This window comes from Streptomyces sp. BBFR2 (assembly GCF_044497305.1).
Taxonomy (GTDB): domain Bacteria; phylum Actinomycetota; class Actinomycetes; order Streptomycetales; family Streptomycetaceae; genus Streptomyces.
The window spans coordinates 1,896,679-2,012,021 of record NZ_CP172415.1; the positions used below are offsets into that span (position 1 = coordinate 1,896,679).

The 115,343-nt window shown below is 72.9% G+C and carries 96 protein-coding genes, 1 tRNA gene and 1 pseudogene (1 of these 98 running past the window's edge); 40 read left to right on the forward strand and 58 right to left on the reverse strand.

The window, feature by feature from the left end:
* Positions 1-487 precede the first annotated feature (487 nt).
* The 4 genes from ACGH2B_RS06835 to glgB all read left to right on the forward strand — a co-directional run bounded on the left by ACGH2B_RS06835 (position 488) and on the right by glgB (position 8,599).
* Positions 488-2,488, forward strand: coding sequence for an alpha-1,4-glucan--maltose-1-phosphate maltosyltransferase (locus tag ACGH2B_RS06835; RefSeq protein WP_399085624.1), 2,001 nt, complete (start codon positions 488-490; stop codon positions 2,486-2,488).
* Positions 2,485-4,203, forward strand: coding sequence for a maltose alpha-D-glucosyltransferase (gene treS / locus ACGH2B_RS06840; RefSeq protein ID WP_399085627.1), 1,719 nt, complete (start codon positions 2,485-2,487; stop codon positions 4,201-4,203). Before ACGH2B_RS06835 ends, treS begins: the two co-directional genes overlap by 4 nt.
* Before the next feature lie 216 nt (positions 4,204-4,419).
* Positions 4,420-5,862 (forward strand): maltokinase, encoded by a 1,443-nt coding sequence (locus ACGH2B_RS06845; protein WP_399085630.1) that lies wholly within the window; start codon positions 4,420-4,422, stop codon positions 5,860-5,862.
* Between the two features lie 316 nt (positions 5,863-6,178).
* Positions 6,179-8,599: a 1,4-alpha-glucan branching enzyme gene (gene glgB, locus ACGH2B_RS06850; RefSeq protein WP_399085633.1), complete on the forward strand. Its 2,421-nt coding sequence runs from the start codon at positions 6,179-6,181 to the stop codon at positions 8,597-8,599.
* Positions 8,600-8,766: 167 nt separating this feature from the next.
* Here glgB and ACGH2B_RS06855 read toward each other — a convergent pair whose 3' ends face one another.
* Together ACGH2B_RS06855 and ACGH2B_RS06860 are read right to left on the reverse strand one after the other, a co-directional pair.
* Positions 8,767-9,327 (reverse strand): DUF4259 domain-containing protein, encoded by a 561-nt coding sequence (locus ACGH2B_RS06855; protein ID WP_399085636.1) that lies wholly within the window; start codon positions 9,325-9,327, stop codon positions 8,767-8,769.
* Positions 9,328-9,818: 491 nt separating this feature from the next.
* Positions 9,819-11,219 carry a cation:dicarboxylate symporter family transporter gene (locus ACGH2B_RS06860; RefSeq protein WP_399085639.1) on the reverse strand — a complete coding sequence of 467 codons (1,401 nt, stop codon included), beginning with the start codon at positions 11,217-11,219 and terminating at the stop codon, positions 9,819-9,821.
* 212 nt (positions 11,220-11,431) lie between these two features.
* Here ACGH2B_RS06860 and ACGH2B_RS06865 point away from each other — a divergent pair, with 212 nt between their 5' ends.
* The 4 genes from ACGH2B_RS06865 (at position 11,432) to ACGH2B_RS06880 (ending at position 17,578) form a co-directional block, all read left to right on the forward strand.
* The gene (locus tag ACGH2B_RS06865) at positions 11,432-13,066 is read left to right on the forward strand and encodes an ATP-binding protein (RefSeq protein ID WP_399096767.1); all 1,635 of its coding nucleotides are present in this window, start codon (positions 11,432-11,434) and stop codon (positions 13,064-13,066) included.
* Positions 13,063-13,743, forward strand: coding sequence for a response regulator (locus ACGH2B_RS06870; RefSeq protein ID WP_399085642.1), 681 nt, complete (start codon positions 13,063-13,065; stop codon positions 13,741-13,743). Before ACGH2B_RS06865 ends, ACGH2B_RS06870 begins: the two co-directional genes overlap by 4 nt.
* Before the next feature lie 437 nt (positions 13,744-14,180).
* Positions 14,181-14,963 (forward strand): ABC transporter ATP-binding protein, encoded by a 783-nt coding sequence (locus ACGH2B_RS06875; RefSeq protein ID WP_399085645.1) that lies wholly within the window; start codon positions 14,181-14,183, stop codon positions 14,961-14,963.
* A gap of 65 nt (positions 14,964-15,028) precedes the next feature.
* The gene (locus ACGH2B_RS06880; RefSeq protein ID WP_399085648.1) at positions 15,029-17,578 is read left to right on the forward strand and encodes an ABC transporter permease; all 2,550 of its coding nucleotides are present in this window, start codon (positions 15,029-15,031) and stop codon (positions 17,576-17,578) included.
* 118 nt (positions 17,579-17,696) lie between these two features.
* Here the strand turns inward: ACGH2B_RS06880 and ACGH2B_RS06885 are convergent, their stop codons facing one another.
* On the reverse strand, positions 17,697-18,722 hold the full coding sequence (locus ACGH2B_RS06885; protein WP_399085650.1) for an ATP-dependent 6-phosphofructokinase: 1,026 nt from the start codon (positions 18,720-18,722) through the stop codon (positions 17,697-17,699).
* A 256-nt stretch (positions 18,723-18,978) separates the two neighbouring features.
* On the opposite strand from ACGH2B_RS06885, the gene pta reads away from it, so the two are divergent.
* The 3 genes from pta to pyk are packed head-to-tail and all read left to right on the forward strand — an operon-like array spanning position 18,979 to position 23,864.
* A complete protein-coding gene (pta, locus tag ACGH2B_RS06890; protein WP_399085653.1) occupies positions 18,979-21,123 on the forward strand; it encodes a phosphate acetyltransferase in 2,145 nt (714 codons plus the stop codon).
* A 44-nt stretch (positions 21,124-21,167) separates the two neighbouring features.
* Positions 21,168-22,379, forward strand: coding sequence for an acetate kinase (locus ACGH2B_RS06895; protein WP_399085656.1), 1,212 nt, complete (start codon positions 21,168-21,170; stop codon positions 22,377-22,379).
* A gap of 60 nt (positions 22,380-22,439) precedes the next feature.
* Positions 22,440-23,864, forward strand: a complete 1,425-nt coding sequence (pyk, locus tag ACGH2B_RS06900; RefSeq protein ID WP_399085659.1) for a pyruvate kinase — start codon at positions 22,440-22,442, stop codon at positions 23,862-23,864.
* A gap of 73 nt (positions 23,865-23,937) precedes the next feature.
* Here the strand turns inward: pyk and ACGH2B_RS06905 are convergent, their stop codons facing one another.
* From ACGH2B_RS06905 to ACGH2B_RS06920, 4 genes are all read right to left on the reverse strand, one after another.
* Positions 23,938-25,245 carry a hypothetical protein gene (locus ACGH2B_RS06905; protein WP_399085662.1) on the reverse strand — a complete coding sequence of 436 codons (1,308 nt, stop codon included), beginning with the start codon at positions 25,243-25,245 and terminating at the stop codon, positions 23,938-23,940.
* Complete coding sequence (locus ACGH2B_RS06910; RefSeq protein WP_399085665.1) at positions 25,235-25,777, reverse strand: DUF6114 domain-containing protein; 543 nt, start codon at positions 25,775-25,777, stop codon at positions 25,235-25,237. Before ACGH2B_RS06910 ends, ACGH2B_RS06905 begins: the two co-directional genes overlap by 11 nt.
* Before the next feature lie 288 nt (positions 25,778-26,065).
* Positions 26,066-26,683, reverse strand: a complete 618-nt coding sequence (locus ACGH2B_RS06915; protein WP_399085668.1) for a DUF6230 family protein — start codon at positions 26,681-26,683, stop codon at positions 26,066-26,068.
* Between the two features lie 600 nt (positions 26,684-27,283).
* Positions 27,284-28,249, reverse strand: coding sequence for a tetratricopeptide repeat protein (locus ACGH2B_RS06920; RefSeq protein ID WP_399085671.1), 966 nt, complete (start codon positions 28,247-28,249; stop codon positions 27,284-27,286).
* A gap of 339 nt (positions 28,250-28,588) precedes the next feature.
* Here ACGH2B_RS06920 and ACGH2B_RS06925 point away from each other — a divergent pair, with 339 nt between their 5' ends.
* Positions 28,589-29,260 (forward strand): TetR/AcrR family transcriptional regulator, encoded by a 672-nt coding sequence (locus ACGH2B_RS06925; protein WP_399085674.1) that lies wholly within the window; start codon positions 28,589-28,591, stop codon positions 29,258-29,260.
* A 259-nt stretch (positions 29,261-29,519) separates the two neighbouring features.
* On the opposite strand, the gene ACGH2B_RS06930 is transcribed toward ACGH2B_RS06925, so the two are convergent.
* From ACGH2B_RS06930 to ACGH2B_RS06960, 7 genes are all read right to left on the reverse strand, one after another.
* On the reverse strand, positions 29,520-29,732 hold the full coding sequence (locus ACGH2B_RS06930; protein ID WP_399085677.1) for a DUF397 domain-containing protein: 213 nt from the start codon (positions 29,730-29,732) through the stop codon (positions 29,520-29,522).
* The gene (locus ACGH2B_RS06935; protein ID WP_399085680.1) at positions 29,729-30,568 is read right to left on the reverse strand and encodes a helix-turn-helix domain-containing protein; all 840 of its coding nucleotides are present in this window, start codon (positions 30,566-30,568) and stop codon (positions 29,729-29,731) included. Before ACGH2B_RS06935 ends, ACGH2B_RS06930 begins: the two co-directional genes overlap by 4 nt.
* 139 nt (positions 30,569-30,707) lie before the next feature.
* The gene (locus ACGH2B_RS06940; protein ID WP_399085683.1) at positions 30,708-32,408 is read right to left on the reverse strand and encodes a methylmalonyl-CoA mutase; all 1,701 of its coding nucleotides are present in this window, start codon (positions 32,406-32,408) and stop codon (positions 30,708-30,710) included.
* Positions 32,409-32,563: 155 nt separating this feature from the next.
* Positions 32,564-32,896, reverse strand: coding sequence for a DUF3817 domain-containing protein (locus ACGH2B_RS06945; protein WP_399085686.1), 333 nt, complete (start codon positions 32,894-32,896; stop codon positions 32,564-32,566).
* Between the two features lie 144 nt (positions 32,897-33,040).
* Complete coding sequence (locus ACGH2B_RS06950; RefSeq protein ID WP_399085689.1) at positions 33,041-33,550, reverse strand: MarR family winged helix-turn-helix transcriptional regulator; 510 nt, start codon at positions 33,548-33,550, stop codon at positions 33,041-33,043.
* Between the two features lie 188 nt (positions 33,551-33,738).
* The gene (locus ACGH2B_RS06955) at positions 33,739-34,062 is read right to left on the reverse strand and encodes an MTH1187 family thiamine-binding protein (RefSeq protein ID WP_399085692.1); all 324 of its coding nucleotides are present in this window, start codon (positions 34,060-34,062) and stop codon (positions 33,739-33,741) included.
* Complete coding sequence (locus ACGH2B_RS06960; RefSeq protein WP_399085695.1) at positions 34,059-34,403, reverse strand: DUF3817 domain-containing protein; 345 nt, start codon at positions 34,401-34,403, stop codon at positions 34,059-34,061. The genes ACGH2B_RS06955 and ACGH2B_RS06960 overlap by 4 nt, the downstream gene beginning before the upstream one ends.
* A 240-nt stretch (positions 34,404-34,643) precedes the next feature.
* Between ACGH2B_RS06960 and ACGH2B_RS06965 the strand changes: the two genes are divergently transcribed.
* From ACGH2B_RS06965 to ACGH2B_RS06980, 4 genes are all read left to right on the forward strand, one after another.
* Entirely contained in the window at positions 34,644-35,282 is a 639-nt protein-coding gene (locus ACGH2B_RS06965; protein WP_399085698.1) for an AIM24 family protein, read from the forward strand.
* Positions 35,282-35,932 carry an AIM24 family protein gene (locus ACGH2B_RS06970; RefSeq protein ID WP_399085701.1) on the forward strand — a complete coding sequence of 217 codons (651 nt, stop codon included), beginning with the start codon at positions 35,282-35,284 and terminating at the stop codon, positions 35,930-35,932. Before ACGH2B_RS06965 ends, ACGH2B_RS06970 begins: the two co-directional genes overlap by 1 nt.
* A complete protein-coding gene (locus ACGH2B_RS06975; protein ID WP_399085703.1) occupies positions 35,929-36,693 on the forward strand; it encodes an AIM24 family protein in 765 nt (254 codons plus the stop codon). The genes ACGH2B_RS06970 and ACGH2B_RS06975 overlap by 4 nt, the downstream gene beginning before the upstream one ends.
* Before the next feature lie 146 nt (positions 36,694-36,839).
* The gene (locus tag ACGH2B_RS06980; RefSeq protein WP_399085706.1) at positions 36,840-37,316 is read left to right on the forward strand and encodes a MarR family winged helix-turn-helix transcriptional regulator; all 477 of its coding nucleotides are present in this window, start codon (positions 36,840-36,842) and stop codon (positions 37,314-37,316) included.
* Positions 37,317-37,514: 198 nt separating this feature from the next.
* Here ACGH2B_RS06980 and ACGH2B_RS06985 read toward each other — a convergent pair whose 3' ends face one another.
* On the reverse strand, positions 37,515-38,900 hold the full coding sequence (locus tag ACGH2B_RS06985; RefSeq protein WP_399085709.1) for an ATP-binding protein: 1,386 nt from the start codon (positions 38,898-38,900) through the stop codon (positions 37,515-37,517).
* Entirely contained in the window at positions 38,893-39,582 is a 690-nt protein-coding gene (locus ACGH2B_RS06990) for a response regulator transcription factor (protein WP_399085712.1), read from the reverse strand. The genes ACGH2B_RS06985 and ACGH2B_RS06990 overlap by 8 nt, the downstream gene beginning before the upstream one ends.
* A 122-nt stretch (positions 39,583-39,704) precedes the next feature.
* On the opposite strand from ACGH2B_RS06990, the gene ACGH2B_RS06995 reads away from it, so the two are divergent.
* A complete protein-coding gene (locus ACGH2B_RS06995) occupies positions 39,705-40,379 on the forward strand; it encodes a PepSY domain-containing protein (protein WP_399085715.1) in 675 nt (224 codons plus the stop codon).
* Positions 40,380-40,602: 223 nt separating this feature from the next.
* On the opposite strand, the gene meaB is transcribed toward ACGH2B_RS06995, so the two are convergent.
* Positions 40,603-41,559 (reverse strand): methylmalonyl Co-A mutase-associated GTPase MeaB, encoded by a 957-nt coding sequence (meaB, locus tag ACGH2B_RS07000; RefSeq protein WP_399085718.1) that lies wholly within the window; start codon positions 41,557-41,559, stop codon positions 40,603-40,605.
* A 71-nt stretch (positions 41,560-41,630) separates the two neighbouring features.
* Positions 41,631-42,806 (reverse strand): acetyl-CoA C-acetyltransferase, encoded by a 1,176-nt coding sequence (locus ACGH2B_RS07005; RefSeq protein ID WP_399096770.1) that lies wholly within the window; start codon positions 42,804-42,806, stop codon positions 41,631-41,633.
* 173 nt (positions 42,807-42,979) lie between these two features.
* Between ACGH2B_RS07005 and mce the strand changes: the two genes are divergently transcribed.
* The 7 genes from mce (at position 42,980) to ACGH2B_RS07040 (ending at position 53,684) form a co-directional block, all read left to right on the forward strand.
* The gene (mce, locus tag ACGH2B_RS07010) at positions 42,980-43,420 is read left to right on the forward strand and encodes a methylmalonyl-CoA epimerase (protein ID WP_345086139.1); all 441 of its coding nucleotides are present in this window, start codon (positions 42,980-42,982) and stop codon (positions 43,418-43,420) included.
* A 237-nt stretch (positions 43,421-43,657) separates the two neighbouring features.
* The gene (gene scy / locus ACGH2B_RS07015; protein ID WP_399085722.1) at positions 43,658-47,917 is read left to right on the forward strand and encodes a polarized growth protein Scy; all 4,260 of its coding nucleotides are present in this window, start codon (positions 43,658-43,660) and stop codon (positions 47,915-47,917) included.
* A gap of 114 nt (positions 47,918-48,031) precedes the next feature.
* Positions 48,032-48,967 carry a cellulose-binding protein gene (locus ACGH2B_RS07020; protein WP_399085725.1) on the forward strand — a complete coding sequence of 312 codons (936 nt, stop codon included), beginning with the start codon at positions 48,032-48,034 and terminating at the stop codon, positions 48,965-48,967.
* Between the two features lie 121 nt (positions 48,968-49,088).
* Positions 49,089-50,090, forward strand: a complete 1,002-nt coding sequence (locus ACGH2B_RS07025; RefSeq protein ID WP_399085728.1) for an ABC transporter ATP-binding protein — start codon at positions 49,089-49,091, stop codon at positions 50,088-50,090.
* Positions 50,091-50,092: 2 nt separating this feature from the next.
* Positions 50,093-50,863, forward strand: coding sequence for an ABC transporter permease (locus ACGH2B_RS07030; RefSeq protein WP_399096773.1), 771 nt, complete (start codon positions 50,093-50,095; stop codon positions 50,861-50,863).
* A 143-nt stretch (positions 50,864-51,006) separates the two neighbouring features.
* Positions 51,007-52,242: an ATP-binding cassette domain-containing protein gene (locus ACGH2B_RS07035; protein ID WP_399085731.1), complete on the forward strand. Its 1,236-nt coding sequence runs from the start codon at positions 51,007-51,009 to the stop codon at positions 52,240-52,242.
* Between the two features lie 458 nt (positions 52,243-52,700).
* Positions 52,701-53,684 carry an ABC transporter permease subunit gene (locus ACGH2B_RS07040; RefSeq protein WP_399096776.1) on the forward strand — a complete coding sequence of 328 codons (984 nt, stop codon included), beginning with the start codon at positions 52,701-52,703 and terminating at the stop codon, positions 53,682-53,684.
* A 668-nt stretch (positions 53,685-54,352) separates the two neighbouring features.
* Here the strand turns inward: ACGH2B_RS07040 and ACGH2B_RS07045 are convergent.
* A complete protein-coding gene (locus ACGH2B_RS07045; RefSeq protein ID WP_030280684.1) occupies positions 54,353-54,670 on the reverse strand; it encodes a hypothetical protein in 318 nt (105 codons plus the stop codon).
* A 190-nt stretch (positions 54,671-54,860) separates the two neighbouring features.
* Between ACGH2B_RS07045 and ACGH2B_RS07050 the strand changes: the two genes are divergently transcribed.
* Positions 54,861-55,910, forward strand: a complete 1,050-nt coding sequence (locus ACGH2B_RS07050; protein ID WP_399085735.1) for an LLM class flavin-dependent oxidoreductase — start codon at positions 54,861-54,863, stop codon at positions 55,908-55,910.
* 179 nt (positions 55,911-56,089) lie between these two features.
* Here the strand turns inward: ACGH2B_RS07050 and ACGH2B_RS07055 are convergent, their stop codons facing one another.
* Positions 56,090-56,482, reverse strand: coding sequence for an SCO5389 family protein (locus tag ACGH2B_RS07055; RefSeq protein ID WP_399085738.1), 393 nt, complete (start codon positions 56,480-56,482; stop codon positions 56,090-56,092).
* A gap of 248 nt (positions 56,483-56,730) precedes the next feature.
* Between ACGH2B_RS07055 and nucS the strand changes: the two genes are divergently transcribed.
* Entirely contained in the window at positions 56,731-57,393 is a 663-nt protein-coding gene (nucS, locus tag ACGH2B_RS07060; RefSeq protein WP_399085741.1) for an endonuclease NucS, read from the forward strand.
* Positions 57,394-57,529: 136 nt separating this feature from the next.
* On the opposite strand, the gene ACGH2B_RS07065 is transcribed toward nucS, so the two are convergent.
* The 3 genes from ACGH2B_RS07065 to ACGH2B_RS07075 form a co-directional block, all read right to left on the reverse strand.
* Complete coding sequence (locus tag ACGH2B_RS07065; RefSeq protein ID WP_399085744.1) at positions 57,530-59,974, reverse strand: ATP-binding protein; 2,445 nt, start codon at positions 59,972-59,974, stop codon at positions 57,530-57,532.
* A gap of 286 nt (positions 59,975-60,260) precedes the next feature.
* Positions 60,261-60,584 (reverse strand): STAS domain-containing protein, encoded by a 324-nt coding sequence (locus tag ACGH2B_RS07070; protein WP_399085747.1) that lies wholly within the window; start codon positions 60,582-60,584, stop codon positions 60,261-60,263.
* Between the two features lie 240 nt (positions 60,585-60,824).
* The gene (locus ACGH2B_RS07075) at positions 60,825-61,673 is read right to left on the reverse strand and encodes a 3-hydroxyacyl-CoA dehydrogenase family protein (RefSeq protein ID WP_399085750.1); all 849 of its coding nucleotides are present in this window, start codon (positions 61,671-61,673) and stop codon (positions 60,825-60,827) included.
* A 235-nt stretch (positions 61,674-61,908) separates the two neighbouring features.
* Here ACGH2B_RS07075 and ACGH2B_RS07080 point away from each other — a divergent pair, with 235 nt between their 5' ends.
* Positions 61,909-62,481, forward strand: a complete 573-nt coding sequence (locus tag ACGH2B_RS07080; protein ID WP_399085753.1) for a cob(I)yrinic acid a,c-diamide adenosyltransferase — start codon at positions 61,909-61,911, stop codon at positions 62,479-62,481.
* A 75-nt stretch (positions 62,482-62,556) separates the two neighbouring features.
* On the opposite strand, the gene ACGH2B_RS07085 is transcribed toward ACGH2B_RS07080, so the two are convergent.
* On the reverse strand, positions 62,557-63,141 hold the full coding sequence (locus tag ACGH2B_RS07085) for a hypothetical protein (RefSeq protein ID WP_399085755.1): 585 nt from the start codon (positions 63,139-63,141) through the stop codon (positions 62,557-62,559).
* A 160-nt stretch (positions 63,142-63,301) separates the two neighbouring features.
* On the opposite strand from ACGH2B_RS07085, the gene ACGH2B_RS07090 reads away from it, so the two are divergent.
* Positions 63,302-64,600 carry a sensor histidine kinase gene (locus ACGH2B_RS07090; RefSeq protein WP_399085758.1) on the forward strand — a complete coding sequence of 433 codons (1,299 nt, stop codon included), beginning with the start codon at positions 63,302-63,304 and terminating at the stop codon, positions 64,598-64,600.
* Complete coding sequence (locus ACGH2B_RS07095; RefSeq protein ID WP_399085761.1) at positions 64,597-65,289, forward strand: response regulator; 693 nt, start codon at positions 64,597-64,599, stop codon at positions 65,287-65,289. The genes ACGH2B_RS07090 and ACGH2B_RS07095 overlap by 4 nt, the downstream gene beginning before the upstream one ends.
* Before the next feature lie 135 nt (positions 65,290-65,424).
* Here ACGH2B_RS07095 and ACGH2B_RS07100 read toward each other — a convergent pair whose 3' ends face one another.
* From ACGH2B_RS07100 to ACGH2B_RS07220, 25 genes are all read right to left on the reverse strand, one after another.
* Positions 65,425-65,874 carry a DUF2550 domain-containing protein gene (locus ACGH2B_RS07100; RefSeq protein WP_399085763.1) on the reverse strand — a complete coding sequence of 150 codons (450 nt, stop codon included), beginning with the start codon at positions 65,872-65,874 and terminating at the stop codon, positions 65,425-65,427.
* 148 nt (positions 65,875-66,022) lie between these two features.
* On the reverse strand, positions 66,023-66,406 hold the full coding sequence (locus ACGH2B_RS07105) for a F0F1 ATP synthase subunit epsilon (RefSeq protein ID WP_399085766.1): 384 nt from the start codon (positions 66,404-66,406) through the stop codon (positions 66,023-66,025).
* Between the two features lie 108 nt (positions 66,407-66,514).
* A complete protein-coding gene (atpD, locus tag ACGH2B_RS07110; protein WP_399085768.1) occupies positions 66,515-67,969 on the reverse strand; it encodes a F0F1 ATP synthase subunit beta in 1,455 nt (484 codons plus the stop codon).
* A gap of 5 nt (positions 67,970-67,974) precedes the next feature.
* Positions 67,975-68,898, reverse strand: a complete 924-nt coding sequence (locus ACGH2B_RS07115; protein ID WP_399085771.1) for a F0F1 ATP synthase subunit gamma — start codon at positions 68,896-68,898, stop codon at positions 67,975-67,977.
* 20 nt (positions 68,899-68,918) lie between these two features.
* Complete coding sequence (atpA, locus tag ACGH2B_RS07120; RefSeq protein WP_399085774.1) at positions 68,919-70,511, reverse strand: F0F1 ATP synthase subunit alpha; 1,593 nt, start codon at positions 70,509-70,511, stop codon at positions 68,919-68,921.
* A gap of 216 nt (positions 70,512-70,727) precedes the next feature.
* Entirely contained in the window at positions 70,728-71,543 is an 816-nt protein-coding gene (locus ACGH2B_RS07125) for a F0F1 ATP synthase subunit delta (protein ID WP_399085777.1), read from the reverse strand.
* Positions 71,540-72,103: a F0F1 ATP synthase subunit B gene (locus ACGH2B_RS07130; protein WP_399096779.1), complete on the reverse strand. Its 564-nt coding sequence runs from the start codon at positions 72,101-72,103 to the stop codon at positions 71,540-71,542. Before ACGH2B_RS07130 ends, ACGH2B_RS07125 begins: the two co-directional genes overlap by 4 nt.
* A 47-nt stretch (positions 72,104-72,150) precedes the next feature.
* Positions 72,151-72,393 carry an ATP synthase F0 subunit C gene (gene atpE / locus ACGH2B_RS07135; protein ID WP_143940224.1) on the reverse strand — a complete coding sequence of 81 codons (243 nt, stop codon included), beginning with the start codon at positions 72,391-72,393 and terminating at the stop codon, positions 72,151-72,153.
* A gap of 76 nt (positions 72,394-72,469) precedes the next feature.
* Entirely contained in the window at positions 72,470-73,267 is a 798-nt protein-coding gene (atpB, locus tag ACGH2B_RS07140; RefSeq protein WP_384595529.1) for a F0F1 ATP synthase subunit A, read from the reverse strand.
* Positions 73,268-73,546: 279 nt separating this feature from the next.
* Positions 73,547-73,984, reverse strand: coding sequence for a hypothetical protein (locus ACGH2B_RS07145; protein WP_399085780.1), 438 nt, complete (start codon positions 73,982-73,984; stop codon positions 73,547-73,549).
* A gap of 301 nt (positions 73,985-74,285) precedes the next feature.
* Positions 74,286-75,629: an MraY family glycosyltransferase gene (locus ACGH2B_RS07150; protein ID WP_399085783.1), complete on the reverse strand. Its 1,344-nt coding sequence runs from the start codon at positions 75,627-75,629 to the stop codon at positions 74,286-74,288.
* A gap of 141 nt (positions 75,630-75,770) precedes the next feature.
* Entirely contained in the window at positions 75,771-77,102 is a 1,332-nt protein-coding gene (gene glyA, locus ACGH2B_RS07155; RefSeq protein ID WP_399085786.1) for a serine hydroxymethyltransferase, read from the reverse strand.
* A gap of 136 nt (positions 77,103-77,238) precedes the next feature.
* Positions 77,239-77,967, reverse strand: coding sequence for a protein-tyrosine-phosphatase (locus tag ACGH2B_RS07160; RefSeq protein WP_399085789.1), 729 nt, complete (start codon positions 77,965-77,967; stop codon positions 77,239-77,241).
* Positions 77,964-78,611: an L-threonylcarbamoyladenylate synthase gene (locus ACGH2B_RS07165; RefSeq protein WP_399085792.1), complete on the reverse strand. Its 648-nt coding sequence runs from the start codon at positions 78,609-78,611 to the stop codon at positions 77,964-77,966. The genes ACGH2B_RS07160 and ACGH2B_RS07165 overlap by 4 nt, the downstream gene beginning before the upstream one ends.
* A gap of 50 nt (positions 78,612-78,661) precedes the next feature.
* Positions 78,662-79,507, reverse strand: coding sequence for a peptide chain release factor N(5)-glutamine methyltransferase (prmC, locus tag ACGH2B_RS07170; protein WP_399085795.1), 846 nt, complete (start codon positions 79,505-79,507; stop codon positions 78,662-78,664).
* Positions 79,508-79,551: 44 nt separating this feature from the next.
* Positions 79,552-80,631: a peptide chain release factor 1 gene (gene prfA / locus ACGH2B_RS07175; RefSeq protein WP_399085798.1), complete on the reverse strand. Its 1,080-nt coding sequence runs from the start codon at positions 80,629-80,631 to the stop codon at positions 79,552-79,554.
* A gap of 163 nt (positions 80,632-80,794) precedes the next feature.
* Positions 80,795-81,019 (reverse strand): 50S ribosomal protein L31, encoded by a 225-nt coding sequence (gene rpmE, locus ACGH2B_RS07180; protein WP_399085801.1) that lies wholly within the window; start codon positions 81,017-81,019, stop codon positions 80,795-80,797.
* 210 nt (positions 81,020-81,229) lie between these two features.
* Positions 81,230-82,354: an LCP family protein gene (locus ACGH2B_RS07185; RefSeq protein WP_399085804.1), complete on the reverse strand. Its 1,125-nt coding sequence runs from the start codon at positions 82,352-82,354 to the stop codon at positions 81,230-81,232.
* Between the two features lie 461 nt (positions 82,355-82,815).
* Positions 82,816-84,831: a transcription termination factor Rho gene (rho, locus tag ACGH2B_RS07190; RefSeq protein WP_399085807.1), complete on the reverse strand. Its 2,016-nt coding sequence runs from the start codon at positions 84,829-84,831 to the stop codon at positions 82,816-82,818.
* 377 nt (positions 84,832-85,208) lie between these two features.
* Positions 85,209-86,126 carry a homoserine kinase gene (gene thrB, locus ACGH2B_RS07195; RefSeq protein WP_399085810.1) on the reverse strand — a complete coding sequence of 306 codons (918 nt, stop codon included), beginning with the start codon at positions 86,124-86,126 and terminating at the stop codon, positions 85,209-85,211.
* 318 nt (positions 86,127-86,444) lie between these two features.
* Complete coding sequence (gene thrC, locus ACGH2B_RS07200; protein ID WP_399085813.1) at positions 86,445-87,530, reverse strand: threonine synthase; 1,086 nt, start codon at positions 87,528-87,530, stop codon at positions 86,445-86,447.
* Between the two features lie 8 nt (positions 87,531-87,538).
* Positions 87,539-88,840 (reverse strand): homoserine dehydrogenase, encoded by a 1,302-nt coding sequence (locus ACGH2B_RS07205; protein WP_399085816.1) that lies wholly within the window; start codon positions 88,838-88,840, stop codon positions 87,539-87,541.
* Positions 88,841-88,978: 138 nt separating this feature from the next.
* Positions 88,979-90,370: a diaminopimelate decarboxylase gene (lysA, locus tag ACGH2B_RS07210; RefSeq protein WP_399085819.1), complete on the reverse strand. Its 1,392-nt coding sequence runs from the start codon at positions 90,368-90,370 to the stop codon at positions 88,979-88,981.
* A gap of 28 nt (positions 90,371-90,398) precedes the next feature.
* Entirely contained in the window at positions 90,399-91,715 is a 1,317-nt protein-coding gene (nrtL, locus tag ACGH2B_RS07215) for an ArgS-related anticodon-binding protein NrtL (RefSeq protein WP_399085822.1), read from the reverse strand.
* Between the two features lie 232 nt (positions 91,716-91,947).
* On the reverse strand, positions 91,948-92,538 hold the full coding sequence (locus ACGH2B_RS07220) for a PleD family two-component system response regulator (RefSeq protein WP_399085825.1): 591 nt from the start codon (positions 92,536-92,538) through the stop codon (positions 91,948-91,950).
* A gap of 336 nt (positions 92,539-92,874) precedes the next feature.
* On the opposite strand from ACGH2B_RS07220, the gene ACGH2B_RS07225 reads away from it, so the two are divergent.
* Positions 92,875-92,946 (forward strand) — tRNA-Arg (locus tag ACGH2B_RS07225).
* Between the two features lie 187 nt (positions 92,947-93,133).
* Here the strand turns inward: ACGH2B_RS07225 and ACGH2B_RS07230 are convergent.
* The 5 genes from ACGH2B_RS07230 to ACGH2B_RS07250 form a co-directional block, all read right to left on the reverse strand.
* Positions 93,134-94,156 carry a cytochrome c oxidase assembly protein gene (locus tag ACGH2B_RS07230; RefSeq protein WP_399085828.1) on the reverse strand — a complete coding sequence of 341 codons (1,023 nt, stop codon included), beginning with the start codon at positions 94,154-94,156 and terminating at the stop codon, positions 93,134-93,136.
* A 275-nt stretch (positions 94,157-94,431) separates the two neighbouring features.
* Positions 94,432-95,052, reverse strand: a complete 621-nt coding sequence (locus ACGH2B_RS07235; protein ID WP_399085830.1) for a hypothetical protein — start codon at positions 95,050-95,052, stop codon at positions 94,432-94,434.
* Positions 95,049-95,771, reverse strand: a complete 723-nt coding sequence (locus tag ACGH2B_RS07240) for a hypothetical protein (RefSeq protein WP_399085833.1) — start codon at positions 95,769-95,771, stop codon at positions 95,049-95,051. The genes ACGH2B_RS07235 and ACGH2B_RS07240 overlap by 4 nt, the downstream gene beginning before the upstream one ends.
* The gene (locus ACGH2B_RS07245) at positions 95,768-97,054 is read right to left on the reverse strand and encodes a putative T7SS-secreted protein (protein ID WP_399085835.1); all 1,287 of its coding nucleotides are present in this window, start codon (positions 97,052-97,054) and stop codon (positions 95,768-95,770) included. Before ACGH2B_RS07245 ends, ACGH2B_RS07240 begins: the two co-directional genes overlap by 4 nt.
* 2 nt (positions 97,055-97,056) lie before the next feature.
* Positions 97,057-97,380 carry a hypothetical protein gene (locus ACGH2B_RS07250; protein ID WP_399085838.1) on the reverse strand — a complete coding sequence of 108 codons (324 nt, stop codon included), beginning with the start codon at positions 97,378-97,380 and terminating at the stop codon, positions 97,057-97,059.
* A gap of 184 nt (positions 97,381-97,564) precedes the next feature.
* Here ACGH2B_RS07250 and ACGH2B_RS07255 point away from each other — a divergent pair, with 184 nt between their 5' ends.
* Entirely contained in the window at positions 97,565-98,140 is a 576-nt protein-coding gene (locus ACGH2B_RS07255; protein WP_399085841.1) for a hypothetical protein, read from the forward strand.
* A 90-nt stretch (positions 98,141-98,230) separates the two neighbouring features.
* On the opposite strand, the gene ACGH2B_RS07260 is transcribed toward ACGH2B_RS07255, so the two are convergent.
* The 3 genes from ACGH2B_RS07260 to ACGH2B_RS07270 form a co-directional block, all read right to left on the reverse strand.
* Positions 98,231-101,119: an FUSC family protein gene (locus ACGH2B_RS07260; protein WP_399085844.1), complete on the reverse strand. Its 2,889-nt coding sequence runs from the start codon at positions 101,117-101,119 to the stop codon at positions 98,231-98,233.
* 356 nt (positions 101,120-101,475) lie between these two features.
* Positions 101,476-102,858 carry a M64 family metallopeptidase gene (locus tag ACGH2B_RS07265; RefSeq protein ID WP_399085847.1) on the reverse strand — a complete coding sequence of 461 codons (1,383 nt, stop codon included), beginning with the start codon at positions 102,856-102,858 and terminating at the stop codon, positions 101,476-101,478.
* A 218-nt stretch (positions 102,859-103,076) separates the two neighbouring features.
* Positions 103,077-104,363 carry a cytochrome P450 gene (locus tag ACGH2B_RS07270; RefSeq protein WP_399085850.1) on the reverse strand — a complete coding sequence of 429 codons (1,287 nt, stop codon included), beginning with the start codon at positions 104,361-104,363 and terminating at the stop codon, positions 103,077-103,079.
* A 598-nt stretch (positions 104,364-104,961) separates the two neighbouring features.
* On the opposite strand from ACGH2B_RS07270, the gene ACGH2B_RS07275 reads away from it, so the two are divergent.
* The 5 genes from ACGH2B_RS07275 to ACGH2B_RS07295 all read left to right on the forward strand — a co-directional run bounded on the left by ACGH2B_RS07275 (position 104,962) and on the right by ACGH2B_RS07295 (position 110,543).
* Positions 104,962-106,410 (forward strand): FtsW/RodA/SpoVE family cell cycle protein, encoded by a 1,449-nt coding sequence (locus ACGH2B_RS07275; protein WP_399085853.1) that lies wholly within the window; start codon positions 104,962-104,964, stop codon positions 106,408-106,410.
* Entirely contained in the window at positions 106,407-107,873 is a 1,467-nt protein-coding gene (locus ACGH2B_RS07280) for a penicillin-binding transpeptidase domain-containing protein (RefSeq protein WP_399085856.1), read from the forward strand. The genes ACGH2B_RS07275 and ACGH2B_RS07280 overlap by 4 nt, the downstream gene beginning before the upstream one ends.
* A 348-nt stretch (positions 107,874-108,221) precedes the next feature.
* Positions 108,222-108,707, forward strand: a complete 486-nt coding sequence (locus ACGH2B_RS07285) for an HD domain-containing protein (RefSeq protein ID WP_399085859.1) — start codon at positions 108,222-108,224, stop codon at positions 108,705-108,707.
* 346 nt (positions 108,708-109,053) lie between these two features.
* The gene (locus ACGH2B_RS07290; RefSeq protein WP_399085862.1) at positions 109,054-109,965 is read left to right on the forward strand and encodes an ABC transporter ATP-binding protein; all 912 of its coding nucleotides are present in this window, start codon (positions 109,054-109,056) and stop codon (positions 109,963-109,965) included.
* 104 nt (positions 109,966-110,069) lie between these two features.
* A complete protein-coding gene (locus ACGH2B_RS07295; RefSeq protein ID WP_399085865.1) occupies positions 110,070-110,543 on the forward strand; it encodes a VOC family protein in 474 nt (157 codons plus the stop codon).
* A gap of 136 nt (positions 110,544-110,679) precedes the next feature.
* Here ACGH2B_RS07295 and ACGH2B_RS07300 read toward each other — a convergent pair whose 3' ends face one another.
* On the reverse strand, positions 110,680-111,810 hold the full coding sequence (locus ACGH2B_RS07300) for a ferritin-like domain-containing protein (RefSeq protein WP_399085868.1): 1,131 nt from the start codon (positions 111,808-111,810) through the stop codon (positions 110,680-110,682).
* Between the two features lie 217 nt (positions 111,811-112,027).
* Between ACGH2B_RS07300 and ACGH2B_RS07305 the strand changes: the two genes are divergently transcribed.
* The 4 genes and pseudogenes from ACGH2B_RS07305 to ACGH2B_RS07320 form a co-directional block, all read left to right on the forward strand.
* Complete coding sequence (locus ACGH2B_RS07305; RefSeq protein ID WP_399085871.1) at positions 112,028-112,975, forward strand: diiron oxygenase; 948 nt, start codon at positions 112,028-112,030, stop codon at positions 112,973-112,975.
* A gap of 72 nt (positions 112,976-113,047) precedes the next feature.
* A complete protein-coding gene (locus ACGH2B_RS07310; RefSeq protein WP_399085874.1) occupies positions 113,048-113,788 on the forward strand; it encodes a TetR/AcrR family transcriptional regulator in 741 nt (246 codons plus the stop codon).
* A 234-nt stretch (positions 113,789-114,022) separates the two neighbouring features.
* Positions 114,023-114,289 carry a hypothetical protein gene (locus ACGH2B_RS07315; protein WP_399085877.1) on the forward strand — a complete coding sequence of 89 codons (267 nt, stop codon included), beginning with the start codon at positions 114,023-114,025 and terminating at the stop codon, positions 114,287-114,289.
* Positions 114,290-114,848: 559 nt separating this feature from the next.
* Positions 114,849-115,343 (forward strand): annotated as a pseudogene (locus ACGH2B_RS07320) (chitinase); its annotated part runs 513 nt beyond the window's last position; the annotation flags it as partial.

Sequence of the window (115,343 nt, forward strand, 5' to 3'; positions counted from 1 at the left end):
GGATCCTCTTCCCCGGCCGTTCCGCCGTTCCCGCGTTCCCGGCGTTCCCCGCGTTCCTGATGCTCCGGCCGTTCCACCGTTCCTGACGTGCCGCGTTCCAGCCGTTCCTGACGTGCCCGCGTTCCAGCCGTTCCGTCGTTCCTGACGTCCCCGCGTCTCTGACGTGCCCGCGTTCCGGTCGTTCCACCGCTCCCGTATTCCAGCCGGTCCGGCGTTCCCGCCGTTCCGGCATCTCCGCCGTTCCACCGTTCCGCGTTCCGGCGCTCCCGCCGTTCCGGCATCTCCGCCGTTCCACCCCTCGCCGCGCCGCTCCGGGCCACCTCGGGCCGCCCCGCCGCGCGGTGCGCGGTCGCGGGCCGATCGGCTCCGCTCCGGCCGCCAACCGGGTGAAGGCGGCAGGCCCCCCGCCCCTCGCACACCGGCTCCCCCAGGGGAACGGATAGAAAGGAGAAATTCCGGCAAAACCTGACGATTCTCTGGTGAGCCCATGATCGGTCGTATCCCTGTCCTGGACATCCGCCCCCGGCTCGACGACGGCCGCCCCGCGAAGGCGGTGACGGGCGAGAGCTTCGACGTCTCGGCCACCGTCTTCCGCGAGGGCCACGGCGCCGTCGCCGCTCATGTCGTACTGACCGATCCGGCGGGTCGCAGCGGCCCGCCGGCCCCGATGGCCGAACTCCACCCGGGCACCGACCGCTTCACCGCCGAGGTCACCCCCGACGCCGAGGGCCGCTGGACGTACACCGTCGAGGCGTGGGCCGACCCCGTCACCACCTGGCGCCGCGCCGCCGCCGCGAAGCTCCCCGCCGCACCGGACCTCGAACTCACCCTTCACGAAGGCGCCGACCTGCTGGAACGCGCCGCCGACGGCGTCCCCAAGAAGGCCGGGCGGGAGGCGGTGCTCGCCGCCGCCGACGCACTGCGCGACGCCACCGCGCCGCCCGCCGACCGCCTCGCCGCCGCCACCGCCCCCGCCGTCACCGACGCGCTCGCCCGCCACCCGCTGCGCGATCTGCTCACCGTCGCGGACCCGCTGCCGCTCCTCGTCGAACGCCGCCGCGCGCTGTACGGATCGTGGTACGAGCTGTTCCCGCGCTCCGAGGGCGCCACCGCGCGGCCGGACGGGACGCTGGTCAGCGGCACCCTGCGCACCGCCGCCGAGCGGCTGCCGGCCGTCGCCGCGATGGGGTTCGACGTGGTCTACCTCCCGCCCGTCCACCCCATCGGCATCACCCACCGCAAGGGGCCCAACAACTCCCTGACCGCCGGGCCGCACGACGTGGGCTCCCCCTGGGCCATCGGTTCGGCCGCCGGCGGCCATGACGCGCTCCACCCGGACCTCGGCACCTTCGAGGACTTCGACCACTTCGTGCGCACCGCCCGTGACCTGCGGATGGAGGTCGCCCTCGACTTCGCGCTCCAGTGCTCGCCCGACCACCCCTGGCTCACCCGGCACCCGGAGTGGTTCCGCCACCGGGCCGACGGGTCGATCGCCTGCGCCGAGAACCCGCCCAAGACGTATCAGGACATCCATCCGCTCGACTTCGACACCGACTTCCCGGGGCTGGTCCGCGAGACCGAGCGGCTGCTGCGCTTCTGGATGGACAAGGGGGTGCGGATCTTCCGGGTCGACAATCCGCACACCAAACCGGTGCACTTCTGGGAGGCGGTGATCGGCGCCGTGGGCCGCACCGACCCCGACGTCGTCTTCCTCGCCGAGGCGTTCACCCGCCCCGCGATGGTCCACGCGCTGGCCCGCGCCGGGTTCCAGCAGTCGTACACGTACTTCACCTGGCGGAACACCAAGCGGGAGCTGACCGAGTACCTCACCGAACTCTCCGGCGAGAGCGCCGCGTATCTGCGGCCCAACCTCTTCGTCAACACCCCGGACATCCTGCACGGCTACCTCCAGAGCGGCGGGCGCCCCGCCTTCGCCGTCCGCGCGGTGCTGGCCGCCACCCTCTCCCCCACCTGGGGCGTCTACGCGGGCTACGAGCTGTACGAGGACCGGCCCGCGGAGCCGGGCAGCGAGGAGTACCTCGACTCGGAGAAGTACCAACTGCGGCCGCGCGACTGGGCGGCCGCCGCCCGGGACGGCGACAGCCTCGCGCCGCTGCTCACCACGCTCAACCGGATCCGCCGCCGGCACCCGGCCCTTCAGCAACTGCGGCGGCTGCATTTCCATCACACCGACAACGACGCGGTCCTCGCCTATTCCAAACGCGCGGGCCGCGATCACGGCGCCGATACCGTCCTGACCGTGGTGAACCTTGATCCACACCACACCCAGGAGGCCACGGTCTCGTTGGACATGCCGGAACTCGGCCTCGGCCGGGACGATTCCTTCCCGGTGCGCGACGAGCTCACCGGCGACACCTACCACTGGGGCAGGGACAACTATGTACGGCTCGATCCGGGCCAGTCGCCCGCGCCCGCGCACGTACTGTCCCTGCGACCGTCCTCACCGATCGGAGGGTCACCCAATTGATCGTCAACGAGCCCGTGCACGACACGTTCGAGGACACACCGGAAAAGGACCGTGATCCGGACTGGTTCAAACGCGCCGTCTTCTACGAGGTCCTGGTCCGTTCCTTCCAGGACAGCAACGGAGACGGTGTCGGCGACCTCAAGGGCCTCACCTCGCGGCTCGATTATCTGCAATGGCTGGGCGTGGACTGCCTCTGGCTCCCGCCGTTCTTCAAGTCACCGCTACGGGACGGCGGTTACGACGTCGCCGACTACACCGCGGTGCTCGAAGAATTCGGCGACCTCGCCGATTTCGTGGAATTCGTCGACGCCGCCCACCAGCGCGGTATGCGGGTCATCATCGACATGGTGATGAACCACACCAGCGACCAGCACCCGTGGTTCCAGTCCTCCCGCGCCGATCCCGAAGGTCCGTACGGCGATTACTACGTCTGGGCGGACGACGACAAGCAGTACGCCGACGCGCGCATCATCTTCGTCGACACCGAGGCGTCCAACTGGACCTTCGACCCGGTGCGCAAGCAGTACTACTGGCACCGCTTCTTCTCCCACCAGCCGGACCTCAACTACGAGAACCCGGCGGTGCAGGAGGAGATGATCTCCGCGCTGCGGTTCTGGCTGGACCTGGGAATCGACGGCTTCCGGCTGGACGCGGTGCCGTACCTCTACGCCGAGGAGGGCACCACCTGCGAGAACCTGCCGCGCTCGCACGCCTTCCTCAAGCGGGTCCGCGCCGAGATCGACGCGCATTACCCGGACACCGTGCTGCTGGCGGAGGCGAATCAGTGGCCCGAGGACGTCGTCGACTACTTCGGCGATTACGGCAGCGGCGGCGATGAATGCCATATGGCGTTCCATTTCCCCGTCATGCCGCGCATCTTCATGGCGGTACGCCGCGAATCGCGCTATCCGGTCTCGGAAATCCTCGCCAAGACCCCGGCGATCCCGTCCGGCTGCCAGTGGGGCATCTTCCTGCGGAACCACGACGAGCTGACCCTCGAAATGGTCACCGACGAAGAGCGCGACTACATGTACGCGGAGTACGCCAAGGACCCGCGTATGCGGGCCAATATCGGTATCCGCCGCCGCCTCGCCCCGCTCCTCGACAACGACCGCAACCAGATCGAACTCTTCACCGCCCTGCTGCTCTCCCTGCCGGGCTCGCCGATTCTCTACTACGGCGACGAGATCGGCATGGGGGACAACATCTGGCTCGGCGACCGCGACGCGGTCCGCACCCCGATGCAGTGGACCCCGGACCGCAATGCGGGATTCTCCTCCTGCGACCCCGGGCGGCTCACCCTGCCGACCATCATGGACCCGGTCCACGGCTATCAGGTCACCAATGTCGAAGCCGCGATGAGTTCCCCTTCGTCGCTGCTGCACTGGACCCGCCGGATGATCGAGATCCGGAAACAGAATCCGGCGTTCGGACTCGGCAGCTACACCGAACTCCCCTCCAGCAATCCGGCGGTTCTCGCCTTTCTGCGGGCCGCACCCGGCGAGAACGGCGCGGACGACGATCTCGTCCTGTGCGTCCACAATTTCTCGCGCTTCGCCCAGCCGACGGAGTTGGATCTGACGGAATTCGCCGGACGCCATCCGGTGGAACTCATCGGCGGCGTGCATTTCCCGCCGATCGGCGCGCAGCCGTATCCGCTGACGCTGGCGGGCCACGGCTTCTACTGGTTCCGGCTGCGCCGCAACGCGGTCTGAGGCAGGACGGGGCCGGGCGGCAGCCCGGCGCACGGGCGCGGCGGCGCCCCGGCGGCGCAGCGGCGTGACCCGCCCGGCGCGTTCCGTACGGGCCCGCCGCCGGGGCTCCCTCCGGGGTCCGTCCGGGCGTACGCCGCCCGCGTCGCCACCCGGAGAACGCGACATTCCTGGACACTTTGCACGACCTGTCGAGTGCCCCGGGAAAGGACGCGCCCCATGCCGGACCCCGCCTCGACCGGTGCTCCGCCCGGATCCGGCGGGCCGCCGCCCGCCGCCGCGCCCGGTCTGCTGTCCTCGCTCGCGCCGCTGCTCGCCGACTGGCTGCCCACACGGCGGTGGTTCGCCGGGCACGGGCGGCTGATCACCGGCTTCACCCTGCTCTCCGCGACCGAGCTGCTGCCCCGCGCCGCCGACGGACCGCCCGGCCTGCTCCATCTGCTGATCCGCGTGGCGCAGGCCACGACGCCGGCGGCCGGTGCGCCGCCCGGAGGTGACTGCTACCAACTGCTGCTGGGGGTGGGCCGGGAGCTGCCGCCGCGGCTGGCGCCCGCACTGATCGGCCGCCCGGCCGGCGGCCCGCTGCGCGGCCACGCCGTCCACGACGCGCTGCTCGACGGGCGCCTGTGCGGGCTGCTGCTGGAGCGGCTGCGGCTGCCGGGCCGTATCGGGGCGCTGGACTTCCACCGGGAGGCGGGCACCGCGATCCCGCCCCGGCTGTCCGGCCGGCCGCTCGCCGCGGAGCAGTCCCACACCTCCCTGGTCTACGGCGAGACGCTGATCCTGAAGGTCTTCCGGCAGGTCACGCCGGGGCTCAACCCGGATCTGGAGCTGTCGCGCGCGCTGGCCGGGGCGGGGTGCCCGCGGGTGCCCGCGCCCGTCGCGTGGTTCGAGGCCCGCCCGCCGGGCGGCGGCGAGCCGACGACGCTGGGTGTGCTCCAGCCGTTCCTGCCGGGCTGCGCCGACGGCTGGCACCTGGCGCGGGCGGCGCTGACCGGGCGCGCCGACTTCACCGTCCCGGCGCGGTCCCTGGGCCGGGCCACCGCGGAGGTGCACACCGCGCTCGCGCGGGCGCTGCCCACGGCGGCGCTGCGCCGTCCGCAACTGGAGTCCATCGCGGCGGGGATGCGCGCCCGGCTGGAGACCACCGCCCGTGCGGTGCCCGTCCTGCGGCCGTACCGCACCGGACTGCGCGCCGCGTTCGACGCGCTCGCCGCCGCCGGGCGGGGCGGCGGAAGCTGGCCCGCGCAGCGCATCCACGGCGATCTGCACCTGGGGCAGACGCTCCGTCCGGCCCGGGGCCCCGGCCGCTGGTCGCTGATCGACTTCGAGGGGGAACCGGCCCGTCCGCTGGCCGAGCGGCGCCGCCCGCAGCCCGCGGTCCGCGATGTCGCGGCGATGCTCCGCTCCTTCGACTACGCGGCCCGCAGCGGCCCCTCGGGCGGCGACACCTGGTCCCTGGAGTGGGCGCGCCGCACCCGGGAGGCGTACTGCCGCGGCTACGCGGAGGGCGGTGGCCCCGACCCGTGCACGGCCCCGGAACTGCTGCGCGCCTACGAGACCGACAAGGCCGTCTACGAGGTCCTGTACGAGGCCCGGCACCGCCCCGACTGGCTGCCGGTACCGATGGCCGCGGTACGGCGGCTGGCCGGCGGCGGGTGAGGCCCCGGCCGGGGCGGGCGCCGGGGCTCGTGCCCCTGGGCGCCCCGCCCCGGCGAGGTGGCACGCCGGAGCCCCACGCCCGTGGGCACCGCCGAACGTCCCCGGGGCGCCCGGCCGGGACGCCTCTCCGGCGCGCCGGGACCTCGCGTCCGTGGGCACCGCCGGGGACCCGTGCCCGCAGGAGCCGCCGGGGCCTCGTGCCGCCCGCGACGCCGTGTCCGCGCAGGTCACCGGCGTGCCGTTGCCGGGTCCCGCGGCCCCCGTCCCGCCCCCCGTCCCCCGTCATCCGTCCGACGCCGTACCCAGGAGGCCGCCCATGACCGTCCGTCCGCCGACCCGCCACGCCGACCCCGCGCCGCCGGTCACCGTCCAGGAGGCGACCGGTGACGCCGCCGCGCCGGACGCGGAACCCGTGTCGCGGGCCCGGCCCCCGGCGCCACCCGGCGCGCCCGGTCCCGCAGACGCCGCACCGGAGCCGGTCACCGGTGCGGCGGCAGACCGCGCCGACGTGGCCGAGCCGCCCGCCGGTGCGCCCGGCCCTGCGGTACGGGCCGCGGACCCCCTCCCCGACGGGGAACGCGCCCGGCTGCTGACCGGTGCCCACCACGATCCGCACGCCGTGCTCGGGGCGCGGCCGGTGCCCGGCGGGGTGCTCTTCCGGGTGCTGCGGCCGTACGCCCGGGAGGTCGCCGTCGTCACCGGGGAGCGGCGGGCCGTGCTGCGGCCCGAGGGGGACGGACTGTTCGCCGGGGTGCTGCCGCTGGACGCCGTCCCCGCGTACGCACTGCGGGTGGGATATCCGGACGCGGATCTGACGGTCCGCGATCCGTACGGTTTCCTCCCGGCGCTGGGCGAGCCGGATCTGCGGCTGCTGGGCGAGGGGCGGCACGAGGAGCTGTGGCGGGCGCTCGGCGCCCGCGTCCTGACGCATCAGGGCGCCACCGGCACCCGCTTCACCGTCTGGGCGCCGAACGCGCGCGGGGTGCGCGTCCTCGGGGACTTCAACCACTGGGACGGCACCGCCTTCCCGATGCGCTCGCTGGGCGCCTCGGGGGTGTGGGAGCTGTTCCTGCCCGGTGTCGGCGCGGGTGAGCTGTACAAGTTCGAGATCACCCGGCCGGACGGTTCGCACACGCTGCGCGCCGACCCGATGGCCCGGCGCACGGAGTGCCCGCCGGCCACCGCCTCGGTCATCGACGTCACGCACCACGAGTGGCGGGACGGTGCCTGGATGGCCGCGCGCGGCGCCCGCCCGCCGCACACCGTGCCGTTCTCCGTCTACGAGGTGCACCTGCCGTCCTGGCGCCCCGGGCTGACGTACCGTCAGCTCGCCGGGCAGTTGCCCGCGTACGTCCAGGACCTCGGCTTCACACATGTGGAGTTCATGCCGCCGGCCGAGCACCCCTTCGGCGGCTCCTGGGGCTACCAGGTCACCGGCTACTACGCGCCGACCGCCCGGATGGGCACGCCGGACGACTTCCGGTATCTCGTCGACGCGCTGCACCGCGCCGGGATCGGGGTGCTGATCGACTGGGTGCCCGCGCACTTCCCCCGCGACGACTGGGCGCTGGCGGAGTTCGACGGGCGGCCGCTGTACGAGCACCCGGACCCGGAGCGGGCCGCGCACCCGGACTGGGGGACGCTGGAGTTCGACTACGGGCGGGCCGAGGTCCGCGCCTTCCTCGTCGCCAACGCGGTCTACTGGTGCGAGGAGTTCCACATCGACGGGCTGCGGGTGGACGCCGTCGCGTCGATGCTCTATCTCGACTACTCGCGGGCGCCGGGCAGTTGGACGCCGAACGTCCACGGCGGGCGGGAGAACCTCGACGCCGTCGCCTTCCTCCAGCAACTGAACGCCACCTTGCACCGCCGCTGCCCCGGCGTGGTCACCGTCGCCGAGGAGTCCACCGCCTGGGAGGGCGTCACCCGCGCCGCCGACGAGCCGGGGCAGAGCGGTCCGGGCGGGCTGGGTTTCGACCTGAAGTGGAACATGGGCTGGATGCACGACTCCCTCGGGTACGCCGTCAAGGAGCCGGTGCACCGCCGCCACCACCACGGCGAGATGACCTTCCCGATGGTCTACGCGTACGCCGAGAACTATCTGCTGCCGATCTCGCACGACGAGGTGGTGCACGGCAAACGGTCGCTGGTCTCCAAGATGCCGGGCGACTGGTGGCAGCGGCGCGCCACCCACCGCGCCTACCTCGGCCACATGTGGGCCCATCCCGGCAAGCAGCTCCTCTTCATGGGCCAGGAATTCGCCCAGGGCGCGGAGTGGGCCGAACGGCACGGCCCGGACTGGTGGCTGCTGGATCCGTCGTACGCGGCGGAGGCGGACCACCGCGGGGTGCGGGATCTGGTGCGCGAGCTGAACCGGGGCTACGCGGCGGCGCCCGCACTGTGGGAGCGGGACGCCGATCCGGCGGGCTTCGCGTGGATCGACGCGGACGCCGCCGAGGACAACGTCTTCGCCTTCCTGCGCTTCGCCGCCGACGGCTCCCCGCTGCTGGCCGTCGCCCACTACTCCCCCGTGGTCCGCGAGGGCTACCGGCTCGGCGTCCCGGACACCGCCGCCACCTGGCGCGAGGTCCTGAACACCGACGCCGCCCGCTACGGCGGCGGCGGGGTCGGCAACCCCGGCCCGCTGACCCCGGAGCCGGTGCCCGCGCACGGGAGGGAGACCTCGCTCAGCGTCACCCTGCCGCCGCTGGCGACGCTCTGGCTGCGCCCGGGGTGAGGGATACGGCGGGCGGACGGAGCACGGCGGACCGGTGCGGGGCGGGACGGAGCGCGGCGGGACGGTGCGAGGCGGACCCGCGGCGGACGCCCCCGGGCACCGCCGGCGCCGGGCCGCCCCGCACACCGTGGCCCCGGCGCCCCGGCCGGGCCCCGCCCCCGCTCCGCTCAGACCCGCTCGGCGGCCGGTCCGAGTGCGGCCCGCAGTCCGGCGACCGAGGCGCGCCACTGCGGTCCGGCGTCCGACTCGTCCCACAGCTCGGCCAGCTCGGAATCGGGGGCGAGCACCCGGTCCAGGGCGCGGACGGCGAGGCCGGTCAACTCGGGCGACGGCTGCGGTATGACACAGCGCGGGACGGACACCGCCGCACCCCCGCACCCGACGGCATCGGGCGCACCGGCGCCGCCCGAACCCGCCGCCCCGGCCGCACCCGCCCCGGCCCCGGCCCCGGCGTCCCCGGCCGGACCCGCACCCGCCGTACCGGCGCAGAACTCGCCCGCACCGCCCGGCGTCGTACCGCCCGCGTCCGGCCGGGCGGCGGCCAGCAGGGCGGCGGCGGCCACCGCCGTCTCACCCTCCGGCGCGTCCAGGTACCAGCGCTCCTCGACGGCGTCGGCCAGCGCCGTGCGTACCGCGAAGAGGCGGCGGTTCTCCGGCAGCGCGCCCAGCCGCACCACGAGGTCCGCCGCGGCGTCGCCACCGAACGGACCCGTCCCCCATGTGCCCATGCCCCGCTCCTCGTCCACCGGCGGCCGGTGCACCACCGGCCGCGCTCAACCCGTCCCCCGCATGGTGCCGCACCCCACTGACAACGGCCGTCCGGCGAACGCGCGACAAGGCCGGAAGACGGCACACCGCCCCGCATATCCGCAGGTGGGAAGGGAGCGAGAGAGAAAAGGAGCGGAGCGGAAAACCCCGTACGGGGCGAGTGCCCGAAGGCACCCGCCCCGTACGGCGGTGGAACACGGCGCGGACGGCCCCGCGCCACGCGGACGGCGCCAGGGAAAGGGGGGAACCGCACCCTCACGTGGCACGCCCGGCCCGGGAACCGCGCCGCCGCACGGCACGCCCGGCACCGTCACCCGGCGACGGGGCCCGCGCCACCGACCGGCCCCGACCGGCCCCGCTCGACCCCGGCGGACCCGCTCGACCCCGGCGGACCCGCTCGGCCCCGGCGGGTCCCACTCGCCCCCGGCGGACGCCCTCGGACCGGACGCCCTCAGACCCCGGCGGGCTCCTTCGTCCCGTCGTCCGCGCGCGGGGCGTCGTCGGCGGGGGCGGGGGCGCCGTGGTCGTCGGTGAGGGTCGCCTCGTCGAAGGGGAGGCGGCCGGCGAGGACCTCGCCCACCCGGCCCTTGTCGATCTCCTTGGTCCAGGTGCCGATGAGGACCGTGGCGACGGCGTTGCCGGCGAAGTTGGTGAGCGCCCGCGCCTCGCTCATGAAGCGGTCGATGCCGACGATCAGGCCGACGCCGTCGACCAGTTCGGGGCGGTGCGACTGGAGGCCGCCGGCGAGGGTGGCCAGGCCCGCGCCGGTGACGCCGGCGGCTCCCTTCGACGCGATGATCATGAAGACGAGGAGGGAGATCTGCTGCCCCAGGGCGAGCGGCTGCCCCATCGCCTCGGCGACGAACAGCGCGGACATCGTCAGGTAGATGGCGGTGCCGTCGAGGTTGAAGCTGTAGCCGGTCGGGACGGTGATGCCGACCACCGGCTTGCTGACGCCCAGGTGCTCCATCTTGGCGATCAGCCGCGGCAGCGCCGACTCCGAGGAGGAGGTGGACAGGATCAGCAGGAACTCCCGCGCGAGGTACTTCAGCAGCAGGAAGATGTTCACCTTGGCGAAGAGGCGCAGCAGCGTGCCCAGGACGACGATCACGAAGAGCAGGCAGGTGACGTAGAAGCCGACCATGATCACGGCGAGCGACTTCAGCGCGTCCACACCGGTCTCGCCGACCACCGCGGCGATGGCGCCGAAGGCACCGACCGGCGCCACCCACATGATCATCGACAGCACGCGGAAGATCAGCTTCTGCAGGTGCCCGACGCCGCGCAGCACCGGCTCGCCCGCCTTGCCCAGCGACTGCAGACCGAAGCCGACGAGCAGCGCGACCAGCAGCGTCTGGAGAACCTCGCCCTGGGTGAAGGCGGAGACCAGCGTCTTCGGGATCATGCCGAGGAGGAAGTCGGCGGTGGACTCGCCGCCGCCCTCGGTCTGCGCCTGGCCCGCGTGGCGGACCGTCTCGGTCAGGTGCAGCCCCGAACCGGGCTCCAGGATGTTGCCGACGACCAGACCGATGGCGAGGGCGACGGTGGACATCACCATGAAGTAGCCGAGGGCGAGACCGCCGACCGCGCCGACCTTGGCCGCCTTGCGGACCGAACCGACGCCCAGCACGATCGTGCAGAAGATGACCGGCGAGATCATCATCTTGATGAGGTTCACGAACCCGGTGCCGAGCGGCTTCAGCTCGACGGCGACCCCGGGGGCGATGAAGCCCACGGCGATACCGAGCAGCACCGCGGCGATCACGGCGATGTACAGGAAATGCGTCCGGTCCCGCTTCTTCGGCGCGCTCTCCCCGGTGGTACCGCCGGACGGCGGCGTCTTTGCAGCCACGGCTGCCTCCTCGCTCTACGGTTGCGCGCGGATCTGCGGCTCGGGCGCAACGAATCCCGGCGACTATGCACCCCACGTGTGGCGTGCGTCACCCTTACGTGCATTTCGTTCACGTAAAAGTGACCGGGCAGACTGTTTGCATGCACCCCGCCCTCCCGCGGTCGCCCTGGCGTCCGCGCCGCCCCCGCAGCCTCGCCGGGCAGCTCTTCGCGATGCAGGTCCTGCTGGTCACCGTGGTCGTCGCGGGCTGCGTGGTCTTCGCGTACGTCAGCGCCGGGCAGCAGGCGAAGGAGACCGCGCGGCGGCAGACGACGGCGGTGACGACGGCGGTCGCCGACTCGCCCGCGGTGATCGCCGCCGCCCGCACCGCCGACCCCACGGCGGTGCTCCAGCCGTACACCGAGCGGCTGCGGCGCGACGCGGGCGTGGACTTCGTCGTCATCATGGCGCCGGACGGCACCCGCTGGACGCACCCCGAACCGGACGCGATCGGCCGGAAGTACCTCGGCCACACCGCGCGGGCGCTGCGCGGCGAGACGTTCGCGGAGACGCATCCGGGCGTACTGGGGCCGTCGGTGCGGGTCATCGCGCCGGTCCGCGACCACGCGCACGGCGACCGCGTCACCGCGCTGGTCAGTTCCGGCATCACCATCGCCACCATCAGCGAGCAACTGCGCGATCAGGTGCTGGCGCTGGTCGCGGTCGCCACGGCGGCGCTGGCGCTGGGCGGGCTCGGGACGTACGTCATCAACGCCCGGCTGCGGCGGCACACCCACGGGATGAACGCCGCCGAGCTGAGCCGGATGCACGACTACCACCAGGCGGCGCTGCACGCGGTGCGCGAGGGGCTGCTGATGCTCGACGGGCAGCGGCGCATCTCACTGCTCAACGACGGCGCCCGGGAACTTCTCGGGGTGCGCGGTGGGGTGGTGGGCCGCCCGGTGGCGGAGCTGGGGCTGCCCGCGCCGCTGGCGGCGGCGCTGACCGCGCCGGGTCCGCTCCGTGACGAGCTGCATCTGACGGACGAGCGGGTCCTGGTCGTCAACTCCGCGCCGGTCTCCGGCGGGGAGCGCCGCGGCAGCGTCATCACGCTGCGCGACCACACCGAACTCCAGGCGCTGTCCGGCGAGCTGGACTCGGTACGCGGGTTCGCCGAGGCTCTGCGGTCGCAGGCGCACGAGGCCGCCAACCGGCTGCACACGGTGGTGTCGCTGATCGAACTGGGCCGCGCCGACGAGGCGGTGGAGTTCGCCACCGCGGAGCTGGAGCTGGCGCAGGCGCTGACCGACCAGGTCGTCGGCGCGGTCGCCGAACCGGTCCTCGCCGCCCTGCTGCTGGGCAAGGCGGCGCAGGCCAACGAGCACGGCGCGGAGCTGGTGCTGTCCGCCGACAGCCGGATCGACGACGGGCTGCTGCCGCCGCACCTGCCCGCCCGGGACCTGGTGACGGTGGTGGGCAACCTCATCGACAACGCGCTGGACGCGGCGGCGCCGGACGCCACCTCGGGCGCCGCGCCCCCGCGGACCGATGACCCCGGCGGACCAGCCGCTCCGCCGCGGGTCACCGTCACCGCCCGCTCGGAAGGCGGCGAACTGCTGCTGTGCGTGGCGGACAACGGGCCCGGCGTCCCCGAGGAGAGCGCGGCGGAGATCTTCCGGCGCGGCTGGAGCAGCAAGCGGCCCGTGGCGGGCGCCCCGGGGCGCGGCCGGGGGCTGGGTCTGGCCCTCGTGCGGCAGGCGGTGCGGCGCAACGGCGGCACCCTCACCCTCGACCGGGCGCCGGAGGGCGGCGCGCGGTTCACCGTCCGGCTGCCGCTGCGGGACACGACGGACGGAGGCACCGTATGACCAGCCCCGACATCAAGGTTCTCGTCGTCGAGGACGACCCGGTGGCCGCCGCCGCGCACACCCTGTACGTGGGACGGGTGCCCGGTTTCGCCGTCTCGGGCACGGTGCACTCCGGCGCGGACGCCCGCCGCCACCTCGACCACCACACCGTCGATCTGCTCCTGCTCGACCTGTATCTGCCGGACGGTCACGGGCTCCAGCTCATGCGGACGCTGCGCGGCGCCGGGCACGGCGCGGACGTCATCGCGGTCACCTCGGCGCGCGATCTGACGATGGTGCGCGAGGGGGTGTCGCTGGGCGTGGTGCAGTACCTGCTCAAGCCGTTCACCTTCGCGACGCTGCGCGACCGGCTCCAGCGCTACGCCGCGTTCCGCTCCACCGCGGGCGAGGCCAGCGGGCAGGACGAGGTGGACCGCGCCATCGCCGAGCTGCGCGCCCCGCGCCCGGCGGCGCTGCCCAAGGGGCTGACCTCCGCGACGCTGCGGGCGGTCACCGACGCGCTGCGCGCCGCCGCCGACGGCCTGTCGGCCACCGAGACCGGCGCCGGCGTCGGCATCTCGCGGATCACCGCCCGCCGCTACCTGGAACACCTGGTGGAGACGGGCCGGGCGGCCCGCGCCCCGCAGTACGGCCAGGTGGGCCGCCCGGAGCTGCGTTACCGCTGGTCGGAGCGGTAGCGGGGCGGCATCCGGGGCGGTGCGACCGGCTGCCTCCCCGGATGGGGCACCCGGCGGCCGGCCGTACGCGCCCCCCCCGGCGGCGGCGGACGGACCCCGGCCGACCGGCCCTCCGGCCCCGTGCCCGTCACGCCCCGGCCGGGAACTCCACGCCGCCCCGGGCCCGTTGTGCGGGTACGTCCCGCACACCGCGGCGCACCCGGCGAGCGCGCCCCGCCAACCGCCGTGCGGCGGAAACGCGGTGACCCCGCCACAGAGCGGGACTGGGCCCGTGGTCCTCACTCCCTGGGCGGACGGCCGTCCCCCCTGAGAGGGACCGGCGGGCCCGGCGTGGGACTTCCGGCCGGTACCGCTTTCACTCCCAGCGGGCGACGCCCCGGGGCGGTACCGCGGCCGAGGATGGGAACACATCGACCGTCCCGTTCCCAGGAGTTCCCGTGTCCTACGCGGCCGCCGCCCCCACCCCCACTCTCGCGACACCCGGTGTCGCCGCCCGCGCGGCATCCCTCAGCAAGGTCTACGGCGCGGGCGAGACGCAGGTGGTGGCGCTGGACGCGGTCTCCGTCGACTTCGCCGCCGGCCAGTTCACCGCGATCATGGGCCCGTCCGGCTCCGGCAAGTCGACGCTGATGCACTGCATGGCCGGGCTCGACACGCTCTCGTCCGGCTCGGTGCGTATCGGGGACGTGGAGCTGGGATCGCTCAACGAGAAGAAGCTCACCCGGCTGCGCCGCGACAAGATCGGCTTCATCTTCCAGGCGTTCAACCTGCTGCCGACGCTGACCGCCGCCGAGAACATCACGCTCCCGATGGACATCGCGGGCCGCAAGCCCGACCCGCAGTGGATGAACGCGGTCATCGAGACGGTCGGCCTGTCCGGACGCCTCTCCCACCGCCCCAGCCAGCTCTCCGGCGGCCAGCAGCAGCGCGTCGCGGTCGCCCGCGCCCTGGTCGCCCGGCCGGAGATCATCTTCGCGGACGAGCCGACCGGCAACCTCGACTCCCGCTCCGGCGCCGAGGTCCTGGGCTTCCTCCGGGAGTCGGTACGCGCCATGGGCCAGACCGTCGTGATGGTCACCCACGACCCGGTCGCCGCGGGCTACGCCGACCGCGTCGTCTTCCTCGCCGACGGCCGCATCGTCGAGGAGCTGTACGAGCCCACCTCGGACGCCGTCCTGGACCGTATGCGGCGCTTCGACGGCCGCGGCCGTACGCAGTGACACCGGTCCCGCGCCGCACCGCACCGCCACCCCATCCGAGCACCCGGCCCCAGGACTGACACACCATGTTCCGAACAGCCGTGCGCAACCTCTTCGCGCACAAGACCCGTCTGATGATGACCGTGCTCGCGGTCCTCCTCGGCGTCGCCTTCGTCTCCGGCACCCTCGTCTTCAGCGACACCGTCGGCAACGCCCTCAAGAACGCCTCCGCCAAGAACCTCGACGGCGTGGCGGTCTCCGTCCAGGGCATGCCGGTGGAGGTCACCGACACCCCGGACGGCCGCCACACCACCCGCCTCACCGACAAGTCCGCGGAGCAGGTCCGCGCCCTGCCCGGGGTGAGCGCCGTACGGACCGACATCGCCGGCACGGCGGTCATCGCCGGCAAGGACGGCGAGCCGGTCGGCGACGCGTGGCAGAACCGCGCCGTCAACTACCAGCCGGGCGAGGACGGCAAGGACAGCCGCTACCCGCTGGCCGCCGGCCGCGGCCCGTCCGGCGCGGGCGAGCTGGCGCTGGCCGAGGACACCGCGCGGCGCGCCGGCTACCGGATCGGCGACTCCGTGCGGTTCGCCACCAACGGCCCGGTGCTGACGAAGAAGCTGGTCGGCCTCATCTCCACCGACGACCCGCAGGTGACCGCCGGCGGTTCGCTGACCCTCCTGGACACCGCGACCGCACAGCGGCTCTACCTCCACCCCGGCCAGTACGACGAGCTGGTGGTGGCGGCGGCTCCCGGCACCGACCAGCAGGCGCTGACCGACCGGATCAAGAAGCTGATGCCGTCCGAGGAGGACTTCACCGTCACCAGCGGCGAGCAGCTCGCCGCGGAGCAGAGCGACCGGCTCGCCGAGCAGAACAGGGCGCTGACCACGACGCTGCTGACCTTCGCCGGGATCGCGCTGTTCGTCGGCGTCTTCATCATCGCCAACACCTTCACCATGCTGATCTCCCAGCGCACCCGCGAGATCGCGCTGCTGCGCGCGGTCGGCGCCTCGCGCCGCCAGGTGGTGCGCTCGGTCCTCATCGAGGCGACGGTCCTGGGCCTGATCGCGTCCGTCATCGGGCTGGCGCTCGGCGTCGGCATCGCCCTGGGCATCCGCGCGGTACTCAACGCCAACGACGCCGGGCTCCCGGACGGTCCGCTCGTCATCGGTCCCGTCGCGGTCCTCGCCTCACTGGCCACCGGCGTCGTGGTGACGGTCCTGGCCGCGTGGCTGCCGTCCCGCAAGGCGGCGAAGATCGCGCCGGTGGAGGCGCTGAGCACCGTCGACACCCAGCCGGCCCCGCGCAGCCTGGTGCTGCGCAACATCGTGGGCGCCGTCATCACCGGCATCGGTGTGGCCCTCATGATCTGGGTCTCGACGCTGACGTCCAGCGACGACCTGCCGATCGCGATGGGGGGCTCCGCGCTGACCATGGTCGGCGTGATCATCCTGGCGCCGCTGCTGTCGCGGCCGCTGGTCGCCCTGTGCGGGCTGGCCACCACCCGGCTGTTCGGCACGGTCGGCAAGCTCGCCAAGGAGAACGCGCTCCGCAACCCGCGCCGCACCGCCGCGACCGGCTCGGCGCTGATGATCGGCCTCACCCTGATCACCGGCATGACCGTCACCGGGTACTCCGCGCAGGCCGCCATCGACCAGCTCACCGAGACGCAGATGACCGCCGACTACCAGGTCTCCACGTCCACGTCGTCCGGTATGGACCCGAAGCTGTCGGCGAAGGCGGCCCAGGTGCCCGGCGTCGAGGCGATCGCCCCGCAGCGCGGTACCGGCGTCGTCGCCGGCAGCCGGGCCTTCTACCTCAACGGCACCGACCTGGCCGCGATCGGCAAGGTCACCCGGCTCACCTTCGTCCAGGGCTCGCTGGACGCGGTACGCCCCGGCGACATCGCGGTGTCCGAGTCCGTCGCGAAGGAAGGCGGCTGGCACACCGGCTCCGTGGTGAGCGGCCGGTTCTTCGACGAGAAGTCGGAACGGCTGAAGATCGCCGCGGTCTACCGGAACAACGACGTCGCCGGTGACGCGATCTCCGACATGGCCGCGGTCGCCGCGCACATGCCGCGGGCGCAGGACGACAAGGTGCTGGTCAAGACCGCCGGCGGCCCGTCCGATGAGATGGCGGCACAACTGCGGCACGCCTTCGGCGACAGCCCTCTGATGAAGGTGCAAAGCCGCGAGGAGCTGCGCAAGGAGGCGTCCGGCCCGATCGGCATGCTGGTGAACATCGTCTACGGCCTGCTGGGCATGGCCATCGTCATCGCGGTGGTCGGCGTGATCAACACCCTGGCGATGTCGGTGTTCGAGCGGACCCGGGAGATCGGGATGCTGCGCGCCATCGGCCTGGCGCGGACCGGGATCAAGCAGATGGTCCGGCTGGAGTCGGTCGTCATCTCGCTCTTCGGCGCGGTGCTCGGCATCGGCGTGGGCCTCTTCCTCTCCTGGGCCGGCGGCTCCCTGCTCAGCTCGGAGTGGGAGCCCTACACCACGCTGCTGCCGTGGGGCCGTCTGGCGCTGTTCGCGGGGATCGCGCTGGCGGTGGGCCTCCTGGCCGCGCTCTGGCCGGCCCGCCGCGCGGCGAAGCTGAACATGCTTCAGGCCATCGGCTCCCAGTGACGCCCGCACGACGACGGCGGCGGCGCGCCTTCCCCGGCCGGGGAGGCGCGCCGCCGCCGTTTCCTCCCACGGGCGCGGGCCCGCGGACCCGCCCGCCGTATCCGCACGGAGCCGCCGGTCAGAAGACCGACTCGGCCTCCCGCATCCGGTCGGCGGGGACCCGCTTCAGCTCGGTGACGGCGTCGGCGAGCGGCACCATCGTCACGTCCGTGCCGCGCAGCGCCGTCATCTTCCCGTACTCCCCGCGGTGCGCCGCCTCGACGGCGTGCCAGCCGAAGCGGGTGGCGAGGACCCGGTCGTACGCGGTGGGGGTGCCGCCGCGCTGGACGTGGCCGAGAATGACCGGCCGCGCCTCCTTGCCGAGGCGCTTCTCCAGCTCGACGGCGAGGGCGTTGCCGATGCCGGAGAACCGCTCGTGGCCGTACTGGTCGATGGCGCCCTTCTTGTAGTCCATCGTGCCGGGCGCGGGGTGGGCGCCCTCGGCGACGCAGATCACGGCGAACTTCTTACCGCGCGAGAACCGCTCCTCGACCATCCGGACCAGGTCGTTCACATCGAACTCGCGCTCCGGCAGGCAGATGCCGTGGGCGCCGCCGGCCATCCCGGACTCCAGGGCGATCCACCCGGCGTGCCGTCCCATGACCTCGACGACCATCACCCGCTGGTGCGATTCGGCGGTGGTCTTGAGCCGGTCGATGGCCTCGGTGGCGACGCCCACGGCGGTGTCGAAGCCGAAGGTGCGGTCGGTGGAGGAGATGTCGTTGTCGATCGTCTTGGGGACGCCGACGACCGGCAGCCCGGCGTCCGACAGCATCCGGGCGGCGGTCAGGGTGCCCTCGCCGCCGATCGGGATGAGGACGTCGATGCCGTGCTCGCGGGAGAAGTCCTTGGCGTTCTCGCACGCCTCGCGCAGCCGGGCGCGCTCCAGGCGGGCGGAGCCGAGGATGGTGCCGCCGCGGGCCAGGATGCCGCTGACGGCGTCCAGGTCGAGCTTGCGGTAGCGCCCGTCGAGCAGTCCCTTGAAGCCGTCCTCGAAGCCGATGACCTCATCGCCGTGGCCGGTCAGGGCGCGGTGCACGACGGACCTGATCACAGCGTTCAGGCCGGGGCAGTCGCCGCCTGCGGTGAGGACTCCGATACGCATCGTGCTCTGTCTCCTGTGCTCGCTGTCGGTCACGCGGCCGATTCCGATTCTTTCACGGGGCCTCGGGGCCCGCCCTCACCCGCCCGGCGCCCCGCCCTTCTCCGGGCCCGTCCCCTCGGGGAAACTGGGACGCGCGGCTTATCCAGAGCCGCGGGTATTGTCAAGAGGGCGAGCCCGCCATAACGGCTGTTTCCGACCCTACTCCGGCAGTCCCGCTGATCTGCCCCTGACGACATCGGATGGACGGAGAGCACGCGTGACACGCAGCGTGTATGTGACCGGTACCGACCGCGGCGACGGCCGTCAGGTCGTCGAGCTGGGCGTGATGGAGCTGCTGACCCGTCACGTCGACCGGGTGGGCGTCTTCCGCCCGCTGGTCCACGACGGACCGGACCGCCTCTTCGACCTGCTGCGGGCCCGCTACCGCCTCACCCAGCCCGCCGCCTCCGTCTTCGGCCTCGGCTACGACGAGGCCGCCGACCTCCAGGCCGAACACGGCACCGACGAGCTGGTCTCCCAGCTCGTCGAGCGCTTCCACGCGGTGGCCGGGGAGTACGAGTACGTCCTGGTCCTCGGCTCGGACTACGCCGCCACCAAACTGCCGGACGAGCTGAGCCTCAACGCCCGGCTGGCCAACGAGTTCGGCGCCGCGGTGATACCGGTCGTCGGCGGCCAGAACCAGGAGGCCGAATCGGTCCGCGCGGAGGCCCGCAACGCCTACCGCGCCTACCACTCGCTCGGCTGCGACGTCGTCGCCCTCGTCGTCAACCGCGTCGCCCCCGAGCAGCAGAAGGCCGTCGCGGAGCGGCTGTCGGCCCGGCTGCCGGTGCCCTGCTACGCCCTGCCGGAGGACGGCGCGCTCTCCGCACCGACCGTCGGGCAGCTCGTGCACAGCCTCGGCGCCGAGGTGCTGCTCGGCGACGACTCCGGGCTCGCCCGCGACGCCCGCGACTTCGTCTTCGGCGGCGCGATGCTGCCGACGTTCCTCAAGGCGCTGACGCCGGGCTGCCTGGTGGTGACACCCGGGGACCGCGCCGACCTCGTCATCGGCTCGCTCGCCGCGCACAGCGCGGGCGCCCCGCCGATCGCCGGGGTGCTGCTGACCCTGGACGAGCGGCCCGGCCCGGACATCATGGCCCTGGCGAACCGGCTGGCGCCCGGCACCCCGGTCATCTCGGTGCCCGGCGGCTCCTTCCCCACCGCCGCCGAACTGTTCGCCGTCGAGGGCAAGCTGAACGCCGCGGCGCCGCGCAAGGCGGAGACGGCGCTGGGCCTGTTCGAGCGGCATGTGGACACCGCCGAGCTGACGAACCGTATCTCCGTGGACCGCTCCGGCCGGGTCACGCCGATGATGTTCGAACACGAGCTGATCGAACGGTCCCGCTCCGGGCGGCGCCGGGTGGTGCTGCCCGAGGGCACCGAGGAGCGGGTGCTGCGCGCCGCCGACGTCCTGCTGCGCCGCGACGTCTGCGCGCTGACGCTGCTCGGCGAGGAGGAGGCCATCCGCAAGCGCGCCGCCGACCTCGCCATCGACCTGGCGGACGCGCAGATCATCGACCCGCAGGCGTCCCCGCTGCGCGAACGCTTCGCCGAGCGGTACGCGGAACTGCGCGCCCACAAGGGCGTCGGCTACGAGCTGGCGTACGACGTGGTCGCCGACGTCTCGTACTTCGGCACGCTGATGGTGCAGGAGGGCCTGGCCGACGGCATGGTCTCCGGCGCGGTCCACTCCACGGCGGCGACCATCCGCCCGGCGTTCGAGATCATCAAGACCACAGGGGCCGCGCGTCGCGCGTCGGACGGGGCGGTGGCGGGTGACGGGAGGGCAAAGCCGGACGCGCAGATCGTCTCGTCGGTCTTCTTCATGTGTCTGGCCGACCGGGTGCTGGTCTACGGCGACTGCGCGGTCAACCCGGATCCGGACGCCGAGCAGCTCGCCGACATCGCGATCCAGTCGGCGGCGACCGCCGCGCAGTTCGGGGTGGAGCCGCGGATCGCGATGCTGTCGTACTCCACCGGTACCTCCGGCTCCGGCGCCGACGTCGACAAGGTGCGCCGCGCCACCGAACTGGTCCGCAAGCTCCGCCCCGACCTGCTGGTGGAGGGCCCGATCCAGTACGACGCGGCGGTCGACGCGTCCGTGGCGCGCACCAAACTGCCCGAGTCGGAGGTCGCGGGCCGGGCGACGGTGCTGATCTTCCCGGACCTCAACACCGGCAACAACACGTACAAGGCGGTGCAGCGCTCGGCGGGCGCCATCGCCGTCGGACCGGTCCTCCAGGGGCTGCGCAAGCCGGTCAACGACCTCTCGCGCGGCGCGCTGGTGCAGGACATCGTCAACACCGTGGCGATCACCGCGATCCAGGCCCAGGGCGCCCCGCCCGGTGCCGGCGCCGTCTGAACCGGCCCGTCCGCCCCGTCCCGCAACCCACCGGAAAGCGCTCCATGACTGCCAACCCCACCCGCGTCCTCGTCCTCAACTCCGGCTCCTCGTCGGTGAAGTACCAGCTTCTCGACATGGCGGACAGCGCCCGGCTGGCCGTCGGGCTCGTCGAACGGATCGGTGAGGAGACCTCGCGGCTGACGCACACCCCGCTGGCCGCCGGCGGCGAACGGCGGGTGACCGACGGCCCGATCGCCGACCACGACGCGGCGCTGAAGGCGGTCGCCGCGGAGCTTGCCGCCGACGGGCTGGGCCTGGACTCCCCGCAACTGGCCGCCATCGGCCACCGCGTGGTGCACGGCGGGCTGAAGTTCACCGCACCGACCGTCATCGACGAGGTGGTCCTGGCCGAGATCGAGCGGCTGGTGCCGGTCGCACCGCTGCACAACCCGGCGAACATCACCGGCATCCGCACCGCCCAGGCGCTCCGCCCGGACCTGCCGCAGGTCGCCGTCTTCGACACCGCGTTCCACACCACGATGCCGGAGCACGCGGCCCGCTACGCCATCGACGTGGCCACCGCCGACGCCCACCGCATCCGCCGCTACGGCTTCCACGGCACCTCGCACGCCTACGTCTCCCGGCGCACCGCCCACCTGCTGGGCAAGGACCCGTCCGAGGTCAACGTCATCGTGCTGCACCTGGGCAACGGCGCCTCCGCGTCGGCGGTGGCGGGCGGCCGGTGCGTGGACACCTCGATGGGGCTGACGCCGCTGGAGGGCCTGGTGATGGGCACCCGCTCCGGCGACATCGACCCGGCGGTGACGTTCCACCTCAAGCGGGTCGCCGGGATGTCCGCCGACGAGATCGACGACCTGCTCAACAAGCGGAGCGGACTGGTCGGGCTCTGCGGCGACAACGACATGCGGGAGATCCGCCGCCGTATCGACGAGGGCGACGAGGCGGCGGCCCTCGCCTTCGACATCTACATCCACCGGCTGAAGAAGTACCTCGGCGCCTACACCGCGGTGCTCGGCCGGGTCGACGCGGTGGCGTTCACCGCGGGCGTCGGCGAGAACGCCGCCCCGGTGCGCGCCGCCGCGATGGCCGGTCTGGAGGGCCTGGGCATGGCCGTGGACGCCGACCGCAACGCCGTACGGTCCGACGAGCCGCGGCTGATCTCCCCCGAGGGCGCCTCCGTCGCGGTCGCCGTCGTCCCGACGGATGAGGAGCTGGAGATCGCCCGCCAGACATACGCCCTGGTCACCGCCTAGCTCCGCGCCCGCCCCCGAGGGAATATTCCGCTCCGAAACAAAACCGATAGGATTCAGCCCATGCGCCGTTCGAAAATCGTCTGCACCCTGGGCCCCGCCGTCGACTCCTACGACCAGCTGAAGACGCTGATCGAGGCAGGGATGAACGTGGCCCGCTTCAACATGAGCCACGGAACCCACACGGAGCACGAGGAGCGGTACCACCGCGTCCGCAAGGCTTCCGAGGAGACCGGCCGCGCGGTGGGCGTGCTCGCCGACCTCCAGGGCCCGAAGATCCGCCTGGAGACCTTCGCCGACGGACCGGTGGAGCTGGTGCGCGGCGACGAGTTCGTCATCACCACCGAGGACGTCCCCGGCGACAAGACCATCTGCGGCACGACGTACAAGGGCCTGCCCGGCGACGTCTCCAAGGGCGACCCGGTCCTCATCAACGACGGCAACGTCGCGCTCCAGGTCGTCGACGTCGACGGCCCGCGGGTGCGCACCATCGTCATCGAGGGCGGTGTGATCTCCGACCACAAGGGCATCAACCTGCCCGGCGCGGCGGTCAACGTCCCCGCCCTGTCCGAGAAGGACATCGAGGACCTGAAGTTCGCCCTGAACATGGGCTGCGACATGGTCGCGCTCTCCTTCGTCCGCGACGCCAAGGACGTCCAGGACGTCCACCGCGTGATGGACGAGGTCGGGCGCCGCGTCCCGGTCATCGCCAAGGTCGAGAAGCCGCAGGCGGTCGCCAACATGGCGGAGGTCGTCATGGCCTTCGACGCGGTGATGGTGGCCCGCGGTGACCTCGCGGTGGAGTACCCGCTGGAGAAGGTCCCGATGGTGCAGAAGCGCCTGGTGGAGCTGTGCCGGCGGAACGCCAAGCCGGTGATCGTGGCGACCCAGATGATGGAGTCGATGATCACCAACTCGCGGCCGACCCGCGCCGAGGCGTCCGACGTCGCCAACGCGATCCTGGACGGCGCGGACGCGGTCATGCTCTCCGCGGAGTCGTCGGTCGGCGCGTACCCGATCGAGACCGTCAAGACGATGTCGAAGATCGTCGAGGCGGCCGAGGAGGAGCTGCTGTCGAAGGGGCTCCAGCCGCTGGTCCCGGGCAAGAAGCCGCGGACGCAGGGCGGTGCGGTGGCCCGCGCGGCGTGCGAGATGGCGGACTTCCTGAGCGGTAAGGCGCTGGTGGCGTTCACCAAGTCCGGTGACACCGCCCGCCGGCTGTCCCGCTACCGCGCGGCCCAGCCGATCCTGGCCTTCACCACCGACGCCGCCACCCGCAACCAGCTCGCGCTGAGCTGGGGCGTGGAGACGTTCGTGGTGCGGCACGTCGACAACACCGACGCGATGGTGGACCTCGTCGACGCGGAGCTGCTCAAGCTCCAGCGGTACAACGAGGGCGACACCATGATCATCACGGCCGGTTCGCCCCCCGGCGTTCCCGGCACCACCAACATGGTCCGCGTCCACCGGCTGGGCGGCGAGAGCTGATCCCACGCCGCTGACGCGGAAACGGCGGTGGCCGCCCCCACACCGGGGGCGGCCACCGCCGTTCGCCGTTCCGTCAGTTCTTCTCGATGGTCTCGTGCAGACCGGGGACGTGCAGCGTGCCGCCGAACTGCCCCGCCTGGGCGAGCTTCACCTTGGTGAAGTACGCGAACGGGACGTTGATGGGCGGCGGGTGCTCCGGGTCGAAGACGATCGGGATCAGCCCGAAGAGGTTGCCCTGGAGCCGCTCGGTGTAGAGCGTGACCTGCCCGTCGCGGATGGTCGACGTGGAGCCCGGCGTGGACCGGACGTGGTACTTCAGGCCGTTCGGCCCGTCCACGATCTGGTGCAGATCACCGATGTCGATCCCGCCGGCGGTGAACTTCAGCGCCTGCTTGGTCCGCCCGTTCGGCGTCCGGAGGTTGACCACACCCTTGTAGTCCAGCTCCTTCAGCGTCAGCGAGGTGGCTTCCAGGTGCCAGGGGTCGTTCGGGACGGTGGACGGCGGCTGCTCGTCCGTACCGTCCGACTTCTTCTCGACGACGCACGGGAACGGCTTCTTCCCGTCCGCGTCCGGAGCGCCGGCACCGGCCGTGGGCGTGGGCGTCGCGTCGTCGTCCTGCTTCCCGGTGGCCTCGTCCGCCGCGTCCTTCACCGGCTTCGTGACCTTGTCCACCGTGTCCCGTACGGGATCGGTGACCTTCTTCCCGGGCTTCCCGGGATCCTTCGACGATCCGGCGTCCGGGGTCGTGGACGGGGACGGCGACGCGGCGTCCTCGCCGCTTCCCGCTCCGCCGTCCTTCGCGCCGGTGTCCTTCGCGCCGCCGGGGGTGAGGGCGTCCTCGATCTTCTTGCCCCAGCCCAGCGGGTCGTACCAGGGGTTGCCGTCGTCATCCGTGGACGGGGACGGCGACGGGGTGGTGGACGGGGACGCTCCGGAGCCGCCGTTGCCGGACGGGGAGCCGGACGGTGACGGCGACGCGCCGGGCGACGGGCTGCCCGCTCCCGGCGTCTTCCCCGCCTTCCCGTCCTCGCCGGCCTTCCGGCCGTCCTGCTTCTCCTCGGCGGCCTTCTCCTTCGCGGCCTTGTCCTTGGCGGCTTTCTCCTTGGCGGCCTTCTCCTCGGCCTGCGCCTCCCGCTCCTGCTTGTCCGGGGCGGTGACGCACGGACCGTCCTTGAAGGGGCTCTCGGGCGCCGGCTTGGCCACCGCCAACTGGGGCGTGAACCCCATGCCCATGAGCACGGCGGACGGCATCGCGGCGATGGCTATCGCCTTGCCCGCGGGCACGTGGAACCGTGTCAGCAGCGGCTTCTTCGGCGCCGCGTGCCTCGGTCCGGATCTCGCCCCGGCGGCTGCGTTCTCGTGCAGCTCGTCACCCGGCACGGTGCCTCCCGTTCGTTCCGTTGGTCGGGCTCGTTCCTGACAGGTCGTCCAGTCCGTCGCCCGGTCCCGGAGCCGCACCGGCCGTGACCGGCTGCCCTCCGGCCCGCGTGCCCTCCGGCCCGCTGCCCTCCGCCGCCCGGCCCGGCGCCCAGGAGACGCCGAGCGCCCCGCCGAACAGTCCCAGCAGGAAGCCGATCAGGAAGGCACCGAAGTTCGAGACGACCAGGGAGACGAGGGACAGCAAGATGGCCGCCACTCCCGCGAAGACCCGCGAGGCCGGCTGGAACCAGAGCGTCAGACCGAGGACGACCAACAGCACGCCGATGATCAGCGATCCGGCACCGGCGGTGGTCGCCATCCGCACGGTCAGCGAGCCGATCGTGAGGTTCGCGTAGGGGAAGTACATGATCGGCAGACCGGCCAGCAGCGTCAGGAGACCGGCCCAGAACGGACGTTGCCCGCGCCATTGCCGGAACGCGAGACGCTTGTGTCCGAGGTTCTCGTTCAGTCGTGGTCGCGTATCGGCGCTCATGCCATACCTTCGCTTCGCTCGGCCCCGCGTCCCCGCGGCGCGCACCGTTCCCTGTTCCGCTCGCGAAGCGCGTGTATGCCGTACCCTCGCTCCGCTCCGCCCCGCACCCGCGGCGCGCACCTGCCCATGTTTCGCTCGCGAGGTTCGCTCATGCCGTACAGCTCCTCGGGACTGGCACATCGGTGGTTCTGGGCTGGACTGGATGACTGCTGACGCCATCGGCGGACAGGCGCGGGGTCACCACGGCGGGGCCGTGGCCCCGCCCCCCGCGCCCGTACGCTCAGTGCGTCAGTAGCACTCGCTCTTGCCCTTGGTGACCTTCATCTGCAGGCCACTCAGCTTGAACGTGCCGGCCGTGGTCGCCCACGCCGTCTGCTTGACGCCGGTCAGCGTGGCCGTGTCGGCTTCCTGGGCGAACGAACCGGGATCGGCCTTGTCGCCCTTCTTCATGCCGGGGCCCTTGGACGACGACCCGGCGGCAACACCGATGTTGATGTTCTTGAAGGTCGCGTCGGCCTGAAGCTGATCGAGGTCGATGTAGAGGTTCTTCGCCACGACCGGCGTACTGCCGCCACCGGCCATGAGCTTCATCGACACATCGCCGAAGACCGGCACCGGCACGACGACCGACTGGCACAGGTTCTTGATCTTGGCGTCGGAGAACGCCGAGACCGCGACCGGTACCTGCTTGCCGTCCTTCTGGGCGTCGACCGCTCCGTACTGGACGAATCCGGTGCCGTCCAGCCGGTCGGTACTGACCTTGAACTGCTGGCCGGACACGCTGAACGATGCCGCGAGGGCGCCCTGCGAAAGGGCGACGCCTATCGCGGCGGTCGCCGCGACGCTGGGCACCATGACGACGGCGAACCGCTTCCATCTGGTCCCGCCACGAGCCAGGGACTCCATGACTTTCCTCCTTCTCGGACGTACATCTCCGGCACCGGCGGACCCGTAGGGGCTCCGTGGTACCCGGGATGGGAGAAGTGCTACGTCCTCGGGAAGGAGAGCGCCGTGTCCGGAAGGCGCGAGCCGTTCCGGATACCGGCGATCACCCCCGAGCGACAACCACTGGCCACGCTCTCGCGCAACCTGCTGGACAGGCCCTGCCGTTGACGGCGGGGACCCCCCTGTCCAAGGCCGGCAGCAGGGGCCGCCGACCACTCGGTGGGGACCCATCTGCCCGTGGTGCCGGCCGGCTGCCGGACTGAAGGAGATGGACCGAGCGTGGCCGATCGTGGTGCATTCCACGCCGCCGCACAAGGGGTTCGTTACTTGCGGGTAACGGGCAGATCACCGGGCCGCGACCGACCGATATCGCACAGGCACACAGCGTTGCGACGCCAGTCCTGGAAATACGAGGCATTCCCGGCTACATGCCGACACGTCACCCTGTTGGACTTACTACGAGTAACAGCGGCCACGATTACCAAGATTTGGTAAAGCGTGGCCGCTGATCGTTTTACCCGGCCGGTGTACGTACCGGCCGCCGGACGGGTCCCGAGACCGTCAGAAAAGGACGCGGGCGAGCGCGGTGCGCGCCGAGACGACCCGCGGGTCGTCCCCGCCGATCACCTCGAACAGCTCCAGCAGACGCACCCGCGCGGCCTCCCGGTCGTCACCGGCGGACCGCTTGACCGTGTCGACGAGACGGCCGAAGGCGTCCTCGACATGACCGCCGACCAGATCGAGGTCGGCGGCGCGGATCTGCGCCTGCACATCGGCCGGGTTCTCCGCGGCGGCCTTGCGGACGTCGGCGGGGACGAGGTCCTGCACCCGCTGCAGCAGTTCGGCCTGGGCCAGCCCGAGCTTCGCCTCGGGGTTGGCGGGGTCGTCGGAGAGGACGTTCCTGTACGCCCGCACGGCGCCGCCCAGATCACCGGCGTCCAGCGCGGCACCGGCGGCCGCGAGCGCCGCGTCGTACGGACCGGCCGGGGCCTCGGCGGGCACCGGGGCTTCCCCGCCCTGCGGGGCGACGGGGGCGCCGACGATGCCGAACTGCTGCTCGGCGGCCTGGATCAGTTGGTCGAGCACCTGGCGGATCTGCGCCTCGGGGGCCGCGCCCTGGAACAGCGGGACGGGCTGCCCGGCGATGACGGCGAAGACCGCGGGGATGCCCTGCACCCCGAACTGCTGGAAGAGCATCTGGTTGGCGTCGACGTCGACCTTGGCGAGCACGAACTTCCCGGCGTACTCACCGGCCAGCCGCTCCAGCAGCGGACCGAGCTGCTTGCACGGCTCGCACCATTCGGCCCAGAAGTCGAGAACGACCGGCACTTCGGTGGAGCGCTGGAGGACGTCCTGCTGGAACCCGGCCTCATCGACGTTGAACACCAAGGGGGTACCGGCGGCGGGCGTCCCGCCCGTACGCGCCGCTTCGGCGCGCGCCTGCTCGGCCTTCTGCTTCGCCTCCCCGGCGGCCTTCACCGCTGCGAGGTCGACGACTCCGCTCATGGACATGTTGCGTGGCTGCATGGGTCCATCCTCCCCCCTGAACGGCCCGTTCCGGAAAGCGATACGGAAAATCCGGCCCGAGGGCCGCACCGGATCCTCTTCCCGGGTGCTCGGGCCGTCCGTACACTCCGCCGGTGTGCGGTGCACGGCCGGGCCTGGCGCCCGATGCGGGCCTCTCGCGAGGCCCTTCGTGTGGCCGCGGGTCCCCACCCGGGCCGGTGTGATCATCGCTCTTACGCTACGACCCGTAGCGTAACTGGTGGCGGTCCCGCGGCGGCACCCCTCACCGGAAAGCCGCCCCCGTGATCTGCCTCACGAGCCGCACCGAAAAAGGCCCTACTGGCCGGTATGGTCGCCCGCATGCCGCACTCCTGCCCCCGGAAACGCCGCACGGGCCGCCCGCGCAGCGCCGAGACCGACCGCGCGATCCTCGACGCCGCGCGGGCGGCCCTGGTCGATCTGGGCTGGGGCCGGTTCACCATGGGCGACGTCGCCACCCGCGCCGGAGTCGCCAAGACCACGCTCTACCGCCGCTGGGCCAACAAGAACGAACTGGCCGTGGACGCCGTCGCGGTCCAGTTCGACGAATTGGAACTCCCCGACCGCGGCAGCCTCCAGGCCGACATCGAGGGCGTCGTCCTCCAGTTCGGCAGGCTGCTGGAGCGGCCCGAGACGAAGACGGCGCTGATGGCGGTGGTCGCCGAGTCCACCGCCGACGCGGCGCTGCGCGAACGCATCAGGACCACCATCGTCGACCGGCAGATCCGGCTGGTGATCCTGGGCCGCGAGCGCGCCCAGCAACGCGGCGAACTCCCCCCGGACCCGCCCGACCCCGAAGGCGCCCACGCCGCCGCCGAGACCGTGGGCCTGATCTTCGACGTCATCGCCGGCGCGATCGTCCACCGCACCCTGGTCTCCGCCGAACCGGTCGACCCCGCCTGGGCCCGACGCCTCGCCACCATCCTGCTGACGGGACTGGCGGGGGTGGGGGGAGAGGGGCGGGCGGGGAGCCCCGTAGGGCTGAACCCGTAGGGCGTATCCCGTAGGGCCGATCCCGTAGGGCCGATCCCGTAGGGGTTCGATGCCCCCCTTGGGGGCCCAACTACCCGACTGGCCAGCGGATTCAACGCTTCCACCCGGCGTCGGACGACACCGCCCTCCCGCCCCGGCCGGACACCGTCCCCGCCCCGCCCCGAACGGCTGCCCCCGGCCCCGGAAGGCCGGAAGAAAGCCCCGCCCGGTCCTCCGAATCGGAGGACCGGGCGGGGCTCTCGCCGTATGTCCGCCTGGCTCAGGCGCGGAACCCGTCCGCCTTGACGCCCGCGACGAAGGACGCGAACGCGGTGGCGGGAACGCTCAGGGACGGGCCGTACGGGTCCTTCGAGTCACGGACGGGGACGACGCCGTGCGAGGAGACCAGGTCGGCGGCCACCTCCACGCATTCACCACCGTTGCCGCTGTAGGAGGACTTGAACCAGGTCAGAGGGGAGGAGTCGATTGTCACGGGGAGCCCTTTCGCAACTGCTCGATCATGGCCACGGATTCGGCTTGGGACAGCGATTCCGCCTGCAACTGATGGTAGGCCGACAGCGCGGACAGTACGAACGTCGCTTCGCGGTCCAACTGCCCCTGCGCCTGGGACTCCGCGTACGCGATCATGGAGCGGTCCGACATCGTCAGCAGGTTGATCGGCAGATTGAAGGGCCGCAGCTCTCCTATGGCGTACGGAGCGATCTGCAGCATCGTGTTCGGCAGCGCCGCGAACTCCACGAGCGCCTGGAACTGCTCCGCCATCACCGCGGCGCCACCGATCGGACGACGCAGGCAGCTCTCGTCCATCACCACGAGCATCGTGGGCGGCCTGGGACGCACCAGCGCCGCCTGCCGATCCATCAGAACCGTGACGCGCTCATCAGCCTGTTCGGGCGTGAGCGTGCCCCGCTTCACGTTGCCCTCTTCCAAGGCACGGGCGTACGCGGGCGTCTGGAGCAGCCCCGGAATGACCCCGATCTGGAACATTCGGAGTTCGACCGCCCGGGACTCGTACCCCACGTACTCCGGATACCCCTCCAGCAAGCTGCCGTTCCGGATCGTCCCCCATCTGCGCTCGAACGAATCCGCCGTTCCCGTGAAACCGAATACCTTGTCAAGACTGCGCGACATGCGCAGCGTCGGCGGCTTGCGGCCGGTTTCCACGGCCGAGATGTGCGTGCTCGAATAGCCGACCCGCTCGGCGAGCTCTTCCTGCAACCACCCCCGCGCTTCACGAGCGCGGCGTACGCGCGCCCCGAAGGCCGCCCGCGGACCCGCGTCGGGGTTCAACTCCTTGATATTGACCAACGCGCCCTCCCATACGGAACGTTGAAGACGTTCCCCAGCCTAGGCCAACCGCATGAGCTGCGTAGCGGAACGGCTACGGAGAGGAGTTGCCTGGGCGTGGAAGGGGCGGAGAGGCGCGGCCGTCCGGCCGCGCCTCCGCTCAGAACCCGGCGGGCTCGGTGTAGACCCCCCACTCGTCCCGCAACGCGTCGCAGATCTCGCCGAGGGTGGCCTCGGCGCGGACCGCTTCCAGCATCGGTTCGATCATGTTGGTACCGGTGCGGGCGGCGGTGAGCATCGCATCGAGGGCGGCGGTGACGCGGGCGTCGTCGCGGGCGGCCTTGCGGTCGGCGAGGGTACGGACCTGTTCGCGTTCGACCTCGTGGCTGACGCGGAGGATCTCCAGGTCGCCGGTGACCGAGCCGTGGTGGCAGTTGACGCCGACGACCTTCTTGTCGCCCTTCTCCAGGGACTGCTGGTAGCGGAAGGCGGATTCGGCGATCTCGCCGGTGAACCAGCCGTCCTCGATACCGCGCAGGATGCCGGAGGTGATCGGACCGATGGGGTGCTGCCCGTCCGGGACGGCCCGGGCGCCGCGCTCCTTGATCTGCTCGAAGATCTTCTCGGCGTCCGCCTCGATCCGGTCGGTGAGCTGCTCGATGAACCACGAACCGCCCAGCGGGTCAGCGACGTTGGCGACGCCGGTCTCCTCCATCAGCACCTGCTGGGTACGGAGCGCGATCTCGGCGGCCTGCTCGCTGGGGAGCGCCAGGGTCTCGTCGAGGGCGTTGGTGTGCAGGGAGTTGGTACCGCCGAGGACGGCCGCGAGCGCCTCGACGGCGGTGCGGACGACGTTGTTGTACGGCTGCTGGGCGGTCAGCGAGACACCGGCGGTCTGCGTGTGGAACCGCAGCCACTGGGCCTTCTCGCTGGTCGCGCCGTAGACGTCGCGCATCCAGCGGGCCCAGATGCGGCGCGCGGCGCGGAACTTGGCGATCTCCTCGAAGAAGTCGAGATGCGCGTCGAAGAAGAAGGACAGGCCGGGGGCGAAGGTGTTGACGTCCAGGCCGCGGCTGAGGCCCAGCTCGACGTAGCCGAAGCCGTCGGCGAGGGTGTACGCCAGCTCCTGCGCGGCCGTCGCGCCGGCCTCGCGGATGTGGTAGCCGGAGACGGAGAGCGGCTTGTACGCGGGGATCTTCGCCGCACAGTGCTCCATGAGGTCGCCGATCAGCCGCAGGTGCGGCTCGGGTGGGAAGAGCCACTCCTTCTGGGCGATGTACTCCTTGAAGATGTCGGTCTGGAGGGTGCCGTTGAGGACGCCGGGGTCGACGCCCTGGCGTTCGGCGGCGACGAGGTACATGCAGAAGACGGGGACGGCGGGGCCGCTGATCGTCATGGAGGTGGTGACGTCGCCGAGCGGGATGTCCTTGAAGAGGATCTCCATGTCGGCGGCGGAGTCGATGGCGACGCCGCAGTGGCCGACCTCGCCGAGCGCGCGCGGTTCGTCGGAGTCGCGGCCCATCAGCGTCGGCATGTCGAAGGCGACGGAGAGGCCGCCGCCGCCCGCCTCCAGGATCATCTTGTACCGCTCGTTGGTCTGCTCGGCGTTGCCGAAGCCGGCGAACTGGCGGATGGTCCAGGTGCGGCCCCGGTAGCCGGTGGGGTGCAGTCCCCGGGTGAAGGGGTACTCGCCGGGCCAGCCGATCCGCTCGAAGCCGTCGACGGTGTCGCCGGGGCGCGGGCCGTAGACGGGCTCCACGGGGTCGCCCGAGAGCGTGGTGAAGTCCGCGTCGCGCTTGCGCGCGGAGTCGTACCGGGCCTGCCAGCGGCGGCGGCCCTCTTCGATCGCGTCGGCGTCCATACCCGCGAATTTACTAGGACGTCCAACTACTTGTCGATGGCAAGCGCCCCTGATGTCCCCCTGATCACTCCCCCTACGGGTGCCACACCGCCCCGGACAGCACGAACGCGCCCGTCCCCGGGCGGGGAGGGCGCGTGGCGGCGGTGGTGCGGCGGTCAGACCTTGACCGGCTGCGGTGTTCCGTCCTGGAGCTGCGGCCGGATCTCGGCGACGACCTGGCGCTCGACGAAGAACGCGGCGGTCGGGATGGTGCCGGCGATCAGCACCCACACCAGCTTGCCGAACTTCCACTTCGCCTTGGAGCCCAGGTCGAAGGCGAAGACGAGATAGATGATGAACAGCACGCCGTGGATCTGGGAGACGACCAGGGTGAGGTCCTTGCCCACACCGAAGCCGTACTTGGCCACCATGCAGGCGCACAGGACGAGGAGCATGACGGCGGTGGCGTAGGCCATCACCCGGTACCGGGTCAGGACGCTGGGCTTCATGCCCCCGAGCGTAACCGGACCTCCCGGGGCGATCTTCGCCGCCCCCGCGGCACGGCGGCGACCGGTGGGACGCGCGGCGGAAGGGGGCCGTCCCGCCGCCGGGGCCCGGCGCGCGGCCCGGCGGCCCGGTGGCGGGCGGCTCCGTCAGTCCTCGGCGAAGTCGCCCGCGGCGACGCGCAGCGGGCGGAGCATCGCGAAGATCTCGGCGCACTCCTCGGCGTCGTACGCGCCCAGTCCGAAGTCCATCGCCATCAGGTCGCGGGTGGCGGCGTCGCACACCTCGCGGCCCTTGGCGGTGATGGTGGCGAGGGTGCCGCGGCCGTCGTTGGGGTTGGGCCGCTTGGCGACCAGACCGGACCTGACCAGCCGGTCGACGGTGTTGGTGACCGAGGTCGGGTGGACCATCAGCCGCTCGCCGATCTTCGACATCGGCAGCTCACCGGCCTTGGAGAAGGTGAGCAGCACGAGTGCCTCGTACCGCGCGAAGGTCAGACCGTACGGCTTGACCACCGCGTCCACCTCGGCCAGCAGGATCTGCTGGGCCCGCATGATCGAGGTGATCGCGGCCATCGACGGCACGGCGCCCCAGCGCTGCTGCCAGAGTTCATCGGCGCGCGCGATGGGATCAAAAGCAAGACTGAGCGGCTTCGGCACGCCGCCGACCCTACCGGGCGGTCATATACCGGTCCGACGCGTCTCGGGATGCGGGCGGGCGACCGGCGGCCGGGCACGCGGACGGCCCGCCCGGCGCCGCCGCGTCCTGATTACGGGAGGGCGGTGGCCGGGCGGGCCGTGGGGCGGGCGCCGCGGCGGGGCGGGCCCGGGGCGGTGGCCGCGCGGGGTCAGGCGGGGGCGTCGCCGTCCGCCGGGGCGCCGGCGGCGAGGTGGCGCTCGACGGTGGCGACCTTCGAGGTCAGGCCGTCGGTGACGCCGGGGCGGATGTCGGCCTTGAGGACCAGGGAGACCCGGCCCGCGCGGGCCTCGACGGCGGCGACGGCGCGCTTGACGACGTCCATCACCTCGTCCCACTCACCCTCGATCGAGGTGAACATGGCGTCGGTGCGGTTGGGCAGGCCGGACTCGCGGACGACGCGGACGGCGTCGGCGACGTACTCGCCGACGTCCTCGCCCACGCCCAGCGGGCTGACCGAGAAGGCGACGATCATGCGTTGACCGTCCCCTCGCGGCGGGCGCGGGCGGCGATGACGGAGCTCTCCGCCTCGCGCTTGAGCTTGCGCTCGGCGAAGAAGCCGCCGGTGGGCAGCACCGAGAGGATGAAGTAGAGGGCGGCGGTCTTCAGGTCCCACTTGGTGCGGTTCCAGGCGTCCAGCCAGAAGAGGACGTAGAGGACGAACAGCACGCCGTGGACCATGCCCATGACCATGACGCCGTCGAAGCTGGTGGTGCGCTTGAGGACCGAGCAGCACAGCAGCAGGAGGAAGGAGATCGCCTCGGGGGCGGAGATCAGGCGGAGCCGGTGGAGTGCGGCGGCGGTCTTGATGTCCACGGGAACCTCGTTCGGGTGGCAGGTGGCGGCAGGCGGAGGGGCACAGCGCTTGTGCAAGAGTTCACAAGGCTGCCGTCCATTGTTACAGCCGCGCCGCGACCGGCCGCGCCGGGGGCCGGACGACGGTCCCGTAGGGGATCGGCGGCGTCCGGTGTCCGGGACGGATGGGGGTGATCCCCCATCGGATCAAGGGTCGGCGGGCCTCCCGCGGCGGGTGACGCTGCGGCTACCGTCTGGGACGTGGCTCAGTTTCGGCTCCACGGGAGCAAGGTGCTCGCCGTCGACATGAACGGCGACGCCGTCAAGGCGAAGAACGGCGCGATGGTCGCGTACGAGGGACAGATGTCTTTCAAGAAGAAGACCGGAGGGGGTGAGGGGCTGCGCGGGATGGTCACCCGGCGGCTGACCGGGGAGCAGATGGCCGTCATGGAGGTGAAGGGGCAGGGCACCTGCTATTTCGCCGACCGCGCGAGCGAGATCAACCTCGTGCGGCTGCACGGCGAGAAGCTGTACGTCGAGGCGAGCAACCTGCTGTGCACGGACGCCGCGCTGCGCACCGGTACCACCTTCACCGGGCTGCGCGGCGCCTCGCAGGGCAACGGTCTGTTCACCACCACCGTGGAGGGCACCGGGCAGGCGGCGCTGCTCTCCGACGGTCAGGCCGTGGTGCTGCGGGTGACCCGGGAGTATCCGCTCCAGGTCGACCCGGGCGCGTACATCGCGCACACCGGCGGTCTCAAGCAGCACTTCCAGTCCGGGGTGAATTTCCGCACGTTCCTGGGCGAGGGATCCGGCGAGGCGTTCCAGATCCGTTTCGAGGGCGAGGGTCTGGTGTACGTCCAGCCCAGCGAGCGCAACACCGTCGGCGGTGAGGTCTGATGCCGTTCACGGTGCTCAACTCCCGCATGGTTCAGGCGCGGGTCACCCCGGGGGCGCGGCTGTTCAGCCAGCGCGGCGCCATGCTCGCCTACCGCGGCGAGGTCTCCTTCACGCCGAACATCCAGGGCGGTCAGGGCGGTATCGGCTCGATGATCGGCCGCCGGCTGGCGGGCGAGGCCACGCCGCTGATGACGGTGGAGGGCGACGGCACGGTGATGTTCGGCCACGGCGGCCACCACGTCCAGGTCATAGACCTCACCGGCGAGACGCTGTACGTCGAGGCCGACCGGCTGCTGGCGTTCGACGGTTCGCTGCGGCAGGGCACGATGTTCATGGGCTCGCAGGGCGGGGTGATGGGCATGGTCCGCGGCCAGGTCACCGGCCAGGGGCTGTTCACCACCACGCTGCAGGGGCACGGTTCGGCGGCGGTGATGGCCCACGGCGGCGTCATCGAGCTGCCGATCACCCCGCAGCGGCCGGTCCACGTCGACCCGCAGGCGTACGTCGCCCACCGCGGTGAGGTGCGCAACAAGCTCTCCGCCGCGCTCGGCTGGCGGGAGATGGTGGGCCGCGGCTCGGGCGAGGCGTTCCAGCTGGAGCTGTCGGGCCAGGGCACCGTCTACGTACAGGCGTCGGAGGAGAAGCTGTGAGTACACCCGTCGTCCACGACGTCCACACGCTGCCGCGGAACGACAACGTCAATCCCTACGCGTTCTCGGTGGAGCTGCAGGGGCAGTGGTTCCTGCAGAAGGGGAAGATGATCGCGTACTACGGCGCGATCGATTTCCACGGCATCGGGCACGGTCCGCTGGAGCGGCTGGTCGCGACGAGTTTCCACTCCCCGCTGCACACGGCGGACTGGGTGGTGGCCGAGGGCCGGGGCAAGATGGTCCTCGCCGACCGGGCGTTCGATGTGAACTCCTACGACCTCGACGACGGCAACCTCACCATTCGCTCCGGCAATCTGCTCGCCTTTCAGCCATCTCTGTCGCTGAAGCAGTCGATCGTTCCGGGGTTCCTGACGCTGCTGGGCACCGGCACGTTCGTGGCCGCCTCCAACGGTCCGGTGGTCTTCGTCGAGCCGCCGCTCCGGGTGGACCCGCAGGCCCTCGTCGGCTGGGCGGACTGCCCCTCGCCGTGTCACCACTACGACCACCAGTACCTGCGCGGATTTCTCGGCGGCGTCCGGGCGCACACGGGGCTGGGCGGGGTGTCGGGCGAGGAGCACCAATTCGAGTTCGTGGGCGCCGGTACGGTCCTGCTGCAGTCGACGGAGCAGTTGATGGCGGAGCGACCCACGGGCGAGGTGACGCCGGAGCCGGGCGTTCCCGGGGGCGGCGGGGGAGGTGGCTCACAAGTGCCGCAGCTACCGGGTGCGCTCGGCGGCCTCCAGCAACGTTTCGGGTTGTGAACGGTAGGCTGCGCAGGGTGAGCGGCTCGAACGTCTGACCAGCCGCGTCCGGCCACGGGGGGGGGCCGGGCCGGCGGTCCCTGCGCGCTCCGCTCGATCCACCCGATTTTATTTCACTATTCAACTTTCACGGGTAGAATTCCTCCATGACGACCGACAGCGACACCCCCTGGCTGACCGACCAGGAACAGCGCGCCTGGCGTACCCATCTGGACGTCAGCCGGCTGCTGATGCACCAACTGGAGCGCGATCTGCAGCCGTTCGGGCTGACCAACAACGACTACGAGATCCTCGTCAACCTCTCCGAGGCCGAGGGCCACCGGATGCGGATGAGCGATCTCGCGTCGAGCACCCTGCAGTCCAAGAGCCGCCTCTCGCACCAGATCACCCGCATGGAGAACGCCGGTCTGGTCCGCCGTGAGCACTGCGAATCGGACCGCCGCGGGCTCTACGCCGTCCTGACCGAGGAGGGCTGGGAGACCATGCGCCGGGTCGCACCGCACCACGTCGCCTCGGTGCGCCGGCACTTCATCGACCTCTTCACCCCGGAGGGCCTGACACAACTGCACGCCTCGCTGAGCCCGGTCGCCGCCCGGCTGCGGGAGCACCGCGGCACCCTCTGAGCCCGCCCGCCGCGGTCCGCCTCCGGGCCGCGGCACGGGTCACGGGTCACGGCACGGGCCACCCGGTTCCGCGCACCCGGGCCGCCGACCGGCCCCGCCCGGCCGCGGAACCGGCCCGCCCGCCGGTCTGCCCACCGGCGCCTCCCCGGCCCCGCGCCCCGCCTCGTCCGGCACCCGTCGGCCCCGCTCCCCCGCAGGTCAGCGCAGCACCGGCAGCCGCAGCTCGAACACCGAGCCCTCGCGTACCCGCAGGGAGCCGCCGTGCCGCTCGGCGACGTCCCGGGCGATGGCCAGGCCCAGACCGGCGCCGCCGTCGTCCCGTGCCCGCGCGTCGTCCAGCCGGACGAACCGCTCGAAGATCCGCTCGCGGTCGGCGGGTGGGACACCCGGCCCGTCGTCGTCGACCCGCAGCACCGCCTCGGCGCCCTCGCGGACCACCTCGACGCGGACCGCCGTGGTGGCGTGGCGCTGCGCGTTGTCCAGCAGATTGCCCAGCACCCGGACCAACTGCCCCCGGGAGCCGGTCACCTCGGCCCCGTCCAGCCGTCCGACGGTGACGGCGATCCGGTCGGCGGTCCGCTGCGAGGTCTCCTCCCGCACCAGGGCGGCCAGCGCGACCGGGGCGCCCGCGGGCCGCTCCCCCGCGTCCAGCCGGGCCAGCAGCAGCAGATCGGCGGCGAGCTGCTGGAGCCGTACGGTGTCCTCGACCGCGCCCGGTACGTCCAGCAGCTCCGGGTGGGCGGCGCCCACCTCCAACTGGGTGCGGAGGCTGGCGATCGGGCTGCGCAGCTCGTGGGAGGCGTCGGCGACGAAGCGGCGCTGCCGCTCGACGGAGGTCTCCAGCGCCGCCAGCGTCTCGTTGGTGGTCCGCGCCAGCCGCCCGATCTCGTCCCGCGCCGCGGGCACCGGCACCCGGCGGCCGAGGTCCGCGCTCGCGGTGATCGCGGCCATCTCGCCCCGGATGCCCTCCACGGGCCGGAGCGCCCGCCGGGTCACCAGCCAGGTCACGACGGCGACGACGAGCAGCAGCGGCGGCAGGCCGATCAGCATCGCGTCGCGGAGCGTGCCCACCGTCTGCCGGGCCGGGGCCAGCGGCGCCCCGGCACGCACCACGGCCTTGTCGCCCGCGGTGTCCTCCGCCTCGACGGTGGCGAAGCGGTAGTCGGCGCGGTGGCCGTCGACGGTCGCCGTGCCGTCGGTCACCCGTACGTCGTCGTCGACCTCGCCCCGGTGGTCGCGCCGCTCGCCGCCCCCGGCGCCGGAGCTGTCGGGCGCCTCGCCGATCCGCTGCCCGTCGACCGCCTCCAGATCGTCGTCCACGGCCAGCAGCCGGCCGTCGTCGTCGGTGACCACGACGGGGCGGTCGTCCGCGTCCGGCAGGTCCAGATCCCCGTGGACGGAGCCGGTCGCGATGCGTACGGCGACGGCGCGGGCGGCGACCTCGGCCTGGAGGTCGGTCTGGTCGCGGAGGTTGCCACGCAGCACCAGCAGCAGCGCCGTACCGGCCGCGACCAGGGCCAGCGCCACCACCAGCGTCGCCCCGGCCGTCGCCCGGGCGCGTACCGAGCCGCACACGTCACGCATCGGTCACCAGCCGGTACCCGGCGCCGCGCACCGTGCGGATGTACCCGGCGCCCAGCTTGCGGCGGAGCGCGCTGATGTACACCTCGATGATGTTGAGGTCGCCCTCGTACGCGAAGTCCCAGACGTGGTCGAGGATCTCTGCCTTGGCGACCACCTCCCCGGCGCGCAGCGCGAGCTGTTCCAGCACGGCGAACTCCTTCGCGGTCAACGCCACCTCCTCGCCGTCCCGCAGCACGGTGTGCGCGCCCTGGTCGACGGTGAGCGAGCCGATCCGCAGCACCGGCGCGGCCGACCGTCCGTGGCGCCGCAGCAGGGCCTTGATCCGCGCGACGAGGACCACGTACGAGAACGGTTTGGTGAGGTAGTCGTCGGCGCCGGTGTCGAGCCCCTCGGCCTCGTCGTACTCGCCGTCCTTGGCGGTCAGCATCAGGACGGGCACGTCACTCCCGGCGGCGCGCAGGGCGGCGCAGACGCGGTAGCCGTTCAGGCCCGGCAGCATGATGTCGAGGACGATCAGGTCGTAGGAGCCGTCGCCCGCGCGGCGCAGGCCCTCGGTGCCGTCGTGGACCACGTCGACGGCGTAGCCCTCGGCGATCAGGCCGCTCGCCAGCGCGCGGGCCAGCCGTTTCTCGTCCTCGACGAGGAGCAGGCGGAAGGGGCGCGCGGGCGGGGGAGCAGGCATGCGCCCAGCTTCGCACCCCGTTCCTGAAGCGGTCTTCAGGGGCCTTCAGCTCCGCTTCAGCTCGGTTTTGCGACGGTGTGGTCATCGCCGATCACCGCCGATCTCAGGGGAGCACACCGATCATGAAGCGCCGCATCGTCCTCGCCGTCACCGCCGCCGCCGTCCTCATCGCCGGGGGCGCCACCACCGCCGTCGCCGTCAACACCGACGGCGGCCCCGGCAGCCCGCAGTCCGAGGCCCGGACCACCGCACAGCTCACCGCGACCGCCGGAGCGAACGGCGCGAACGGCGGGGACCACGAGGACGCCGCCGAGGCCCGGCAGGCCGCCGGGGTGCGGACCACCGCCGCCCAGGCCGCCACCGCCGCGGTGCGGGCGGTCCCGGGCACGGTCACCGAGATCGAGCTGGACGAGGATCACGGCGCCCTGGTCTGGGAGGCGGACGTCCTCGGCCGCGACGGCGCCTGGCACAGCCTCACCCTCGACCCGCTCACCACCCGCGTGATCCGCTCCCACACCGACCGGGACACCAGCGGCGCGCACGGCCAGGACCGGGTGCGGGCGGCGCTGCGCGGCACCACGGTGGACGCGGCCTCCGCCGCCCGCGCGGTCGGCCAGGGGCGCGGCACGGTGACGTCCGTGGACTTCGAGGACGACCACGGCACCGAGCCCGTCTGGGAGGTCGAGACCGTCACCCGCGGCGGCGAGGAGCACACCTACCTCGTCGACCCGCGCTCCGCCGCGGTGAGCGCCGCCCCGTCGGACGACGACCACGACGACGACCAGGACGACGACTGAACCGCCGGGCAGGGACGTACGGCCGTGGCCCCGGCCCCGCATCGCGCGGGGGCGGGGCCACGGCCGTACGCGGGGGGGGCGCGGCGTACGCGACGGGGCGCCGAGCGCGGCCGTATGCGGCGGGGCGCCGGGCCCGCGGGGCGTCCGCGGCGGGACGAGGAGCGCCGGACCGCGGGTGTCCGCGCCGCCGGCCCGGCCCCGCCGCCCGGTCCGAACGCCCGCCTCAGGCGCCCGTGAGCCCCGCGATCAACTCGTCCGCCGCCCGGTACGGATCGCTCTCACCTGCGACGATGCGGTCCGCGAGGGCTTCCAGGCGGCGGTCGCCGTGCAGATCGCCGATCCGTTCGCGCAGCGCCGTCACCGCGATCGTCTCGACCTCCTGGGCGGCACGGGCATGGCGGCGCCGGGCCAGCACCCCGTGCTCCTCCATCCACGCCCGGTGCTTCTCCAGCGCCTCGACGACCTCGTCGACGCCCTGTGCGCGCGCCGCGACGGTCTTGACGATCGGCGGCCGCCAGTCCCCGGCGGCCCGCGCGGCGCCCAGCCCGAGCATGTGGTTCAGCTCCCGGGCGGTGGCGTCCGCGCCGTCCCGGTCGGCCTTGTTGACCACGTAGACGTCGCCGATCTCCAGGATTCCGGCCTTCGCCGCCTGGATGCCGTCGCCCATCCCCGGTGCCAGCAGCACCACGCTGGTGTCCGCCTGCGAGGCGATCTCCACCTCGGACTGGCCGACGCCGACCGTCTCGACGAGGACCACCTCGCACCCGGCAGCGTCCAGCACCCGGATCGCCTGCGGCGCCGCCCAGGCGAGACCGCCCAGATGGCCGCGGGTGGCCATCGACCGGATGTAGACACCGGGGTCGGAGGCGTGCTCGCTCATCCGGACCCGGTCGCCGAGCAGCGCCCCGCCGGAGAACGGCGAGGACGGGTCGACGGCCAGCACCCCGACCCGTTTCCCGGCCTTGCGGTACGCGGTGACCAGCGCCGACGTGGTGGTGGACTTGCCGACGCCGGGCGAGCCGGTCAAGCCGACGACGTAGGCGTTTCCGGTCAACGGCGCCAGCGCCGCCATCACCTCCCGCAGATGCGGGGAGGCGCCCTCCACCAGGGAGATCAGCCGGGCGACCGCCCGGGGCCGGCCCTGCCGTGCCTGCTCCACAAGCTGCGGGACGTCCACCATCGCTGCTCGGCTCCTTCGGCCTCTACGGGTTCGTACGAACGGTGCGGGTCACCGGCGCGGGCCGGCGGTGCTCACTTCCCCGGGACGCGGACGATCAGCGCGTCGCCCTGACCGCCGCCACCGCACAGGGCGGCCGCGCCGGTGCCGCCGCCGCGCCGCTTCAGCTCCAGCGCGAGGTGGAGGACGAGGCGGGCGCCGGACATGCCGATGGGGTGGCCCAGCGCGATGGCGCCACCGTTCACATTCACCTTTTCGGGGGACACGCCGAGGTCCTTCACGGACTGCACGGCGACCGCGGCGAACGCCTCGTTGATCTCGATCAGATCAAGATCCTCGACGGTCAGCCCCGCCTTGCCGAGGGCGTGCTTGATCGCGTTGGACGGCTGCGACTGGAGGGAGTTGTCGGGGCCCGCGACATTGCCGTGCGCGCCGATCTCGGCGATCCACGCAAGGCCCAACTCCTCGGCCTTGGCCTTGCTCATCACCACGACCGCGGCGGCGCCGTCGGAGATCTGCGAGGCGGAGCCCGCGGTGATCGTGCCGTCCTTGGCGAAGGCCGGACGGAGCTTGCCCAGCGATTCCTCGGTGGTCTCCGGGCGGATGCCCTCGTCCTGGCTGAAAACGACCGGCTCGCCCTTACGCTGCGGGATCTCCACCGGGGTGATCTCCGCCTCGAAGATCCCGTTCTTCTGCGCGGCGGCGGCGCGCTGGTGGGAACGGGCGGCGAAGGCGTCCTGCTCGGGGCGGTCGATGCCCAGCCGGGTGTTGTGCTTCTCCGTCGACTCCCCCATCGCGATGTTCTCGAACGCGTCGGTGAGGCCGTCGTGCGCCATCGCGTCGAGCATCTCCACGGCGCCGTACTTGTAGCCCTCGCGGGACTTCGGCAGCAGATGCGGGGCGTTGGTCATCGACTCCTGGCCGCCGGCGACGATCACGTCGAACTCCCCGGCGCGGATCAACTGATCGGCCAGGGCCACGGCGTCCAGACCGGAGAGGCAGACCTTGTTGACGGTCAGCGCCGGGACGCTCATCGGGATACCGGCCTTGACGGCGGCCTGGCGGGCGGGGATCTGGCCCGCACCGGCCTGGAGCACCTGGCCCATGATCACGTACTCCACCTGGTCGCCGCCGATGCCCGCGCGGTCCAGCGCCGCCTTGATCGCCACCCCGCCGAGGTCGGCGCCGGAGAAGGAGCGCAGCGATCCCAGAAGGCGGCCCATGGGGGTGCGCGCCCCCGCCACGATCACGGAGGTGGTGCCGTTCGTGCCGTTCGTTGCAGACATGCGGTGCGGCCTTCCTTTGCAGGGAAGTTAACGAGGGTTCCCGTCAATGTACTGAGGGGTACGCGCCGGGTCACCGGCAAGGCGGTGTGACGGCGCGCACGTTGCGTAACCGGCCGTGCGGGCGGTGCACTGGAGCCATGCTGACGCGAATCGACCACATCGGGATCGCCTGTTTCGACCTGGACCGGACCGTCGAGTTCTACCGTGCCACCTACGGCTTCGAGGTGTTCCACTCCGAGGTCAACGAGGAGCAGGGCGTCCGCGAGGCGATGCTCAAGATCAATGAGACGTCCGACGGCGGCGCCTCCTACCTCCAGCTCCTGGAGCCCACCCGCGAGGACTCCGCGGTCGGCAAATGGCTCGCCAAGAACGGCGAGGGCGTGCACCACATCGCCTTCGGCACCGCCGACGTCGACACCGACGCCGCGGACATCCGCGACAAGGGCGTCCGGGTCCTCTACGACGAGCCGCGGAAGGGCTCCATGGGGTCCCGGATCACGTTCCTGCACCCCAAGGACTGCCACGGCGTGCTGACCGAACTGGTCACCGCGGCCCCCTCCGCCCCGGACGAGCACTGACCTTTGCCTCCCCCGGCCGGTAGAGTGCAGCTTCGGCCGGGGTACGAGGTGCTCACGCACGGTGCGAGCGCTTCCTGGGGATGGGGCTCGGTCCATACTCCGCCGATGATCTGACACCATTTCTTCGGAAGGGTCGGCTCCGGGGGCGCAGCCCCGTACGACATGACGTGTACGGGCCCGTGTCCGCAGCACCGGGGACGGCCGCCACCATGACCATGGGACGGATGGGACCGCGCAGTGCGGGGCAACGAGCGCCAGGAGCGTCAGCGGGCTGAGGCCGATCACCTCTCGCGGTTCGAGGCCGAGATGGAGCGGCTGAAGACCGAGCGGGACAAGGCCGTCCAGCACGCCGACGACCTCGGCTATCAGGTCGAGGTGCTGCGCGCCAAGCTGCACGAGGCGCGCCGCACGATCGCGAGCCGGCCCGCCTACGACAACGTCAGCCATCAGGCCGAGCAACTGCTGCGCAACGCCCAGATGCAGGCCGAGCAGTTGCGCGCCGACTCCGAGCGCGAGCTGCGCGAGGCCCGGGCGCAGACCCAGCGCCTCCTCCAGGAGCAGGCCGAGCGGCAGTCCCGCATGGAGGCCGAGCTGCACGCCGAGGCGGTCGCCCGCCGCCAGCGGCTCGACGAGGAGCTGAACGAGCGCCGCCAGACCGTCGAGTCGCACGTCAACGAAAACGTCGCCTGGGCCGAGCAGTTGCGTGCCCGTACGGAGTCCCAGGCCCGCCGCCTGATGGACGAGTCGCGGGCCGAGGCCGAGCAGACGCTGTCGGCCGCGCGGGCCGAGGCGCAGCGGCTGGCCGAGCGGGCCCGTGAGCGGTTGGACACCGCGGCGGAGGAGGCCCGCGGTGAGGCGGAATCCATCCTGCGCCGGGCGCGGGCCGACGCCGAGCGGCTGCTGGACGCCGCCTCCGTACAGGCCCAGGAGGCCACCGAGCAGGCGGAGCAGTTGCGTTCGAGCGCGGGCAGCGAGTCGGAGGAGGCGCGCCGCGCCGCCGCCGAGCTGACCCGCAGCGCCGAGGCGCGGCTGAAGGAGGCCGACACGGCGCTGCGCGAGGCGCGCGCCGAGGCCGAGAAGCTGGTCGAGGAGGCGCAGCAGAACGCCACCAAGCGGCTGTCGGCCACCGAGTCGGAGAACGAGCAGCGCACCCGTACCGCCAAGGCGGAGATCGCCCGGCTGGTCAGCGAGGCCACCAAGGACGCCGAGGCGCTGCGGGCCGAGGCCGAGCAGCTCCGGGCGGACGCCGCGGCGCAGGCCGAGCGGCTGGTCGCCGAGGCGCGCGAGGAGGCCCGTTCCAAGGCGGCGGAGGACTCCGCGGCGCAGTTGGCGAAGGCCGCGCGGACCGCCGAGGAGGTGCTGACCAAGGCGTCCGAGGACGCCAAGGCCACCACGAAGGCGGCGGCCGAGGAAGCCGAACGGCTGCGCAGCGAGGCCGAGTCGGAGGCCGACCGGCTGCGCGAGGAGGCGCACGACACCGCCGAGCAGCTCAAGGGCGCGGCGAAGGACGACACCAAGGAGTACCGCGCCAAGACCGCCGAACTCCAGGAGGAGGCGCGGCGGCTGCGCGGCGAGGCGGAGCAACTGCGCGCCGACGCCGTCGCGGAGGGCGAGCGGATCCGCGGTGAGGCGCGCCGCGAGGCCGTCCAGCAGATCGAGGAGGCGGCCGGGTCCGCCGAGGAGCTGCTGACCAAGGCGAAGGCGGACGCCGAGGAGACCCGTACCAAGGCCGGTGCGGAGAGCGAGCGGGTCCGTACCGAGGCCATCGAGCGGGCCACCGCGCTGCGCCGCCAGGCCGAGCAGGCGCTGGAGCGGGCCCGGGCCGAGGCCGAGGAGCTGCTGACCGAGGGCGCGCAGGCCGCCGAGCTGGTCGCGTCGGAGGCGGAGGAGTCCGCGGCGCGGCTGCGCGAGGAGACCGAGGCGGCCGTCGCGGAGTCGCGCGCGCAGGCGCAGGCCGAGCTGGACCGGCTCACCGCGGACGCCGAGGAGAAGGCTGCGTCGGCCGAGGAGGCGCTGCGCCAGGCGCGCGCCGAGGCGGAGCGGCTGCGCCGTGAGACCCAGGAGGAGGCGGCCCGCCTCAAGGCGGAGGCCGCCGAGCGGCGCCGTACGCTCCAGCAGCAGGCCGAGGAGGAGGCCGAGCGGCTGCGGGCCGAGGCCGCGCAGGACGCGTCGGCGGCCCGTACGGAGGGCGAGTCCGCCGCCGAGCGGCTGCGCGAGGAGGCGGCGGCCGAGGCGGAGCGGCTCAAGGACCGGGCGCAGGAGAGCGCCGACCGGATCCGGGCGGAGGCCGAGGCGGCCGCCGAGCGGGCCGGCAGCGAGGCCGCCGAGGCGCTGTCCGCGGCGCAGGAGGAGGCCGCGCGGCGCCGCCGGGAGGCGGAGCAGTTGCTGGGTGAGGCCCGCGAGGAGGCCCACCAGGAGCGCACCGCGGCGCGGGAGCAGAGCGAGGAGCTGCTGGCGTCGGCGCGCACCCGCGTCAGCGAGGCGCAGGCCGAGGCGGAGCGGCTGGTCGGCGAGGCCGAGCAGCGTTCCGAGGAGCTGGTGACGGCCGCCGAGGCCGCCGCCCAGCAGGTGCGGGACGCGGTCGCCGGGCTGCACGGGCAGGCCGAGGAGGAGATCGCCGAGCTGCGGTCGGCGGCCGAGCAGGCCGCGGAGCGGACGCGGACCGAGGCCGGTGAGGAGGCCGAGCGGGTCCGCGCGGACGCCTACGCCGAGCGGGAGCGGGCCTCCGCGGACGCCACCCGGGTGCGCGAGGAGGCGCAGGAGTCGTCGCGCGCCGCGCGGGAGCTGGCGGAGCGGACGGTCACGGAGGCCATCGAGGAGGCCGAGCGGCTGCGCGCCGAGGCCGCCGGGGTGCTCGACGAGGCCCGCCGGGACGCGGGCACCGCCCGTACCGAGGCCGCCGAGCAGGCCGACCGGCTCGTCACGGAGGCGAGCGCGCAGGCCGAGAAGCTGGTCGCGGACGCCACCGCCAAGGCGCAGCAGTTGCGTACCGACGCGTCGGACGCGCTGGCCGCCGGTGAGCAGGACGCGGCGCGGGCCCGTGCCGAGGCGCGCGGCGACGCCAACCGCATCCGCTCGGAGGCCGCGGAGCAGGCCGACCGGCTCGTCACCGAGGCCCGCGCGGAGGCCGAACGGATCGTCAACGAGGCGGCGGAGCTGACCTCTTCGGCGCAGGAGGACGCCGACCGTACGGTCCGGGAGGCTCAGGAGTCCGCCGAGCGGATCCGTGCCGAGGCCGAGGAGCAGGCGCGGGCGCGGCTGGCCGAGGCGACCGCGGAGGCGGAGCGGCTGCGCGCCGAGGCCGAGCAGGCGCTGGAGCAGGCCCGTACGGAGGCCGAGCGCATCGGCGACGAGGCGCGCAAGGCCGCCAACAAGACCCGTTCGGACGCGGCGGTCCAGGCCGACGAGCTGCTGACGGAGGCGGGCGCCGAGGCCGAGAAGGTGCGGACGGAGGCGGCCGAGACCGGCGCGCAGGCCGGGCGGGACGCCGACCGTACGCGGGCGGACGCCCGGGAGCAGGCCGACCACATGGTGGCCACCGCCACCGCCGAGGCCGACCGGCTGCGGACGGAGGCCGCCGCGACGGTCACCGCCGCGCAGGAGCACGCCACCCGCACCCACACCGAATCGGCCAAGGTCAAGAAGGACGCCGAGGCCGAGGCGGAGCGGCTGCGGAGCGAGGCGCAGCAGGAGGCCGACCGGCTGCTGGACGAGGCCCGCAAGGACGCCGCCAAGCGCCGCGCGGACGCCGCCGAGCAGGCCGATCAACTGGTCGCGAAGGCCCAGGAGGAGGCCGTACGCGCGGCCGCGGCGGCCGAGGAGCAGGCCGACACGATGGTCGGCGCGGCCCGCAAGGAGGCCGGCCGCATCGTCGCGGAGGCGACGGCGGAGGGCAACGCGCGGGTGGAGAAGGCCCGTACGGACGCCGATACGCTGCTGAGCGAGGCGCGGCAGGACGCCACCGCCATAAGGGAGCGCACCGAGGAGCTGCGCACCCGCGTCGAGTCCGAGGTCGAGGAGTTGCACGACCGGGCGCGCCGGGAGTCGTCGGAGGCGATGAAGAACGCCGGTGAGCGGGTCGACAAGCTCATCGCGCAGGCGACCCAGCAGCAGACCGAGGCCGAGGAGAAGGCCGAGAAGCTGGTGTCGGACGCGAACAGCGAGGCCAGCCGGGTGCGGATCGCGGCGGTGAAGAAGGCCGAGGGCCTGATCAAGGAGGCCGAGAACAAGCGGGCCGAGGCGGTGCGCAACGCGGAGCGGATGCGTGCCGAGGCCGAGGCGGAGGCCGCCCGGATCATCGAGGAGGGCCGTCAGGAGCTGGAGGTCCTCTCCCGCCGCCGCAAGGACATCAACACCGAGATCTCACGGGTGCAGGACGTGTTGGAGGCCCTGGAGTCGTTCGAGACGCCGGGTGCCGGGGACGGTAAGGCCGCAGGATCCAAGACCGCCGCGGGAGCATCGTCAACTCGTTCGAGTGGCAAGCAGTCTGAAGGGTAGCCACTCAAATGAGGGGTCATTCTCCTCTTCAAACGGACATGGGCTCGATGACACGCCGGTCGGGCCCCTAGGATTCTCCTTATCACCTCACCGGTCTCTTTCGACAGGAACCCCATGAGCGACACTTCCTCCCCCTTCGGCTTCGAGCTCGTGCGGCGTGGGTACGACCGCGGTCAGGTGGATGACCGCATCACAAAGCTCGTCGCGGACCGCGACAGCGCGCTGTCCCGTATCACCTCGCTGGAAAAGCGGATCGAGGAGCTGCACCTCGAAACGCAGAACGCCCAGGCCCAGGTCACCGACGCCGAGCCGTCGTACGCGGGACTCGGGGCCCGTGTGGAGAAGATCCTCCGTCTCGCCGAGGAGGAGGCCGCGGAGCTGCGCGAGGACGCCCGGCGCTCCGCCGAGCAGCACCGCGAGCTGGCCGAGTCGGCCGCCCAGCAGGTCCGTAACGACGCCGAGCAGTTCGCCGCCGAGCGCAAGGCGAAGGCCGAGGACGAGGGTTCGCGGATCGTCGAGAAGGCGAAGGGCGACGCGTCCACGCTCCGCTCCGAGGCCCAGAAGGACGCGCAGTCCAAGCGCGAGGAGGCGGACTCCCTCTTCGAGGAGACCCGCGCCAAGGCCGCCCAGGCCGCCGCGGACTTCGAGACCAACCTCGCCAAGCGCCGCGAGCAGTCCGAGCGGGACCTCGCCTCGCGTCAGGCCAAGGCCGAGAAGCGCCTCGCGGAGATCGAGCACCGCGCCGAGCAGCTCCGGCTGGAGGCCGAGAAGCTGCGTACGGACGCCGAGCGCCGCGCCCGCCAGACGGTGGAGACCGCGCAGCGCCAGGCCGAGGACATCGTGGCCGACGCCAACCAGAAGGCCGACCGGGTCCGCAGCGAGTCCGAGCGCGAGCTGGCGGCGCTCACCAACCGCCGCGACTCGATCAACGCCCAGCTCACCAACGTCCGCGAAATGCTGGCGACGCTGACGGGTGCGGCCGTGGCCGCCGCCGGTGCCCCGGAGGACGAGACCGCCTCCCGCGGCATCCCGGCGCAGCAGTCCCACTGACGCCCGGTTCCTTTCCGTACGAGCGCCCCCGTTCCGCCGCGCAGGCGGTGCGGGGGCGCTCGGCCGTCCGGGCGGTGGCCGTCCGGTGGCGGCCGTTTCCGGGCGGACTTAGCGTGCTTACATGATCGAGCTGGACGGGCTGACCAAGCACTACGGTGACAAGGTCGCGGTCGACCACCTCACCTTCACGGTGCGGCCGGGCATCGTCACCGGTTTCCTCGGCCCGAACGGCGCGGGCAAGTCGACCACCATGCGCATGATGCTGGATCTGGACAATCCGACGTCCGGTTCGGTGCGCATCGACGGGGAGCACTACCGGCGGCTGACCGATCCGCTGCGGTCCGTCGGGGCGCTGCTGGACGCGAAGGCGGTGCACGGCGGGCGCAGCGCGTACCACCATCTGCTCTGTCTGGCGCAGAGCAACGGCATTTCGCGGCGCCGGGTCGGCGAGGTGCTGGACACCGTCGGTCTGACCTCCGTCGCGAAGAAGCGGTCCAAGGGGTTCTCGCTCGGTATGGGCCAACGGCTGGGGATCGCGGCGGCGTTGCTGGGCGATCCGCGGGTGCTCCTCTTCGACGAGCCGGTCAACGGCCTCGACCCGGAGGGCATCCACTGGATCCGCAATCTGATGAAGAACCTCGCGGCGCAAGGCCGTACGGTCTTCGTCTCCTCGCATCTGATGAGCGAAATGGCGCTGACGGCGGACCACTTGGTGGTGATCGGGCGGGGGAAGCTGCTGGCGGACACGTCGATGGCGGAGTTCATCCGCGGCAACTCGCGCTCGTACGTACGGCTGCGGTCGCCGGAGCCGGAGCGGCTGCGGGATGTGCTGCGCGCGGAGGGGATCGCGGCGGCCGAGGTGGCCGGGGGTGCGCTGGAGGTCGACGGGGAGCCGCCCGAGCGGCTCGGTGAACTGGCCGCCCGGCACCGTCTGGTACTGCACGAGCTGAGCCCGCAGCAGGCGTCCCTGGAGGAGGCGTTCATGCAGCTCACGGCGGAGTCGGTGGAGTACCACGCGCACGACGGGGAGCCGGGCGGCGAAGCGGTGCCGGCCGCGCCGCCCGGCGTGGCGGCCGCGTCCGGTGGCGGCTGGGGCGGCGACTGGCGGAAGAAGGGGAGTTGACGATGGCGGCGGTCGGGCAGGTGCTGCGGTCGGAGTGGACGAAGATCCGGTCGGTGCGGTCGACGGTGTGGACGCTGGGCATCGCGGTGGTCGTCACCGTCGCGCTGGGGATGCTGATCTGCGCGCTGGCGGCGAACGACTTCGGGTCGATGCCGGTACGCGACCGGCTGACCTTCGACGCCACCAACGTCAGCTTCGCCGGGATGGGGCTGGGCCAACTGGCGATGATCGTGTTCGGGGTGCTGGTGGTCTCCAACGAGTACAGCACCGGCATGATCCGCAGTTCGCTGGCGGCCGTACCGCAGCGGGGCACGTTCCTCTTCTGCAAACTGGCGGTGGCGACCGTCCTGGTCTTCGTCGTCGGCCTGGCGACCAGCTTCATCGCGTTCTTCGCGGGGCAGGCGATGCTCGGCGGCCACCGGGCGTACCTCGGTGATCCCGGGGTGCTGCGCGCGGTGTTCGGCGGCGGGCTGTACATGACGATGATCGCGCTGTTCTCGATGGCGGTGGCGACGATGCTGCGCAGTCCGATGCTGTCGCTGGGCATCCTGATGCCGTTCTTCTTCCTCGTCTCCAACATCCTCGGCAACGTCTCCGCGACCCGGAAGATCGGCCGCTACCTGCCCGACCAGGCAGGCCAGAAGGTGATGCAGGTGGTCCCCCACGACACCGATGTGCCGTACGGGCCGTGGGGCGGTTTCGGGATCATGGCGGTGTGGACGGCGGTGGCGCTGATCTGCGGGTACGTCCTGCTGAAGCGGCGCGACGCCTGAGCGGGACGGTGCGGCGGGCGGCGGGTGGCGGGGGGAGCCCGCCGCGCCCCGTTTTGGCGAGAACCGTCAAGGGACCGATAGCCTCCTAACCCTCACGGGGGCACGAGGGCGCCTCTGCCCCGACCATCTGCGAGGGGCGGAGAATGATCGAGGCAGTCGGCCTGACGAAGCGCTACGGCGCCAAGACGGCCGTGCACAACCTGTCGTTCCAGGTGCGGCCGGGCACCGTCACTGGCTTCCTGGGACCGAACGGTTCCGGCAAGTCCACGACGATGCGGATGATCCTGGGGCTCGACGCCCCGACGTCGGGCCACGCCACCATCGGCGGCCGCCCGTTCCGTCAGCTCCCCAACGCCCCGCGGCAGGTGGGCGCGTTGCTCGACGCCAAGGCGGTGCACGGCGGGCGCAGCGCGCGGGCGCACCTGCTGTCGCTGGCGCAGCTCTCGGGCATCCCGGCGCGCCGGGTCGACGAGGTCCTCGGCGTGGTCGGTCTGCAGGACGTCGCGGGGCGCCGCTCCAAGGGGTTCTCGCTCGGCATGGGGCAGCGGCTGGGCATCGCCGCCGCGCTGCTGGGCGATCCGCAGGTGCTCCTCTTCGACGAGCCGGTCAACGGCCTCGACCCGGAGGGCATCCTGTGGGTGCGCAACCTGATGAAGCAGCTCGCCGCGGAGGGCCGTACGGTCTTCGTCTCGTCGCACCTGATGAGCGAGATGGCGCTGACCGCCGAGCATCTGATCGTGATCGGCCGGGGCCGGCTGATGGCGGACATGCCGGTCAAGGACTTCATCTCGGCCAACTCCGCCGACTTCGCCCGGGTCCGCACGCCCGACACCGAGCCGGAGCAGCGCGAGAAGCTGACCGCGGCGCTCGGTGAGGCCGGTGCGCAGATCACGCCCGAACCGGACGGCGCGCTGCGGATCTCGGGGTTGCCGCTCCCCCGCATCAGCGATCTCGCCCACGAGGCGGGCGTCCGGCTCTGGGAGCTGTCGCCGCACCAGGCGTCCCTGGAGGAGGCGTACATGCGCCTGACCCAGGGGGCGGTGGACTACCGCTCCACCGCCGACGCGCGCGCCGGACTCCAGCAGCCCGCCGGCCACCCGCAGCAGCAGTTCGGCGGGGGCCCCGGCTTCCAGGGCGGACCGGGGCCCCAGGGCACGGCCCCGGGCGCGCAGCCGAACCCGTACGCCCCCCAGGGCCCGTACGCGCCGCAGGCCGCCCCGGGCCAGGGGTACCCGCCGCCCGCCCAGGGCGGCCCGGTGCCGCAGGGCCCGGTGCCCGGCGCGCAGCCGAACCCGTACGCCCCGCAGCAGGCCGCGGCCCCGATGCCGCAGGCCGCCCCCGCCGACATGACCGCGCCGCACCACGAGGAAGCCCGATGACCAGCCCTCAGCAGCCGCAGCCCGAGCGCGGCCCGAACGACGACGCCCCGGCGCAGGGCCCCGCCGCACCGGGTCAGCCGCCTGCCGCCCCGGGGCAGCCGCCCGTCGCCCCGCCGCAGCCCGCGGCCGCCCCGCAGGGTGCGGGGCCGGGACAGCCCGCGCCCGGCGCTCCCGCGCAGTCCGGTGCGGCCGGGGACCGGCCCGCGCCCGCGGCCCCCGCGCCGTCCGGTGAGGCGCCCGCGCCCGCCGCCGCTCCGGGGCAGCAGCCGACCGCTCCCCAGGGCGGGCCCGCGCGTGAGCACGGCACCGTGGTGCTCGGCACCGTGCCGGAGCCGCCCGCCCGGGAGGCGGGGACGATGATGCTCCAGGCCCAGCAGCTCCCCGCGCACCAGGGCGACGGCCCGCCCCCGCAGCCGCTGGCGGCCGGCGGCAGCCTGGCCAAGGAGCCCGGCACGATGATGCTCAAGGCCCCGGCCGCGCACCCCGGAGCCGGTACGCCGCAGCCCGGTGCCCCGGCACCGGCCGGTCAGCCGGCCCCCGCCGGGCAGTTCCCGCAGGCCGGCGCCCCGCAGCCACCCGCCGCGGCGCAGCCCGGTCACCCCGTACCGCCGCAGGGCCAGCCGCACCCCGGCCCGTTCCGGGGCGCGCCCGGCGGGTACGTCTCGCCGATCCCGGTGCGCCCCACCCACCTCGGGCACGCGCTCGCCTCCGAGTGGACCAAGATCCGCTCGATGCGCTCGACGATGTGGACCCTGGGCACCCTCTTCATCATGATCTTCGGCATCGGCACGCTGACCGCCCTCGCCCTGGGCACCCAGCGCTACGTCGATCCGAAGCTCGGCATGGCGTTCTTCGGCGTCCTCCTCGGCACGCTCTGCATCATCCCGCTCGGCGTCCTGGTGATCTCCTCCGAGTACGGCACGGGCATGATCCGTACGACGATGACCGCCTGTCCCAACCGCGCCCGGGTGCTCGCCGCCAAGTCGATCGTCTTCACCGCGCTCGCCTTCGTCATCACGACGATCACCACCACGCTCGTCGCGGTGCTCACCAACGCCATGGTGACCGGCCCCGACCCGACAGCCGGCGAATGGCTCCGGGTCACCGTCGGCGCCGGTCTGTACGTATCGGTGCTCGGTCTGCTGGCGCTCGCCGTCGGTTCGCTGCTGCGGCACTCCGCGGGCGCCATCAGCGCGATGCTCGGGCTGGTGCTGCTGCCGATGCTGCTGGCCGTCTTCATGCTCGGCTCGGAGAGCCTGAAGTCGGTGAGCAAGGCGCTGATCGAGTTCTCCGTGCCCAACTCGCTGGCGTCGCTGTACGGCAACCCGTTCCTCGGCACGGACAGCGGCCCGCAGGGCTGGGAGCCCCTCTGGATCCTGCTGGGCGTCACCGCGGTCGTCCTGGGCGCCGCCTTCGCCGCCCAGTCCAAGCGCGACGTGTAGGTCGCTCCCGGACCCGAAGGGCGTGCCCGCCCGTTCACCGGCGGGCACGCCCTTCGCCGTTCCCGGACGGCACACCGGACGCCGTACGAGGACGGCCGCCCCGACGCGCCCGCCGGGCCCGCGCCCCTCCTCGCCCGGCTCCCGTGCCCCGGCGGAAAACCCGGTGCCGCCCGGCGGCCGCGCCACTCCCGTCGCGCGCGTGACCCTCGACGAGGCGCGGCTGCCGGCCCTGGAGACCGACGCGATCCACGGCCTCGAACCCGCCGGGGGCGGCCGGCCCGCCCGCGTACGGGACCGTTCCCTCCTGGCGTTCCGGGCCTGGTCCCCCGGGGCCCGGCTCCCGGCGCTCGGCCCGGCCCTCGCGCCGGACTCCCCCGGCGGAGCCGGCGGACCGCACGCCCCGAGCCCCCTCGACGACACCGGCGTACGCCCCGGGCCGCTCGCCCGGCTCGCCGCGTCCCTGGGCGACCGGGCCGGCCGGCCGGAGGGCGGTCCCTGCTTCGTCTTCCCCGCGCGGCTCACCGACCTGGGGCCGGCACCGCTGCCCGTCCTCGTCCCCGACGACGCGGGCCGCGCCGCGGCGCGCGCGCTGATCCGGCCCGGAAACTGGCAGCCCGGCGAATGGGCCGAGCTGATCGGCGGGCCGGACCTCTCCGGCCCGGACGTCCTCAGTACCGCGGCGCGTTCCGCGACCGCTGGAGGCGGGCGCTGCGGCGGTCGCGCGCGTTCCAGCACGCCTTGTGCCAGTGGCGGCGGTCGTCGACGTCACCGAGCTGCGGCCACGCCACGACATGCGGGACGCCCGGCGGAATCTCCTGGTCACAGCCGGGGCAGCGGTAGTGCTTGGCGGCTCCGCCCCCGCCGACGTGCCGGACCACCCACTCCTCGCCGCGCCACTCGGCGGTCTGTTCCAGGCCGTAGCGGTCGCCCTCTGCGCGTTCGGCGGGCTTCGCACCGCCACGCTGGCGGTTTCGACGCGGAGACACAGGGCACCTCGGGAGATCTGCGGGGTCACGGGCCGTCACCAGCGTACGCGCCACGCGGGCGGCCCCGGCGGGCCCGGTGCGTTCCTGCGATCATCGGCAGAACCCGTCGCCGGGCCGTGCCTTTGGCACGTGTCAGACGTTATTGCCCTACGTGGGGGAAGCCGCGTCGGCTGCGAGGAGGCGGAGAGCGATGCGCGTTGGGGCTTTCGTCCTGGCCGCTCAATTCCCGGGTCAGGGACAGGGGGAAGCACTGCACAGAGCGGTCCGCTGCGCGGAGGTGGCGGAGCGGTCCGGGCTCGACGACGTCTGGCTGGCGGAGCACCACTTCGTGCCGTACGGCGTCTGTCCGTCGGCGGTGACGCTCGCCGCCCTGCTGCTGGGCCGGACGGAGCGGATCGGGGTCGGCACCGCGGTCAGCGTGCTGCCGACCCAGCATCCGGTGGCGCTGGGGGAACAGGCGGCGCTGCTGCACCTCACCTCCGGCGGCCGCTTCACCCTCGGGGTCGGCCGCGGCGGCCCCTGGGTCGATCTGGAGGTCTTCGGCGCCGGACTCGCCGCGTACGAGCGGGGCTTCCCGGAGGCGCTCGATCTGCTGCTGCGCTGGCTGCGCGAGCCGCGGGTGGGCGCGGCGGGCGAGCGGTACGCGTTCCGGGAGGTGGCGGTGGTGCCGAGCCCCGCGCAGGCGCTGGCGCCGCCGGACGCCCCGGACGCGGAGGTGCCGGGCCCCGGGGTGCTGGTGGCGTGCACCTCCCCCGCGTCGGTACGGCTGGCGGCCGCGCGCGGACTGCCGATGCTGCTGGGCATGCACTGCGCGGACGACGAGAAGGCCGAGATGGTGGCGTTGTGGCGGACCGCCGCACGCGAGGCCGGGCGGAACGGCGACGAGATCGCGGCCGTCCGCCATGTCTCGGCCGGGGTGGTGCAGATCGCCGACGACCGGCGGGACGCGGTCGAGACGCTGACGAAGGCGATGCCCGGCTGGCTGCGCCAGGGGCTGAGCGCCCATGTCACCGTCGACGGCCGCGCCCGCGCCATGCGGGACCCGGTCGCGTACACCGAGAAGCTGTGCGCGCTGCATCCCGTCGGGACGCCGCGGAGCTGTGCGGACAAGCTGGCGGCGACGGCGGAGCGTACGGGCATCACCACGCATGCGCTGCTCGTCGAGGGGTCGGGGGATCTGGCGGCCACCGAGGAGAACGTCCGCCGCCTCGGCGAGGACGTCAAACCGCGGCTGGGGTGACCCGGCGGCGGCCGGGCGGCAGCGGTGTGCGGTGGGACGGCCGTGCGCCGGACGGGGCGGACGGCTTCGCGCTGTACGTCCGGGCGGTCGGGTTCCCGGCCGGTGCCGCTGCCGCGCGCACCCGCGTGCGAGGCGCCGGAGCGCGCGGCAGAAGGGGTGCGCGGCGGCAGCGGCCCCGGTCAGCAGTCGCGCAGTTCCGGTGACTGGTTCAGCAGTTGGCCGCGGATGGAGGTGAAGCGGCCCAGGCGGTCGTCGACCGCCGGGTCGAGGGGGAAAACCGCGACGCGATGGCAGTTCTGGAAGGCGAGACGGACGCCGAAGTGACGTTCCAGCGATCCGCGGATCGCATCGCTCGCCAGCGCACGCAGCAACTGGCCGCGCGCCTGCTCGTCCGGCGGCGGCGTCTGATTGTCGGCGAACTCCCCGCCGTCCTCCTTCAGCCGGACCACCAGCGAGCTGATCATTCCCCATGCGTAGGGCAGGGAGGTACGGACGCAGTCGACAAATGCGGCTTCGTCGACCTCGCCTCGCTCGGCCTGTTCGAGGAGGGCCGGTGAGACGTCGAGCGACATGAGGTTCTCCTCTCGCGGCCCCGCCGGGTCGGGGGGCCTAAGGGACGGGACATGGGGCATCGCGACGGAGCGTATTCGCCTCACGACCCCCCGCATCAACGGTAGGGCGCGCAAGAGCCGGGCACCAGAAGATTGCACAGACAACCGGCCAATGACCGCTGCCGGAGCTGCGGGGGTTTCCGCCGGAAACGTCTGCGGCTCCGGGGCGAATCGCGCGGGCGGCCCCCGGTCGAGTAGCGTGACGCCCCATGCGTCTCGTCATCGCCCGCTGCTCCGTGGACTACGCGGGCCGGCTCACCGCCCATCTCCCCTCCGCCCCCCGCCTCATCCTGGTGAAGGCGGACGGCTCGGTCTCCATCCACGCGGATGACCGCGCCTACAAGCCCCTCAACTGGATGTCGCCGCCGTGCACCCTCAAGGAGGGCGACGGCCAGGTGTGGACGGTGGAGAACAAGGGCGGCGAGAAGCTCATCATCACCATCGAGGAGGTCCTGCACGACTCCTCGCACGAGCTGGGCGTCGACCCGGGTCTGATCAAGGACGGCGTGGAGGCCCACCTCCAGGAGCTGCTCGCCGACCGGATCGAAACGCTCGGCGAGGGCTATTCGCTGATTCGGCGCGAATACCCCACCGCCATCGGCCCGGTGGACATCCTGTGCCGCGACGCCGACGGTCAGACCGTGGCCGTGGAGATCAAGCGGCGCGGCGAGATCGACGGCGTGGAGCAGCTCACCCGCTACCTCGAACTCCTCAACCGCGACCCGCACCTGGCGCCGGTCAAGGGCATCTTCGCCGCGCAGGAGATCAAGCCGCAGGCCCGGGTGCTGGCCACCGACCGCAAGATCGGCTGCGTGGTGCTCGACTACGACGGTCTGCGCGGCATCGAGGACGACAAGCTCCGCCTGTTCTGACCCCTGGCCCCGGCCCGTACGACGGCCCGGTGCGCGCCCGACCGCCCGTGGAGGCGGGCCGGGACGCGTACCGGGCCGTCGCGCGTTCCGTACGGCCCGTACGGAGACTTCCGTACGGGCCGCTGCCGTGGCGTCGTCAGGCCGTCGGGGAGCCGTCCGCGGTGGCCGTGCGGGCGGCGGGGCCACTCTGCGAGTCCGAGGCGGACGGGCTCTGGCCGGTCGGCTTGCCGGTGGGGCCGGTCGGGTCCGGGGTCGTCGGCTCGTCCGTCGGGTCGTCGGTGGGCGTCGGGTCGGTCGGCCGCTGCGTGGGGCGGGTCGGGCGGCCGGTCGGCTCGGTGGGACGGCCGGTGGGACGGGTCGGGGAGGTCGACGGGTCCGTCGGCGTCGGGGAGGTGGTGGGCGAGGTGCTGCTGGGCGCGCCGGTCGACGGGGACGGGCTCTGCGACTCCCGCGACGGGGTGGCCGAGGCGGAGGTGGCGGGCGGCGGCTCGGGCGACCAGGTGTCCGCGGGCGTCGTCGGCTCCCCGTCCGGTGTGGTGGGCTGCTCCAGGGTGGCGGGGCCGCCGGGGCGGTCGTCGCCGTCGCCGGAGGTCGCGCCGAGCGTGACGACGGTGCCGAGCACCGCGGCGAGCAGCACCCCGGCGCCCGCCGCGGCGAGGTTGCGGCGGGTGGTGGATCTCCCGGCCGCGGCGGGCCGGACGGCGGTCTCGTCGTCCTTCTTCCCGGCGGACGCGGTGCGGGTGGTGACGAGCGGCGTGCCGGCCACCGGGGTCGCCGGGCCGGGGCGGGCGTGCCGCGGCCCGGCGGCGGAGGCGGAGGTCGCCGCGGCCGGTGCGGCGGCGGCCGGTACGGCGGCGCCGGGTGCGGGCGGTGGCGGGGTTCCGGTGCCCTCGGCGCTCTGCCGTTCCCGGTCGGCGACGAGGGCGAGGGCGCGGCGGCCGGCGACCGCGCCGCTGCGGTCGGAGAGCACGCCGCGCAGCCCGATGGACGCCTCCAGTTCGGCGCGGGCCCGGTCGAGGTGGTCGCCGCAGAGCGCCAGGACGCCCAACTCGTGGTGGAAATAGGCTTCTTCGGCGACCTCGCCGGCCAGCCGGGCGGCCTCCTGGCCGTGGCGCAGACCGCGCTCCCAGGCGCTCCAGTGGAGTCCGGCGGCGAAGGCCGGGGCGGCGGTGCGGGCCAGCAGCACGGCGGCGCTGGCGTGAGCGCCCTCGCGGCCGGCGGTGAGCGCGGCCATCGCGGCGAGGACGGCGTCCGCCTCGGCGGCGGCGCGCTCCGGGGTGACCGAGGGGTGCCCGGCCCACCAGGCGTAGTGCTGGGCCGCGGTGTGCGCGCGGGCGGTGGCGCCGTCGGCGTATCCGGCGGCGGTCAGTTGGTCGCGGACGGTGGCGGCGAGACGGTAGTGGCCGCCCGCCGGGGTGATCAGCCCGCAGCCGAGGAGGTCGCCGAGGGCGGCGTCGGCGTGGGTGTCCTGGGTGAGGGCGGGCAGATGGGCCTGGTGCGGGAGTTCGCCGCCGAGCGCCACGGCGAAGCGCAGCGTCTCCTGGGCGGCCGGACCGAGCCGGTCGGCGATCAGCGGTGCGGGGGCCGCGGCGTCGGCGGCGGACGGCAGCGGGGTGTGGTGCCGTCCGGGGGCGCCCGCGGCGGTGGGTGCGAAGAGGCCCGGACCGTCACCGGCGGCGTCACCGCCCCGGTCACGCAGCCGCAGCAGCGCCGCCGCCTGGACGAAGCGCAGCGGCAGCCCCTCGGACTCGAACCACAGGTCGGCGGCCCAGGCGGTCTCCTCGTCGGTCAGCGGCCGCTGCACGGCGCGCTCCAGGAGGCGCAGGCAGGCGGCGCGGCCGATACCGCCGAGGAAGACCTCCTCGACGGGGCACCCGGGGCTGGGCGCCGGGACGTCGGGGGTGGCGGAGAAGAGGAAGGCGCACTCGGGGGTGGCGTCGAGCAGTTCGTCCAGCGCCCGGCCGCCGAACTCCAGGTCGTCGAGGACGACGATCGCGCCGATACCGGGGAGCAGCCGCAGCAGCTCCTCGCGGTCGGGGCGGTACTGCGGGGTGCGGTGGACGGCGGCGAGGAGTGCGTACAGCAGGTCGGTGGGGGTGCGGTGGTAGCCCGAGAGGCGGACGACGCCGTCGGGGGCGACACCGGCGCAGGCGGTGGCGACGGCGTCGAGGAGGCGGGTGCGGCCCGCGCCGGACGGCCCGGTGAGCCGTACCGAGCGGCCCCGGGTCAGCAGCCGGACCAGCCGTTCGGTCTCCTCGCCGCGCTCCTCCAGGGTGGCGGTGCGGGAGGCGTGGACGGGCGCGCCGGGCGGTACCGGCGGCGCGGCGGCGCGGGCGGCCTCGGCGCGCTCCTCCGCGTCCCGCCGGGCGGGCTCCGCCGGGCGGTCCCCGGGCGGGCAGGGTTCCATCTCGCTGCCGTCGAGGGGATTGACGGTGACGAGGTAGCGTCCGGCGACGAGACGGACGGTGCGGACGGGCTCGTCGGGGCCGGTCCGCATTCCGCCGAAGGCCGGTACGCCCGGTGCGGCGCCGCCCGCCGGGACGCCGTTCTCCTCGGGCTCCCGCCCGGTGTTCGGGTCCATGCTCACAGCCCCCAGCTGCCCTTCTGTGTCGCTGCGCCCGGCCGCGCGGGCCCGTCCTCGCGGCCGGGTGCGCGCCGTCGTCGTGTGGTCCGGCCGATGCCCCGGCCGCGCGGTGCGGGCCGGGCAGAGGTCAGTTGCCGCGGCTGTCGCGGACGCGGAAGGTGACCCTAGCCCCGGGATGGTACGGGTCCGCCGCCGGGGCCCTGACATGTCCGGAACGACCCGTTCCGGCCGGATGGCGCCGGAGCCGCCGGTCCCGGGCGGCGGTCGCCGGGCGCGCCGGGGCTCACACCCGGGGCAGCGTCTCCGCCGCGAGCCCGCCCTCGATCGCGAGGATGCGGTGCAGCTTGGTGGCGACCAGCAGCCGCTGCATCTGGGGCGGCACCCCGCGCAGCACGAGGCGGCGGTTGACCCGGCCCGCCCGGCGGTGTGCCCCCATGATCACGCCGAGCCCGGTGGCGTCCCAGGAGTCCAGCTCGGTCAGATCCAGTACGAGATCGCCGTATCCGGAGTCGACGGCGGTGTGCAGGGCCGTACGGGCGTCCGCCGCGCTGCGGACGTCGAGGCGGCCCCCGACGATCAGCTCGGCGTAGTCGCCCTTGATGTGCATATGCGCTCCCCGAATGGTGTGGTGCCGTGCTGGAGGCGGCCCCGCCGTTCCCGGCGGGGCCACCCCTGGAGGTCTACCGAACTGACTGCCTCTCCGGCGGCGAAGTTGCCGCCCGTGAGCGAACCGATACCGAATTCACCCGACGGGGTGACCACTTCGCCGCCCCTGATCTGACGTCACGTCAGCATCCGTGGACAGGGCCCCTCCTGAGCTTCCAGGATGCCAGGCCGGGCCGCCGTTTCAGTGCGCGTAGAAGCCGCGTCCGCTCTTACGGCCGATGTCACCCGCGTCGACCATCCGCCGCATGACCTCCGGCGGCGCGAACTTCTCGTCCTGCGACTCGGCGTAGATGTTGTCGGTGGCGTGCAGCAGGATGTCGACGCCGGTGAGATCGGCGGTGGCCAGCGGGCCCATCGCGTGACCGAAGCCCAGCTTGCACGCGAGGTCGATGTCCTCGGCGCTCGCCACGCCCGATTCGTAGAGCTTGGCCGCCTCGACGACCAGCGCGGAGATCAGCCGGGTGGTGACGAAACCGGCGACGTCGCGGTTGACGACGACGCAGGTCTTGCCGACGGACTCGGCGAACCCGCGGGCGGCGGCGAGGGTTTCGTCACTGGTCTTGTAGCCGCGCACCAGCTCGCAGAGCTGCATCATCGGCACCGGCGAGAAGAAGTGCGTGCCGACGACCCGCTCGGGGCAGGAGGTCGCCGCGGCGATCTTGGTGATCGGGATCGCGGAGGTGTTGGAGGCGAGGATCGCGTCGTCCTTGGCGAGCTTGTCGAGCGCCTGGAAGATCTCCCGCTTGACCTCGATCTTCTCGAAGACCGCCTCGACGACGACATCCGCGTCACCGACCGCGTCCAGATCGGTGGTGGTGGTGATCCGGGCCAGCGCCTGCTCGGCGGCGTCCGCGTCCAGCTTCCCCTTGGCGACGAACTTCGCGTACGACGCCTCGATACCGCCCTTGCCGCGGGCCAGCGCCCCGTCCGTCACATCGCGGAGCACCACGTCCCACCCGGCCTGGGCGGAGACCTGTGCGATACCGGACCCCATGAGTCCGGCACCGATGACGGCGAGCTTCTTTGCCACTGCTGTCCCCTCACACGCTGTGTTTCCCAGAATCGGTCAGGGTGACGATATCTGTACTGAGCGATCGTTTGGTAGGTAAGAGACACGCGTCACGCCGGGCCCCGGCGAACGGCACGGAGGCCGGGCCCGCCGTCCCCCGGAAGGCCGTCAGACGGCCCCGCAGGCGGCGCAGTTCGGGCCCTCGCCCGGCCCGCGCGGGCGGCCGGTCCGGCGGCCCGCCGCGTACGCTCGTGCCATGGTGAATCTGACGCGTATCTACACCCGCACCGGCGACAAGGGCACCACCGCGCTGGGCGACATGAGCCGCACCGCCAAGACCGACCGCCGGATCGCCGCCTACGCGGACACCAACGAGGCCAACGCGGCGCTCGGCGTGGCCCTGGCCCTGGGCCAACTGCCCGAGGACGTCCGAGCGGTGCTGCTGCGCGTGCAGAACGACCTCTTCGACGTCGGCGCGGACCTGTCCACGCCGGTCGTGAAGGACCCGAAGTACCCGCCGCTGCGCGTCGAGCAGAGCTACATCGACAAGCTGGAGGCGGACTGCGACCACTTCCTGGAGCGGTTGGAGAAGCTGCGCAGCTTCATCCTCCCGGGCGGCAGCGCCGGGGCCGCACTGCTGCACCAGGCGTGCACGGTCGTCCGCCGCGCCGAGCGCGCGACCTGGGCGGCGTTCGAGGAACACGGCGAGACCATGAACCCGCTCACCGCCACCTACCTCAACCGCCTCTCCGACCTGCTGTTCATCCTGGCCCGTACGGCCAACAAGGAGGTCGGGGACGTGCTGTGGGTGCCGGGCGGCGAGCGGTAGTTCCCTCCCGGGCGGGCGCCCGTACCGTCCGCACCGACCGGGCCGGACCGCCTCCCGTGGCGCTCCGGCCCGCGCTCAGCGCAGCGCCTTCGGGGGCCGGACCGGCTCCCCGTCCGGCGCCTCACCGGCCGGCGCCTTCTTCGGCCAGAGCAGGTACGACAGGGCGATCAGGCCGTGGATGGCGACGACCCGGGCCATGGTGAGCTGCCAGCCCCGCAGCGTCGAGGTGTCGCCGCCGTCGCCGACGTACCAGAGGGCCAACTGCAGCAGCCCGGCGGCGACCGCGCCCATCACCACCGTCCGCAGCCACAGCTTCCCCTCGTGGCGGGCGCGGGCCAGGCCGTGGCGGGGCGGCTTCACCGGCCGCGGGGCGCCGCCGAAGCGGTGCGCCACATGGCCGTCGACCCAGCGGATCGTGTAGTGCCCGTAGGCGACGGTGTAGCCGATGTAGACCGCGGCCAGGCCGTGCTTCCAGTCCGCCGTGGCGCCGCCGCGCAGGTCGATCGCGGTGACGGTCAGCAGCGCCAGCTCCAGCAGCGGCTCCAGCAGCAGTACGGCGGCGCCGGCGCGCGGCATCCGCAGCCCGTACCGCAGCGTCAGACCGGCCGCGAGCAGCACCCAGAAACCGACCTCGCAGACGACGATCAACGTCACGACCATGGCGTTCCTCCTCCGGTACCCCTCCAGCCTGCTGCCGCCCGTGGCCCGCGGCGTCGTCGCCCGTGACGAGATCCGGCTGCATCTTTCGATGTAGCGGCGGGCGGGGAAGGCCCGCCACGGCGAGGAGGCGGGCGGCGGCCCGGCCGTGTTGGATGGACGGATGCCGCTGCCCCGCCCCGCCCGTCCGCACCGCGACGACGTCCTCATCGCGGCCGCCGGGCTGCTCGGCGGGGCGCTCCTGTGGGCGCTGGGGCTGCGCGGGACGCCGCTGCTGCCGGGGCTGCCGTCCTGGGCGGCGCTGGTGGCGCTCACCGTGGCCGCCGGGAGCGAACTGCTGCGCCGCACCGCGCCGCTGACCGGTCTGGCGCTCGCCACCGCCGCCCTCGCCCTGGACACCTGCGCCGGGACGCTCCTGGCCACCGTCGTGATGTTCACCGACCTGGTGTACGCGGCGGTGCTGCACGGCGGGCCCCGCGCGGCCCGCCGTATCCCGCCGGGCTCGGCGCTGGTGACCGTCCTCGGCACGCTGGTCGCGCTCGCCGTCGTCCGCGACCAGCGGGGGCTGTTCATCGGCGTCCTCATCGGGCTGGTGACCCTCACGCCCGCCTGGACCGGCCTCATCGTCCGCGACCACCGGGACGCGGCGCAGGCCGCCCGGCTGCGGGCCGAGCAGACCGCGCTGCTCGCCGAGACCGACCGGGTGCAGGCGGTCGCCGCGGAGCGCGCGCGGATGGCGCGGGAGCTGCACGACGTGGTCGCCGGGCATCTGTCGGCCATCGCCCTGCACACCACCGCCGCGCAGACCCTCGACGACCCGGCCGCGACCCGCGAGGCGCTGGGCGTCATCCGCGACAACAGCGTCCGCGGCCTGGCCGAGATGCGCCGCCTCATCGGGCTGCTGCGCGCCTCCGGCGGCGCCGAGGCCGACGGCGAACCGGCCGCCGTCCCCACCCTCGACGGCCTCCCCGCCCTCCTCACCCGCGCCCGCGCCGCCGGAGCCGCCGACGGCCTGACCTTCCGCCTGGACGACACCCGGCCCCCGGACGACGGCGGTACGGCCCGCGGCCCGGCCGACGGCGGTACCCGGCCCGGCCCCACGCCGCGGCACACCCCCGACGCGCCCCCGCCGCTCCCCGTCCCCGTCGAGCTGGCCGCCTACCGCATCATCCAGGAGTCCGTGACCAACGCCCTCAAGCACGCCGCGCCCGGCGAGGTCACCGTCCGCCTCGACCGGCCGCCGGGCGGCCCGCTCACCGCCGTCGTGACCAGCCCGTACGGTGTCCGCCGCGGGCCGGGCGCCGCACGGGTGCCGGGCTCCGGCGCCGGACTCACCGGCATGCGCGAGCGCGCCGCCCTGCTCGGCGGCGACTGCGAGGCGGGCCCGGCGGACGGCCCCGGCGGCCCCGTATGGCGCGTACGGGCCACCCTTCCCACCACCGAGGAGGCACCCCCGGTATGACCGGCACACCCCCGCGCCCGCTGCGTGTCGTCGTCGCCGAGGACCAGTCGGCCGTCCGCGCCGGACTCGTCCTCATCCTCCGCTCCGACCCCGGTATCGAGGTCGCCGGGGAAGCCGCCGACGGCGAGGAGGCGGTCCGGCTCGCCCGCGAGCTGCGCCCCGACCTCGTCCTCATGGACGTCCAGATGCCCCGGCTCGACGGCGTCTCGGCCACCCGCCGCATCACCGCCGAAGGGCTGGCGGACGTCCTGGTACTGACCACCTTCGACCTCGACGCGTACGTCTTCGGCGCGCTGCGCGCCGGGGCCGCCGGCTTCCTGCTCAAGGACATGGACGCGAAGGCGCTGCTCGCCGCGGTGCACACCGTCGCCGCCGGGGACGGCATCGTCGCGCCCGCGGTCACCCGCCGGCTGATCGCCGAGTTCGCCGGAACCCGCGCGCCCCGGGAGCGCGCGGAGCCCGCACCCGACCCGGCGGTACTGGAGACCCTGACCCGGCGCGAACGGGAGGTCCTGGGCGTCCTGGGCCGCGGCCTGTCCAACGCCGAGGCCGCCCTGCGCCTGGAGATGGCCGAGGCCACCGTGAAAACCCACGTCAGCCGCCTGCTGGCCAAACTGGGCCTGCGCAGCCGCGCCCAGGCCGCCGTCCTGGCCCGGGAACTGGGCGTGGAACCGCCACCGCAGCCGTGACCCTACGGAAGTGAGCACGCGGGCGGACCGGAACCGGCGCCGGCCACCGGAACCCACCCCGACCAGGGACGAGCCCGCTCAAGCCATACCGGCCCCCGAGCCCCGTCCGGGGCCCCCTCTCAGCGGGACGGCACGTCAGGCCACATTGACCCGCTGGCCCGGAGGCGCCGCCTCCAGCCACGCGAGGAAGCCGGTGAGGGCGTCCTCACTCATGGCCAGTTCCAGGCGGGTGCCGCTGTGGTGGCAGACGAGGACGACGGAGTCGGAGAGCAGCGCCAGCTCCTCCTCGCCCTGCGGGGTGCGGCGCTCGACGACCTCGATGGCGGAGCGCTCCAGGATGCGGCGGGGGCGCGGCGCGTAGGAGAAGACGCGGAACCACTCGACGCGGTCACCGTTGTAGCGGGCGACGCCGTAGATCCAGCCCTTGCCGCTGGGCTCGCGCTCGTCCTCCGGTACGTCCCAGCGCAGGCTGCAGTCGAAGGTGCCGCCGGACCGCTGGATGAGCCGCCGCCGCAGCCCGAAGACGAACAGCCCCAGCAGCACCAGCACCACGACCGCGCCGCTCACGAGCAGAGCGAGGACCATCTCGACCGACCTCCTCGCCTCTGTGGGGGATCCCCGCGCCGGGTCGGGCGCGAGGGAGGGAAACGCACCTGCATTGCCTCAGCCGCGGGCCGCTCCGGAAGTCTCCGGGCAGCCCGCGGCTGAGGATCGATCTCGTCGGTGACGGGGCTCAGTGAACGCCCGCCACCGCGCGCAGCCGGACATCGGCGCGACGCTCGGCGGCCGCGTCAGCGTCCGACTTCGCTCGCTCCAGTGCCCGCTCCGCGCGCTGGACATCGATCTCGTCCGACAGCTCGGCGATCTCCGCGAGCAGAGACAGCTTGTTGTCGGCGAACGAGATGAAGCCGCCGTGCACCGCGGCGACGACAGTACCGTCCCCGCTCTCGCCGGTCGTACGGATCGTCACCGGGCCCGACTGCAGCACGCCGAGCAGCGGCTGGTGTCCGGGCATGACGCCGATGTCGCCCGACGAGGTGCGCGCGACGACCAGGCTGGCCTCACCGGACCAGACCTGCCGGTCCGCTGCCACCAACTCGACGTGCAGCTCAGCCACGATGGCTCCTCGGGTCTCCACCTGCCGGGTCCGGCAGATGTTGGGTCAAATACTAGTGGTCGTACGGGCCGGGGGCGGCCAGGGCCGCCCCCGGTGCCGAGGCCGGGGTCAGGAGACGCCCAGCTCCTTGGCGTTCCGCTCCAGGTCCTCGATGCCACCGCACATGAAGAAGGCCTGCTCGGGGAAGTGGTCGTACTCGCCGTCCGCGATGGCGTTGAAGGCGTGGATCGACTCGTCGAGCGAGACGTCCGAACCGTCGACGCCGGTGAACTGCTTCGCGACGTGGGTGTTCTGCGAGAGGAACCGCTCGATACGACGGGCGCGGTAGACGGTGAGCTTGTCTTCCTCACCCAGCTCGTCGATACCCAGAATCGCGATGATGTCCTGAAGATCCTTGTACTTCTGCAGGATCGTCTTGACGCGCATCGCGCAGTCGTAGTGCTCCTGCGCGATGTACCGCGGGTCCAGGATGCGGGACGTGGAGTCCAGCGGGTCCACCGCCGGGTAGATGCCCTTCTCCGAGATCGGACGGGAGAGAACCGTCGTCGCGTCGAGGTGGGCGAAGGTGGTGGCCGGCGCCGGGTCGGTCAGGTCGTCCGCGGGGACGTAGATCGCCTGCATCGAGGTGATCGAGTGACCACGGGTCGAGGTGATGCGCTCCTGGAGGAGGCCCATCTCGTCCGCCAGGTTCGGCTGGTAACCCACCGCGGACGGCATACGGCCGAGCAGCGTGGAGACCTCGGAACCCGCCTGGGTGTACCGGAAGATGTTGTCGATGAAGAAGAGGACGTCCTGCTTCTGGACGTCACGGAAGTACTCCGCCATCGTCAGACCGGCCAGGGCGACGCGCAGACGGGTGCCCGGGGGCTCGTCCATCTGACCGAAGACCAGCGCGGTCTTGTCGATGACGCCGGAGTCCGTCATCTCCTCGATGAGGTCGTTGCCCTCACGGGTGCGCTCACCGACACCGGCGAACACCGACACACCGTCGTGGTTGTTGGCCACGCGGTAGATCATTTCCTGGATCAGAACGGTCTTGCCGACACCGGCACCACCGAACAGACCGATCTTGCCGCCCTTGACGTACGGGGTCAGCAGGTCGATGACCTTGACGCCGGTCTCGAACATCTCGGTCTTGGACTCGAGCTGGTCGAAGGAGGGCGCCTTGCGGTGGATCGGCCAGCGCTCGGTGACCTGGGCGGCCGCCTCGGGCTTGTTCAGGATCTCGCCGAGGGTGTTGAAGACCTTGCCCTTGGTGATGTCACCGACGGGCACGGTGATCCCCGCGCCGGTGTCGGTCACCGGGGCCTGGCGGACCAGACCGTCGGTGGGCTGCATCGAGATCGCCCGGATGAGGCCGTCGCCCAGGTGCTGGGCGACCTCAAGGGTCAGCGTCTTGGTCGCGCCCTGCTCGGCAGGGTCGTCGACGTCGACGTGCAGCGCGTTGTAGATCTCCGGCATCGCGTCGACGGGGAACTCCACGTCGACGACCGGGCCGATGACCCGCGCGACGCGGCCTGCGGCCACGCCCGACGCGGCGGTCGGCTCAACAGTGGTGGTCATAGTTGTCAGTCACTCCCCGCGGTCGCGTCGGCCAGGGCGCTGGCGCCACCGACGATCTCGCTGATTTCCTGGGTGATTTCGGCCTGGCGGGCCGCGTTGGCAAGCCGCGAGAGCGACTTGATGAGCTCTTCGGCGTTGTCGGTGGCCGACTTCATCGCGCGCCGCGTGGCGGCGTGCTTCGAGGCGGCGGCCTGGAGCAGCGCGTTGTAGATCCGCGACTCGACGTACCGCGGCAGCAGGGCGTCGAGGACGTCCTCCGCCGAGGGCTCGAACTCGAAGAGGGGAAGGATCTCCCCGCCCTTCGCCGGCTCCTCCTGCTCACCCGCGGCGGTGCCGAGGCTGAGCGGCAGCAGCCGGTCGTCGAGCGCCGTCTGCGTCATCATCGACACGAACTCCGTGAAGACGATGTGGAGTTCGTCCACACCACCCTCGGCGGTGTCCTTCTGCACGGCGGCGATCAGCGGCGCGGCGACCGCCTTCGCGTCGGCGTACGTCGGGCTGTCGGTGAAGCCGGTCCACGACTCCTGCACCGCCCGCTCGCGGAAGGCGTAGTACGACACGCCCTTGCGACCGACGATGTAGGCGTCGACCTCCTTGCCCTCGGCCCGGAGCCGCTCGGTGAGCAGCTCCGCGGCCTTGATGACGTTGGAGGAGTAGCCGCCGGCCAGACCGCGGTCGCTCGTGATGAGCAGCAGTGCGGCGCGGGCCGGCCGCTCCGCCTCGGTCGTCAGCGGGTGCTGGGTGTTCGAGCCCGTGGCAACCGCTGTCACCGCGCGGGTCAGTTCACTCGCGTACGGCGTCGACGCCGCCACCTGACGCTGCGCCTTGACGACGCGCGAGGCAGCGATCATCTCCATCGCCTTGGTGATCTTCTTGGTCGCGGTGACGGAGCGGATGCGACGCTTGTAGACCCGGAGCGAGGCTCCCATGGATCAGGTCCCTTCCGTCGTCACTTGGCGGTGCTGACCGGAGCGTCCTCACCGAGAAGCTTGCCGTCCGAGGTCTCGAACTGCTGCTTGAAGGCGGCGACGGAATCGGTGAGCGCCTGGATGGTGTCGTCGGACATCTTGCCGCCCTCGACGATGCTGACCAGCAGGTCCTTCTTCTCCCGGCCCAGGTAGTCCAGGAGCTCCCGCTCGAAGCGGCGGATGTCCTCGACGGGCACGTCGTCCATCTTGCCGGTGGTGCCGGCCCAGATGGAGACGACCTGGTCCTCGACGGGGTACGGGGCGTACTGACCCTGCTTGAGCAGCTCGGTCATGCGCTTACCGCGCTCCAGCTGGGCCTTCGAGGCGGCGTCCAGGTCGGAACCGAAGGCGGCGAACGCCTCCAGCTCGCGGTACTGGGCGAGGTCCACACGGAGACGGCCGGAGACCTGCTTCATGGCCTTGTGCTGGGCGGAGCCACCGACACGGGAGACGGAGATACCGACGTTCAGCGCCGGGCGCTGGCCCGCGTTGAACAGGTCGGACTCCAGGAAGCACTGGCCGTCGGTGATGGAGATGACGTTGGTCGGGATGAACGCCGACACGTCGTTCGCCTTGGTCTCGACGATCGGGAGGCCCGTCATCGAACCGGCACCCAGCTCGTCGGAGAGCTTCGCGCAGCGCTCCAGCAGACGCGAGTGCAGGTAGAAGACGTCACCCGGGTACGCCTCGCGGCCCGGCGGGCGGCGCAGCAGCAGGGAGACGGCGCGGTAGGCGTCGGCCTGCTTCGAGAGGTCGTCGAAGATGATCAGGACGTGCTTGCCCTGGTACATCCAGTGCTGGCCGATGGCCGAACCGGTGTAGGGCGCCAGGTACTTGAAGCCCGCCGGGTCGGACGCCGGGGCGGCGACGATGGTGGTGTACTCCAGGGCGCCGGCCTCCTCCAGCGCACCGCGCACGGACGCGATGGTGGAGCCCTTCTGGCCGATGGCGACGTAGATGCAGCGGACCTGCTTCTTCGGGTCGCCCGAGCGCCAGTTGTCGCGCTGGTTGATGATCGTGTCGACGGCCAGGGCGGTCTTGCCGGTCTGGCGGTCACCGATGATCAGCTGACGCTGGCCACGGCCGATCGGGACCATCGAGTCGACGGCCTTGTAGCCGGTCTGCATCGGCTCGTGGACCGACTTACGGACCATGACGCCCGGAGCCTGCAGCTCCAGGGCGCGGCGGCCCTCGGACTCGATCTCGCCGAGGCCGTCGATCGGGTTGCCCAGCGGGTCGACGACGCGGCCGAGGTAACCCTCGCCCACGGCGACCGAGAGCACCTCACCGGTGCGCTGCACCGGCTGGCCCTCCTCGATACCGCTGAACTCACCGAGGACGACCGCACCGATCTCGCGCTCTTCGAGGTTGAGCGCGAGGCCGAGGGTGCCGTCCTCGAACTTCAGCAGTTCGTTCGCCATCGCCGAGGGAAGGCCCTCGACCTTCGCGATGCCGTCACCGGCCTCGCTGACCGTGCCGACCTCCTCGCGCGAGGCCGCGTCCGGCTTGTACGCCTGGACGAAGTTCTCCAGCGCGTCCCGGATCTCCTCCGGCCGGATCGTGAGCTCCGCCATCTGGGTTCCCTGCTCTCCTTGTTGGGCCCGAAGTTACTTGCGGGGGTCCGGGGGTTACGTCCCCCGGGGGGTTTCCGCCTACGGCCCAACTCGGGCCGCCGTCGTGCTTGTGCTGTCTCCCGGCGCGGGCTCCCGGCCGCGGCCGGACCTCGCGGTCCGGCCCGTCGGCGGTGGCGCCCTGCCACCGGTGGTGCAGCTCTTGAGTTGGTGGCTGGGTCAGCCGGCCATCCGCCGGGCCGCCTCGTCGAGGCGGTCCGCGATGCTCCCGTTGATGACCTCATCGCCGATCTGCACCTGGACACCGCCGAGGACCTCGGGGTCCACGTCGAGGTTCAGGTGGATCTGCCGTCCGTAGACCGCTGCCAGCGCGGCGGCGAGGCGCGTGCGCTGGCCCTCGCTCATCGGCACCGCCGTGGTGACCACCGCGACCATGCGGTCGCGCCGGTGCGCGGCCAGCTTGGAGAGGGCGTCGAGCCCCGCTTCCAGGCTACGGCCTCGCGGCTGGGCCACGAGCCGGCTCACGATGCGTGCGGTCACCGGGTTGGCCCGGCCGCCCAGCAGCGTGGTCACCAGCTCGGTCTTGGCGGCGACCGAGGCGTTCCGGTCGGTCAGCGCGCGGCGCAGCTCGCCGTTGGAGGTGAGGATCCGGCCGAACCGGAACAGCTCGTCCTCGACGTCGTCGAGCCGGCCGGACCGCTGTGCCGCGGCGAGGTCGGCGCTGTAGGACAGCTCCTCCATCGCGTCGGCGAGGTCACGCGAGCGCGACCAGCGGGACCGGACCATGCCGGACACCAGGGCGGCGGCCGGGCCGCCGATCTTGGTGCCGAGCAGCCGGTCGGCCAGCTCGGCCCGCGCCTCGCCGGACTGCGCCGGGTCGGTCAGGACCCGACGCAGCGAGACCTCGCGGTCGAGCAGAGCGGTGACGGCAGCCAGCTCCTCGGCGAGCTTCGCCGCGTCGACGGACGCGTTGTCCGTCTGCGCGTCGAGCTGCTCGCGTGCGGAGGCGAGTGCCTCGCGGCTCGCTCCGTTCATCGGCCGGCCTCAGCCTTCGTCGTGTCCGACGCCGCCTTGGCCTCGAGCTCGTCGAGGAAGCGGTCGATGGTCCGGCTCTGCCGGGCGTGGTCCTCCAGGGACTCGCCGACGAGCTTGCCGGCCAGGTCGGTGGCGAGCTTGCCCACGTCCTGGCGCAGGGACTGCGCGGCCTGCTTGCGGTCGGCCTCGATCTGGGCGTGACCAGCAGCGATGATGTCCTCACGCTGCCGCTGGCCCTCGGCCCGCATCTCGGCGATGAGCGTCGCGCCCTGCTCCTGCGCCTCCTGGCGCAGGCGCGCGGCCTCGTGGCGGGCGTCGGCGAGCTGGGCCCGGTAGTCCTCCAGGACCTGCTGGGCCTCGGCCTGTGCGGCCTCCGCCTTCTCCATCCCGCCCTCGATCTTCTCGCGGCGCTCGTCCAGAACCTTGTTGATGTTCGGGAGGAGCTTCTTGGCGAGGAAGCCGAAGACGATGAAGAAGGCGACCAGACCGATGACAAGCTCTGGGATCGGCGGGATGAGCGGGTTCTCGGGAACCTCGACCTCACTCGCCAGGCTGACCAGGGTCACGTCAATGCCTTCCGTCTAAGGGGATCGTCGGTGCGGTTCGTTTACTTGTAAACGAAGCCCATGACGATGCCGATGAGGGCGAGCGCCTCACAGAAGGCGAAACCCATGATCTGGTTGGTGCGGATCAGGCCCGCGGCCTCGGGCTGGCGGGCCAGGGCCTGGGTGCCGTTACCGAAGATGATGCCGACGCCGACGCCGGGGCCGATGGCGGCCAGGCCGTAACCGATCGCGCTGGCGCTGCCGGTGAACGCGTCTGCGGAGGCGAGGGTCTGGAGAGCGGACATGCCGGTTCTTCCTTCTCTTTCAAGTACCGGTGGGGGTTGGCCACCGGACGTCTGGGGGTTGGGGGAGGCGGGGTGCTCAGTGGTGCTCGGCGAGCGCGCCCTGCACGTAGTTGCAGGCCAGGAGAACGAAGACGTACGCCTGGACGGCCTGGATGAACAGCTCGAAAGCGGTCATCACGATGGTCATCACGAACGAGGCGCCCGCGTAGACGAAGCCGACGCCGTTCGCCAGGTAGAAGCTGGCGATGGTGAACATCACGATGAGCATGTGGCCCGCGAACATGTTCGCGAACAGTCGCACCGCGTGGGTGAAGGGCCGGATGAGCACGTTCGAGAAGAGCTCGATGACCATCAGGAGCGGCAGGACCGCGCCCAGCGACTTGTCGTAGCCGGTGATGTTCTTCAGACCGCCGACGAAGCCGTGCTTCTTGAACGTGAGGAACATCCACAGGACCCAGACCATCAGGGCCAGACCCGCGGGGAAGGCGATGACCGAGGTCACCGGGAACTGGGCGACCGGAATGATCGACCAGAGGTTCATGATCCACACGAAGAAGAACAGCGAGACCATGAAGGGGACGTACTTCTCGCCCTCCTTCTTGCCGAGCGCGTCGTACACGAGCCCGCGGCGCACGAAGTCGTAACCCGCCTCGGCCACCATCTGGAGCTTGCCCGGCACGACCTTGGCGCGTCCGAAGGCGGCCCAGAAGAACCACACCACGACGACCGTGCTCAGCAGAGCCAGCAGCATCGGCTTGTTGAAATTGAAGCCGCCGATGGTGAAGAGCGGTTCGAAGACGAACGAATGAAGGCCCGGGGCCTCGAAGCCACACCCCGGGATGAAGAGGTGGCACTCCGTGTCGAAGGCGAGCATCGTTTCAGCACTCACCGCGGGCTCCTTCAGCGTGGCGCATGGGTACGGCAACCTCGTTGTGTCGGCGCGGCATTGAGCCACGGAGCGGCACTGGACTGGTCTTGCGGATTAGGGGGTGGCGTCTCGGCGCGGGGCCGGGTCGGATCGCAGGCATCGGCCACGAGGACCTCCGGCTCCAGCTCGTGGAACGCGGGTGCTCAGCCGCCTGCGTCGACTGTGCCGTAGTTGGCACCGGACGATAGCAGGCCCGCGAACGGCCTTTTATTCCGGCCCTACGTGTCACGTCGGCGACCCCGCCGTCTCCGCCTTCTTCGCCTCTGCGGAGTCAGGGTCGACGTAGAGAATCTTCGCCTTCATGTGACCGCGGGTCTGCGCCGCGATCCACACGAGGGTGGCGCCGAGCAACGTGAAGGCGAACGCCTTCGTGTCGAAGAGCGTGGTGTCCTTGAAGGCCATCATGAAGACCGCGACCAGCAGGATCTGCACCGTGTAGAGCAGGAGACCCATCATCTGGAAGAGCTGCGGGTGATTCTTCGCGGTCTGCTGCAGGACGACGAGGCCCGCCCCCATCACGAACACCACCAGCAGGGTGCCGACCACGGCACCGATGGCCCCCGCGCCGCCGACGAGCGCGGCGCTGACCGCGACGGCGACGACGCCGGCGGCAAGCGTGGGCACGAGGGCATGAACGAGAAGTCGGGCGTCATTCGACTGCATGGCGGCGCTCCGGCAAGGGGGTGGGGGTGTTCGTCAGGAACGAGCGTAGACCCGGCCGGCGGAAGAACCTGATGGGCCCAAAGGCCCGGAACTGTGCGGGCCTTCGGCCCTGTCGCCGAGTCTCGTGAACGGTATCACAAACTATTTGATGAGGTCTTTACCTCTATGGTGTGCCACCTGTCACACGTGAGCGTGATCCTGCGCGTTGGTGCAGCGACAGAAAGCACTTTGTCTGCTATGGCGCCAACTCACCCGATTTGATGACGCAGTTGACGGGCGCCGATGACGTCGCACACGGGTTTCAGCGGTGACTGTCCGCGCGGCGGCGGTCCACGAAGCGTGACCGCTCGCCGATCGCGGTGGCGCCGTGCAGCCCCGCGGCGACCGCCTCACGCGCCGCGTCCCGCTCCCCCCGTACGCCCCCGGCGGGCTCCTCCGCGGCGGCTTCGGCGGGCTCGGGGCGGACGACCCTGCGGTAGCGCGGCGGGACGATGCGCTGCGCCCACATCGGCGCCCGCGGCGTGAACCGCGGCAGCAGGAGCAGCACCAGTCCGACCGCGCTCAGCAGCACGATGCCCAGGACGATCCACATGCTCGCGTTGTTGACCGAGTACGCGACCGCGCCGAACGCGATCAGCGCCGACCAGAAGTACATGATCAGCACAGCGCGGCTGTGGGAATGGCCGATTTCCAGCAGCCGGTGATGCAGGTGGCCGCGGTCCGCGGCGAACGGCGACTGGCCGTTCCAGGTGCGCCGGACGATCGCCAGGATCAGGTCGGCGACCGGCACCGCGATGACGGTCAGCGGCAGCAGCAACGGGATGTAGACCGGGACCATCGAGTGCGTCGCCTCGCGGATACCGCCGGTCTTCAGGCTGAGCAGATCCGGATCGACCTGACCGGTCACCGACACCGCGCCGGCGGCCATCACCAGGCCGATCAGCATCGATCCGGAGTCGCCCATGAAGATCCGCGCGGGGTGCATGTTGTGCGGCAGGAAGCCCAGGCACATACCCATCAGCACCACCGAGAACAGCGTCGCGGGCGCCGCCGCCTCGATGCCGTAGCCGAACCACATGCGGTACGCGTACATGAAGAACGCGGCGGCGGCGATGCAGACCATGCCGGAGGCGAGACCGTCGAGACCGTCGACGAAGTTCACCGCGTTGATGGTGATGACGACGAGTGCGACGGTCAGCAGCGTGCCCTGCGTCGGCGACGGCAGGTACGTGCCGACACCGGGGATCGGGATGTACAGGATCGTCAGACCCTGGAGGACCATCACGCCCGCGGCGACCATCTGACCGCCCAGCTTGACCAGCGCGTCCACGCCCCACTTGTCGTCCAGGACGCCCAGCAGCCAGATCAGCGCGGCGCCGGAGAGCAGGGCGCGCGGTTCGTTGGAGTCCGCGAAGACGCTCTTGAGATTGGTCAGATGGGAGGCCACCAGGAGGCCCGCGCACAACCCGCCGAACATCGCGATGCCGCCGAGCCGGGGCGTCGGCTCGCGGTGCACGTCACGGGCCCGGATCTCCGGCATCGCCCCGGCCGCGATGGCGAACTTCCGCACCGGGCCGGTCAGCAGATAGGTCACCGCGGCCGTGACGCACAGCGTCAGCAGGTATTCACGCACGGGCTGCCCCACAGATATAGCTGGCCATCACAGCCCCACACCCTATGCGGGTCCGCGACCACGCCGTACACACAGGTGGCGGGCTGCCGGGTGACGGACGTCCGGCGCCGTCCCCGCGGTGTGTGACGGAGGGGGGCGGTACGCGGTTCCCGTTCAGTTCCGGCCGGGATACGGCGGAAAACCGCCGACGAGCGCCGCGGTGCGCGGCCGGACCGCGCTCTCCCCGCGCAGCGCCGCGCCGATCAGCTCCGCGATCCGCGCCATCTCCGGCTCGCCCATCCCCTGTGTCGTCACCGCCGCGCTGCCCAGCCGGATGCCGGTACGCCGCGCGGCGCCGTCCGGGCAGGCCAGCGCGCAGGTGTCGAGGACGATCCCGGCGGCGGCCAGCCGGGCCCGGGCCGCCCGCGCGTCGAGGCCCAGCGGCGCGGTGTCGGCGACGATCAGATGGGTGTCGGTGCCGCCGGTGGCGAGCGTCAGCCCCTGGCCTTCGAGGGCGGCGGCGAGCGTCCGGGCGTTGGCGACGGTCCGCCGGGCGTAGCCGCGGAACGCGTCGGTGGCCGCCTCGTGGAACGCGACGGCCTTCGCGGCGACGGAGTTCATCTGCGCGCCGCCCTGCGAGAACGGGAAGACGGCCCGGTCGATCCGCTCGGCCAGCCGCGCACCGCACAGGATCATCCCGCCGCGCGGCCCGCGCAGCACCTTGTGCGTGGTGGCGCAGACGACGTCGGCGTACGGCACCGGGTTGGGCGCCGCTCCCCCGGCGATCAGTCCGGCGGGGTGGGCGACGTCGGCGATGAGGTAGGCGCCGGTCTCGTCGGCGATGTCGCGGAAGGCGGCGTAGTCGATGTGGCGCGGGTAGGCGATCGAGCCGCAGACGATCGCCTTGGGGCGGCGCTCGCGGGCCAGGGCGCGGACCTCGCCGAGGTCGAGGAGGCCGGTGGCCGCGTCGACGCCGTAGCCGGCGAAGTCGAACCAGCGGCCGGAGAAGTTGGCGGGCGAGCCGTGGGTGAGGTGCCCGCCGTGCGGCAGGGACAGGGCCAGCACGGTGTCCCCGGGGCGCAGCAGGGCGGCGTAGGCGGCCAGCACGGCGGAGGAGCCGGAGTGGGGCTGGACGTTGGCGTGTTCGGCGCCGAAGAGGGCCCTGGCGCGTTCGACGGCGATCCGCTCGGCTAGGTCGACGATCTCGCAGCCGCCGTGGTGGCGGGCGCCCGGATAGCCCTCCGCGTACTTGTTGGTGAGCGGGGAGCCGAGGGCGGCGAGGACCGCGGGCGAGGTGAAGTTCTCCGCGGCGATGAGCTGAAGCGTCTCGCTCTGCCGGGCGCTCTCGCCGACCAGCACCCCGGCGATCTCCGGGTCGGCGGCGGCCAGCGCCGCGAAGTCCGCCGGACACGCCCCGGCGTCGGCGGCCGCCACGGCGCCCGGTGAGGCACCCGGACGCGCGTCGGCCGGTGACGTGCTGCGGGGTGACGCGGTGGTGGCGGACATGGCGCGCTCCGGGCCTCGTACGGGGACTCACGTCCAATGTAGGCGCGGTGGGGCGATCGGGCGCGGCGGCGGGGGCCGGGGGCGTACGAGGGCGGGAGAGGGGCCGTGGGCGGCCCGGTGCCGCGCCCGGGTTTCCCTACGCCCGCGCCGGGACCCCCGTGAGGGCGGTGACGACCGGGTCGAGGGCCTGGTTGATCTCGTCGCCGATGGAGCGGAAGAAGGTGATGGGGGCGCCGTACGGGTCGTGGACCTCGTCGGACTCCGGGTCGGGCGCCAGCAGCCAGCCGCGGAGCGCGGCGGCGGCGCCGACCAGGGCGCGGGCCCGCTCGACCAGACCGTGGTCGGGCAGCTCCGGGTCGGGCTCCGGCAAGGTGGCCGGGTCTATCGCCCGGACCAGGCGGTTGAACTCCTTCAGCGTGAAGGTGCGCAGCCCCGCGGAGTGGCCCATCGAGATGACCTGGGCGCGGTGGTCGCGGGTGGCGGTCAGGACCAGGTCGGCGCGGATGACGTGCTCGTCGAGCAGTTCCCGGCCCAGGAACCCGGCCGGGTCGGCGCCGTAGTCGGCGAGGACCGTCGCTGCGTGCGTCTCCATGGGCGCGCCCTCATGGCCCCAGGTGCCGGCGCTCTCCACCACCAGACCGCTCGTCCCGCCGCCGAGCCGCAGGTCCAGGGCGTGGCGGTGCAGCCGCTCGGTGATCGGCGAGCGGCAGACATTGCCGGTGGAGACGTGCAGGATCCGGAAGCGGGCGGGCGCGGCCGGCGCCGCGGCGCGGGCCTGGACGGCCGCGGCGTAGCCGGACGGCGGCACCGACGGGAAGGCGGTCTCACCCGGCCCCGTTATGCCGCGCCCCAGGGGCGCCATCAATTGGCCACCTCGAGCTCGGGCACGACCTTCCGCAGTTCCTCGGCGCTGAGGGAGCCCTCGCGCAGCAGCACCGGGACGCGGCCGGTGACATCGACGATCGAGGACGGCACGGCGGCGGGCGTGGGACCGCCGTCGAGGTAGACGGAGACGGAGTCGCCGAGCATCTCCTGGGCGGCGTCGCAGTCCTGCGGGGAGGGGTGTCCCGTGAGGTTGGCGCTGGAGACCGCCATCGGGCCGAACTCGGTGAGCAGTTCGATGGCGACGGGGTGCAGCGGCATCCGCACCGCGACGGTGCCGCGGGTCTCGCCGAGGTCCCAGGTCAGCGACGGCTGGTGGGTGGCGACGAGGGTCAGCCCGCCCGGCCAGAACGCGTCGACCAGCTCCCACGCCTGCTCGGAGAAGTCGGTGACCAGGCCGTGCAGGGTGTTGGGCGAGCCGATGAGGACCGGCGAAGGCATGCCGCGGCCGCGGCCCTTGGCCTCCAGCAGATCACCGACGGCCTCGGCGCTGAACGCGTCCGCACCGATGCCGTAGACGGTGTCGGTCGGCAGGACGACCAGCTCGCCGCGGCGGACGGCCGACGCGGCCTCACGCAGACCGGTCGCGCGGTCGGTCGCGTCGCTGCAGTCGTATCGCCGTGCCATTTAACGGTCCTCCTCGTGCGGAACGGATACATCGGGCGTCGGGGTGGCCGTCATGGCGACACCCGGCGCGCGGTGGCGAAACGGGGCCGGTTGTTCAGGTCCGGGTGGTCGGCCGCGTCGGCCCAGCCCCGTTCCTCGGCGAAGATCCACGGCACCTGGCCGCCCTGGGTGTCGGCGTGCTCGACGACGACGAGCCCGCCGGGCCGCAGCAGCCGGTGTGCGGTCCGCTCGATGCCCCGGATGGTGTCCAGCCCGTCCTCACCGGAGAACAGCGCCAGCTCGGGGTCGTGGTCGCGGGCCTCGGGGGCGACGTACTCCCACTCGGTGAGCGGGATGTACGGCGGGTTGGAGACGACCAGGTCGACCTGGCCGTCCAGCTCGGGCAGCGCGGTCAGCGCGTCGCCGTGGTGGAGGGAGACCCGCGAGCCCTCGACGTTGCGCCGGGCGTACGTCAGGGCCTGCTCGGACAGCTCGACGGCGTGCACCGTGGAGCGCGGCACCTCCTGCGCCAGGGCGAGGGCGATGGCGCCGGAGCCGGTGCACAGATCGACGATGACCGGCTCGACGACGTCCATCGCGCGCACCGCGTCTATGGCCCAGCCGACCACCGACTCGGTCTCCGGCCGGGGCACGAACACACCGGGCCCGACGTGGAGTTCGAGGTAGCGGAAGAACGCCCGCCCGGTGATGTGCTGGAGCGGTTCGCGGGCCTCGCGGCGGGCGATCGCCTCCCAGTACCGGGCGTCGAAGTCGGCGTCCGCGACGGTGTGCAACTGGCTGCGCTTGACGCCGTGGACGTGCGCGGCCAGCTCCTCGGCGTCGAAGCGCGGTGAGGGCACGCCGGCGTCGGCCAACCGCTGGGTGGCCTGGGCCACCTCGGCGAGCAGCAGGTTCACGGGTTCCTCCAGCCGGTCGTGCGGGCGTGCGGGTGGTGCGGGTCTTACTGGGCGGCGGCGAGCTTGGCCGCCGAGTCGGCGTCCACGCACGCCTGGATGACCGGGTCGAGCTCGCCGTCGAGCACCTGGTCCAGGTTGTACGCCTTGAAGCCGACGCGGTGGTCGGAGATGCGGTTCTCCGGGAAGTTGTACGTCCGGATGCGCTCGGAGCGGTCGACGGTGCGCACCTGGCTGCGGCGGGCGTCGGACGCCTCCCGCTCGGCCTCCTCCTGGGCGGCGGCCAGCAGCCGCGAGCGGAGGATACGCATCGCCTGCTCCTTGTTCTGGAGCTGGCTCTTCTCGTTCTGGCAGGAGACGACGATGCCGGTGGGCAGGTGCGTGATGCGCACCGCGGAGTCGGTGGTGTTGACCGACTGGCCGCCGGGGCCGGACGAGCGGTAGACGTCGATCCGCAGGTCGTTGGGGCCGATCTCGACCTCGACCTCCTCCGCCTCGGGCGTGACGAGCACGCCGGCGGCGGAGGTGTGGATACGGCCCTGCGACTCGGTGGCGGGGACGCGCTGGACGCGGTGCACTCCGCCCTCGTACTTCAGGCGGGCCCAGACGCCCTGGCCGGGCTCGGTGGCCCCGCCGCCGCCCTTGGTCTTCACGGCGACCTGGACGTCCTTGTAGCCGCCGAGATCGGACTCGTTGGCCTCCAGGATCTCGGTCTTCCAGCCGGCCCGCTCGGCGTAGCGCAGGTACATCCGCAGCAGGTCACCGGCGAACAGCGCGGACTCCTCGCCGCCCTCACCGGCCTTGACCTCCAGGATGACGTCCTTGTCGTCGCTCGGGTCGCGGGGTACGAGCAGCAGCCGCAGCTTCTCGGTCAGCTCGTCGCGCCGGGCGTCGAGTTCCTTGACCTCGTCGGCGAAGTCCGGGTCGTCCGCGGCGAATTCACGCGCGGTCTCCATGTCCTCGCCGGTCTGCTTCCAGGAACGGTAGGTGGCGACGATCGGGGTGAGTTCGGCGTAGCGCTTGTTGAGACGCATGGCCTCGCGCTGGTCGGCGTGGACCGCGGGGTCGGCCAGCTTCTTCTCCAGACCGGCGTGCTCGCCGATCAGTTCCTCGACCGCCTCGAACATCGTGGGGTTCCTTAGCTGACTGGTGTTTCCGGGCGCCGGTCACCTGGTGCGGCGCGGGGCCGCGGCGTCGCCGGACCTCCGGCCGGGTCCGTGGCCTGGACGACAAAGCGCCGGTCCGGTCGCCCCTTCGAGGGGCGACCGGCAACCGGCGCCTTGCGGGTCGCTACTTCTTGGCCGAACCGGCGGCCTTGCCGAAGCGGGCCTCGAAGCGGGCCACACGGCCACCGGTGTCCATGATCTTCTGCTTGCCCGTGTAGAACGGGTGGCACTCGGAGCAGACGTCGGCGCGGATGCTGCCGCCCTCGACGGTGCTACGGGTGGTGAAGGCCGCGCCACAGGTGCAGCTGACCTGCGTCTCGACGTACTCCGGGTGGATGTCGCGCTTCAAGGGGATCTCCTAGGTTCGGGAGTGCTCCGGGTCGTGCCGCGGGTTTGCGTCACGTGAACCGGGGCCGACGGTCCAGTCTGCCAGGACTTGTCGCATCTCCCAAAACCGGGGTGGACCGCCGGGTATTCCCCGCCCCGTACGCGCGGAAACCCCGGCGGCCCGGCGGTTACCCGCCGTTCCCGCTCCCCCACCTCGCGTGGCGATCCGGGGCTACCTCACGTACGAGCCGGTGCCGCCCTTGTCGCCCGCGGAGTCCTTGAGCGCGCTCTTGGGGATGGCGCGGTCCTGCCGCAGCGCGTCCCAGACCTGCGCGGTCTGCCGGGGCAGCGGGGCGACCCGCGCCGGGTCGAGCTTGTCGTACGCCACGGGCAGCGTGACCATGTGGATGTCCTGCGAGCCGAGGGAGCTGAGCGACTTCGCCAGGCCGGTCAGCGCGCCGACGGAGTTGAGGTCGGTGTCGGTGGTGACGGTCTTGGTGGCGGTGTCGGCGATGTCGTAGAGCTTGGCCGGGCTGGTGAAGACTCCGACGCTCTTGACCTGCTGCATCAGCGCCTTGACGAAGGTCTGCTGGAGCTGGATGCGCCCCAGGTCACTGCCGTCGCCGCCGGGTACGCCGTGCCGGGTACGGACGAGCCCGAGGGACTGCTCGCCGGACAGGACGTGATGTCCGGCGGGCAGGTGGAGGTGGCTGGAGTTGTCGTCGATCGGCTTGCTGGTGGTGAGAGACACCCCGCCGAGCGCGTCGATGAGCTTCTTGAACCCGGTGAAGTCGACCTCGACGAAGTGGTCCATACGGATGCCGCTGAGCGATTCGACGGTCTTGACGGCGCACGCCGGACCGCCGACCTCGTAGGCGGTGTTGAACATCACCCGCCGCGCCCCGGGCACCTCCTTGCCGTCCTTCAGACAGGACGGCCGGGTGATGAGGGTGTCGCGCGGGACGGAGACGACGCTCGCCTTCCTGTGGCCCTTGTAGACGTGCAGCACCATCGCGGTGTCGGAGCGCGCACCGCCCTCGTCGGCGCCGTACTCGGCGTTGTTGCCGGCCCGCGAGTCGGAGCCGAGGACGAGGATGTCGAGCGAGCCGTTGTCGACGTCGTCGGGCCGGTCCTTGCCGAGGGCGGCGTTGATGTCGATGCCCTTGAGGTTGCCGTTGAGCTGGTAATAGACGTAACCGAGTCCGGCGCCGGTGAGCAGCAGGCAGCTGACTCCCGCGCAGAGCGTGATGGTCAGGGCACGGCGGCGCCGGCTGGGCGCCTTACGGCGGCGGCCCGTGGCGCGTATGCGGCGGTCGCGGCCCGCCGCCTCCTGCTGCGTCCCGTTGCTGTCGGCCATGTGCTCCTCGGTCCGTGTGCGCTGCCCCCGCCCGTGCCGGGCCGCGCGGGGCGGGCACGGCGCGTCATGTCGTGGGAGACGGGGAGCCGGACGGAAGGGTTGCACAGCGCCCTGTGCCGGTCCGGTGACCACGAGGTGACGGCCGTGCGCCGCCGCCCCGCCCGTACGGCTGCCCCGACCAGCGACGATGGTCGCTTTCCGGCCACCCGAAAGCGGCCGGTTCCGGGCGCCTCCTGTGCGAAAGGTCTCAGCGGGACACCCCGGACGGAGGTACACGGACCGGTCACCTCCGGCCCTCGCCGCACCGCCGTACGCGTCCGCCCGGACCCGCACCGCCGTACGCGACCGGGCCGGGCATCCGCGCCGGGCGTCCGGACACGCGCCCCGGCCCGGACAGCACGGAGCCCCCCGCACCCGGGGGTGCGAGGGGCTTTCCGTAGCTACGGCGCGCGGCCGGGGCGTCAGTCGTTGCCGTTGCCCGTGGTCGGCGTCGTCTTCTGGATCTGGAGCAGGAACTCCGCGTTGGACTTCGTCTGCTTCATCTTGTCCAGCAGCAGCTCGATCGCCTGCTGCTGGTCCAGGGCGTGCAGCACCCGGCGCAGCTTCCAGACGATGGCCAGCTCGTCGGCGCCCATCAGGATCTCCTCCTTACGGGTGGACGACGCGTCGACGTCCACCGCGGGGAAGATCCGCTTGTCGGAGAGCTTGCGGTCGAGCTTGAGCTCCAGGTTCCCGGTGCCCTTGAACTCCTCGAAGATCACCTCGTCCATCCGCGAACCGGTCTCGACCAACGCGGTGGCCAGGATGGTCAGCGAACCGCCGTCCTCGATGTTCCGCGCCGCGCCGAAGAACCGCTTCGGCGGGTAGAGCGCGGTCGAGTCGACACCACCGGACAGGATGCGGCCGGAGGCGGGCGCCGCGAGGTTGTACGCACGGCCCAGACGGGTGATGGAGTCCAGCAGGACAACCACGTCGTGACCCAGCTCGACGAGGCGCTTGGCGCGCTCGATGGCCAGCTCGGCGACGGTGGTGTGGTCCTCGGCCGGGCGGTCGAAGGTCGAGGAGATGACCTCGCCCTTGACCGACCGCTGCATGTCGGTGACCTCTTCGGGCCGCTCGTCGACGAGGACGACCATCAGGTGGCACTCGGGGTTGTTGCGGGTGATCGAGTTGGCGATCGCCTGCATGATCATGGTCTTACCGGTCTTCGGCGGGGCCACGATCAGACCGCGCTGGCCCTTGCCGATCGGCGTCACCAGATCGATGATCCGGGTCGTCAGACCGCCCGACTCCCCCTCCAGGCGCAGCCGCTCCTGCGGGTAAAGGGGCGTCAGCTTCCCGAACTCCGGCCGCTGACGGCCCTGTTCGGGCGCCACGCTGTTGACGGTGTCGAGGCGGACCAGCGCGTTGAACTTCTCACGGCGCTCCCCGTCCCGCGGCTGGCGCACCGCACCGGTGACGTGGTCACCCTTGCGCAGACCGTTCTTACGGACCTGGGCGAGCGAGACGTACACGTCGTTCGGGCCGGGCAGGTAGCCGGAGGTCCGGATGAACGCGTAGTTGTCGAGGATGTCGAGGATGCCCGCGACGGGGATCAGCACGTCGTCCTCGGAGACCTGCGGCTCGTTGCCGAAGTCCTCACGGCCGCCGCGACGGCCCCGGCGGTCGCGGTAGCGGCCGCGACGGCCGCGGCGGCCGCCCTCGAAGTCGTCGCCGTCGTCGTGGCGGTTGTCCCGCTGACGGTCACGGCGGTCACCCTGGTTGCCCTGGTTGCCGGAGTCGTTGCCGTCGTTCTTGTTGCGGCGGCCCTGCTGGCGGTCGCGGCGGTCGCCCTTCGGGCCGCGGTCCCCACGGTCCCCGCGGTCCTGGCGGTCGCCGCCCTTGTGCTGCTGCTCGGGCTGCTCACCCTTGGCGGGGCGCTCGTCGGCGGCGGTGTCGGCCTTGGCCTTCGGCTCGGCCTTGGTGTCGGCCGCGCCCTCGGGGCTGCCGGCGGCCGCGGTGGCCCGGCGGCGACGGCGCTCACCGGCCGGCGGCTCGTCGCTGGCGGGCTGACCGGGAATGTCGATCTGCTGCTGCCCGGCCTGCTTGTCGGCGCTCTTGTCGGCCTTGGCCGGCTTGTCGGCGGCCTTGGCGGCGTCACCCTCGCCCGTACGGGCCTTGGAGGTGGCGCGGCGCTTGGGCTTGGTGTCGGTCTCGGCGGGCGCGTCGGCCTTGGCGGCGCCGGAGGCGCCCGCGGCCTGCCTCTCCTTGATGACCTCGATCAGCTGGCTCTTGCGCATCCGCGCGGTGCCCTTGATGCCGAGGCCGGAGGCGACCTGCTGCAGCTCTGCCAGGACCATGCCGTCGAGGCCGGTACCGGAACGGCGGCGCCGCGTGGTGCCGGCAGCACCGGTGGCAGGCGCGGCGGGAGCGTCCGTGGCGGGCGCGGTGGCACTGCCATCGGTGCGCACGCCCATCAGATCGGTGGTGTCGCTCACGAAGGGTCCTTCCCTGGAGCGGGCGTCGGCCTGTCTGGCTCGGCGACCGGTTGTGCTGTCCGGCTGGTGGTCCCGCGGTGTTGCGAACCGGGCCGGGGCGGTGGTCCCGCCGGATACGGCGGAAAGATCAGTTCATTGGTCCGGCGCGAAGGGATGCTGTGTGACCCATGTCCGTCACGCCGATTCCGGAGCGTGCTCACTCCTGCTCGGGCCATTGCTTCGAGCAGTTTGGGAGGCTCCCGGAAGAAAGGTGGTCCCGATAGGGACACGAAGCATCGCGCCACTCAGGCGTCGAGTACTGACTTGAGGTTAACACTACCGGATCCAACAAACATTCCCCCTTCCCGAGACCGGCAATCGTCGATCATCCGCGCCCGTCACCCGGCGAGCGGCAGGACGCATGTGCCCGCCGCGTCGAGGGTCAGCCGGTTGGCCGCCCAGCCCTCTCCCGCCAGCGCGGCGACCTTGTCGGCCGAGGCTTCCTCGGCCAGTGCGAGCACCGTCGGGCCCGCACCGGAGATGACCGCGGGGACACCGTCCGCACGCAGTCGGTTCACCAGGGCCACGCTCTGCGGCATCGCGGGGGCGCGGTACTCCTGGTGAAGTCGGTCCTCGGTCGCGGCCAGCAGCAGCTCGGGGCGCCTGGTCAGCGCCTCGACGAGCAGTGCGGCGCGACCGGCGTTGGCCGCGGCGTCCACATGCGGGACGGCGCGCGGCAGCAGGCCACGGGCGGTCTCGGTCAGCACCGGCTTCCCGGGGACGAAGACCACGGGGACGACCGAAGCGGCCGGCTCCATCCGGATCGCGCGGGCCGCGCCGGCGTCCGTCCAGGCCAGGGTGAAGCCGCCGAGCAGACAGGCGGCGACGTTGTCGGGGTGGCCCTCGATCTCGGTGGCCAGCTCCAGGAGCGCGGTGTCGTCGAGCCTCTGCTCACCGCCGATGGTCACCGCGCGGGCGGCGACGATGCCGGCGCAGATTGCCGCCGAGGACGAGCCGAGTCCGCGGCCGTGCGGAATGCGGTTGGCACAGACGATTTCCAGCCCGCGCGGCTGCCCGCCGAGCAGGTCGAAGGCGGTGCGCAGGGAGCGTACGAGCAGGTGGCTCTCGTCGCGCGGGAGGGTTTCACTGCCCTCACCTGCGATGTCTACGTGCAGACCGGAGTCGGCGACCCGCACCACGACATCGTCGTACAGCCCCAGCGACAGGCCGAGGGCGTCGAAGCCGGGGCCGAGGTTGGCGCTGGTGGCGGGGGTGCGCACCCGGACGGCGGCGGCACGGAACGCGGGACCGGCCATCGCTCGATGACTCTCCTTGATTGATGTGCGGTACTGCCCCGCGCCACCGCGGCGCCGAGGCGCCCGGCCGGCCGGCGGGGTCTGTTCTGACCTGCCCTGCACACCACTGCGTCATGCCGTGCGGAGGGGAGTTGGCTGCCAGCCTATCGAAGGAAGGTTCTGTGGCGACATAGGGCGCACGGGAGGCGCACGGTGCGTGTCGCACGCCGAACCGTGCCTCACTTCCGACTTTGCAGCCTTTGCACACTTTGCGATACGGCGGGTCACCTGCCCCGGGAGCTGGTGACCCGCCGTACGCCCGGCGTGTGCGGTCGCCGGTTACGCGAGGCCGAGGCGCTGGGCCGCGGCGTCCGCGTCGATCGGGACGGTGACGGGCTGCGGCGCGCCGGCCACGGCCCAGTCGGGGTCCTTGAGGCCGTTGCCGGTCACCGTGCAGACGATGCGCTGACCGGGGTCGACCTTGCCCTCGTCGGCGGCCTTGAGCAGACCGGCGACCGAGGCGGCCGACGCGGGCTCCACGAAGACGCCCTCCTGTGCGGCCAACAGCCGGTAGGCCGCCAGGATCTGACGGTCCGTCACCTCATCGATGGAGCCGCCCGACTCGTCCCGCGCCTGCTCCGCGAACGACCACGACGCGGGGTTGCCGATGCGAATGGCGGTGGCGATGGTGTGCGGGTCCTTGACGACCTCGCCGCGCACGATCGGGGCGCTGCCGGACGCCTGGAAGCCCCACATCCGCGGGGTGTGCGAGGCGATGCCGTCGGCGGCGTATTCGCGGTAGCCCTTCCAGTACGCCGTGATGTTGCCGGCGTTGCCGACGGGCAGCACATGGATGTCGGGTGCGTCGCCGAGCATGTCGACGATCTCGAACGCCGCGGTCTTCTGGCCCTCGATACGCACAGGGTTGACGGAGTTCACAAGTGCGACCGGATATTTGTCCGAAAGTCCACGGGCGAGCGTCAGACAGTCGTCGAAATTTCCGTCGATCTGGAGGATCTTCGCGCCGTGCACCAGCGCCTGGCCCATCTTGCCGAGGGCGATCTTGCCCTGCGGGACGAGCACCGCGCAGACCATCCCGGCGCGCACCGCGTACGCGGCGGCGGAGGCGGAGGTGTTGCCGGTGGAGGCGCAGATGACGGCCTTGGCGCCCTCCTCCTTGGCGCGGGTGATGGCCATCGTCATCCCGCGGTCCTTGAAGGAGCCGGTGGGGTTGGCACCCTCGACCTTGAGGTGCACCTCGCAGCCGGTGCGCTCGGACAGGACCTGCGCGGGAACGAGCGGCGTGCCGCCCTCCCGCAGGGTGACCGCCTCGGTCGTGTCGCTGACCGGCAGCCGGTCACGGTATTCCTCGATGATTCCGCGCCACTGACCGTTCGCGGCGGACGCGGTGGAATTGGCAGACATGGGTTCCTTTACTCCCCTTCGACCCGCATGATGCTGGCGACACCACGGACGGTGTCCAGCTCGCGCAGAGCCTCGACGGTCGACGACAGGGCGGCGTCGGCCGCCCGGTGGGTGACGACGACGAGGGACGCCTCGCCGTCGGCGTCGGGCCGCCCCTGTTGACGGACGGTGTCGATCGACACCCCGTGCTCGGCGAAGACCGTGGCGACCTGCGCGAGGACGCCGGACTTGTCGGCCACGTCGAGACTGATGTGGTACCGCGTGACGACCTCGCCCATGGGGCTGACGGGCAACTGCGTGTACGCGGACTCCCCCGGCCCGGTGGTGCCGGCGAGCTTGTTGCGGCCGACCGCGACGAGGTCGCCGAGGACCGCGGAGGCGGTCGGCGAACCGCCCGCGCCCGGCCCGTAGAACATGAGCTGACCTGCGGCGTCGGACTCCACGAAGACCGCGTTGTACGCCTCGCGGACGGAGGCCAGCGGGTGGCTGAGCGGGATCATCGCGGGGTGCACGCGGGCGGTGACGGACGCGCCGTCCGCGGCGCGCTCGCAGATGGCGAGCAGCTTGACGGTGCACCCCATCCGCTTGGCGGAGGCGATGTCGGAGGCGGTGACCTCGGTCAGGCCCTCGCGGTGCACGTCGTCGATGGTGACGCGGGTGTGGAAGGCGATACCGGCGAGGATCGCGGCCTTCGCGGCGGCGTCGAAGCCCTCGACGTCGGCGGTCGGGTCGGCCTCGGCGTACCCGAGGGCGGTGGCCTCGTCCAGCGCCTCGCTGTACCCGGCGCCGGAGGTGTCCATCTTGTCGAGGATGAAGTTGGTGGTGCCGTTGACGATGCCGAGGACGCGGTTGACCTTGTCGCCGGCGAGCGATTCGCGCAGCGGGCGGACCAGCGGGATCGCACCGGCGACGGCCGCCTCGTAGTAGAGGTCCGCGCCGTGCCGCTCGGCCGCGGCGTGCAGCGCCGCACCGTCGGCGGCGACCAGTGCCTTGTTGGCGGAGACGACGCTGGCGCCGTGCGCGAAGGCGGTGGTGATCAGCTCACGGGCCGGTTCGATACCGCCGATGACCTCGATGACGATATCGACGTCCTCGCGTTTGACCAGCTCCATCGCGTCAGTGGTGACCAGCTCGGCCGGGATGCCGTCGCGCACGCGGTCGGGGCGGCGGACGGCGATCCCGGCCAGCTCCACGGGTGCACCGATGCGGGCCGCGAGGTCGTCGGCGTGCGTCGTCATGATGCGCGCCACCTCTGAGCCGACCACACCACAGCCCAGGAGCGCCACCTTCAGCGGACGCGTACGCATCATTCGACCTCTGCTTTTCATCGATACTGCCGTTTTTCTGCTCGGTAATTTCTCAGTCTCACGCACCGGATGGCACTTTCCGCGCCTCGTCCGGATACCGAGACATTTATGTCGCCCGCTCCGGACACCCGGAGGAGTGCGTCATCCGACATCCAACCGCAGAAGATCCTCCTCCGTCTCCCTGCGGACGATGACCCGGCCCGCGCCCGCCGAGACAGCCACCACCGGGGGCCGCAGCGCGTGGTTGTAGTTGCTGGCCATCGAGCGGCAGTACGCGCCGGTCGCGGGCACCGCCAGCAGGTCACCGGGGGCCACGTCGGACGGCAGGAAGGCGTCCCGGACGATGATGTCGCCGCTCTCGCAGTGCTTGCCGACGACGCGCGAGAGCATCGGCTCGGCGTCCGAGGTCCGCGAGACCAGCGCGACGGTGTACTCCGCGTCGTACAGCGCGGTGCGGATGTTGTCGGACATCCCGCCGTCGACGGAGACGTACGTCCGCAGCCCCTCCAGCTCCTTGACGGTGCCGACCTCGTACAGCGTGAAGGCGGTGGGGCCGACGATGGCGCGGCCCGGCTCGACGGAGATGCGCGGCACGCTCAGCCCGGCGGCCTCGCACTCCTTGGTGACGATCTCGCCGAGCGCCTTGGCGATCTCGTGCGGCTCGCGCGGATCGTCGTCCGAGGTGTACGCGATGCCGAGGCCGCCGCCGAGGTCGATCTCCGGCAGCTCCACGCCGTGCTCGTCGCGCACCTCGGTCAGCAGTTGGACGACGCGCCGGGCGGAGACCTCGAAGCCGGCCATGTCGAAGATCTGCGAGCCGATGTGGCTGTGGATGCCGGTCAGTTCCAGACCGTCGAGGGTCAGCGTGCGCCGCACGGCCTCGGCGGCCTGGCCGCCGGCCAGCGCGATGCCGAACTTCTGGTCCTCGTGCGCGGTGGCGATGAACTCGTGGGTGTGCGCCTCGACGCCGACGGTGACGCGGATCTGCACCCGCTGCCGCTTGCCGAGCCGCTGCGCGACGTCGGCGACCCGCACGATCTCCTGGAAGGAGTCGAGCACGATCCGCCCGACGCCCGCCTCGACGGCGCGGGTGATCTCCTCGGTGCTCTTGTTGTTGCCGTGCAGCGCGATCCGCTCGGCGGGCATCCCCGCGTCCAGCGCGGTCGCCAGCTCACCGCCGGAGCAGACGTCGAGGTTGAGGCCCTCCTCGGTCAGCCACCGCACCACCGCGCGGGAGAGGAACGCCTTGCCCGCGTAGAACACGTCGGCGCCCGTGCCGAACGCCTCCCTCCAGGCCCGGCAGCGCGCCCGGAAGTCCTCCTCGTCGAGGAAGTACGCGGGGGTGCCGAACTCCTCCGCGAGCGTCTTGACGTCGAGGCCGCCGACGGTCACCACACCGTCGGCGTCGCGCCGGACGGTACGCGACCAGACCCGCGGGTCGAGGGAGTTGAGGTCGGCGGGCGGCCCGGCGTAGTGCCCCTCGGGCAGGACGTCGGCGTGACGGGGCCCGGCGGGGTGGGCGGAACGGCTCATGGTGGTGGAGATCCCCTCGAAATGTCGTTCAGAGTCGTACGGGTGCAAGGACGCCGAGCAGGCGGAGGCCGTTGGCGAGCACCGTCCCGGTGGCCTCGGCGAGGGCCACCCGGGCGCGGTGCACGGCCGAGGGTTTCTCCTCGCCGACGGGCAGCGGCGGACACCCGCCCTGCCAGCGCAGATACGCGTCGGCGACCGCCTCCAGATGACGCACCACCCGGTCCGGCGCCCGGTAACGCGCCGCGGCGGCGACGGCGTCCGGGAAACCGCCGAGGAGAAGGCGGAGGGCGTGGGTGTCGGGCGCGGCCGCTCCGGGGCCGGCGGTCGTTCCGCAAGCAGCGGTCGCGGCGGTCGCTCCGGGGGCCGTCCGCGTACGGGGGGAGGCGGCGGGTGCCGTGCCGTGGAGGCCGTCCGGGGCGGGGCCGCGCGGGCCCGGCGCGGCGGTCGCTCCGGGGGCGGCGCCGGGGTACGCACCGGTGGCGGTGTCCGTACCGGCGGTGGTGTCCGTACCGGCGGTGAGGTGCGTCTCCGCTCCGGTGTCGCCCGGCTCGCCCATGAACCCCAGCTCCCGGGCGTTACGCACCACCGCCCGGGTCCGGGCGTACGCGTACTGCACCCGGAAGCGCGGGTTCTCCTCCCGCTGCACGGGCCGCTCGGGCAGCCGCACCGGATCGTGCGCGGCGGGCCGCAGCAGCGCCCACCGCGCCTCGTCCGCACCGAGCTTCGCGACGAGCCGGTCCAGCTCGGCGACGGCTCGGGAGTCGGGTGACCGCCCGGCCCCGGCTGCTTCGGGGGACGGCCCGGCCCCGGCGGCGTCCCGCGGCGCGGCGTCCGGCCGGGGTACGGGGGCGGCGGCCGGCGGGCGGTCCCGGTCGCGGGAGGCCGACGCGTCCGGCCCCGGGGCGGCGGCCGCCGCGTCGATCCGGGCCAGGGCTTCGGCGACGACGAGTCCGCGCGCTCCCCGGGGCGGCGGTGCGGCGGTGGCTCCGGGGCGCCCCGGGCGGGCGCCGCCCGTGCCGTACGCGGGGCCCTGCGCGAGGACGGTGCGGACCAGTTCGGCGGATGCGTCGCCGCCCAGCGTGAAGTTCAGGAAGCCGGGCCCCGCGACCTCGACCCGGGCGAGGCCCGGACAACCGGCCAGCCGCTTGCGCAGCACCTCGGCGACGTCCCGGGCGGGCAGCCCGGCACCGGCGGCGAGCTGGAGCGCGACATTGGACGCGTAGTCCCCGGAATGCGGCGCGGGCCGCACCACCACCCGCTCCGGCACCACCACGGAAAGCTCCCGCTCCGCCACGGCGCCACGCACGGAGCGCAGCACGGCACGGGACAGCTCGGCGGGGGTCACAGGACAAGCGTATGGGAGAACGGGGCCGCCCATGCGACCAGGTTTCGCCTGGTGGACACCGGGGCCCGGACGTGGCGCACCTCACGCGGCCCGGACGCGTCCCGGGGCTCCGCAGGGCGCCGGGGACCGGCCCGCCCGGCGGGCACCGGGGCGCCCCGGTGCCCGCGATGACCTCCGCGACCGGCCACAGGGGGCCGGCCCTTCCCGGGAGGCTCGCGGAAAGCCGTCCCCGTCAGCCGTGGGAGCGCTCCCGGCGGCCCCCGCCGAAGTGCTCCAGCCGCTCCGGCTGCGGCGCGAAGTGGTCCTGCCGGTCCAGGTGGTCACCGCATTCGAGATGCGCGACGTGCTCGGCGAGACCCGGCTGCCGCCGCACCGCCGCCAGCCCCGCGGCCCGCTCCGCCGCCGCCCGGTCCGCCGCCGCGCCGTCACGGCCGGCCGTCGGCCGCCGCCCTTCCCGGGCCAGCCGCGCCACCGTGCGCACCATCTCCGCCGGCTCGAACGGCTTGCCCAGGAACGCGTCGACGCCCACGGACTCGCCGCTGTCCGCCTCGCTGCCCGTACAGGCGCTGATGATCGCGAGGGGGATGTCCCACGTCCGCGGATCGGCCCGCAGCCGCGCCGCCGTGTGCAGACCGTTGAGCCGCGGCATCACCACGTCGAGGGTGATCACATCAGGTCTCACGTCATGCACGACGTCCAGACATTCGGCACCATCAGCCGCGGTCACGACCTCGAAGCCCTCCAGCTCAAGGTTGACCCTGATCAACTGCCGGATCACCTTGCTGTCATCGACGACAAGGATCCGACCGCACAAGCCAGGCACACGACGAGATTAGGGGCCCGCCTCCGGCGGCGTACCGCTTTTCCGCACTTCGGCCCCCGTGCGAGGGACCTTTCCCGGACCGCTCCACACCCGCCTCGGCCATGCGCTACGCCCCGTTCCCGGGGCCCGTCGCCCCGTACGGAACGCACGCCGGGCCGGTGCACCCCGTGCGACGACGGCGATCTTCACCGGGCCCGCCGGCCCGCCGCCCCGCCCCATCGGCCGCCCCCTTCCCGACCACCCGGAACGCACTCCGCGCCCCTCCCTCAATCACGTGCCGGAACACCCCATCGGAGCTGGTAGTGTTCTACCCGTCGCCGAGCAACACGGCGAAACGCCCCCGTAGCTCAGGGGATAGAGCAACGGCCTCCGGAGCCGTGTGCGCAGGTTCGAATCCTGCCGGGGGCACTTCGTTGGAAGTGCCGGAGAACCCCGACATCAGTGGAGACGCTGAGTCGGGGTTTTCGCATGAGTACGGGCGTTCGGCGTCGGGTGAGTACGGGCGGATGCCGTCGAGCGGGGCGGGGACCGCTTCGGCGGGGCCCGTGCAGGCCCATTCGTGTTCGCCCCTTTTTCTGCGTGGTGTGCGTGCCGCTCAGTGTTCCGGGGAGCCGCCTCCCCCGCGTCGGTATCGCTCCCCCACCACGCCCTGGTCGGTCTCCCACCAGGGGCGGGTCCGTTCGGCGGGCGGGGGTGTGGTGGTGGCCGGTGCGGGGGTCGGGGTGGCCGTCGTCAGTTCGCGGTCCAGGCGGGCGTCCAGCGCCGCCGTTCTGCCGCGTTCGGAACGTACCCACTCCGCGAAGACGGCGATGAGGAAGGGGAGCCCGATCAGTTCGGCGAGGGTGAGCATGAGGCCGCCGCCGATCATCTGGTCGCGCTGCGGGGTGGGGTCCCAGGGGCGGTGGTGGGCGGTGTACCAACCGCCCGCGACGAGGGTGCCGCTGGTCATCACGACGATGCCGGGGACCGAGTCGACCAGTCCGTCGACGAGGACGAGGAGGGCGCGGACGGGGTGGCCGCACCAGTCGGGCAGCAGCGCCTCGCGGGTGAGCATCGGCAGGACGAAGAGGCTGCCGACGACGAGGAGTTGCAGGTACATCAGCTCGTGCAGCGGGCCGTGCCGCAGGGCCGTCGGGAAGTACGGCGTGAAGTAGATCGCCAGCTCGGAGGCGAGTACCAGGACGGTACTGACCAGGGGGAACGTCAGCAGGCGCAGGGCGCGACCGGAGAGTGCGGCGCGTAGTCGGCGGGCGGCGGGCGACCGTGCGTCCAGGGCGCGCAGGGCCAGTGCCAGGGGGTCGCCGAGCGCCAGGCCGAGCGGGGCGATCAGGTCGAGGACGATGTTCTGCACGGCGGCGGGCCAGAAGAGTTCGTGGTCGTAGACCGCGAGTCCCGACATGGTCGCCACGGTGATCGCGCCGAGTCCGAGGCCGGCGAACGCGGCACTGCGGGCGAGCGGCCAGCGCTCACCGCGGCGCGCGAGCCGTACGACGCCCCAGGCGTAGAGGCCGCCCAGCAGCAGCACCAGGGTGAGGGCGTACGGGTCCAGTTGCCAGCTATCGGCCAGCCGGGCGGCGGTCAGCTCCGGCAAACCGGCGGAAAGCGGGGTCGGGGTCACGGGGGACCACGCTAGACCTCCCGCGGGGCGGGGTGCGGGGTGGGGGCGGGCCGCCGGTGTCCGTCCGGGCGGGCCAGGTGGACGGACTGCGGTGACGGGGCGTGGACGACCTGGTCAGCGGCAGCGGGCGGGGCGGGGCCGGGCCGCTGGTGTCCGTTCCGGCGGACGGTCTGCGGCGGCGGGGTGCGGGCGCCCAGGTCAGCGGTAGGCGGCCGGGCGAGGGCGGGCCGCCAGTGTTCGTCCCGGCGGACGGCCTGTGGGTGCGGGCGCCCAGGTCAGCGGTAGCGGGCGGGCCGGGTGATGCCGGCGCGTGCTGCCTGCCGTATGCGGTCGGGGCCCGCGTTCTCGCGTGCCTGGGCGTCGTCCTTCCAGCGCTTCGGTTGCAGGAACAGCAGCTCGCCGGTGCCCGGGACCAGGGCGACGCCGCCGAACGGCTCGTCCCCGGCGAACCAGATGCCCCCGGCGAGATCCGGCCAGCCGGGGCGGCCCAGCGGGTCCTTCGCCCGCAGGGTGCGGGTGCCCGCGCCTCCGCCGAGGCGGAGGAAGAGGGTGTGGGAGGCGTACTGTCCGGCCTTCTCCACGGGGGTGCGGAATTCCAGGGGATAAGTACGGAGCACCCGGGCGCATCTGCGGGTCAGGGCGACGCGTTGCCGGAATGCCAGCAAGGAGATCAGGCCGCCGAAGAGGCCGATGAGGGCCACGGGCAGGAGATAGGTGTTCTTGAAGAGGTACAACTGGGCCCATAGGAGGACGCACGCGGGGAAGAATGTCAGGAATTTCTTCGTGGCGGTGGTGTAGTGGTGCTTCAGCGCCCCGGCGAAGTCCGTTCCGTCGGTCGGGTAGGGCGCTTGGACGGCCTTCGGGCCGGTTTCTTCCCCACGTGGCGCCGGGGTCATCCGAAGGGGCTCCGCTCCGATGGGTCCGGGGTGGCGGGCGAGCCCGGAATTCCGTTCCCCGCCGGCTGTGCCGTGGGGTCGGTGAAGGAAAGGGTGCGGGCGACTCCGAGCAGTACGCCGCGGTAGTCCTGGGCGGATTCCACAGCGGGGGTGACCAGTTGCAGCATCACGATCGACGCGGCGCCGGGGCGGGGGACGGCGACCGTGCCCTGCCAGACGGTACCTTCGCGGGAATCCGTTTCCTCTTCCGTTTCCGCCCCCTCGGGGGGAGCGGCCGGGGAAGGCGCGCGGCGGACCGTTTCCCACAGGTATCCGGTGCCGGCGGGGATTTCCACGGGGGCGATGCCGTCGGCGCGGCCGGCTCCCGTACTTTCGCCGCCCAGGAGTTGCATCAGAACGGCATGGGGATTGGCGCCCGAGGTCGTCACGGTGGAGACCGTGAGGACGGAGAGGGTGGGCTCGCCGTCGTCGTCGGGGTGCATACCTAGGGCGCACCCCATCACCTCGCGCTTGCGCAGCATCGTCAGCACGGCCGCGTAGAGCCGGAACACCTGGTCGGCGCGGTCGCGGTGCTCGGGAGCCAGCAGGGTGATCTGCCGGGCCGTCTCCTGAATCGCCTCGGGGGTGGGCCGGAGATCCAGCGGGAGGTAGCCGTAGGGCATTCCGTACCAGAATTCCGGCTTCGGCTCGGTCGCCGTGGTTTCGACAAGGCCGTTCACAGCCGGATTCCCCTCACCAGTTCCGCCACGTCGGTGGCGATTTCCGTGACCCCGCCCGTCACGCCGGTACCGGCGGCGACTCCCTTGGTGATCTCGGCGCTGTCGTGTCCGGGGCCGTCCTTCGGGAGCACTCCGACGGTTTCCAGGGACGACGCCATGTTGGCCGCGACATTGACGCCGTTGATGCCGTACTGGAGCGCGCCGGTGGTGGCGTCGGTGGCGACGTCGAGTGCCTTGTAGCTGAAGGCCGGTACGATTTCGCGGCCGAAGGTGCCCAGTTTCGAGCCGATCGACATGGCCTCGCCGCCTTCGCGTGCGACCGCCGCCGCGAGCCCCGCCTCACTGCCCGCGCGGGCGAGGGCGCCGACGCCCGGCACCATGCCGAGGGTGTCGCCGACCATGGAGGCACCGGCGAAAAGACCTTCCTTCCAGCCGTATTTCCCCGTCAGCGCGTCCCTGAAGTCCTCGCTGGCGAGGTTCTTGGCCATGGACACCGCGCTGGCGGCGACCGCGATACCGGCGAAAAGCGGCGCCGCCGGGGTCGGGAGCAGCGCGAGGAGACCGGCGATGGCGCCGATGGTTCCGGCGTGGTCGACGAGGAATTTGCCGACCGCTGCGAGCCCTTCGCCGATGGCGCTGAGCGTTTTGCTGAACCAGCCCGGCTCCTTGGGGGCCAGCTTGTCATCGGCCTCGTCGAGTTTTCCGGCGACTTCATTGGCGCGCCGGCTGTGGAGGTCTTCGAGTTCGCGCGCCTTCTTCACGACGTCGTCGTAGGCGGTGTTGGCGTTTTCCACCTGCTGGGACGCTTCGTTGAGCGCGCGTTCGGCGGCCCGCAGGCGGTCCGTGGCGGCATCCGCCTCCGCCTGGCTGGGGTATTCCTTGCCGCCGAGTTTGAGGTCCGGGTCCGCCTTGGCCGCGTCGTAACGCTTCCGGGCGCTTTCCGCGTCGGCCTTCTTCTCGCGCGCGGCGTCGTCGTATTTCTTCGCCAGATCGCGGTGGGAGGAGAGGTCGCCTTCCCAGCCCTTGAGGCAGTTGGCGGCCTTCTCCAGGGAGTGGCCCGCGTTCATCACGGCCAGCTTGAGGTCGCCGTCGATCGTGTCGCGGAACGCGCTGGCAGCGTCCCCCTGCCAGCTCGAACTGGCGCCGAGGAGGTAATCGATCTGCCGGTAGCAGTTGTTCAGGGTGTCGGCCGCCGCCTTCACCTTGGTGTAGAGGCCGGTGACGGACTCGGGGAGTCCGGGTACCGGATTCCAGCCCAGGCTCGGGTAAGGATTTGCCGCCATGATCAGCGCTCCCCCGCGTTGGTGGCTGCGGTCTCTTCCATCTTCTTGAGCGCTTTGGAGAGGTTGTCCTCCAGCTCCTTGTAGCTCAACGCGGTCTTCTCCACGCCTTCGTCGACCGCCTCGATCAATTCCTTCAGCTCACCGGTGCCGTACTTCCACCGTTCCTGGAACGTCTCGCACGCCTCGTCCAGCCGCGCCGTGCCGATCTGCTCGGCGTTGACGGACGAAAGGGCTTTGCGGGCGTTCTCCAGATCCGAGATGGATTTCTTCAGCACCCGGCCGAATTCTCCGAGTTGCGTGAGATCCACCTTGAACTCGTCAGACACCGGTAAACCTCTTCTTCCCCCGGGAAACGAAGTGAACATACGTCACACGAGGGGCAATTGGGGCACCTATGTGCCGCCCGGTGTGACGCGAAGCTAAGGTATAGCAAGCGCCAAGTTCTTGTAATACCCGGCCCGGGGCCACCCTCCCGGCGACGGTCCGACGTGCGAAAAGGGGGACTTTCCGGTGAGGTCTGCGGAGCATACGGTTCCGGCCACGGCCGCCTTCGAGGACGCGGGGACGCGGTCCGCCTGGGTCGCGGAACGGCGGCGGGTGCGGATCCGGCTGGCGTGCTGGACGCTCGGGTGGGTGGTGTTCTTCCTCGCGCTCACCCTGCTCGACGAGTTCGGGATCCTCCCGCTGTCCGACGTGAAGTGGAGCGGACGCCGGGGGCGCGGCGCCGGGAATCTGATCGGCGCGCTCGGAGCCGTCGCCCTGCTCGTCTGCCTCTATTTCGTCTACCGCTGCATGGGCTCCCTGCGGCTGCTGAAGCGGATGCGCCGCACCCTGGAGGCGTCGCCGTGGCGTCCGGTGCCCGCGGTGCGGCGCATCCCGCGGAACAAGGACATCGGCGTCCCGGTGCGGCTGCGCCTCGGGGACGCGGACGAGTGGACGCGGGACATGTCCACCTACGCGACGCGGCCGCGGCGGCAGTGGCCCGAGGCGCTGGAGCGGGGCGCCTGGTACGCCGGTGACCCGCGGGGCGAGGGGGTCCTCGCGCTGCCCGGCGGCGGGCGCCCGATGGTGATCAAGCCGCGGTGAGAGGAACGGTGTGCGGGGCCCGGGTCATCGGTGACGACCCGGGCCCCGCCGCTGTTCACGGGGCGCGCACCCTTCCGCGCCCCCACCCCCTCACCCCCCGTCCACCGCTCCCAGCGCGATGTCGTGCCGGACCTCCCCCGCGCCCGCGCGTACGGAGAGGAACGCGGCGCGGGGCGGGTGGCCGGAGCCGGAGGCGATGAGGGTGTAGCTGCCGGGCGGGACGGCGGGGATGCGGTAGTGGCCGGCGGTGGCACGGCTGGTGGCGCGGCGTTTGCCGCGGGTGTTGACGATGGTGATCCAGGCGTCGCAGCCGCCGGGGTGGTCGGTGCAGCGCAGGGCGCCGGTGACCGTGGCGCCCTGGGTACGCGGCCGGGCGGCGGCGGTCGCGGGGGCCGGGTTCGCCGGCGGCGTGGCTCCGCCCGGGGATGTGGCGCCGCTCGTGGCCGCGCCCACGCCGTCCCGTGGCGCGTCGGCCGGGACCGCCCGGGGTTCGCGGTCCGCGACCGCCGTCTCCCGCGGGTGGGCCGCCTGGTTGCGTGCCGCCCAGGCGGCGAGGGCCTGCTGGGTGCGGCGCTCGGCGGCGGTCATGGCGGAGGCGGGGCCGGACGCCGGTGCGGCGGGAGCCGCGGAGGCGGGGCGGGGCGCCGGTACGGCGGGGGTGGCGGTGGTCAGGGTCAGGCCGCGGTGTTCGGCGTAGGCGGCCAGCGCCTCGTCCAGGGCGGCGAGTTCGCGCAGGGCGGTGTGGAGGCGGTCGGCGCGGGGGCCGTCCGGGGCCTTCAGTTGGGCGGTGAGGTCGCGGATGAGGGGGCTGACGCGGGTCCAGGTGCCGGGGGCCGTGTCGCCCGCGGCGTGCCGGTCGAGGGCGTGGAGGGAGGCGGTGAGGGTGGTGAGGATCCGCCGGACGCGGGCGCCGAGGTGCGGGGCGAGGTCCAGGTCGGTATCGGCGGCCGCGGCGAGGGCGCGGGCGTGGGCGGTGGCGTTGGTCAGGAGGGCGAGGCGGTTCTCGGGGCCGCGGCCCCGGATGCCCAGCGGCATCCGGACCAGCGGGCGCAGCACCCCCTCGACGGGGACGAGGGCGGCGTCGATGGCGCGGGCGGCGCCGCGCAGCCGGACCGGTGCGTCCGGGTTGTCCCAGCGCAGGGCGATCTGGTCGAGGAGGTGTTCCACCGTGGAGAGGTAGCCGCGTTCGGCCTCCTGGGCGACGCGGCGGTTGGAGACCGGGAAGATCAGCGCGGCGCAGGCGGTGGCGGCGAGGACGCCGAGGCCGTTGTCCAGCAGGCGTTCGGCGAGCAGGCCCTCCATCGCGTCGTACGGCGTGGTCATGCCGTAGAGCTGGGTGAGGGCGGTGACGAGGCCGACGACCCAGTAGGCGTAGCGGCGTTGCATGCCCCAGGAGCCGGCGGCGAGGCCGAGGACGATGACGGTGAGGGTCGCGTAGACGTGGCCGTGGCCGATGAGGCGGAGCAGGAGGATGCCGAGGACGGCTCCGGCGACGGTGCCGGCCATGCGGTGGACGAACTTGCGCAGCCGTTCGTGGGTGGTGCTGGTGCCGAACAGCGTGATCATGACGCCGACCAGGCCCCAGTAGAAGCGGCGCGGGTCGATGGCGTCGGTGAGCGGGCAGACGATCGCCGAGGCGACGGCGGCGTGCAGCGGGACGCGCAGGTACGGGACGGCGCGGCGCCAGCCGTGGCCGTCGCGGGCGGCGACGACGCGCCGGGCGACCGCGCCGGTGCCCGGGAGCTGCCCCTTCTCCAGGGCGACGGTCGGCCGGAACGGGACGTCGGCGCGGGTGGTGGGGGCGCTGCCGAGGTCGAGCCAGTGGGCGAGGGAGTCGGCGAGGGAGTCCAGCAGGTCGCCGACGCGCCGGGCGAGGGCGGCGGCCTCCGCGTCGGCGGGGCCGGCCTGCGGGTCGTCGAGGACGAACGCGGCCTGCTGGCGGATGAGCTGGGCGGCCGGGTGGAGGGCGTCGGCGCGGCCGAGCGGGGTGTCGCGGGCGATGACGAGGCCGACGACCATGGCTTCGCGCAGATGGGCGGGGGCCTGGAGGCGGGTGAGGCGGGTGATCGCCTCGCCGATGCCGCGGAGCGCGAGTTCGGCGTCGAAGAGGTGGCGGTGGAGGAGTTCCGCGGCGACCGGGTCGGCGGCGACCTCGGGCTGGGCCAGGCGCCCGTCGATGGTGACGGTGGTGGTGTTGAGGCGGCGCAGGCTGCGGCGCATCCGGGCGACGGCGACCTCGTGGTCGGCGTCCGGGTCGAGGGCGGCGGTGGCGGCGTCCGCGACGCGGCGCGCCTCGACGACGAAGGCCCGCTGGGTACGGAGCAGGTCCTCGCGCGGCATCGGGTAGCACAGGAGGAGGCGGGCGGCGAGGACCGCGGCGGAGGCGGTCAGCGCGACGACGAAGAGTTCCCCGCAGAGGGCGAGCGGGACGGCGGCCAACATGGCGACCATGAAGGCGTTGAAGACCATCATCCCGGCGAGCAGCGCGAGGGTGCCGAAGCGGGCGAGGAAGAACGTCAGCGCCAGCGCCGTCACCATGAGGACGATCTCCAGCAGCCGGTCCTGACGGAGCCAGGCGGCGAGCGGCAGCGCGGCGGAGTACGGCAGCGGCATCCACAGGGAGGCGCGGGCCAGCCGCAGCGGCGTGTTCTCGGCGATGACGAACGCGCTCATCAGGCCCATCATCCCGGCCACCGTCATGGCGAGGACGGCGGGCAGGTCCAGCGCGACGGACATGCCGTAGCCGGTGGCCAGCGACGCGGTCATGGAGACCAGCGACCGCCACCCGGACTGGAGCTGCCCGAGCCCCGGGTCGGCGGCGAGGACCCGGTCCCACCAGCGTCTGGGCCCGGCGACGCGGTACGGCGCGAGCGGGCCGGTACGGGGCCGGGGCGCGGGCTCGGCGCGGTCGCCGGCGGCGGGCGCGGTGCCCTGGGTCGCGGCGGTGTCCTGGGTCCTGGCGTCGGCTGGGGTGGTCAACTGACCTCCGGTTCGGTGGCGTGGGGCGGGAGTGCGGTGGCGTGGGGCGGGGGCGCGGCGGCGTCCGGCAGCCGGCGGGCGACGGGGCCGGATACGCGATACAGGGTCAACTCGGCGGCATCGCACGACCGTTGGAAGATGCCCGTCGCGGCGGGGCCGCCGGCGCGGCGGCGGGGCCTCGCGGCCCGGGCGCGGCACGGGGCGGTCTGCCCGGCTTGTCCCTCGTCCGGCGCCGGGCCTCATGCGGGCTCCGGCGACGGCGATAGATGCATATCGCAATCATATACGCCGACGGGGGCGGCCACCGGGGTTTCCGCCCCGATGACCGCCCCCGAGGGGTGCCGCGGTGCGGCGGGTCAGCCGGTGACGCGCCAGCTCAACGCGGTGGTGAGCAGGGGGCGCAACGCCGGGTCGCGGACCGCGTCCGTGGGGTCGGTGGCACGGACGGTGACGGTGTGCGTCCGGCCGTCGGCCGGGAGGCCGAGGGCGGCGGGGCGCACCGTGGCCGCACCGCGCGCCGCGCGGGCCTCGCGCCCGTCGACGTACCAGTGCGGGACGGCGCCCGGCAGCGCGGTGACGCGGAGGGCACCGCTCCGGGCGAGCGGTCGCCCGGTGGGGACGTCCGAGGTCAGCGTCTTGGCGTGCCGGTGGAATCCGGCGATCATCGCCTCGCGTCCGGGGAGGTTGAACTCCCGCCCCAGGGTCCGCATGATCGAGTTGTCGGTGGGGCGGTTGAGCCCCTTCTCGTAGTAGCCGCCGCCCTCGTACGTCCCGACGGTGCCGCCGTCCGGGGACTCCTGGCCCAGCCAGCGGTACCACTTCGTCTGCCGGGACTTCATCGCGTCGGCGCCGAGCGTGGAGAGGTTGGCGTCGGTGGGCTCGGGGCCGGTGTAGGTGCCCTCCTGCCCGTAGTCGTACTCGTCGGCGAGCTTGCCCAGGGAGTGGCCGGTCTCGTGGACGGCGATCTGGTCGGACTGGTCGTGGTCGGACGAGGCGGTGGCGATGCCGTCGTAGCCGACCTGCGAGGAGACGTTGTTGTACCCGGCGCCGCCGTACTTGGACGAGTGGCCGAGGACGACGACGAGGTCGGCGGCGGGCGCCTTGGCGGCGTACGCCTCGACCTTCGCGGTGTCGACGCAGAGCAGCCGCTCGGTGTCGCCGCAGAAGAAGGCGGAGCCGAGGGCGGTGTCGCGGACGACGTCCTGGGTCGGGTCGCCGGAGACCCCGGAGTCCTGGGAGACGGCGTCGACGGCCCAGACGTTGAAGAGCTGGGTGTACGAGGCGTACGGCTCGACGGCCGTCATCTTCTCCCACTTGGCGCGGGCCGCCTTGTGGAAGTCCTCCTGCTGACCCGCGGTGTAGCCGTCGCCGATGAAGACGACGTCGAGCTTGTCGGCGACCGGGCCGTTCCGCACGAGCGGGGTGACGTCGCCGTCGGCGGCGATGGCGGTGCGCGCGGCCGGGGTGAGCGGGGCGGAGGCGGGCACCGTGGTGTGGCGGGGGTGGCCGCCGGGCCCGGTGAAGAACTCGACGGGCTGCGCCGGCCGGGCGGTCGGGGTGCCCGCCGGGGCCGGGGCGGCGCCCGCGGGTGCGGCGGCGGTCAGCGCCAGGGCGGCGGCGAAGGCCGCACCGGCGGCCGCGACGGCGCGCAGGGGCGCGGTGCGCCGACGGCCGGGCGGGACGCCGCGGCGGCGCGCGGGGGCGGCGCCGGACGTGCGGACGGAGGCGCGTCTGCGCATGGATCCTCCCAAGTCCCGCCGACCGTACGGCGGGTGGAGCCGGATGGGCCGGGTCAATCTAAGCCGCGGGGCGGGGGCGGGCAACGGTGTGCCGTCAACTCGCCCGGGAGGAAAGGGAGTTGACGGCCAACGGGGCGCCGGAAACACGCCGCCCCGGCGCGCCCGTCCGTGCCGGGAGGGCCGGACAGGCGTGCCGGGGCGGCGTGCCGGGGCGGGGCTCAGCCGCCCAGACGGACCGGGAGCGAGTCGATGCCGTAGACGATGGAGAGCTTGCGGAAGCTGAGGTCCTCCGGCTCGACCGCGAGGCGCATCGTGGGGAAGCGGCGGACGAGGGCGGGGTAGGCGGCGCGCAGCTCCATACGGGCCAGCTCGGCGCCGACGCAGCGGTGGATGCCGTAGCCGAAGGCGAGGTGGGAGGGGACGTTCCGCTCCGGGTCGAAGCGCTCCATGTCGGGGCCGAGTCCGCCGTCGCGGTCCGCGCCGCTGAGCGAGCACAGCACGACGTCGCCGGCGGAGATCCGCACCCCGCCGATCTCCAGGTCCTCGCGGGCGAAGCGCGGGAAGGCGACCTGGACGACGGTGAGGTAGCGCAGCAGCTCCTCGACGTACCGCTCGACGGCGTCGTCGCCGTCCTTGAGCGCCGCGAAGTGGTCCGGGTCCTGGAGGAGGACGAGGGCGCCGAGCGCCAGCATGCTGGCGGTGGTCTCGAAGCCGCCGGTGAGGACGCCGTCGGCGAGACCGGCCAGCTCCTCGTCGCTGACGGAGTCGCCGTGCTCCTTGACGATCATTCCGAGCAGACCGTCGCCCGGGTCCTTGCGCTGCTTCTTGACGACCTCCCGGAAATACGTCAGGGATTCCGATATGGCGCCGAAGGACGCGTTGGCTCCGCTGAAGAGGTCGAAGCGGGCGGCGCTCAGCCGCTCGAAATCGGCGCGGTCCTCATAGGGCACTCCGAGGAGTTCGCAAATCACCAGGGACGGAATGGGCAGCGCGAAATCCTGGACGATATCGACCGGTTCGCCGTCCTTGCCGGCGCGCTCCATGGCGTCCAGCCGCTCCTCCACGATCTCGTGGATCCGCGGGGTGAGGCGGCTGAGCCGGCGCATGGTGAATTCCGGGGTGAGCAGCCGCCGCAGCCGGGTGTGGACGGGCGGGTCGGCGAAGCCCAGGCCGCCCGGGTTCTGCTCCGCCTCCGCGCCCGCCTTGCCGACGAGGTGGGTGAAGTCCGAGCTGAAGGCGTTCGCCTTGCCGAGGACCGCTTTGACCTCGTCGTAGCCGGTGACCAGCCAGACGTTCGCGGCTATCGGGACCGGCAGCTTGGTGATGGGCTCCTTCTCCCGGACGGCTCCCAGCTCGGGCACCGGGTCGAGGCCGTCGCGCCGCAGCGGCATCAGCACGGACTCGGGGAGGAAGGACATCCGCGAGAGGTCGAAGCCCTTCTTCCGCGTTCTCGCGAGATACAGCCGGCCGGCCCAGGCGATGATCCGGGAACGGAGTGTCGTCATGACGTCAATACTGCCTTTCGTCGAGGGGGACGGTCATCCGCACTCGGCGGCCCGGAGGGACCGAGGAAGCGCGGGGCGTCCGCTCGGCGTGCGCGATGCTGCCGAACGCCGCAGGAGGTGTTTTCCGGCACCCCCGCCCCTCGCTTGCGGCGGTCACGGCGCGGGTCCGTGACGTCGACCGGCATCGCCGGTCGCCCGCGGCCGGCGTGACGCGCTCGGCCCTTGTCTTTCCGTCGAGTTTACAAAGCGCCTCGGACGACTCCGGGAGAACGGCCCTGACATACGTCGGGGACATCCCTGGAATTCCCCTGATCCCCCACCCGACCTTCATCCACCGCTCCCGTACCGGCCGAGGCACCACTGTTGAACTTCCCCTACCAGGACGCCGATTTCCGGTACGGAGTTGCCCTGCGCGCGCGCTCCGTCGCCACGCGCCGGGGCGTACGCGTCCCGGCGCCGGGCACCACGATCCGCCGCCGCGCCCGCACCCGCGGAGGAATGAACCGGAACACCCCGGCCAGGAAGGGGTATTCCGACATGAGACCCGCATGGACCGACATAACACATATAAGCCGCCTTGCTTGCTACGTTGCCAGGCATGACGGCAACGGCCCCGCCCACGGACCCGGCGCCGTCCGCCGCCCCGGCGGCGGACCGTCCCCCGCCCCCGCCCCCGCGGCCCCGGCGGCGCGGCGCCGAGTTGGCGCTGCTCACCGGCGCGGTGCTGATCAGCGTCTGCGGGTACGCCGTCGTCGGGCTGACGGTGCGCGGCGCGGTGCCCGGCGGCGCCGCGGAGTACGGCGCGGGGCTGGGCGCCCTCGCCCTCGTGGCCCATCTGGCGGTGCGGTTCGGCGCCCCGTACGCCGATCCGCTGCTGCTGCCGGTGGCCGTCCTCCTCAACGGGCTCGGCCTCGTCCTGATCTTCCGGCTGGACCTGGCGACGCCGGGCCACCGCGCGGCACCGGCCCAGCTCCTCTGGACGGCGGTCGGGCTCACGCTGTTCACGGCGGCGGTGCTGCTGGTGCGCGACCACCGGAGGCTGGCGCGGTACGGGCCGCTGTGCGCGGCGGCGGCGCTGGTGCTGATGCTCGCGCCGCTGGCGTTCCCGGCGGTCAACGGCGCGAAGATCTGGATCCGGCTGGCCGGGTACTCGATCCAGCCGGGCGAGTTCGCGAAGGTGCTGATCACGGTGTTCTTCGCGGCGCGGCTCGCGGTCCACCGCGCCGCTCCCCCGCCGGACGGCCCCGGCGCGGCGCGCCGCGCGGCGCTGCGGATGCTCCGCCCGGTCACCGCGGTCTTGCTGCTGACCGTCGCGATCCTCGTCCTCGAACGCGATCTGGGCACCTCGCTGCTGTACTTCTGCGTCTTCGTGGTGCTGCTGTACGTGGCGACCGGGCGGCTGGGCCGGCTGGTGCTCGGGCTGCTGCTGGCGGGGGCGGGCGCGAGCGCCGTCGCGGCGCTGGAGCCGCATGTGCACGGCCGGGTGGCGGACTGGCTGCATCCGTTCGCCGGCCTGGCGTCGGGCGCGGGCCCCGGGCAGCTCGCGCAGTCGCTGTACGCGTTCGGGGCGGGCGGACTGCTGGGCACCGGGCTCGGCCGCGGTGATTCGTATCTCATCGGCTTCGCGATGAAGTCGGACTTCCTGCTGGCGACGTTCGGGGAGGAGTTGGGGCTCGCCGGGCTGACGGCGCTGTTCCTGCTCTACGCGATCTTGGTGGCGCGGGGTTTCCGGGCCGGTCTCGGGCTGCGCGACCCGTTCGGCGGACTGCTGGCGGTGGGGCTCGCCTCGCTCCCGGCGGTGCAGGTCTTCGTCATCGCGGGCGGGGTGATGGGGCTGATCCCGCTGACCGGGATGGCGCTGCCGTTCCTCGCCCAGGGCGGCTCCTCGCTGGTGACGAACTGGCTGGTCGTGGCCTTACTGGTGCGGTTGAGCGACCGCTCCCGCAGGCCGGGGCGCCCGGCGCCGGACGCGGCGGACGGGCCACGGGACACCGTCGGGGCCGGGACGGTGCCGGTGGCCGGGGGCGCCCCGGAGGCCGGCCGGTGATCCGCTGCTCGCGGCACGCCGCCGTCTTCTGTCTGCTGCTCTTCGTCGCGCTGCTGGGCAACGCGGCGTGGCTGCAGGTCTTCCGCGCGCCGGAGCTGGCCGCCGATCCGGCCAACCGCCGGGCGCAGATCGCGCGGTACGCGCAGCCGCGCGGCGCGGTGCTCGTCGCCGGGCGGCCGGTGACCGGCTCCCGGGACAGCGGCGGGCGGCTGCGGCACGAGCGGACGTACACCGACGGTCCGCTGTACGCGCCGGTCACCGGTTTCTCCTCGCAGACGTACGGCACCTCGCTGCTGGAGCGCGCCGAGGACGGGGTGCTGTCCGGCACCGATCCGCGGCTGTCGGCGTTCCCTTGGTGGGACGGGCTGACCCGGGCGCGGCCGCGCGGCGGGGCGGTGGCGACGACGATCGACCCGGCGGTGCAGCGTGCCGCCTTCGCCGGGCTGGGCGACCGCACCGGCGCGGTCGCCGCCGTGGAACCGCGTACCGGCCGCATCCTGGCGCTGGTCTCCACCCCCTCGTACGACCCGGCCGAGCTGTCGGGCAACGGCCGGGAGGTGACGGCGGCGTGGCGGCGGCTGACCGGGTCCGCGCGGCAGCCGATGCTCAACCGGGCGATCCGGCAGACGTATCCGCCCGGGTCGGCGTTCAAGGTGGTCACCGCCGCGGCGGCGCTGGAGAGCGGGCTGGTCACCGATCCGGACGCGCCCACCGACTCACCCGACCCGTACACCCTGCCCGGGACGGAGACCGTGCTGGTCAACGAGGCGGACGACTGCGAGGACGCGTCGCTGCGGGAGGCGTTCCGCGTCTCGTGCAACACGGTCTTCGCGCGGCTGGGCGTCGGCGTGGGCCTGGAGACGATGGTGCGCACGGCGCGCGCCTTCGGCTTCGACGGGAAGGCCGCGCGCCTCCCCACCCCCGTCGCGCCCAGCACCTTCGACACCCGGATGGACCGCGCGCAACTGGCGCTGTCGTCGATCGGTCAGTACGACACGACGGCGACGCCGCTCCAGATGGCGTCGGTCGCGGCGACGGTGGCGAACGACGGGGAGCGCATGGCGCCGTACCTGGTGGACGAGGTGACCGACGCGTCGGGGACGGCGCTGCCCGCGCCGGAGCGCCCGTCGCCGGTCCGGGCGATGGGCCCGGCGACCGCCCGGTGGCTCCAGGAGCTGATGGTGGACGTGGTCGAGCACGGCAGCGGGCACCGCGCCGCGATCCCCGGCGCGACCGTGGGCGGCAAGACCGGCACCGCGCAGCACGGTGTCCACAACGAGGGCACCCCCTACGCGTGGTTCATCTCCTGGGCCCGCCGCGCCGACGCCCCCGAACCGGCGGTGGCGGTCGCGGTGGTCGTCGAGGACGCCGCCGCCGACCGCACCGAGATCAGCGGCGGCGGCAGCGCCGCCCCCCTCGCGGGCGCGGTGATGCGGGCGGCACTGCGGGCGGCACCGCGGTGAGGGGCGCCCGTGCGGCGGGCGGCCGGGGCCGCTCGCCCCGCGCGACGGACGGACGGGACCGGCTCCGGAAGGGCGCCCCGTGGGGCCGGGGCCGGGTGCCCGAGCCGTGCGCCGGGGGCTGTCTCCCTTACGGCCGGGGCCGGGTGCCGGGCCCGGGTGCCGAGGTCTGCGCCCTGGTGCGGCCGAGGTCCGGCTCCCCGTACGGCCGGGGCCCGCTCCCGTACGGCCGGGGCGAGCCCGGGGCCGGGCGCGTGCGGCCGGGCGCGCCGTTCCGCGGACGCCGGTCGGCCCGCTCCCCGCGCCGCCCGGCCCGGGGCCGTGCCGTGACGCCCCGGCACAATGGCCCGCATGACGGGAACTGACGGCGGTACGGCGGTGTCCGGGGCGGTGCCCGTGCTCAGCACGGCGGAGGTCGAGGCGCTGGCGCGGCGGGCGCACGCCGGGCAGACGGACAAGGCGGGCCGTCCGTACACGGAGCATCTGGCGGCGGTCGCCGAGGGCGTACGGGTGCGGGGCGGCGGCCCGGAGCAGATCGCCGCGGCGTGGCTGCACGACGCCGTCGAGGACGGGGCGCTCTCCGCGCGGTGGCTGGCGCGGGCGGCGCTGACCGACGCGACCAAGGCGATGGTCCTCGCCGTCACCAAGCGGACCGGCGAGCCCCCCGAGGCGTACGCCGCCCGCATCCTGGCCACACCGGGCGCGCTGCTGGTCAAGACGGCCGACCTGGCCCACAACGCCGCCCCGTCCCGCCTCGCCGCCCTGGACGCCCCGACCCGGGAACGGCTGACCGCGAAGTACGCCCGGATGCGGGCGCTGCTGGGGCTGGACGGGTAGCCGCCGCTGCGAGTCCCGGGGCCGGGAGCGGGCCGGGGCCGAGCCCGAGCCCGGCCCCGAGAGCGCGGGTCGCCCGGGAGCGGGCCCGGGCCGCACGGCGCCCGGCCCCGCGCGCACCGGGCCCGCGCACCGGGCCCGGGAGCGGTCGGGCCCGGCACAGCGCCCAGCTCAGGCACGTGCCGGGCCCGGCCCCGCGCCCAGCTCAGGCTCGCGCCGGGCCCGGCACAGCGCTCCCGCCGCCGGTGCGCACCGGCGGCGGGAGCGGTCCGCCCGGGAACAGACCGGCCCCGGTCCGCCTCCCGGACGCCCCCGCCGAAAGATGGCCACCACAGCTACCCTGCGCCGTATGTCTCTTCCGCAGCCTTCGGACGCCCCGTCACCCGACACCCGGCCGCGGGACGCGCGGCCCCTGGACGCCCCGCACACCGCCGCACCGGCCACCGCCACGCCCGCCGCCGGCCCCCGGGTCGTCGCCGCGCTGGCCGGGGTCGGCGTGCGGCGGCAGACCACCGAGCAGGCCATCCTGCAGGACGTCGACTGGACGGTCCGCGCCGGTGAGCACTGGGCGCTGCTCGGTGCGAACGGTGCGGGCAAGACCACCGTGCTGCGGCTGGTCGGGGCGCTGATGTTCCCCACGGTCGGCACCGTCGAGGTCCTCGGGCACCGGCTCGGCTCCGTCGACGTACGGGAGCTGCGCGCGGTGATCGGGCTGGTCTCCGGCGCGCAGAAGGTGCCGCAGGACGCGAGCGGTCACACCGTGGTGCTCACCGGCGCGACCGGCACCGTCCAGCCGCTGTGGCGCAAGTACGACGACGCCACCCGGGAGCGCGCCCACGCGCTGCTGGCGGAGCTGGACTGCAAGGAGCTGGCCGACCGGCCCTTCGGGGTGTGCTCGGGCGGGCAGCGCGCGCGGATCCTGATCGCCCGCGCGCTGATGGCCGACCCGTCGCTGCTCCTGCTGGACGAGCCGTTCAACGCCCTGGACCTGCCCTCGCGCGAGGATCTGATCGACGCGGTGCACCGGCTCTCCGTGGACCGCCCGGAGCTGGCGACCGTCACCGTCACCCACCATCTGGAGGAGCTGTCGCCCGCCATCGGGCACGCGCTGCTGCTGCGCGAGGGCCGGGTGCAGGCGCGCGGGCCGGTCGGCGAGGTGCTGACCGGGCCCCGGATGACGGCGTGCTTCGGGCGCCCCATCGAGGTGTCCCGGCACGCGGGCCGCTGGGCGGCCCGCTCCGGCCGTAACCCCCTGGGCTGAGCGGGCGGCGGCGCGCACCCCAATGGCGGCGCCGCCCCGGGGCGGGGCCGTCGTTGTCAGGGCAGCGGGACGCGCGTCCCGCCCGCCGACACCAGGAGCGCACCGTGCCGAAGATCACCCCGAACCTCTGGTTCGACACCCAGGGCAAGGAGGCCGCCGAGTTCTACGTCTCGGTCTTCCCCAACTCCCGCATCAACCAGGTCTCGTACTACGGCGAGGCCGGTCCGCGGCCGGCCGGGACGGTGCTGACCGTCGATTTCGAGCTGGACGGGCAGCCGTACACGGCGATCAACGGCGGCCCGGAGTTCACCTTCGACGAGGCGATCTCCCTGCTGATCAACTGCGCCGACCAGGCGGAGGTCGACTACTACTGGGACGCCCTCGGCAAGGGGGGCCGGACCGGTCCGTGCGGCTGGCTCAAGGACCGCTACGGACTGTCCTGGCAGGTGGTCCCCGACGCGCTCGGCGAGCTGATGACCGACCCCGATCCGGCCCGCGCCCAGCGGGCGCTCCAGGCGATGCTCGGCATGCAGAAACTCGACGTCGAGGCGTTGCGGGCGGCGGCGGACGGGGGCTGAGCGGAGCGGGGCCGGACGACGCCGGGGCACGGGTCCCGCCGGAAGCCCGGCCCGCGCCCGGGACGCCGGAACGCCCCGGGACGGCGGGCGCCCGGCCCGCGCCCGGCCGGCCCCTGAAGCCCGGCCCCGACCGGCCTCAGCCCCGCCCCGCTCCCCCGCCCTCCGCGGCCCCCTCCGCCACCGTCGCGGCGACCTCCGCGGTGCGGGCCGCCTCCTCGGCCGCGAAGCGCCGCGCGTCCAGTTGCTCGGCGATCTCCTCGTCCTGGTCCATCAGCGCGTCCAGCTCCGCGTCACCCAGGTCGAGGACGCCCAGGTCGGCGTAGGCGCGGCGCAGCCGGGGGCCCCACAGGCCGATGTCCTTGACGCACGGCACGATGCGGCTGAAGAGCATTTTGCGGAAGAGGTGCAGGAACTCCGACCGTTCGGTGAGGTCGACGGCGTCGGCGTGCGGGACGCCGAAGTTCTCCAGGACCTCCAGACCGCGCAGCCGGTCGCGCATCAGGTAGCAGCCCTCGATGACGAACTCCTCGCGCTCGCGCAGTTCGGCCTCGCCGAGCTGCCGGTAGTAGTCGCGCAGCGCCATCCGGCCGAAGGCGACGTGCCGGGCCTCGTCCTGCATGACGTAGGCGAGGATCTGGTGCGGCAGCGGTTCGGTGGTGGTGTCGCGGAGCATGCCGAACGCGGCCAGCGCCAGCCCCTCGATGAGCACCTGCATACCGAGATAGGGCATGTCCCAGCGGGCGTCGCGCAAGGTGTCGCCGAGGAGGGCGCGCAGGCTGTCGTTGACGGGGTAGAGCAGCTCGATCTTCTCGTGCAGGAAGCGGCTGTAGATCTCGGCGTGCCGTGCCTCGTCCATGGCCTGGGTGGCGGAGTAGAACTTCGCGTCGAGGTCGGGAACGGCCTCGGTGATCCGCGCGGCGCACACCATCGCGCCCTGCTCACCGTGGAGGAACTGGCTGAACTGCCAGGACGCGAAGTGCTGCCGCAGCTCACCGCGGTCGCGCCCGGACATCTTGTCCCAGTACGGGGTGCCGTACAGGGCGATCGCCTCGTCGGGGGTGCCGAGCGGGTCGAACGGGTCGACCTCCTGGTCCCAGTCGATGCGGGTGGTGGCGTCCCACTGCTTGTCCTTGCCCTTCTGGTAGAGGGCGAGGAGGCGGGCGCGCCCCTCGTCGTACTCCCAGGTGAAGCGGGCGGCACCGGTGGCGGGGACCTCCCACAGGAGGGTGTCGCCGGGGTCTTGGGTGTAGGTCTCGCGGCTCGACACGGGGGCCTCCTCGGCTCACCGGGCTGCTGGAACCTGTCGTCACGCTCCGCCGCCTGCCGGGAACGCGCCGTACGGGGCGGTGCGGCGGGGCCTCTCGCAGGCTCACACGCTCCTTACCGACGGGTCAAGAAGTCGTGTGAGAGGGATTGACGACCTTGCTGACAGGCAGTCTCATAAGACGTGACCGCCGGTAACCCAGAGCGAGGTAGCCACAGCCATGACGAGCGCGACGACCGCGATGACCGTGCCGGACACCGAAGTCCTGCGGGACGCCCTCGGGCTCCTCAAGGACCGGGAACAGGTGGCCGAGCGCCTGCTCGACTCCTCCGCCAAGCACTCCTTCGACCCCGACACCGAACTCGACTGGGACGCCCCGCTCGAAGCGGGCAAGTGGTACTGGCCCCCGGAGCTGGTCTCCCTCTACGACACGCCCCTGTGGCACCGGATGTCCGTGGAGCAGCAGCAGGACCTCTCCCGCCACGAGGCCGCGTCCCTCGCCTCACTGGGCATCTGGTTCGAGATCATCCTGATGCAGCTACTGGTCCGGCACATCTACGACAAGCCCGTGACCAGCGCACACGTCCGCTACGCGCTCACCGAGATCGCGGACGAGTGCCGCCACTCGAAGATGTTCGCGCGGCTGATCACCCGCAGCGGCGCGCCCGCGTACCCCGTCTCGCGCCTCAACCACAATCTCGCCCGGCTCCTCAAGACCATCTCCACCACGCCCGGCTCGTTCGCCTGCACCCTGCTCGGCGAGGAGATCCTCGACTGGATGCAGCGGCTGACCTTCCCGGACGAGCGGGTGCAGACGCTGGTCCGCGGGGTGACCCGCATCCATGTCGTCGAGGAGGCGCGCCATGTGCGCTACGCCCGTGAGGAGTTGCGGCGGCAGATGGTGACGGCGCCGCGCTGGGAGCGGGAGCTGACCCGGGTCAGCGCGGGCGAGGCGGCGCGGGTCTTCTCCGTCGCGTTCATCAACCCGCGGGTCTACAGCGAGGTCGGGCTGGACCGGCGGGAGGCCGTCGCGCAGGTCAGGGCGAGCGGGCACCGCCGCGAGGTGATGCAGTCCGGCGCGAAACGGCTGACCGACTTCCTCGACGAGATCGGCGTACTGCGCGGCGCGGGCCGGAAGTTGTGGCGCAGCTCGGGGCTGCTGGCCTGATCCGCGCGGCCCGGTGGGCGGGCCCCCGGGGAGCTGTGCGCCCGCGAACACAGGGCCGATACGCTGCTGTCCATGAACGGCAGCGGCACCGCCCCAGCAGTACCCCGACCCGCCTACCGCAGGATGGGCGTGGAGCAGCGCCGTAGCCAACTCCTCACCGCCGCGCTGGGCCTGTTCGCCCACCGCGCGCCCGAGGACGTCACCCTCGACGACGTCGCGACCGCCGCCGGCGTCTCCCGGCCGCTGGTCTACCGCTACTTCCCCGGCGGCAAGCAGCAGTTGTACGAGGCGGCGCTGCACACCGCCGCCGACGCCCTGAAGGACTGCTTCGACGAGCCGGAGACCGGCCCCGCCACCCAGCGCCTCTCCCACGCCCTCGACCGCTACCTCGCCTTCGTCGACGAGCACGACACCGGGTTCAGCGCACTGCTCCAGGGCGGCAGCGTGGTCGAGACGTCGCGGACATCGGCGATCGTGGACGGCATCCGCCGCACGGCGGCCGACCGCATCCTGCACCACCTCGGCGAGGCGGAGCCGGGCCGCCCGCTGCGGATGACCGTCCGGATGTGGATCACGACGGTGGAGGCCGCCTCGCTGATCTGGCTGGACGAGGAGAAACACCCCGGTCTGGACGAACTGCGGGACTGGCTGGTCGACCACTTCATGGCCATGCTGACCTCGACGGCGGCCCGCGACCCGCAGACCGCCCGGGTGGTACGGCGGATCCTGGCCCTGGAGACCCGCGAGGGCCGCGTCGGCGACCTGGCCCGCCGCGCCCTCCCGGTCATCGGCGACGCGGGGCATCTGCTCTGAGGGGGCGGGGCGGCGGCGGCCGGGGGCCGGTGCATGGCTCGCGCGCCGGTCCATGGCCGGGCCCCGGGCCGCGCCCCGGCCGCGTCCGGCCCGGCCGTCCGGCCACGACCGCCCCCCCCGGCCGGTGAACCCGGCGCTCCGCACGCTCCACGGCCACGCGCGGCCCGGCACCCGGGCCGCCGACCGCCCGCGCCGCCCCGCCGCCGGACCCCGACCCGGTGTGACACTGGGGCCGTGAGAAGCGAGAACACCCCGTTCACCGGCGGGCCGCTGGACGGCCGGGTACTGCCGGTACTGACCGGCGCGACCGGCCGCCCGCCGAAGATCTACACCGTGCCGGTCCCGCACGACGACGGCACCCCGCCGACGGTGCACGTCTACCGCCGCGTCCCCGGCCCGGCCGGTCGCCTGGGCCTGCCACGCGGCTGGCGTTACGTGTACGACCCGGCGGGGGAGGCCGGCCTGCGGCGAGTCAAGTGGCCTTGGACCAGGGGGAGTTGAGAGGCCAACCCGCGCGGGCACGACGGGCGGCGGGCACGCCGGCCCGGTGAGCGGCCACCGCACGGAACCGCTCGACACCCACCCTCCGGCGCGACGCCCGCCCCGCGCCCCCGCACGCCTCACGGCACCCGGCCCGACCGCGCCCATCCCGCCGCACCCCCGCGCCCAACTCCCCCTCCGCATCCCGTCCCACTCTGGTCCGGACCATTGACACCCAATGGTCTAGTCCTGTTTGCTTCCTGCTCGGGGAGCCGCCCCGCCTCCCTGACCGGATCGACTCCTTCAGGGGCGGCCTCCCCGTCTCGACACCGCGCCACCGTCCGTGCACCGCCCCGTGCCACCGTTCCGCGCCGTCGACCGAAGGAGCAACGCCATGCGCCCCGGCCCGCCCCGCCCCGCCCGCGTCCGCCGCACCGCCGCCCGCCGGCGCCGCGCCCTCCCCGCCGCGCTCGCCGCCGTCGCCACCACCGCGGCGCTCACCGCGCTGGCCGGTACCGGACCGGCACACGCCGCACCCGCACCGGCCGCCGCCCGGCCCGCCGCCGCGGCGGCCACCGGGCACACCCTCGTCGGCTACCTCCACACCAGCTTCGCCAACGGCTCCGGCTACACCCGCCTCGCCGACGTCCCGGGGAGCTGGGACATCATCGATCTCGCCTTCGGCGAGCCGACCTCCGCCACCTCCGGCGACATCCGCTTCTCGCTGTGCCCGCAGAGCGAGTGCCCAGGGGTGGAGAGCGAGGACGAGTTCAAGGCCGCGATCAAGGCGAAGCAGGCCGCGGGCAAGAAGGTGCTGATCTCCATCGGCGGCCAGAACGGCCAGGTCCAGTTGACCACCGCCGCCGCCCGCGACACGTTCGTGAAGTCCGTCGGCGCCATCATCGACCGCTACGGGCTCGACGGCCTCGACATCGACTTCGAGGGCCACTCCCTCTCCCTCGACGACGGCGACACCGACTTCACCAAGCCCACCACTCCCTCCGTCGTCAACCTCATCGCGGCGGTGAAGTCGCTCAAGGCGAAGTACGGCGAGAAGTTCACGCTGACGATGGCG

Bases quoted from the DNA above. Each gene is read 5' to 3' on its own strand.
- ACGH2B_RS07035 (WP_399085731.1), top strand. From the start codon at position 51,007: ATGATCGAGGCAGTCGGCCTGACGAAGCGCTACGGCGCCAAGACGGCC.
- ACGH2B_RS06885 (WP_399085650.1), bottom strand. From the start codon at position 18,722: ATGCGTATCGGAGTCCTCACCGCAGGCGGCGACTGCCCCGGCCTGAAC.
- atpB (WP_384595529.1), bottom strand. From the start codon at position 73,267: ATGCTCGCCTTCGACACGGAGTGCCACCTCTTCATCCCGGGGTGTGGC.
- ACGH2B_RS06995 (WP_399085715.1), top strand. From the start codon at position 39,705: ATGAAGCGCCGCATCGTCCTCGCCGTCACCGCCGCCGCCGTCCTCATC.
- ACGH2B_RS07265 (WP_399085847.1), bottom strand. From the start codon at position 102,858: ATGCGCAGACGCGCCTCCGTCCGCACGTCCGGCGCCGCCCCCGCGCGC.
- thrB (WP_399085810.1), bottom strand. From the start codon at position 86,126: ATGGCCGGTCCCGCGTTCCGTGCCGCCGCCGTCCGGGTGCGCACCCCC.
- ACGH2B_RS06910 (WP_399085665.1), bottom strand. From the start codon at position 25,777: ATGAGCGCCGATACGCGACCACGACTGAACGAGAACCTCGGACACAAG.
- ACGH2B_RS07050 (WP_399085735.1), top strand. From the start codon at position 54,861: ATGCGCGTTGGGGCTTTCGTCCTGGCCGCTCAATTCCCGGGTCAGGGA.
- atpA (WP_399085774.1), bottom strand. From the start codon at position 70,511: ATGGCGGAGCTCACGATCCGGCCGGAGGAGATCCGGGACGCGCTGGAG.
- atpD (WP_399085768.1), bottom strand. From the start codon at position 67,969: ATGACCACCACTGTTGAGCCGACCGCCGCGTCGGGCGTGGCCGCAGGC.
- glgB (WP_399085633.1), top strand. From the start codon at position 6,179: ATGACCGTCCGTCCGCCGACCCGCCACGCCGACCCCGCGCCGCCGGTC.
- ACGH2B_RS06945 (WP_399085686.1), bottom strand. From the start codon at position 32,896: ATGAAGCCCAGCGTCCTGACCCGGTACCGGGTGATGGCCTACGCCACC.
- ACGH2B_RS07275 (WP_399085853.1), top strand. From the start codon at position 104,962: ATGACGGCAACGGCCCCGCCCACGGACCCGGCGCCGTCCGCCGCCCCG.
- ACGH2B_RS06980 (WP_399085706.1), top strand. From the start codon at position 36,840: ATGACGACCGACAGCGACACCCCCTGGCTGACCGACCAGGAACAGCGC.
- ACGH2B_RS07090 (WP_399085758.1), top strand. From the start codon at position 63,302: ATGCCGCTGCCCCGCCCCGCCCGTCCGCACCGCGACGACGTCCTCATC.
- ACGH2B_RS07125 (WP_399085777.1), bottom strand. From the start codon at position 71,543: ATGAACGGAGCGAGCCGCGAGGCACTCGCCTCCGCACGCGAGCAGCTC.
- ACGH2B_RS07235 (WP_399085830.1), bottom strand. From the start codon at position 95,052: ATGACCCCGGCGCCACGTGGGGAAGAAACCGGCCCGAAGGCCGTCCAA.
- ACGH2B_RS07205 (WP_399085816.1), bottom strand. From the start codon at position 88,840: ATGATGCGTACGCGTCCGCTGAAGGTGGCGCTCCTGGGCTGTGGTGTG.
- ACGH2B_RS06835 (WP_399085624.1), top strand. From the start codon at position 488: ATGATCGGTCGTATCCCTGTCCTGGACATCCGCCCCCGGCTCGACGAC.
- ACGH2B_RS07305 (WP_399085871.1), top strand. From the start codon at position 112,028: ATGACGAGCGCGACGACCGCGATGACCGTGCCGGACACCGAAGTCCTG.
- ACGH2B_RS07025 (WP_399085728.1), top strand. From the start codon at position 49,089: ATGATCGAGCTGGACGGGCTGACCAAGCACTACGGTGACAAGGTCGCG.
- ACGH2B_RS07145 (WP_399085780.1), bottom strand. From the start codon at position 73,984: ATGCAGTCGAATGACGCCCGACTTCTCGTTCATGCCCTCGTGCCCACG.
- glyA (WP_399085786.1), bottom strand. From the start codon at position 77,102: ATGTCCGCCACCACCGCGTCACCCCGCAGCACGTCACCGGCCGACGCG.
- ACGH2B_RS07020 (WP_399085725.1), top strand. From the start codon at position 48,032: ATGAGCGACACTTCCTCCCCCTTCGGCTTCGAGCTCGTGCGGCGTGGG.
- ACGH2B_RS06985 (WP_399085709.1), bottom strand. From the start codon at position 38,900: ATGCGTGACGTGTGCGGCTCGGTACGCGCCCGGGCGACGGCCGGGGCG.
- ACGH2B_RS07030 (WP_399096773.1), top strand. From the start codon at position 50,093: ATGGCGGCGGTCGGGCAGGTGCTGCGGTCGGAGTGGACGAAGATCCGG.
- ACGH2B_RS06865 (WP_399096767.1), top strand. From the start codon at position 11,432: ATGCAGGTCCTGCTGGTCACCGTGGTCGTCGCGGGCTGCGTGGTCTTC.
- atpE (WP_143940224.1), bottom strand. From the start codon at position 72,393: ATGTCCGCTCTCCAGACCCTCGCCTCCGCAGACGCGTTCACCGGCAGC.
- ACGH2B_RS07285 (WP_399085859.1), top strand. From the start codon at position 108,222: ATGACGGGAACTGACGGCGGTACGGCGGTGTCCGGGGCGGTGCCCGTG.
- nucS (WP_399085741.1), top strand. From the start codon at position 56,731: ATGCGTCTCGTCATCGCCCGCTGCTCCGTGGACTACGCGGGCCGGCTC.
- ACGH2B_RS07165 (WP_399085792.1), bottom strand. From the start codon at position 78,611: ATGGCACGGCGATACGACTGCAGCGACGCGACCGACCGCGCGACCGGT.
- ACGH2B_RS07055 (WP_399085738.1), bottom strand. From the start codon at position 56,482: ATGTCGCTCGACGTCTCACCGGCCCTCCTCGAACAGGCCGAGCGAGGC.
- ACGH2B_RS07310 (WP_399085874.1), top strand. From the start codon at position 113,048: ATGAACGGCAGCGGCACCGCCCCAGCAGTACCCCGACCCGCCTACCGC.
- meaB (WP_399085718.1), bottom strand. From the start codon at position 41,559: ATGGTGGACGTCCCGCAGCTTGTGGAGCAGGCACGGCAGGGCCGGCCC.
- ACGH2B_RS07115 (WP_399085771.1), bottom strand. From the start codon at position 68,898: ATGGGAGCCTCGCTCCGGGTCTACAAGCGTCGCATCCGCTCCGTCACC.
- thrC (WP_399085813.1), bottom strand. From the start codon at position 87,530: ATGTCTGCCAATTCCACCGCGTCCGCCGCGAACGGTCAGTGGCGCGGA.
- ACGH2B_RS07070 (WP_399085747.1), bottom strand. From the start codon at position 60,584: ATGCACATCAAGGGCGACTACGCCGAGCTGATCGTCGGGGGCCGCCTC.
- prfA (WP_399085798.1), bottom strand. From the start codon at position 80,631: ATGTTCGAGGCGGTCGAGGAACTGATCGGCGAGCACGCCGGTCTGGAG.
- ACGH2B_RS06920 (WP_399085671.1), bottom strand. From the start codon at position 28,249: ATGCAGCCACGCAACATGTCCATGAGCGGAGTCGTCGACCTCGCAGCG.
- ACGH2B_RS06940 (WP_399085683.1), bottom strand. From the start codon at position 32,408: ATGGACGCCGACGCGATCGAAGAGGGCCGCCGCCGCTGGCAGGCCCGG.
- ACGH2B_RS06915 (WP_399085668.1), bottom strand. From the start codon at position 26,683: ATGGAGTCCCTGGCTCGTGGCGGGACCAGATGGAAGCGGTTCGCCGTC.
- ACGH2B_RS07085 (WP_399085755.1), bottom strand. From the start codon at position 63,141: ATGGTCGTGACGTTGATCGTCGTCTGCGAGGTCGGTTTCTGGGTGCTG.
- ACGH2B_RS07245 (WP_399085835.1), bottom strand. From the start codon at position 97,054: ATGGCGGCAAATCCTTACCCGAGCCTGGGCTGGAATCCGGTACCCGGA.
- mce (WP_345086139.1), top strand. From the start codon at position 42,980: ATGCTGACGCGAATCGACCACATCGGGATCGCCTGTTTCGACCTGGAC.
- ACGH2B_RS07290 (WP_399085862.1), top strand. From the start codon at position 109,054: ATGTCTCTTCCGCAGCCTTCGGACGCCCCGTCACCCGACACCCGGCCG.
- ACGH2B_RS06955 (WP_399085692.1), bottom strand. From the start codon at position 34,062: ATGATCGTCGCCTTCTCGGTCAGCCCGCTGGGCGTGGGCGAGGACGTC.
- ACGH2B_RS07185 (WP_399085804.1), bottom strand. From the start codon at position 82,354: ATGGCCGACAGCAACGGGACGCAGCAGGAGGCGGCGGGCCGCGACCGC.
- ACGH2B_RS07065 (WP_399085744.1), bottom strand. From the start codon at position 59,974: ATGGACCCGAACACCGGGCGGGAGCCCGAGGAGAACGGCGTCCCGGCG.
- pyk (WP_399085659.1), top strand. From the start codon at position 22,440: ATGCGCCGTTCGAAAATCGTCTGCACCCTGGGCCCCGCCGTCGACTCC.
- ACGH2B_RS06880 (WP_399085648.1), top strand. From the start codon at position 15,029: ATGTTCCGAACAGCCGTGCGCAACCTCTTCGCGCACAAGACCCGTCTG.
- ACGH2B_RS06925 (WP_399085674.1), top strand. From the start codon at position 28,589: ATGCCGCACTCCTGCCCCCGGAAACGCCGCACGGGCCGCCCGCGCAGC.
- ACGH2B_RS06895 (WP_399085656.1), top strand. From the start codon at position 21,168: ATGACTGCCAACCCCACCCGCGTCCTCGTCCTCAACTCCGGCTCCTCG.
- ACGH2B_RS06845 (WP_399085630.1), top strand. From the start codon at position 4,420: ATGCCGGACCCCGCCTCGACCGGTGCTCCGCCCGGATCCGGCGGGCCG.
- ACGH2B_RS06870 (WP_399085642.1), top strand. From the start codon at position 13,063: ATGACCAGCCCCGACATCAAGGTTCTCGTCGTCGAGGACGACCCGGTG.
- ACGH2B_RS06970 (WP_399085701.1), top strand. From the start codon at position 35,282: ATGCCGTTCACGGTGCTCAACTCCCGCATGGTTCAGGCGCGGGTCACC.
- ACGH2B_RS06990 (WP_399085712.1), bottom strand. From the start codon at position 39,582: ATGCCTGCTCCCCCGCCCGCGCGCCCCTTCCGCCTGCTCCTCGTCGAG.
- ACGH2B_RS07270 (WP_399085850.1), bottom strand. From the start codon at position 104,363: ATGACGACACTCCGTTCCCGGATCATCGCCTGGGCCGGCCGGCTGTAT.
- ACGH2B_RS06855 (WP_399085636.1), bottom strand. From the start codon at position 9,327: ATGGGCACATGGGGGACGGGTCCGTTCGGTGGCGACGCCGCGGCGGAC.
- ACGH2B_RS07100 (WP_399085763.1), bottom strand. From the start codon at position 65,874: ATGGTCCTCGCTCTGCTCGTGAGCGGCGCGGTCGTGGTGCTGGTGCTG.
- ACGH2B_RS07095 (WP_399085761.1), top strand. From the start codon at position 64,597: ATGACCGGCACACCCCCGCGCCCGCTGCGTGTCGTCGTCGCCGAGGAC.
- ACGH2B_RS07040 (WP_399096776.1), top strand. From the start codon at position 52,701: ATGCTCAAGGCCCCGGCCGCGCACCCCGGAGCCGGTACGCCGCAGCCC.
- lysA (WP_399085819.1), bottom strand. From the start codon at position 90,370: ATGAGCCGTTCCGCCCACCCCGCCGGGCCCCGTCACGCCGACGTCCTG.
- ACGH2B_RS07080 (WP_399085753.1), top strand. From the start codon at position 61,909: ATGGTGAATCTGACGCGTATCTACACCCGCACCGGCGACAAGGGCACC.